At 68.2% G+C, this 88,377-nt stretch carries 79 protein-coding genes, 3 tRNA genes and 3 pseudogenes; 40 read left to right on the top strand and 45 right to left on the bottom strand.

Going from position 1 to position 88,377, the window contains the following annotated elements; all coding sequences use genetic code 11:
- Positions 1-80 precede the first annotated feature (80 nt).
- Both bhcB and bhcA read right to left on the bottom strand, forming a co-directional pair.
- The gene (bhcB, locus tag ACLJK8_RS10680; protein ID WP_413150248.1) at positions 81-1,031 is read right to left on the bottom strand and encodes a beta-hydroxyaspartate dehydratase BhcB; all 951 of its coding nucleotides are present in this window, start codon (positions 1,029-1,031) and stop codon (positions 81-83) included.
- Positions 1,032-1,041: 10 nt separating this feature from the next.
- Positions 1,042-2,238, bottom strand: coding sequence for an L-aspartate--glyoxylate aminotransferase BhcA (gene bhcA / locus ACLJK8_RS10685; protein WP_413150249.1), 1,197 nt, complete (start codon positions 2,236-2,238; stop codon positions 1,042-1,044).
- A gap of 159 nt (positions 2,239-2,397) precedes the next feature.
- On the opposite strand from bhcA, the gene bhcR reads away from it, so the two are divergent.
- A complete protein-coding gene (bhcR, locus tag ACLJK8_RS10690; protein WP_413150250.1) occupies positions 2,398-3,219 on the top strand; it encodes an HTH-type transcriptional regulator BhcR in 822 nt (273 codons plus the stop codon).
- Positions 3,220-3,222: 3 nt separating this feature from the next.
- On the opposite strand, the gene ACLJK8_RS10695 is transcribed toward bhcR, so the two are convergent.
- Entirely contained in the window at positions 3,223-3,612 is a 390-nt protein-coding gene (locus ACLJK8_RS10695) for a cupin domain-containing protein (protein WP_413150251.1), read from the bottom strand.
- A 212-nt stretch (positions 3,613-3,824) separates the two neighbouring features.
- Between ACLJK8_RS10695 and ACLJK8_RS10700 the strand changes: the two genes are divergently transcribed.
- On the top strand, positions 3,825-4,913 hold the full coding sequence (locus tag ACLJK8_RS10700; protein WP_413150252.1) for a transporter substrate-binding domain-containing protein: 1,089 nt from the start codon (positions 3,825-3,827) through the stop codon (positions 4,911-4,913).
- 40 nt (positions 4,914-4,953) lie between these two features.
- Here the strand turns inward: ACLJK8_RS10700 and ACLJK8_RS10705 are convergent, their stop codons facing one another.
- Entirely contained in the window at positions 4,954-5,331 is a 378-nt protein-coding gene (locus ACLJK8_RS10705) for a VOC family protein (protein ID WP_413150253.1), read from the bottom strand.
- A gap of 143 nt (positions 5,332-5,474) precedes the next feature.
- Here ACLJK8_RS10705 and ACLJK8_RS10710 point away from each other — a divergent pair, with 143 nt between their 5' ends.
- From ACLJK8_RS10710 to ACLJK8_RS10720, 3 genes are all read left to right on the top strand, one after another.
- Positions 5,475-6,797 carry an amidohydrolase family protein gene (locus ACLJK8_RS10710; RefSeq protein ID WP_413150254.1) on the top strand — a complete coding sequence of 441 codons (1,323 nt, stop codon included), beginning with the start codon at positions 5,475-5,477 and terminating at the stop codon, positions 6,795-6,797.
- A complete protein-coding gene (locus ACLJK8_RS10715) occupies positions 6,794-7,639 on the top strand; it encodes a purine-nucleoside phosphorylase (RefSeq protein ID WP_413150255.1) in 846 nt (281 codons plus the stop codon). Before ACLJK8_RS10710 ends, ACLJK8_RS10715 begins: the two co-directional genes overlap by 4 nt.
- 258 nt (positions 7,640-7,897) lie before the next feature.
- Positions 7,898-8,113, top strand: coding sequence for a hypothetical protein (locus ACLJK8_RS10720; RefSeq protein ID WP_413150256.1), 216 nt, complete (start codon positions 7,898-7,900; stop codon positions 8,111-8,113).
- 27 nt (positions 8,114-8,140) lie between these two features.
- Here the strand turns inward: ACLJK8_RS10720 and hslU are convergent, their stop codons facing one another.
- Positions 8,141-9,445 (bottom strand): ATP-dependent protease ATPase subunit HslU, encoded by a 1,305-nt coding sequence (hslU, locus tag ACLJK8_RS10725; protein ID WP_413150257.1) that lies wholly within the window; start codon positions 9,443-9,445, stop codon positions 8,141-8,143.
- Between the two features lie 86 nt (positions 9,446-9,531).
- Between hslU and ACLJK8_RS10730 the strand changes: the two genes are divergently transcribed.
- Positions 9,532-10,023, top strand: coding sequence for a pyridoxamine 5'-phosphate oxidase family protein (locus ACLJK8_RS10730; protein ID WP_413150258.1), 492 nt, complete (start codon positions 9,532-9,534; stop codon positions 10,021-10,023).
- A gap of 98 nt (positions 10,024-10,121) precedes the next feature.
- Here the strand turns inward: ACLJK8_RS10730 and ACLJK8_RS10735 are convergent, their stop codons facing one another.
- The 10 genes and pseudogenes from ACLJK8_RS10735 to ACLJK8_RS10780 form a co-directional block, all read right to left on the bottom strand.
- The gene (locus tag ACLJK8_RS10735; protein ID WP_413150259.1) at positions 10,122-10,652 is read right to left on the bottom strand and encodes a GNAT family N-acetyltransferase; all 531 of its coding nucleotides are present in this window, start codon (positions 10,650-10,652) and stop codon (positions 10,122-10,124) included.
- On the bottom strand, positions 10,642-11,205 hold the full coding sequence (hslV, locus tag ACLJK8_RS10740; protein ID WP_413150260.1) for an ATP-dependent protease subunit HslV: 564 nt from the start codon (positions 11,203-11,205) through the stop codon (positions 10,642-10,644). Before hslV ends, ACLJK8_RS10735 begins: the two co-directional genes overlap by 11 nt.
- 139 nt (positions 11,206-11,344) lie before the next feature.
- Positions 11,345-12,274 carry a 1-phosphofructokinase family hexose kinase gene (locus ACLJK8_RS10745; RefSeq protein WP_413150261.1) on the bottom strand — a complete coding sequence of 310 codons (930 nt, stop codon included), beginning with the start codon at positions 12,272-12,274 and terminating at the stop codon, positions 11,345-11,347.
- A gap of 150 nt (positions 12,275-12,424) precedes the next feature.
- Positions 12,425-13,318 (bottom strand): hypothetical protein, encoded by an 894-nt coding sequence (locus ACLJK8_RS10750; RefSeq protein WP_413150262.1) that lies wholly within the window; start codon positions 13,316-13,318, stop codon positions 12,425-12,427.
- Between the two features lie 120 nt (positions 13,319-13,438).
- A complete protein-coding gene (gene infB, locus ACLJK8_RS10755; RefSeq protein WP_413150263.1) occupies positions 13,439-15,973 on the bottom strand; it encodes a translation initiation factor IF-2 in 2,535 nt (844 codons plus the stop codon).
- 57 nt (positions 15,974-16,030) lie between these two features.
- On the bottom strand, positions 16,031-16,678 hold the full coding sequence (locus ACLJK8_RS10760; protein WP_413150264.1) for an RNA-binding protein: 648 nt from the start codon (positions 16,676-16,678) through the stop codon (positions 16,031-16,033).
- Between the two features lie 11 nt (positions 16,679-16,689).
- Positions 16,690-18,336, bottom strand: coding sequence for a transcription termination factor NusA (gene nusA / locus ACLJK8_RS10765; protein ID WP_413150265.1), 1,647 nt, complete (start codon positions 18,334-18,336; stop codon positions 16,690-16,692).
- A gap of 92 nt (positions 18,337-18,428) precedes the next feature.
- Positions 18,429-19,007 (bottom strand): annotated as a pseudogene (rimP, locus tag ACLJK8_RS10770) (ribosome maturation factor RimP); the annotation flags it as partial.
- Positions 19,008-19,236: 229 nt separating this feature from the next.
- The gene (locus tag ACLJK8_RS10775; RefSeq protein WP_413150266.1) at positions 19,237-19,854 is read right to left on the bottom strand and encodes an ActR/PrrA/RegA family redox response regulator transcription factor; all 618 of its coding nucleotides are present in this window, start codon (positions 19,852-19,854) and stop codon (positions 19,237-19,239) included.
- Positions 19,851-20,441 carry an SCO family protein gene (locus ACLJK8_RS10780; protein ID WP_413150267.1) on the bottom strand — a complete coding sequence of 197 codons (591 nt, stop codon included), beginning with the start codon at positions 20,439-20,441 and terminating at the stop codon, positions 19,851-19,853. Before ACLJK8_RS10780 ends, ACLJK8_RS10775 begins: the two co-directional genes overlap by 4 nt.
- A 159-nt stretch (positions 20,442-20,600) precedes the next feature.
- On the opposite strand from ACLJK8_RS10780, the gene regB reads away from it, so the two are divergent.
- From regB to ACLJK8_RS10825, 9 genes are all read left to right on the top strand, one after another.
- On the top strand, positions 20,601-22,028 hold the full coding sequence (gene regB, locus ACLJK8_RS10785; RefSeq protein ID WP_413150268.1) for a sensor histidine kinase RegB: 1,428 nt from the start codon (positions 20,601-20,603) through the stop codon (positions 22,026-22,028).
- 61 nt (positions 22,029-22,089) lie between these two features.
- Complete coding sequence (locus ACLJK8_RS10790; protein ID WP_413150269.1) at positions 22,090-24,372, top strand: PAS-domain containing protein; 2,283 nt, start codon at positions 22,090-22,092, stop codon at positions 24,370-24,372.
- 133 nt (positions 24,373-24,505) lie between these two features.
- The gene (gene tsaE, locus ACLJK8_RS10795; RefSeq protein ID WP_413150270.1) at positions 24,506-24,991 is read left to right on the top strand and encodes a tRNA (adenosine(37)-N6)-threonylcarbamoyltransferase complex ATPase subunit type 1 TsaE; all 486 of its coding nucleotides are present in this window, start codon (positions 24,506-24,508) and stop codon (positions 24,989-24,991) included.
- Positions 24,988-26,037, top strand: a complete 1,050-nt coding sequence (locus tag ACLJK8_RS10800) for an aminoglycoside phosphotransferase family protein (protein ID WP_413150272.1) — start codon at positions 24,988-24,990, stop codon at positions 26,035-26,037. The genes tsaE and ACLJK8_RS10800 overlap by 4 nt, the downstream gene beginning before the upstream one ends.
- Before the next feature lie 14 nt (positions 26,038-26,051).
- The gene (locus ACLJK8_RS10805) at positions 26,052-26,729 is read left to right on the top strand and encodes a nucleotidyltransferase family protein (RefSeq protein WP_413150273.1); all 678 of its coding nucleotides are present in this window, start codon (positions 26,052-26,054) and stop codon (positions 26,727-26,729) included.
- Positions 26,726-29,656 carry a double-strand break repair protein AddB gene (gene addB / locus ACLJK8_RS10810; RefSeq protein WP_413150274.1) on the top strand — a complete coding sequence of 977 codons (2,931 nt, stop codon included), beginning with the start codon at positions 26,726-26,728 and terminating at the stop codon, positions 29,654-29,656. Before ACLJK8_RS10805 ends, addB begins: the two co-directional genes overlap by 4 nt.
- Positions 29,653-33,090, top strand: coding sequence for a double-strand break repair helicase AddA (gene addA / locus ACLJK8_RS10815; RefSeq protein WP_413150275.1), 3,438 nt, complete (start codon positions 29,653-29,655; stop codon positions 33,088-33,090). The genes addB and addA overlap by 4 nt, the downstream gene beginning before the upstream one ends.
- 88 nt (positions 33,091-33,178) lie before the next feature.
- Positions 33,179-33,499 carry a thioredoxin gene (gene trxA, locus ACLJK8_RS10820; RefSeq protein WP_413150276.1) on the top strand — a complete coding sequence of 107 codons (321 nt, stop codon included), beginning with the start codon at positions 33,179-33,181 and terminating at the stop codon, positions 33,497-33,499.
- 733 nt (positions 33,500-34,232) lie between these two features.
- On the top strand, positions 34,233-35,108 hold the full coding sequence (locus ACLJK8_RS10825; protein ID WP_413150277.1) for a CPBP family intramembrane glutamic endopeptidase: 876 nt from the start codon (positions 34,233-34,235) through the stop codon (positions 35,106-35,108).
- On the opposite strand, the gene ACLJK8_RS10830 is transcribed toward ACLJK8_RS10825, so the two are convergent.
- Entirely contained in the window at positions 34,992-36,008 is a 1,017-nt protein-coding gene (locus ACLJK8_RS10830; RefSeq protein ID WP_413150278.1) for a sulfotransferase, read from the bottom strand. The two genes, ACLJK8_RS10825 and ACLJK8_RS10830, sit on opposite strands and share 117 nt — an antisense overlap.
- A 380-nt stretch (positions 36,009-36,388) precedes the next feature.
- Here ACLJK8_RS10830 and accD point away from each other — a divergent pair, with 380 nt between their 5' ends.
- The 4 genes from accD to ACLJK8_RS10850 all read left to right on the top strand — a co-directional run bounded on the left by accD (position 36,389) and on the right by ACLJK8_RS10850 (position 41,365).
- Positions 36,389-37,324 (top strand): acetyl-CoA carboxylase, carboxyltransferase subunit beta, encoded by a 936-nt coding sequence (accD, locus tag ACLJK8_RS10835; RefSeq protein WP_413150279.1) that lies wholly within the window; start codon positions 36,389-36,391, stop codon positions 37,322-37,324.
- Positions 37,325-37,340: 16 nt separating this feature from the next.
- Entirely contained in the window at positions 37,341-38,630 is a 1,290-nt protein-coding gene (locus tag ACLJK8_RS10840) for a bifunctional folylpolyglutamate synthase/dihydrofolate synthase (protein WP_413150280.1), read from the top strand.
- A 349-nt stretch (positions 38,631-38,979) separates the two neighbouring features.
- Positions 38,980-40,713 (top strand): dihydroxy-acid dehydratase, encoded by a 1,734-nt coding sequence (gene ilvD / locus ACLJK8_RS10845; RefSeq protein ID WP_413150281.1) that lies wholly within the window; start codon positions 38,980-38,982, stop codon positions 40,711-40,713.
- Positions 40,700-41,365: a hypothetical protein gene (locus ACLJK8_RS10850; RefSeq protein ID WP_413150282.1), complete on the top strand. Its 666-nt coding sequence runs from the start codon at positions 40,700-40,702 to the stop codon at positions 41,363-41,365. Before ilvD ends, ACLJK8_RS10850 begins: the two co-directional genes overlap by 14 nt.
- A 22-nt stretch (positions 41,366-41,387) precedes the next feature.
- Here ACLJK8_RS10850 and pip read toward each other — a convergent pair whose 3' ends face one another.
- On the bottom strand, positions 41,388-42,383 hold the full coding sequence (gene pip / locus ACLJK8_RS10855) for a prolyl aminopeptidase (protein ID WP_413150283.1): 996 nt from the start codon (positions 42,381-42,383) through the stop codon (positions 41,388-41,390).
- A 54-nt stretch (positions 42,384-42,437) separates the two neighbouring features.
- Between pip and ubiG the strand changes: the two genes are divergently transcribed.
- On the top strand, positions 42,438-43,193 hold the full coding sequence (ubiG, locus tag ACLJK8_RS10860) for a bifunctional 2-polyprenyl-6-hydroxyphenol methylase/3-demethylubiquinol 3-O-methyltransferase UbiG (protein ID WP_413150284.1): 756 nt from the start codon (positions 42,438-42,440) through the stop codon (positions 43,191-43,193).
- A gap of 21 nt (positions 43,194-43,214) precedes the next feature.
- On the opposite strand, the gene ACLJK8_RS10865 is transcribed toward ubiG, so the two are convergent.
- Together ACLJK8_RS10865 and gap are read right to left on the bottom strand one after the other, a co-directional pair.
- Positions 43,215-43,298, bottom strand: a tRNA-Leu gene (locus ACLJK8_RS10865).
- 211 nt (positions 43,299-43,509) lie between these two features.
- Positions 43,510-44,511 carry a type I glyceraldehyde-3-phosphate dehydrogenase gene (gene gap / locus ACLJK8_RS10870; RefSeq protein ID WP_413150285.1) on the bottom strand — a complete coding sequence of 334 codons (1,002 nt, stop codon included), beginning with the start codon at positions 44,509-44,511 and terminating at the stop codon, positions 43,510-43,512.
- A 525-nt stretch (positions 44,512-45,036) separates the two neighbouring features.
- On the opposite strand from gap, the gene ACLJK8_RS10875 reads away from it, so the two are divergent.
- From ACLJK8_RS10875 to ACLJK8_RS10885, 3 genes are all read left to right on the top strand, one after another.
- Entirely contained in the window at positions 45,037-45,816 is a 780-nt protein-coding gene (locus ACLJK8_RS10875) for a DeoR/GlpR family DNA-binding transcription regulator (protein WP_413150286.1), read from the top strand.
- 118 nt (positions 45,817-45,934) lie between these two features.
- Entirely contained in the window at positions 45,935-46,759 is an 825-nt protein-coding gene (locus ACLJK8_RS10880; RefSeq protein ID WP_413150287.1) for an NAD-dependent epimerase/dehydratase family protein, read from the top strand.
- 84 nt (positions 46,760-46,843) lie between these two features.
- Complete coding sequence (locus tag ACLJK8_RS10885) at positions 46,844-47,539, top strand: GNAT family N-acetyltransferase (RefSeq protein ID WP_413150288.1); 696 nt, start codon at positions 46,844-46,846, stop codon at positions 47,537-47,539.
- A 4-nt stretch (positions 47,540-47,543) separates the two neighbouring features.
- On the opposite strand, the gene ACLJK8_RS10890 is transcribed toward ACLJK8_RS10885, so the two are convergent.
- The 3 genes from ACLJK8_RS10890 to ACLJK8_RS10900 all read right to left on the bottom strand — a co-directional run bounded on the left by ACLJK8_RS10890 (position 47,544) and on the right by ACLJK8_RS10900 (position 50,125).
- Positions 47,544-48,455 carry a LysR family transcriptional regulator gene (locus ACLJK8_RS10890; protein WP_413150289.1) on the bottom strand — a complete coding sequence of 304 codons (912 nt, stop codon included), beginning with the start codon at positions 48,453-48,455 and terminating at the stop codon, positions 47,544-47,546.
- Between the two features lie 90 nt (positions 48,456-48,545).
- Positions 48,546-49,127: a lytic transglycosylase gene (locus ACLJK8_RS10895; protein WP_413150290.1), complete on the bottom strand. Its 582-nt coding sequence runs from the start codon at positions 49,125-49,127 to the stop codon at positions 48,546-48,548.
- A 116-nt stretch (positions 49,128-49,243) separates the two neighbouring features.
- Positions 49,244-50,125: an AEC family transporter gene (locus ACLJK8_RS10900; protein WP_413150291.1), complete on the bottom strand. Its 882-nt coding sequence runs from the start codon at positions 50,123-50,125 to the stop codon at positions 49,244-49,246.
- A 128-nt stretch (positions 50,126-50,253) separates the two neighbouring features.
- On the opposite strand from ACLJK8_RS10900, the gene hspQ reads away from it, so the two are divergent.
- Entirely contained in the window at positions 50,254-50,583 is a 330-nt protein-coding gene (hspQ, locus tag ACLJK8_RS10905; RefSeq protein ID WP_413150292.1) for a heat shock protein HspQ, read from the top strand.
- Between the two features lie 175 nt (positions 50,584-50,758).
- Here hspQ and ACLJK8_RS10910 read toward each other — a convergent pair whose 3' ends face one another.
- Positions 50,759-51,883: an alanine racemase gene (locus tag ACLJK8_RS10910; RefSeq protein ID WP_413150293.1), complete on the bottom strand. Its 1,125-nt coding sequence runs from the start codon at positions 51,881-51,883 to the stop codon at positions 50,759-50,761.
- Between the two features lie 26 nt (positions 51,884-51,909).
- Positions 51,910-53,511: a gamma-glutamyltransferase family protein gene (locus ACLJK8_RS10915; protein ID WP_413150294.1), complete on the bottom strand. Its 1,602-nt coding sequence runs from the start codon at positions 53,509-53,511 to the stop codon at positions 51,910-51,912.
- A gap of 188 nt (positions 53,512-53,699) precedes the next feature.
- Here ACLJK8_RS10915 and ACLJK8_RS10920 point away from each other — a divergent pair, with 188 nt between their 5' ends.
- Positions 53,700-54,038, top strand: coding sequence for a DUF2794 domain-containing protein (locus ACLJK8_RS10920; protein ID WP_413150325.1), 339 nt, complete (start codon positions 53,700-53,702; stop codon positions 54,036-54,038).
- A gap of 262 nt (positions 54,039-54,300) precedes the next feature.
- Positions 54,301-54,837 carry a hypothetical protein gene (locus ACLJK8_RS10925; RefSeq protein ID WP_413150295.1) on the top strand — a complete coding sequence of 179 codons (537 nt, stop codon included), beginning with the start codon at positions 54,301-54,303 and terminating at the stop codon, positions 54,835-54,837.
- A gap of 227 nt (positions 54,838-55,064) precedes the next feature.
- Here the strand turns inward: ACLJK8_RS10925 and atpC are convergent, their stop codons facing one another.
- From atpC to ACLJK8_RS10955, 6 genes are all read right to left on the bottom strand, one after another.
- Positions 55,065-55,466, bottom strand: coding sequence for an ATP synthase F1 subunit epsilon (gene atpC / locus ACLJK8_RS10930; RefSeq protein WP_413150296.1), 402 nt, complete (start codon positions 55,464-55,466; stop codon positions 55,065-55,067).
- 16 nt (positions 55,467-55,482) lie between these two features.
- Entirely contained in the window at positions 55,483-56,907 is a 1,425-nt protein-coding gene (atpD, locus tag ACLJK8_RS10935) for a F0F1 ATP synthase subunit beta (RefSeq protein WP_413150297.1), read from the bottom strand.
- Between the two features lie 27 nt (positions 56,908-56,934).
- Positions 56,935-57,834, bottom strand: coding sequence for a F0F1 ATP synthase subunit gamma (locus tag ACLJK8_RS10940; protein ID WP_413150298.1), 900 nt, complete (start codon positions 57,832-57,834; stop codon positions 56,935-56,937).
- 28 nt (positions 57,835-57,862) lie between these two features.
- Positions 57,863-59,401 carry a F0F1 ATP synthase subunit alpha gene (gene atpA / locus ACLJK8_RS10945; protein ID WP_413150299.1) on the bottom strand — a complete coding sequence of 513 codons (1,539 nt, stop codon included), beginning with the start codon at positions 59,399-59,401 and terminating at the stop codon, positions 57,863-57,865.
- A complete protein-coding gene (locus tag ACLJK8_RS10950; protein ID WP_413150300.1) occupies positions 59,401-59,961 on the bottom strand; it encodes a F0F1 ATP synthase subunit delta in 561 nt (186 codons plus the stop codon). The genes atpA and ACLJK8_RS10950 overlap by 1 nt, the downstream gene beginning before the upstream one ends.
- A gap of 67 nt (positions 59,962-60,028) precedes the next feature.
- Entirely contained in the window at positions 60,029-60,904 is an 876-nt protein-coding gene (locus tag ACLJK8_RS10955; RefSeq protein WP_413150301.1) for a methyltransferase domain-containing protein, read from the bottom strand.
- A 54-nt stretch (positions 60,905-60,958) separates the two neighbouring features.
- Between ACLJK8_RS10955 and gloB the strand changes: the two genes are divergently transcribed.
- Both gloB and clpA read left to right on the top strand, forming a co-directional pair.
- Positions 60,959-61,726 (top strand): hydroxyacylglutathione hydrolase, encoded by a 768-nt coding sequence (gene gloB, locus ACLJK8_RS10960; protein WP_413150302.1) that lies wholly within the window; start codon positions 60,959-60,961, stop codon positions 61,724-61,726.
- A gap of 192 nt (positions 61,727-61,918) precedes the next feature.
- Positions 61,919-64,240, top strand: a complete 2,322-nt coding sequence (gene clpA, locus ACLJK8_RS10965; RefSeq protein ID WP_413150303.1) for an ATP-dependent Clp protease ATP-binding subunit ClpA — start codon at positions 61,919-61,921, stop codon at positions 64,238-64,240.
- Positions 64,241-64,322: 82 nt separating this feature from the next.
- On the opposite strand, the gene ACLJK8_RS10970 is transcribed toward clpA, so the two are convergent.
- A complete protein-coding gene (locus ACLJK8_RS10970; RefSeq protein ID WP_413150304.1) occupies positions 64,323-65,543 on the bottom strand; it encodes a urate hydroxylase PuuD in 1,221 nt (406 codons plus the stop codon).
- 131 nt (positions 65,544-65,674) lie between these two features.
- Between ACLJK8_RS10970 and ACLJK8_RS10975 the strand changes: the two genes are divergently transcribed.
- Complete coding sequence (locus ACLJK8_RS10975) at positions 65,675-66,628, top strand: LysR substrate-binding domain-containing protein (protein WP_413150305.1); 954 nt, start codon at positions 65,675-65,677, stop codon at positions 66,626-66,628.
- Here ACLJK8_RS10975 and uraH read toward each other — a convergent pair.
- Positions 66,613-66,978 (bottom strand): hydroxyisourate hydrolase, encoded by a 366-nt coding sequence (gene uraH / locus ACLJK8_RS10980; RefSeq protein ID WP_413150306.1) that lies wholly within the window; start codon positions 66,976-66,978, stop codon positions 66,613-66,615. The genes ACLJK8_RS10975 and uraH overlap by 16 nt on opposite strands.
- Positions 66,979-67,158: 180 nt before the next feature.
- Between uraH and puuE the strand changes: the two genes are divergently transcribed.
- Genes puuE through ACLJK8_RS10995 form a run of 3 tightly spaced genes read left to right on the top strand, consistent with a single transcriptional unit; the run spans position 67,159 to position 69,928 of the window.
- Positions 67,159-68,577 carry an allantoinase PuuE gene (gene puuE, locus ACLJK8_RS10985; RefSeq protein ID WP_413150307.1) on the top strand — a complete coding sequence of 473 codons (1,419 nt, stop codon included), beginning with the start codon at positions 67,159-67,161 and terminating at the stop codon, positions 68,575-68,577.
- Positions 68,574-69,437 carry a bifunctional allantoicase/(S)-ureidoglycine aminohydrolase gene (locus ACLJK8_RS10990; RefSeq protein ID WP_413150308.1) on the top strand — a complete coding sequence of 288 codons (864 nt, stop codon included), beginning with the start codon at positions 68,574-68,576 and terminating at the stop codon, positions 69,435-69,437. The genes puuE and ACLJK8_RS10990 overlap by 4 nt, the downstream gene beginning before the upstream one ends.
- A complete protein-coding gene (locus ACLJK8_RS10995) occupies positions 69,434-69,928 on the top strand; it encodes an ureidoglycolate lyase (RefSeq protein ID WP_413150309.1) in 495 nt (164 codons plus the stop codon). Before ACLJK8_RS10990 ends, ACLJK8_RS10995 begins: the two co-directional genes overlap by 4 nt.
- Positions 69,929-70,295: 367 nt before the next feature.
- On the opposite strand, the gene ACLJK8_RS11000 is transcribed toward ACLJK8_RS10995, so the two are convergent.
- Positions 70,296-71,705, bottom strand: a complete 1,410-nt coding sequence (locus ACLJK8_RS11000; protein WP_413150310.1) for a helix-turn-helix domain-containing protein — start codon at positions 71,703-71,705, stop codon at positions 70,296-70,298.
- Positions 71,706-71,871: 166 nt separating this feature from the next.
- On the opposite strand from ACLJK8_RS11000, the gene ACLJK8_RS11005 reads away from it, so the two are divergent.
- From ACLJK8_RS11005 to ACLJK8_RS11020, 4 genes are all read left to right on the top strand, one after another.
- Entirely contained in the window at positions 71,872-73,071 is a 1,200-nt protein-coding gene (locus tag ACLJK8_RS11005; protein WP_413150311.1) for an aminotransferase class V-fold PLP-dependent enzyme, read from the top strand.
- 50 nt (positions 73,072-73,121) lie between these two features.
- On the top strand, positions 73,122-74,294 hold the full coding sequence (locus ACLJK8_RS11010; protein ID WP_413150312.1) for a malate--CoA ligase subunit beta: 1,173 nt from the start codon (positions 73,122-73,124) through the stop codon (positions 74,292-74,294).
- A gap of 14 nt (positions 74,295-74,308) precedes the next feature.
- A complete protein-coding gene (sucD, locus tag ACLJK8_RS11015) occupies positions 74,309-75,205 on the top strand; it encodes a succinate--CoA ligase subunit alpha (protein ID WP_413150313.1) in 897 nt (298 codons plus the stop codon).
- Between the two features lie 383 nt (positions 75,206-75,588).
- Positions 75,589-76,530 (top strand): sugar ABC transporter substrate-binding protein, encoded by a 942-nt coding sequence (locus tag ACLJK8_RS11020; RefSeq protein ID WP_413150314.1) that lies wholly within the window; start codon positions 75,589-75,591, stop codon positions 76,528-76,530.
- Positions 76,531-76,569: 39 nt separating this feature from the next.
- Here ACLJK8_RS11020 and ACLJK8_RS11025 read toward each other — a convergent pair whose 3' ends face one another.
- Both ACLJK8_RS11025 and ACLJK8_RS11030 read right to left on the bottom strand, forming a co-directional pair.
- Positions 76,570-77,175 (bottom strand): glutathione S-transferase, encoded by a 606-nt coding sequence (locus ACLJK8_RS11025; RefSeq protein WP_413150326.1) that lies wholly within the window; start codon positions 77,173-77,175, stop codon positions 76,570-76,572.
- A 42-nt stretch (positions 77,176-77,217) separates the two neighbouring features.
- On the bottom strand, positions 77,218-77,517 hold the full coding sequence (locus ACLJK8_RS11030; RefSeq protein WP_413150315.1) for a hypothetical protein: 300 nt from the start codon (positions 77,515-77,517) through the stop codon (positions 77,218-77,220).
- 230 nt (positions 77,518-77,747) lie between these two features.
- On the opposite strand from ACLJK8_RS11030, the gene ACLJK8_RS11035 reads away from it, so the two are divergent.
- Entirely contained in the window at positions 77,748-77,891 is a 144-nt protein-coding gene (locus ACLJK8_RS11035) for an entericidin A/B family lipoprotein (RefSeq protein ID WP_413150316.1), read from the top strand.
- 51 nt (positions 77,892-77,942) lie between these two features.
- On the opposite strand, the gene mtaB is transcribed toward ACLJK8_RS11035, so the two are convergent.
- Positions 77,943-79,301: a tRNA (N(6)-L-threonylcarbamoyladenosine(37)-C(2))-methylthiotransferase MtaB gene (gene mtaB / locus ACLJK8_RS11040; RefSeq protein ID WP_413150317.1), complete on the bottom strand. Its 1,359-nt coding sequence runs from the start codon at positions 79,299-79,301 to the stop codon at positions 77,943-77,945.
- Positions 79,298-80,227 carry a diaminopimelate epimerase gene (gene dapF / locus ACLJK8_RS11045; protein ID WP_413150327.1) on the bottom strand — a complete coding sequence of 310 codons (930 nt, stop codon included), beginning with the start codon at positions 80,225-80,227 and terminating at the stop codon, positions 79,298-79,300. Before dapF ends, mtaB begins: the two co-directional genes overlap by 4 nt.
- Before the next feature lie 107 nt (positions 80,228-80,334).
- Here dapF and ACLJK8_RS11050 point away from each other — a divergent pair.
- The 3 genes from ACLJK8_RS11050 (at position 80,335) to ACLJK8_RS11060 (ending at position 82,120) form a co-directional block, all read left to right on the top strand.
- Positions 80,335-80,410 (top strand) — tRNA-Lys (locus tag ACLJK8_RS11050).
- A gap of 21 nt (positions 80,411-80,431) precedes the next feature.
- Positions 80,432-80,506, top strand: a tRNA-Lys gene (locus ACLJK8_RS11055).
- A gap of 69 nt (positions 80,507-80,575) precedes the next feature.
- Entirely contained in the window at positions 80,576-82,120 is a 1,545-nt protein-coding gene (locus tag ACLJK8_RS11060; protein ID WP_413150318.1) for a DUF6538 domain-containing protein, read from the top strand.
- Here ACLJK8_RS11060 and ACLJK8_RS11065 read toward each other — a convergent pair.
- From ACLJK8_RS11065 to ACLJK8_RS11100, 8 genes and pseudogenes are all read right to left on the bottom strand, one after another.
- The gene (locus tag ACLJK8_RS11065) at positions 82,083-82,949 is read right to left on the bottom strand and encodes a hypothetical protein (RefSeq protein WP_413150319.1); all 867 of its coding nucleotides are present in this window, start codon (positions 82,947-82,949) and stop codon (positions 82,083-82,085) included. The genes ACLJK8_RS11060 and ACLJK8_RS11065 overlap by 38 nt on opposite strands.
- Complete coding sequence (locus tag ACLJK8_RS11070) at positions 82,939-83,340, bottom strand: hypothetical protein (protein WP_413150320.1); 402 nt, start codon at positions 83,338-83,340, stop codon at positions 82,939-82,941. Before ACLJK8_RS11070 ends, ACLJK8_RS11065 begins: the two co-directional genes overlap by 11 nt.
- Before the next feature lie 286 nt (positions 83,341-83,626).
- Positions 83,627-84,611: pseudogene (trbB, locus tag ACLJK8_RS11075) on the bottom strand (P-type conjugative transfer ATPase TrbB).
- Between the two features lie 193 nt (positions 84,612-84,804).
- Positions 84,805-85,212 carry a DUF2442 domain-containing protein gene (locus ACLJK8_RS11080; RefSeq protein ID WP_413150321.1) on the bottom strand — a complete coding sequence of 136 codons (408 nt, stop codon included), beginning with the start codon at positions 85,210-85,212 and terminating at the stop codon, positions 84,805-84,807.
- Positions 85,205-85,444, bottom strand: a complete 240-nt coding sequence (locus tag ACLJK8_RS11085; RefSeq protein WP_413150322.1) for a DUF4160 domain-containing protein — start codon at positions 85,442-85,444, stop codon at positions 85,205-85,207. The genes ACLJK8_RS11080 and ACLJK8_RS11085 overlap by 8 nt, the downstream gene beginning before the upstream one ends.
- 13 nt (positions 85,445-85,457) lie before the next feature.
- A complete protein-coding gene (locus ACLJK8_RS11090) occupies positions 85,458-85,934 on the bottom strand; it encodes a CopG family transcriptional regulator (RefSeq protein ID WP_413150323.1) in 477 nt (158 codons plus the stop codon).
- 10 nt (positions 85,935-85,944) lie between these two features.
- Positions 85,945-87,824: pseudogene (locus ACLJK8_RS11095) on the bottom strand (conjugal transfer protein TraG).
- Between the two features lie 85 nt (positions 87,825-87,909).
- On the bottom strand, positions 87,910-88,209 hold the full coding sequence (locus ACLJK8_RS11100) for a DUF2285 domain-containing protein (protein WP_413150324.1): 300 nt from the start codon (positions 88,207-88,209) through the stop codon (positions 87,910-87,912).
- Positions 88,210-88,377: the final 168 nt, after the last annotated feature.

Below are 88,377 nucleotides of genomic sequence, written 5' to 3' on the forward strand. Positions count from 1 at the left end.
TGCCGATCGCCGCCGGAATGTCGTAGCCGACTTCCAGGCCCGCGATATCGTCCTGTTTCGTCATCGTTCTTCCCCTTCTCTCATTTCAGCCACGGCAGCTTGTCCAGATCGACATTGCCACCCGTGACGATCACGCCCACGCGCTGGCCCGCGAAAACCTCGCGGTTCCGCAGGATCGCGGCGAGCGGCACCGCGCTCGACGGCTCCATCACGATCTTCAGACGCGCCCAGACGAGGCGCATCGCATCGACGATCTCCTGTTCCGAAACGGTCAGGATGTCGGTGACGTGCTGATTGACGAAATGCCAGGTCAGCTCCTTCAGCGGCACCTTCAGCCCGTCCGCCACCGTGTTCGGCGCGTCATCGGCGATGATATGACCCGCCTTCAGGCTGCGCGCCGCGTCATCGGCCTGTTCCGGCTCAGCGGCGTAGATCTTCACCCCGGGCGCCGTGGAGGAGATCGTGAGGCAGGTGCCCGAGATCATGCCGCCGCCGCCGATCGGCGCGATCACCGCGTCGAGGCCGTCCACCTGTTCGAGCAGTTCGCGCGAGCAGGTCGCCTGCCCGGCGATGACCCGCGGGTCGTTGTAGGGATGCACGAAATCGGCGCCGGTGCGCTCCTGCACCTCGGCGAAGACCGCCTCGCGCGAGGAGGTCGAGGGTTCGCATTCGGTGATCGTGCCGCCATAGCCGATCACCGCGTCCTTCTTCGCCTGGGGCGCGGTGCGCGGCATCACCACATGGCAGGGGATGCCCCGGCGCCCGGCGGCGTAGGAGAGCGAGAGCGCGTGGTTGCCCGAGGAATGCGTGGCCACGCCCTTCCTCGCGGCCTCGTCCGACAGGCCGAAGACCGCGTTCGAGGCACCGCGCACCTTGAAGGCGCCGGCTTTCTGCAGGTTCTCGCATTTGAAGAACAGGCTCGCGCCCGCCATCTCGTCGATGAAGCGCGAGGTCAGGACCGGCGTGCGGTGGATGTGCGAGGCGATGCGCTCATGCGCGACGAGCACATCGTCATAGACGGGGATACGCATTCGAATGTCCTCAGGCGGCGTGCGAGGTCTCGGCGGCGGCGCCCGCCGTCGCGCGGTAATGCTCCTGCGCCGCGGCGACGCCCGAGCCGAGCTTGATCGGCATCCCGAGGTCGGCCATGCACATCTCGGCGCAGGCGACGCCCGAGAGCGCCATGACATCGGTCAGGCTACCGAGATGGCCGATGCGGAACAGCTTGCCCGCGACATCGCCGAGGCCGACGCCGAAGGCGGTGCCGTATTTCTCGGCCGCGAGCGTGACGACCTTCGTCCCGTCGAAGCCGCTCGGGACCATGACGGCGCTGACCGTGTCGGAATAGACATCCGGCGACTGGGCGCAGAGCGACAGGCCCCAGGCACCGACGGCCTGGCGGATGCCCTCGGCGATCCGGTAGTGGCGCGCGAAGACGTTCTCGAGCCCCTCTTCCTCGATCATGCTGAGCGCGACGCCGAGCCCGTAGAGCAGGCCGACCGGCGGCGTATAGGGGAAGCCGCCCTTCGGATTGGTGTTCAGCATGTCGCGGAAGTCGAGGAAGGTCCGCGGCAGTTTCGCGGTTTCCATCGCCGCCAGCGCCTTGGGGCTGACGCCGACGATGGCGAGGCCCGCGGGCAGCATGAAGCCCTTCTGGCTGCCGGTGACGGCGAGATCGACGCCCCATTCGCCCATGCGGAAGTCCATCGAGGCGATCGAGGAAACGCCGTCGACCATCAGGAGCGCCGGGTGGCCGGCGGCGTCCAGCGCCTTGCGGACCGCGCCGATGTCGGAACGGACGCCGGTCGCGGTCTCGTTATGGGTGACGAGAACGGCCTTGATCTCGTGGTCCTTGTCGGCTTCCAGCGCCGCCTGGAAATCGGCGGCCGGCGCACCGGCGCCCCAGGGGGCGGTCAGGACCTGAACGTCGAGCCCGTGACGCTGGCAGAGGTCGATCCAGCGGTGCGAGAACATGCCGTGCCGGCAGGCGAGAACCTTGTCGCCGGGCGAGAGCGTGTTCGAGACCGCGGCTTCCCAGCCGGCGGTACCGGTCGCCGGGAAGAAGAAGACCTCGCCCTCGCGCATCTTCAGGACGCGCTTAACTCCCGGGAAGAGCGGGGCGAAGATCTCGCCGAAGCTCGCGGAGCGGTGGTCGATGGTCGGAACGTTCACCGCGTGCCGCAGCCGCTCGGGGATGTTCGTCGGGCCGGGGATGAAGACCGGGTTCTGGCTGGACATGGCGTTTTCTCCACTCGTTTGCACCGTGAGTATCAGTCCACTGGCGAATCGGCAATTTTTTTGAAATCATTTTTCAGTTCGTGTGCAACCGCGGTAAGACTATGGTATGACTATGGTTTCCTTTTTTCGTCGCGTCGGCCGGTTTGTCCGGGGGACAAAATGAGTGAAGCGCCGAAACGCTCGCGCGGGCGACCGAAGGCTTTCAACCCCGCGCCGGAGCAGACGACGATCCAGGCGCTCGACCGGGCGCTGGTGATTCTGCGGGCGCTCGCCTCCGCCGAGGGCGGCCAGTCGCTGACCGAGATCGCCGAGGCGACGGACCAGGCGCCCGCGACGGTCTATCGTGCGCTCTCGACCTTCGCGCGGCACGGGATCGTCGAGACGCAGGAGACGACGCAGCTCTGGTTCATCGGGCAGGAGGCTTTCCGGATCGGCAATGCCTTCCTCGGCCGGTCCGGTCTCGTCGAATACGCACGCAGGGTGATGCGCGAACTCATGGCCGAGACCGGGGAGACTGCCAATCTCGCCGTCGCGGACGGGGCGCAGGTGATCTTCCTGAGCCAGATCGAGACGCATCACCCGATCCGCGCCTTCTTCCCGCCCGGTACCCGGGGGCCGATCCATGCCTCGGGGATCGGCAAGGCTCTGCTCGCGCATTACCCGCCGAGGGAGCTGGACCGGCTGGTCGGCGTCGGGCCGTTCGAGGCCTATACGCCGCGCACGATCACCGGCCGAGCCGCGCTCGAGGCGGATCTGGCGGCGATCCGCGCTCGCGGCTGGGCCGTGGATGACGAGGAGCGGACCGAGGGGATGCGCTGTGTCGCGGCGCCGATCTTCAACGAGTTCCGCGAGGCCGTCGCCGGGGTCTCGATCTCCGGGCCGACCGTGCGCGTGACACCCGACCGGGCCGAGGCGATCGGCGCGGCGGTGCGCGCCGCGGCCGACCGGGTGACGCTCGCGACCGGGGGTATCCCGGCGTGACCTTCAGTCGCCGAGATCGACGTAGTTCGCGGGCATAAACCGGGGAACGCAGAGGCAGTGGAAGACCAGATCGCTCTCCCCGGTATTGGTGATCCGCTGAGGCGTGTCGGCGGGGATCACCACCCGGGCGCCGGGGCCGACATCGCGGATCTCGCCGCCGATCTCGACCCGGCCCGTGCCTTCCCGGATCACGTAGCATTCGACCGTGCCGCGCAGGAGGTGGTTGCGCGTCGTCACGCCCGGCGCGACCCGGGCGCGGGCGAGGGACGCTTCGGGACAGGCCGGATCGTTCAGCTCCTCGACGATGAAGCAGCGTTCCCCGGTCCCGAACTCAGGCGGAAACGGTCCAGGCAGGAGCCACGCGGGCACGTCTCCGTCATCGGGCGCGGTCATGGGTCTCGGGCATCCATTGGCCTCCATCATCGGCCTCCGCCTCCGCCGAAGCCATCTCGACCAGCACGAACCGGCGGTACGGGTACCGCTGCGAAGCCGCCCCGCCCCGATCGAGGGCATCTCGCGGACATGCGAAACGACATTGCCAGAAGGATGGCGTTACCGGAAAATCAGGTCAATCTCGCCTGGTCCGAATATTGTCACGCGGTGCCATGCTTCTTCGATCCTTCCGCCTGATCCTGCTTGCCCTCTTCCTGATCACGTTCGCCGGGCAGGGGCCAGCCGGCGCGCAGGATGACCCCGGCGCCGTGACGGTCGGCGTCTATGTCCATCCGCCCTTCGTGATGAAGGTGGAGGATGGTTACGGCGGGATGGCCATCGATCTCTGGGAATGGGCGGCCGGTGAGCTCGGCCTCGAGAGCCGCTACGTCGAATACCGGAATGTCGGCGAACTCGTCACCGCCACGTCCCGGGGCGAGGTCCAGGTCGCGGTGACCAACATGACGGTGACCCGGGACCGCGCCGAACGGATCGACCTGACCCATCCATGGTTCGACGCCGGGCAGCGCATCATGGTGCATGAGGATGGCGGCGCGGACTTCCGCGACGTGCTCAGGGGGCTCAGCACGTCGGGGCATCTGCGGGCCTATGCCTGGATCGCATTCGTCATCCTCCTGGCGACCTTGCTCGTCACCCTGTTCGACCGCCGCTTCGACGAGACCTTCCCGAGGCGCTGGCGCGATGGCCTCGCGGAGAGCTTCTATTCGGTCATGTCCATCGCAACTTCCGGGCGCGCGTCCACGCGCAAGAATCTGTTCGGATGGAAGGGCCGGATATGGCAAGGTCTCTGGCTCGTGTGCGGCATCGCCGTGCTCGCCTATGTCACCTCGTCGGTCACGAGCGTCATGACCGCGCTCTCGCTCAACAGCCAGATCAACAGCCTGGCCGATTTGCCCGGCCGGGTTGTCGGAGTTCAGCCGGGCAGCGTCTCCGAGGCATATGCGCGGGACGCGCGGCTCAATGCGCGGCCTTTCCAGCACATCGACGAGGCTGTGGCGGCGCTGGTCGAGGGAGACATCGACGCCATCATCGGCGACGCGCCCGTGCTCGAATATTACGCGCATACCAACCCGCGAGAGCCGGTCGCGGTCGTGGGACCGATCTTCGAGCCTGACAAATACGCTTTCGGACTGGCGCACGGCAGCGCGCTCACGCGGGCGCTCTCCGTCGAGATCATCGGCGGAGCGCAAAGCGGTATGATCGAAGCGCTGCGGGCGCGGTACTTCGGGCACGACTCCTAGATATCCCTCGCGGCGCCCACCCGGACCGCGCCCGGCCGCCCTAGCCTCGGGGCCTCAGCATCCGCGAGAGCCACCAGGTGGTGCCGCCCGGATCGGTCACGCCGCCCCGTCGGTCGCCGTCGGGCTGGTCCTTCATCGGCTGGACCTCGGTTCCGCCCGCCACGAGCGCCCGGTCGAAGGCCGCGTCGGGATCGGCGAGATATACATGCACATGCGCGGGCTGGGCGTCCGGGGCCTGGCCGACCATGACCACGCTGTCGTCGATCCGGAACTCGGCATGGACGATCGCGCCATCCTCGCCCTCATGCGTGAAGATCACCGGCGCGTCGAAGACCTTCGCCGCGAAATCGAGCACGGCGCGCGCATCCGTGACGATGAGATAGGGTGAAACGCTGGAATGACCTTCGGGCTTGAACATCGCCGCCTCCCTCGCTGGGCCAAGCCTGCCGCGGGATCGGCGGAGCCGCAAGCGGCGGGTGCGCGTGGCGGGTGGGAGTGGGGGGTGATTGACCACGCGGAACAGCTGTGCGACCGCTGGACCCGTCCAGGACGGAGCCCGGAATGCCCGACGCGCCCATAGCCGATCTCATCGTTACCGACGCGCTGATCGTCACGGCCGACGCGGATTTCACAGTCATCGAGGGTGCCGCCGTCGCGGTCCGCGACGGGCGGATCGCCGCGCTCGGCCCGGCGGCGGAGATCGGACGCGAGGCTTCGGAGGTGATCGACGCGGGCGGCGCGATCCTGATGCCGGGCCTCGTCAACAGCCATTGCCACGCGGGCGACAGCCTGTTTCGAGGCCTCGTCGAGGATCTGCCGCTGGAGCCCTGGCTCCAGACCGTCTGGAAGGCCGAGCGGGCGATCCTGAACCGCGACACCGTGCGGCTTGGCGCGACTCTCGGCTTCGCCGAACTCCTGCTCTCGGGCGTGACCAGCGTGATGGACATGTTCTGGTTCCCCGATCAGGCCGTCCATGCCGCGCGGGATCTCGGGATGCGGGTCGCGACGGGTGGCATCTTCATCGATTTCCCCGGCGTCGATCACGTGACCCATGACGACCGGCTCCGCGCCGCGAAGGCGTTCTTCGCCGAATTCGACGGTGCCGAGGACGTGTTCCCGACCATCATGCCGCATGGCAGCTATACCGTCGGGCCGGACAACCTGACCTCGGCCAAGGCGCTGGCGGAGGAATACGGCGCGCTCTTCAGCACCCATGCCGCCGAGACGCAGGCGGAGCAGACGGATATCGCGAACCGCTACGGGCGTTCGGTGATCCGCCACCTCGACCACCTCGGCCTGCTCGACGCACGCACGGTGCTCGCGCATTGCGTCTGGCTCGACGATGAGGAGGTCGAGATCCTCGCCCGGACCGGGGCCACGGTCTCGCACAATCCGGTCTCGAACCTGAAGCTCGCCTCCGGCATCGCGCGGATTCCGGATCTGCTCCGGGCGGGGGCGCGGGTGACGATCGGGACCGATGGCGCGATCTCGGGCAACGATCTCGACATGTGGATGGCGCTTCGCCTCGCGGCGACCCTGCACCGGGGCGCGACGCGGCGCGCCGACGCGGTCTCGACGCGGCAGGCGCTGGCCATGGTGACGCGCGAGGGCGCCGCGGCGCTCGGCGCGCTCGACCGGATCGGCTCGCTCGAGCCGGGCAAATTCGCCGACATGATCCTGATCGACACGTCCCGCGTCCATGCCACGCCGATCTTCGATCCGATGACGCATATCGTCTTCTCCACCGCGAAATCGGATGTGCGCGACGTCTTTGTCTCGGGGCGCCGCGTGGTCAAGGACGGCGCGCTCACCGGCATCGACATCGCCGAGACGCTGGCCCGGGTCCGCGCGCTGACGCCCGAGATCGCCGCGAGCATCGCATGACCGGAACGATAGCTGGCGGGCCATCCCTCACGCAGCGCATAGCCGAGGCGCGAGATTCCATCGCCGCGCAGACAGGCGATCCGGTGGAACTCGGCCTCATCCTCGGCTCGGGGCTCGGCGGGCTCGCCGAGGCGGTCGAGGAGGCCGTGATCATCCCCTATGCCAAGATCGCCGGCATGCCGGTCTCGACCGCGCCGAGCCATGCCGGGGAGCTCGTGCTCGGCCGGCTCTTCGGGCGGCGCGTCGCGCTGATGCGCGGGAGGTTGCATCTCTACGAGGGCTGGACGGCGCGGGAGGTGGCGCTGCCGGTCTATCTCCTGCGCGCCCTCGGAGCGGAGGGCCTCGTCGTCACCAACGCCGCGGGTGCGCTCAACGCCGAGTTCCGGCCCGGCGAGGTGATGCTGATCGAGGACCATCTGAACTTCACCGGAACCAATCCGCTGACCGGCGCCGACGAACCCGCGCTCGGCCCCCGCTTCCCCGACATGAGCCGCGCCTATGATCCCGACTGGCGCGCCGCGGTGGCCGAAGCGGCGCGAACGGCGGGGTTGGCCCACCGGGCCGGAATCTATGCCGGGATCGCCGGCCCGTCGCTCGAAACCTCGGCGGAGCGGCGCTGGCTGCGCGCGAGCGGCGCCGACGCGGTGGGCATGTCCACGGTCATCGAGGTGATCGCGGCGGTCCATGCGGGCATGCGCGTGCTCGGCCTCTCGGCGATCACCAACGCGGCCACCGGCGGGCCGGAGCAGCGCCCCGACACGATCGAGGACGTGCTGGCGAACGCCGAGATCGCGGGCCGCGTGATCGCGCGCCTGCTCGAAGTCACATTGCCGCGATTTTGATGGTCCGCGACGTGAGGCATGATCGGCCCGAAGACACCGCGAATTCGTCTCTTGTTTTCAAGACAAGCTCAAGCAGCGGCCAGATCGCAAATTCACGCGTGATCTCGGGCACTTCACATCTGACGGAGCAGTATTGAACCAAAAGCCGCGGATCGCATCTCTGTTTGAAGGACGCGGAACATGGCAAGGGGATCGAACCCCGCCTCCGCGGTCCTGATCCTGGGGCAAGAGGGGCGAGCGAACCGGAAGGAGAAGGTCGTGGATTCGAAGATCGTCGGCTGCATGTTCATCTCGATGCTGGTCGGCGGCGGCTGCGCCGCGGCGGCGCTTTCGGCCGGCTGGGGTCCGCTCGCCGGACTCGCGATCTACAGCGCCACCGGATCGGCGACGCTGGTCTCCACCGCGCTCCTGGCCGCTCGCGCTCCAACGCCGAGGGCGAAATGCCGGCCGGCGGCGGCCGTCGCCACCGCCTGAGCCTCCAGTCGTCCGATCCGCGGCCCGTCAGAGCACGTAACGGCTGAGATCGGCCGATTGCGACAGCGCGCCGAGGTACTTCTCGACGAAGGCCGCATCCACCGTCACCGTCTCGCCCTCGCGGTCGGGCGCGGTGAAGCCGAGATCCTCGAACACCCGCTCCAGCACGGTATAGAGCCGCCGCGCGCCGATATTCTCGACCGTCGCATTCACCTCCGCCGCGATCCGCGCCAGCGCCGCGATCCCGTCCTCGGTGAATTCCACCGTCACGTTCTCAGTCGCCATCAGCGCGGTATACTGCCGGGTCAGCGCATTGTCGGTCTCGGTCAGGATGCGGACGAAATCCTCCTCGGTCAGCGCGCGCAGCTCGACCCGGATCGGCAGACGGCCCTGAAGCTCCGGCAGCAGGTCCGAGGGTTTCGCGATATGAAAGGCGCCCGAGGCGATGAAGAGCACATGGTCGGTCTTGACCGGCCCGTGCTTGGTCGAAACCGTCGTACCCTCGATCAAGGGCAGCAGGTCGCGCTGCACCCCCTCGCGCGAGACATCGGCGCCCCGGGTCTCAGCGCGGGCGCAGACCTTGTCGATCTCGTCGATGAAGACGATCCCGTTCTGCTCCACCGCCTCGATCGCCTCGCGCGTCACCGCCTCGGAGTCCAGAAGCTTGTCCGCCTCCTCGGTGATCAGAAGCTGATAGGAGGCCGCCACGGTCAGCCGCCGCCGCGTCTTCCGCCCGCCGAAGGCCTTGCCGAAGATGTCGCCGAGGTTCATGCCGCCCGCGAGCCCGGGCTGCCCCGGAATGTCCATCATCGGAAACGGGTTCGAGGTATCGGCGACCTCAAGCTCGATCTCCTTGTCGTCGAGCTCGCCCGAGCGCAGCTTCTTGCGGAACATCTCCCGCGTCTGGTCGCGCGCGCCCTCGCCCGCGAGCGCGTCTATCACCCGGTCCTCGGCGGCGGAATGCGCGGTCGCCTTGACGTTCTCGCGCATGAATTCGCGCGTCATCGCGATCGAGGAATCCACCAGATCGCGGATGATCTGCTCCACGTCGCGACCGACATAGCCGACCTCGGTGAACTTCGTCGCCTCGACCTTGAGGAACGGCGCCTTGGCGAGCTTCGCGAGGCGGCGCGAGATCTCGGTCTTGCCGACGCCGGTCGGGCCGATCATCAGAATGTTCTTCGGATAGACCTCTTCGCGGATGTCGTCGGCGAGCTGCTTGCGCCGCCAGCGGTTGCGGAGCGCGACGGCGACGGCGCGCTTGGCGTCCTTCTGGCCGATGATGAACCGGTCGAGCTCGGAGACGATCTCGCGGGGGGTGAGATGGGTCATATGGAAACCTCGAATGGGGCGGCGGCGCGGGGAACATCCCGCGCACCGCGACGTTGGCTACCCGTATCCAAGCGGGAGGACATGTGATGCCCAGCGCCCAGGAACTCCGGGAAAAGCTGTTGAAGTCGCTCAGATCCGACGAAGTCGTGATGCTGGGCGTGGTGGGACCGAAGGACAATCACAAGCGGCCCATGGCGGCGCGGTTCCGCGACTCCGACGCGACGACGATCTGGTTCTTCGGCGACAACACGACCGGGCTCGTCAGGGTGGTCGCCTCGGGCGAGAGCCGCGCGGAGGCCTGCTACTCCGCCAAGGGGCATGACCTCTTCGCCTGCATCCACGGCAGGCTTTCGGTCGACACCGATCGCGCGATCGTCGAGGAGCTCTGGAACTCCGATGTCGCGGCCTGGTATCCGGGCGGCAAGGAGGACCCCAAGCTGGTCCTCCTGCGCTTCGACACCGTGGAGGCCGAGATCTGGGAGGCGGGCAGCGGACTGCTCGCTTCGGTGAAATCGATGTTCGGCGCCGATCCGGCGTCCGACCACGAGCGGGAAAGCCACCGCACCGTGCCGCTCTGAGGCGCCCCGCGCGACACGGGCCACGAGCGGCGCGGCCCGTTGTCCGAGGGGCAGGCGATGCACCGGACGCGTTCGGCGTCGTTCTGGCGGGGAGCCTGTCATTCCGCGCCCTCTTCCATGGGCTGATGTTCCATGGGAAGCACATCCTTCGCGCCGAGGCCGGGAATGGGCCGGAACCCGGCCTTCCAGTAGGCGCGAACGGCGCGCGCATTCGCGGGGTCCGGATCGATGATGATCGTCCGGTAGCCCTCGGCGCGCAGCCGCTGGACGAAGGCGGCGAGGGCCGCCGAGCCGATGCCGCGCGAGAGCAGCCCCGCCTCGCCGAGCGAGATATCGACGCCCACCGCCTCGCTCGGCAGATGCGCGAGCCAGGGATGCTCAGCGATCCAGGAGGCGTTCTGGTAGTGGCCGATGAACCAGTACTGGATGTAGCCGACCGGAGCGCCGTCGAGTTCGATGATGAAGGGCCGCGTGGTATCGCGCCCCTCCACCATCCCCCGGATCTCGCCGAGCTCCTTCTCGGGATCGCCCCACCATGCGCGGACCTCCGGCTCGTTGAGCCAGCGCCTGAGCAGCGGGAAGTCGGCCAGGGTCACGGGACGAAAACCTATGTCGCCCTCAACGGGCATCGAGGCTCTCCACCGTGAGATTGCCGTTGGTGTAGACGCAGATCTCGGCGGCGATGCCGAGCGCCTTGCGCGCGATCGCCTCGGCGTCGAGATCGGTGTCGATCAGCGCCCGCGCGGCGGCGAGCGCGAAATTGCCGCCCGAGCCGATCGCCGCGATGTCATGCTCCGGCTCCAGCACGTCGCCCGCGCCGGTGATGACGAAAAGCTCGCGCCCGTCGGTCACGATCAGCATCGCTTCGAGATTGCGGAGGTACTTGTCGGTGCGCCAGTCCTTGGCAAGCTCGACGCAGGCCCGTGCCAGTTGCCCCGGCGCGGCTTCGAGCTTCTTCTCCAGCCGCTCCAGCAGCGTGAAGGCATCCGCGGTCGATCCGGCGAAGCCGCAGACCACGTCCTTGCCGCCGGGGGAGACCCTGCGCACCTTGCGGGCCGTGCCCTTGATGACCGTCTGGCCGAGGCTCACCTGCCCGTCGCCGGCGACGACGACCTTGCCGCCCTTGCGTACGCCGATGATCGTCGTCCCGTGCCAGCCGGGAAACCGTTCCTGTTCGCTCATGCACCCTCCGTGCCCGATTGGGCTCGCCCGGCATATATGCCTCGGGCGGCGGCGGCGCTAGGGTTCCGCCCGAATGACATTTCGCGCGCTCTGACAAATGCCCGGCGCCGGGTCATCTCGCGCAGCGCCCGCCTCGCGGTCAGCCCGACACCAGTGCCCCATGCAGCCGCTCGACATCCTCGCGGCGGCAGAGCTCGGTTCCCGGATGCATGACGCTGGCACTCCCCGCGGCCATGCCGATGAGAAAAGCCGTGCGCGCGCCCTTCCCCTCGGCGAGCGCCAGGGTCATCGCGCCGACGAAACTGTCCCCCGCGCCCGTCGCACTGCGGACCGGCACGTCGGGGGCTTCGCGGAAGAAATTCTCCTCGCGGCTCGCCAGCAGCGCGCCCTCATGGCCCATGGTGACGGCGACGAGGTCAGACCGCCCGGATTCGACGATCTCCCGCGCCACCTCGGCGATCTCGTCGCGATCCTCCAGTTTGAGCCCGGTCAGCGCCCGCAACTCTCCGACGCTCGGCTTGATGAGCGCGAGCCCGCCCGCCTCGATCGAGGCCGCGAGCGCCGGGCCGGAGGAATCGAGCACCACCCGCGCGCCCCGGTCCCGCGCGCGATGCGTCAGCGTGACGAAACAATCCGGCGGCAACCCCCGCGGCCCGCTGCCCGAGATCACCAGCCAGTCGAAATCGAGCCCGTCGATGGTTTCGAGACAGGCCAGCCACTCGCCGGGACTGACCTCCGGGCCCTCTGGAACGAACCGGTACTCCTGCCCGCTCGATTGCTCGAAGACCGTGAGACTGATCCGCGTATGCCCCGCGATCGGCACCCGCCTGGGCGCGAGCCCCGCCGCGTCCATCAATTCATCGAGCACATCCCCCGTCGCCCCGCCCGCGAGATAAACCGCCGTCACCGCCCCGCCCAACTCGGTAATCACCCGCGCGACATTGATGCCGCCACCACCTGGATGATACGCATCCCCCTTCGTCCGGATCTTCCTCGTCGGCCGCACTTCGTCGGCCTCACAGGCGCCGTCGATGGCCGGATTGAGGGTGAGGGTGACGATGGGTTTCATGCGGGGGTCCTTGGGGTGGTGGAGTGATACCTCACCTTTAGCCGAGGCGACCGGCTCGGTCTGGCCCGTGTCTGCCTCACATTCACGGCTTATGCGCTACCGCACGACCGGCAGTGGGAGAACGCAGGCACATTGCGAGAGCAGGTACGGCTAGAACCTGTCGTTTGGATTCATGAATAGCCTCGCAAGGGCGGCATTTATTTCCGTCTTCTCCTTCTCCCGGTCTATTTCCCGGCCATCTTCGAGGGCAATCATCGATTTCGACACCGTTGGCAGTATCGCACAAACAAGCTCATTAATTGGCCAGCCATCGGATACGGATGGAATAGCTATTTTATCGCTCATGTTCGCGAATCGGTCATAGCCTCTCGCCCACGATGTTCCATCCGAGAGAAAGCAGGCGGAAATGCATTCTGGGCTCACTTGCGGATCCGCCCGACTGATTTCGCGACAAACCTTGGCGAGAACGGCATGGACATTATTCACCGAATTGTGCCAGAAATCTTTTCCATATCTCCTCAAAGAACTTTCAGCTGTTCTTGTGATTAGGTCGTAGTGCTCTTCCCGGAAAAAAGCGGCTCCGCTTCCATATACGGACACCATTACATCCGTTAAGAACGTTACGTCGTGGACAGAAAAATGCTCGCTCCCATCTACAATGACCTTCTCGCTTACATCAAAAAGTATCTTCTTACCCATTCTGGAAGAAACAGTAGTTTGATGCGGAACTCCGTCCACGAATGAATTCGCAATAAAGGCGTGAACGGATCCCGGAATTCTAATGTTAGCAGCGCTACAAATGCGATTTATAGACTCAACATAATTCAAAGACGGCCCTCTTAGGGCCCTCTTTATCCAGTCACTAACTTCAATATCATTCTTTGATCCAATTCCACAATAAGAGATAAGGCCTTTGCTATTGCTAGTTTCTGAGCGCAAGATCTTCGTAGCAAGGCCTGCAGACGGGCCACTTGGACCAGTCAGCCTCCGATCGGCCATGGTCCAGATTGCGTGTTTCGTTGAAACCGACAGGACAAGTGTCATTGCGATTGCTCAGAGAATAGAATCCATCCGCCACTATGAAAACATATCCTAGCAACGCTAAACAAGGAAGGGGCGGGCACCACCATGCCCGCCCCCTCACAAATCCCAGAGCCCGAAGCCTCACGCCAACTGGCGCTCGACTTCCTCGGTCTCGAAGATCTCGATCACGTCGCCTTCGCGGATGTCCTCGTAGTTCTCGAAGGCCATGCCGCATTCCTGCTGGACCTGGACTTCGCGGACCTCGTCCTTGAAGCGTTTCAGGGTCTTCAGCTTGCCCTCGTGGATCACGACGTTGTCGCGGAGCAGGCGCACGCCGGCGGAGCGGCGGGCGACGCCTTCGGTGACGATGCAACCCGCGACGCGGCCGACGCCGGTGATGCGGAACACCTGACGGATCTCGGCGTAGCCGATGAAGCGCTCCTTCACCTCCGGCGAAAGCAGGCCCGAGGCCGCCTTCTTCACGTCGTCCACGAGGTCGTAGATGATCGAGTAGTAGCGGATCTCGACGCCCTTCTGGTTCGCGCTCTCGCGCGCGGGCGCGTTGGCGCGGACGTTGAAGCCGATGATCGGCGCGCTCGACGCCTCGGCCAGCGTCACATCCGACTCGGTGATCGCACCGACCCCGGAATGCAGCACCCGGACGCGAACCTCCTCGTTGCCGACCTTCTCCATCGCCTGGACGATGGCCTCGGCCGAGCCCTGCACGTCGGATTTGACGACGAGCGGCAGTTCCTTGACGTCCTTGTCGGCCTTGGCCTTCGCGAGAAGCTGGTCGAGCGTGGTGGCGGAACCGGCGGCGGCGCGCTTGTCGCGGGCGAGCCGGGCGCGGTAGTCGGCGATCTCGCGGGCGCGGGATTCCTCCTCCACCACGTTCAGCACATCGCCGGCCTCGGGCGTGCCGTTGAGACCCAGCACCTCGACCGGAACCGAGGGGCCGGCTTCGTCCACGCGGTCGCCCTTGTCGTTGATAAGCGCGCGGACCTTGCCCCACTGCTCGCCGACGACGAAGATGTCGCCGCGTTTCAGGGTGCCCTTCTGCACCAGCACGGTGGCGACCGGACCCCGGCCGACGTCGAGCTTCGCCTCGATCACCGCGCCCTCGGCCTGACGGTCGGGGTTGGCCTGGATATCGAGGATCTCGGCCTGGAGCGAGATGTTGTCGAGGAGCGCGTCGAGCCCTTTGCCCGTCACCGCCGAGACCTCGACATCGAGCACTTCGCCGCCCATCCCCTCGACCACGACCTCGTGGTTCAGGAGCTGGGTCCGCACCCGGTTCGGATCGGCGCCCGGCTTGTCGATCTTGTTGATCGCCACGATCATCGGCACCTCGGCCGCCTTGGCATGGCTGATCGCCTCGATCGTCTGCGGCATCACGCTGTCATCGGCGGCGACGACGAGCACGACGATATCCGTCACATGCGCGCCGCGGGCCCGCATCGAGGTGAAGGCGGCGTGGCCCGGCGTGTCGAGGAAGGTGATGACCTGCCCCTTCTCGGTCGTCACCTGATAGGCGCCGATATGCTGGGTGATGCCGCCGGCCTCGCCGGAGACGACATTGGTCTTGCGGATCGCGTCGAGCAGCGAGGTCTTGCCGTGGTCGACATGGCCCATGATGGTGACGACCGGCGCGCGCGGCTGGAGATTGCTCTCGTCCTCGCCCGACGCCTGCACGATCACGTCCTCGACGTCCGAATCCGAGACGCGCACGACGCGGTGGCCGAATTCCTCGACGATGAGCGCCGCGGTATCGGCGTCGATCGTCTGGTTCTGCGTCGCCATGATGCCGTTCTGCATCAGGGTCTTGACCACGGCCGCGACCCGCTCCGCCATGCGGTTGGCAAGTTCCTGCACCGTGATCGCGTCGGGCACGTTGACCTCGCGCACGATCTTCTCGCGCTCGCCCGAACGGCTCGCGCTCCGGCGGCGGTCGCGTTCCTGGCGGCGCTTCATCGCGGCCATGGACCGCTGGCGGCCATCTTCGTCGGTGGCATTGGCGATGGTGAGCTTGCCCGAACGGCGGCGGTCGTCGTCGCCCTTGCCGCGCGAGGTCTTCTTCTCCTCGACCGTCGTCCGGCTGGCCTTCTTGCCAGCGGGGGCGCGTCCGGCCTCGGCGCGGGCGGCCTCCGCCTGGGCGGCGGCCGGATCGACCGGCGCCGGATCGGCGGCGCGGGGCGTCTTGGCACGCTGGGTCGCGGCGGTCTTCGCCTCGGCCTGGCGCGCGGCCTCGGCGGCCTGTTCCTCGGCGAGCGCGGCGGCGCGCTGCTCGCGGATCTCGGCCTCGCGGGCGGCGCGCTCGGCGGCGTCCTTCTCGGCGCGCAGCCGGGCGAGTTCGGCCTCGCGCGCGGCGGCGGCCTCCTTCTCCTTGCGCTGGCGCTCGGCCTCCTGGGCCTTGGCGGCCTCGACCGCCTTCAGCCGGCGATCGAACTCGGCCTGGCTCAGGTTCTGCGCGGCGGCGCCGCGCGGATTGGCGGCGGTCGCGGAGGCCGCGCCCGCCTTCGGAACGACGACGCGCTTGCGCTTGTGCTCCACGGTCACGGATTTTGTGCGTCCGTGGCTGAAGCTCTGACGGACATGGCTCGTCTCCGTGCCGCCCGAGGAACCCCCGCGCATGCCCAGAGTTTTGCCCTTGCCGTCGTTGTCCTTTAAATTCGTCATCCCGATCTAGCCTTTCCCGCGGGAGCCTTCCCCCGCCATACCGATGCGCGCATGGCCTCAGTCCGCCGTCGCGCCAACCTCGCTGTCCGTTCCAGCCGCGCCCGCTCCGGCGCCGGTCGCCCTGAACCCCGCGAGACGCGAGGCCTCAATCCTGATCCGCTCGCTCAAGCCCCCCTTGAGCACGGCGGCATGTATCACACTATCGCGCCCGAAAGCCAAACCCAATTCGTGCCCGGAAAGCCACGAAACAAGGCTTTCCGCACCCTCGGGCGGGCGCAGTTCAGACCGGCCGCGGGCGGAGCCGTCCGAGGCCTGGATCAGCAGCGCCGCCTGTCCCGAGACGAGAGCCGCCTTTACCTTCTCGAGCCCGGAGATGGCTTCCCCGGCCTTGCGCGCCAGCGCGATCAGATCGACCACGCGGCCCGCGAGCATCGCCTCGACATCCGCCACCAGTCCGGGCGGCGCCTTCACCGGACGATTCGCCGCCCGCGAGAACAGGCCCCGCTGGACGGCCCGCCCCAGAGCCTCCGCCTCGGCGGTGACCCAGAGGCCCCGGCCCGGCAGCTTTCCCGCCAGATCCGCGACCACCGTCTCGTCCGGACCGACCACGAAGCGGATCAGCCCCGCCTTCGGTCCGGTCTCCCGCGTGACGAGGCAGCGGCGCTCCGGCTCTTCCCGCGTCTTGCTCCCGCCTCCGCGCGTCATCGGCTCGGACCTCAGGCCCGCTCCTCCTCCGTGTCCTCGGCCGTGCCTTCGACCGCGTCCTCGGCGGGCGCCTCCTCCTCATCCTCTGCGGCGGCGGCCGCGAGCTCCTCGGCGCTGACCCAGCCGAGCAGAACGCGGGCGTTCATGACCAGCGTCTGGGCCTCCTCGAGGCTCATGTCGAACTTCTCGAGCAGCCCGGTGTCCTTGACCCGCTTGCCGTCGACGGTGGTATAGCCACCGGCCAACTCCCAGTCGGCGCAGGTGGCGAAGTCCTCAAGCGTCTTGATCCCGTCCTCGGCGAGCGCCTCGATCATCTGGGGCGTCAGGCCCTCGAAGTCAAACAGACTCTGCTCGACACCGAGTTCCCGGGCACGTTCGATAGCCTTGGCATTGATCTCATCGAGCGATTCGCGCGCCCGGGCCTGTAGTTCCTCGGCCGTGGACTGGTCGAAACCGTCGATGCTGAGCAATTCGTCGATGTCAACATAGGCGATTTCCTCGAGAGTTGCAAAACCCTCGGCGACGAGAAGATGCGCGACCATCTCGTCGACGTTCATCGTCTCCATGAAGAGCTGCGTGCGCTCGGCGAATTCGGCCTGGCGCCGCTCGCTTTCCTGCGCCTCGGTCAGGATGTCGATGTCGAAGCCGGTGAGCTGGCTCGCGAGCCGGACGTTCTGGCCGCGGCGGCCGATGGCGAGGCTCAACTGCTCGTCGGGCACCACGACCTCGATCCGCTCGCTGTCCTCGTCGAAGACGACCTTGGAGACCTCGGCCGGCTGGAGCGCGTTCACGAGGAAGGTCGCCGGGTCCTGGTTCCACGGGATGATGTCGATCTTCTCGCCCTGAAGCTCGCCCACGACGGCCTGGACCCGGCTGCCGCGCATGCCGACGCAGGCGCCGACCGGGTCGATGGAATTGTCATAGGAGATGACGCCCATCTTCGCGCGCGAGCCCGGGTCGCGGGCCACCGCCTTGATCTCGATGACGCCGTCATAGATCTCGGGCACTTCCATCTTGAAAAGCTCTGCGAGGAATTCCGGCGCGGTGCGGCTAAGGAAGATCTGCGGGCCGCGGGTCTCGAGCCGCACGTCGCGGATCAGCGCGCGCACGCGGTCGCCGTTGCGGAACGCCTCGCGCTGGATCAGCTGGTCGCGGCGCAGGATCGCCTCGCCCCGGCCGACATCGACGATGACATTGCCGTATTCGGTCCGCTTGACGAGGCCGTTTATGATCTCGCCGACGCGGTCCTTGAATTCCTCGTACTGCCGCTCGCGCTCCGCCTCGCGGACCTTCTGCATGATGACCTGTTTCGCCGACTGCGCGGCGATGCGGCCGAAATCCATCGGCGGCAGCGCATCGGTGATGTCGTCGCCGATCTCGGCGTCGGACTTGATCACCCGCGCGTCCGCGAGGCTGAGCTCGGTGAAATGGTTCTCCGGCTCCTCCACGACGGCGCGGTGGCGGGTCATGAAAAGCTCGCCCGACCTGCGGTCGATCTTGGCGCGGATGTCGTATTCGGCGCCGTAGCGCGAGCGCGCGGCCTTGCCGAGGCTGTCCTCCATCGCCTCGATCACCAGGATCGGATCGATCATCTTCTCGCGGGCGACCGCGTCGGCGATCTGCAGAAGCTCAAGGCGGTTGGCGGAGGTCACGCTCATCGTTTTTCCTCGTTCTTGTCGGTTGTCATGGCGGTCCCGGGACCCGCGGGCCCGTCTTCGCCAGTCTCATCCCCGGGCTCTTCGGTCCCGGCGTCGTCGGTCTCGGTGTCGTCGGTCTCGATCTCGTCGAAATCGGCGCTGTCCAGTTCCTCGCCGAAGCCCTGCGCCTTGCGGGCGGCCAGGCTCTCGGCGATCAGCTCGTCGGTCAGCACCAGCTTCGCATCGCTCAGCCAGTCGAATTCCAGCCCGATCACTCCCTCGGCGATCTCGATCAGGATCTCGTTCCCCTCGACACCGTGCAGCACGCCCTTGAAGCGGCGCCGGCCATCGATGAGTTCCGAGGTCTCGAGCTTCACCTCGTAATCGGCGTAGCGCTCGAAATCCTTCAGCCGCGTCAGCGGCCGATCGATGCCCGGGCTCGACACTTCGAGCACGTATTCGCCCGAGATCGGGTCCTCCACGTCGAGCACGGCGGAGACCGCGCGGCTGATCTTCGCGCAGTCGTCGACCTCAATCCAGCCCTCGGGCCGCTCGGCCATGATCTGCAGCGTCGCGCGCTTGCCGCTCATCAGGCGAATCCGCACGAGCTCGAACCCCAGACCCTCGATGGTCGGGGCGACGATATCGGCGAGCCGCCGGTCAATCGCGGCCTTTGCGACGAGATCGGCCAAGTTCCGGACTCCTTCGGGCGAGCACCGCGACGACGACGCCGGGCACAAAAAAACGGGCCAGCGGCCCGTGCGAATTTCCGGTGGAGGACCGTCCCCTAGGGCCGATCCGCCGCTGATGCCGCCCATATAGGCGCGGCATTCCGCCGATGCAAGCCTTTTCACCGCCGCCGGTGGCACGGCTTTTCATCACCGCCCCCCGGCGCCGGTCCGGCGGGTGCTTCCGCCGGTGCTACCGCGGGCTGCGCTTCGCGAGAATCCGCTGGAGCGTGCGCCGGTGCATGTTGAGCCGCCGCGCCGTTTCCGAGACGTTGCGGTCGCAAAGCTCGTAGATCCGCTGGATATGCTCCCAGCGCACCCGGTCGGCGGACATCGGATTCTCCGGCGGCTCCGGCCGGTCGGAGTCGTTGGACAGCAGGGCGTTCATCACGTCGTTCGCGTCGGCCGGCTTCGCGAGATAGTCGGTCGCGCCGATCTTCACCGCCGCGACCGCGGTCGCGATCGCGCCGTAGCCGGTCAGCACGACGATGCGGGAATCGGGACGCAACTCGCGGATCCGCTCCACGACGTCGAGCCCGTTGCCGTCCTCGAGCCGGAGATCCACGACCGCGTAGGCGGGCGGGGATTCCTCCGCCGCGACCCTGCCCTCGGCGGCGGTACTCACCGAGCGCACATCGAAGCCGCGCTTCTCCATCGCCCGCGCCAGGCTGCGCAGGAACAGTTCATCATCGTCGAGGATCAGGAGCGACCGGTCCGTCCCGATCTCGTCCCCGACGTCCCCGGTGGCCGGTCCGCATTCGCGAACCGGCGCTCCCGGGCGGGCGATCGGCTCGCCCGTGGTGGGAGTCATGATCGCCCCGCGAAGCATGAGACGGAGTCCGCGACCGCCTCGGGCGAAACGTCGGAGCCGTAGAATTCCAGGAATTCTCCCCCCGGCGCCATGAGGTAGGTGAAGGTCGAATGGTCCATGAGATAATCCTCCGGGTCTTCCCCAGCCTTACGATAATACACCTTGTAGTCGCGGGCGACGACCGCGATCTGCTCGGGCGTGCCGGTGAGGCCGATCAGGTCGGGATGAATCGACTGGGAGAACTCCTTCACGACCTCGGGCGTGTCGCGGTCCGGATCGATGGTGACGAAGACCTGGCCGACATCGACGCCGTTTTCCGCCAGTTCGTCCGCCGCCAGCGCATTGCGCAGGAGATCCGTCGGGCAGATGTCCGGGCAGAAGGCATAGCCGAAATAGACCAGCGTCGGACCGGTGATCGCCTCCTTGTCGGTTTCCGGCGCCCCTTCGCCGTTCACCAGTTCGAACGGACCGCCGATCGTGGCCGTCCCTCCGGCGACCTGCCCCCTGCGGCAATCGGCATAGGGATCGCCATCCTCGGCCGGGGCGAGCGCGAAGTAACCCATCGCGCCAAGGGCGACAATCGTCACGCCTCCGGCGATCATTGCGTACGCGCGAGTACGTTCGGATCTCATCGGCGTCCTCCTCGCGCGGTTTCTCGCACGCACAGAACGGGGCATCAAGATGTCACTGCTTGGACCGGGTCAATTTCGTTTGAGCCCGGCTGCGCGGACTGGTAATGCGCGGGCATGCAACACAGAGAACTGCCGCTCATCGCCGAGGATGCGCGCGGCTCCTGGCTCCGTGCCCGGACGCTGATCCTGCTGCGCTGGCTGGCGATCCTCGGACAGACCGCGGCCGTGCTCGGCGCCTGGGCGCTCGGGGTCGTCATCCCGCTGCAGTTCTGCGCCGCCGTCATCGCCGCCTCGGTGGTGCTGAACGGCCTCGCGATGCTCGCCACGACGCAGAACCAGCGGCTGACATCGCGCGAGGCGATCGTCACGCTGATGTTCGACATCGGTCAGATCGGCGCGCTGCTCGTCCTGACCGGCGGGCTCGCCAATCCCTTCGCACTCATGATCATCGCGCCGGTCATGATCAGCGCCTCGGTCCTTTCGCTGGAAGCCACGCTGATGATCTCGCTCGCGGCGGTCGTGGTGACGACCCTGCTCGCGCTCGCCGCCCTGCCGCTCCGGCTGCATTCCGGGCTCTATCTGTCGGCGCCGCCGCTTCTGGTGCTCGGCAGCTGGATCTCGCTGGTCATCGGCATCCTGTTCTTCGCCTTCTACGCCCGGCAGGTCAGCGACGAGACCTTCCGGATGAGCCAGGCGCTCGCCGCCACCCAGGCCGCGCTGGGACGCGAGCAGGAGCTGACCACCCTGACCGGCGTGGTCGCGGCCGCCGCCCACGAGCTCGGCACCCCGCTCGCGACGATCAAGCTGCTCTCGACCGAACTCGCCGAGGATCTGACCGAGCCCGGCCAGCGCGAGGACGCGCTGCTGATCCGGGCGCAGGCCGACCGCTGCGCCCAGATCCTGCGCTCGATGGGGCCGCGCGGTTACGCCGATACGATGGTGAGCTACGCGCCGATCTCGACCGTCGTCGAGGAAGCGGCCGCCCCGCATTCGAGCCGGGGCATCCGGATCATCACCCGCGTCCAGGGCGGCCTGCCGGAGGAGAGCGCGCGATCGCAGCCGGAAATCGCGCGGCAGCCGGAGATCATCCAGGGGCTGCGGAACCTCGTCCAGAACGCGGTGGATTTCGCGAAGACGACGGTCTGGATCGACATCGACTGGACGCCGGGCATGATCGCGATCGAGATCGGCGATGACGGGCCCGGTTACCCGTCCGAGGTGCTGAGCCGCATCGGCATTCCCTTCGTCCGCAGCCGCGCGGGCACGCAGAGCCAGCGCCCCGGCTACGAGGGGATGGGGCTCGGGCTCTTCATCGCCAAGACCCTGCTCGAACGCTCCGGCGCGCGGTTGAGCTTCGCCAATGCCGTGCCGCGCAAGGGCGAGCGCGGGAACGAGCCGCCGGAGTTCGGGCGGCCGACCGGCGCCATCGTGATGGCCGTCTGGCCGCCCGCGGAGGTGACCCGACCGCCGGGCGCATCGGGATCGGGCGCCTCGGCCTCGGACACGCCCCCGAGGGACGTTCCGGGGCTCAGGTTCCCTTAGTTAAGGCTTCCTTAAGCGTTCCGCGATCCCCTGACCGCCCGCCGATCAGCCGGACCGCGCCATGGATCTCCTGCCCTTCCTGCCCGACGAATGGGTTCCGCTCATCGAGCGGGCGAGCCTCGAGGACCTGCCGACCGTGGCGCTCGCGGCACTGCTGAGCGCGCTGGCGACACTGATCCTTCTGGTCCTGTTTCATCCCGGCGAAATCGCCTCGGGCCTCGTCGTCCCCCGGTTTGTCAGGTGGGACAGGCGGGTGACATCGGCCGACTGCGAATTCCTGGTGCGAGGCTCGACGGCGCGGCCGCTCACCGAATCCGCCCGCGCGCTGCTCCAGGCGGTCGATCCGAAATCGGGGCGGCTCTCGGCGCTGGTCGCGCATCTGGAGCGGGACTGCCCCGGGTTCAAGACTGATCTGGAGGAGCTCGTCCTCTATGGCACCGCCTTCCGCCGCCATTGCCAGCGCCGGGACGGCGGCGCTTTCGAGCTCTCCGGCTGGCCGAGCGGCGACGCGGCGCATGTCGCGATCCGGCCGGCGAGCGAGGACGCCCGGGCGCTCAGCGGCGCGCAGGGCGCGCTGGCGCGAGCGGAGACCGAGGCGCGGCTCCTGCGCGGCCTGATCGACAGCGCCCCGCTGCTCGCCTGGTCGCTTGGCGCCGATGGGCAGGTCGAGTGGTCGAACCAGCCCTATCGCGACCGTTTCGGCAAGCCCGAGGTGGCGAACGGAGAACCCCGCAGCCCGAGCGCCTTCGCGGAGGTGGCCGAGCAGGTCCCCCTCACCGCGCGGGGCGAGTTCAGCCGCCGCCGGGTCTCGCTCGCCGGCACCGGCGGCGAGCCCGAATGGTACGAGGTTTCCGAAGTGGTTCATTCGGAAGGCGGCGGCATCGGATTCGCTCTGGCCTCGGACGATCTCGTCAAGGCGGAACTGGCGCTGCGCCGCTTCGTCGAGACGCTGACCGAGACCTTCGCGCATCTGCCGATCGGCCTCGCCGTCTTCGACAAGAACCGGCGTCTCGGCCTGTTCAACCCCGCGCTGACCGATCTCGTGAAGATCGACGCGGTCTGGCTCGCCGCCCGACCCTCGCTGCGCGATTTCCTCGAACGGCTGCGCGAGACGCGACAGATGCCGGACATGAAGGATTTCACCTCCTGGCGGCGGAAGATCGGCGAACTGGAGGAAGGAGCGCGCGAGGGCACCTACGAGGAGAACTGGGTGCTGCCCTCCGGGAAGATCTTCCGCGTGACCGGACGGCCGCATCCGCAGGGCGCCGTGGCCTTCCTCTTCGAGAACATCTCGACCACGATCCAGCTCGAACGCCGTTACCGTTCAGAGCTCGAACTGAGCCAGGCGGCGCTCGACCGGGTTTCGGAGGCGGTGGCGGTCTTCGATGCCTCGGGCGGGCTCGTCTTCGTCAACGCCGCGTTCCGCACGCTCTGGCACGCCGGCGAGGTCGAGCAGGCACCCGGACGGGCCCGCGGTCTGGCGCAAGGCCTGGCCCAGGGACTGGCCCAAGGTCTGGCCCGGGGCCTCGCCGTCGCCGAGGTCACCGCGCGCTGCGCCGAACAGGGGGCGCCGAGCACCGTCTGGACCAGGATCGCCGACTTCGCCACCGGCGCGGCGGCCCGCGCCTCCTTCAGCGACCGCGTGACGCTTCTCGACGGCCGTGAGCTCGACGTTCTCGTGGCACCGATGCCCAACGCCGCCTCGCTGGTGAGCTTCCGCGACCTGAGCGCCGAGCGGCGGCGCCTTGGCCTGCCTCGCGACGAGACCGCGCTGGTCGGCGAACTCGCCTTCGAACAGCTGCGCGTCCCGGCCGAGGAGGCGGCGCGCGAACTCGCCGCGGCGATCCCCGCCGTGCCGAGCGAGACCGCCGTCGAAGCCCTGCGCGCCGCGGCGCGCAATCTTCGCGAGGGGCTGGCGAAGGCGGACGCGCTCGGCTCGCTGGGGTCGCTGCGGCAGAACGACGGCGCCGGTCCGCTCCCGCTGCTCGCGCGCGCGCTCGAGAACCGGGGGCTCACGCTCGCCGTGACCGGGGAGCAGACGCCCTGGCCCTATGAGCGCGGCCGTTTCGCGCTGGCGCTCGGGCTCGCCGCGGCGGATCTCGCCATCCCCGGCGCCAGGGTCTCGCTCGGCCTCGTGCCCGAGGGACTGCGCGCCGAGGTCGAGACCACCGGCCAGGAGAACGAGGGCGTCGCCCGCGGCATCGCCCGGCGTATGGCGGAGCGGGCGGGCGGCCAGCTCATCGTCGCGCGGGAGGACGGGCGCGCGACGCTGATCCTGCGCCTGCCCGAAGCGCCGGCCCGGAGCGAGGCACCGCCGCCGGCCCGCCAGGCGGCGAGCGCCTGACCGGTGGGACGGCCGAGCGGGACCGGCGCGTGGGGCCGATGGGCGTGAGCGGCGCCCGCGCCCTTGCGCTGGCCGGTCGGGGCGGTAGAAGAGCCGGATTCGCAATCCCGCCAATGGCCAATGGATAGGTTTCTTGCAGCGCATCCTCGACCTGCCCGCCCCGGAAGACACCGAGGCCCTGGCGCGCGCCATCGCCCCCGGCCTCGGCGCGGGCGATCTCGTCGCGCTCTCCGGCGGGCTAGGCGCGGGCAAGAGCCTTTTCGCGCGAGCGCTGATCGCGCGCCGGCTGGCCGCGCTCGGCAGGTCGGAGGACATCCCCTCGCCGAGTTTCACGCTGGTCCAGACCTACGATCTCGGCGCGGTGGAACTCTGGCATGCCGACCTCTACCGCCTGGGCACGATCGACGAGATCGCCGAACTCGGGCTCGAAGACGCGTTCGGGTCGGCGATCTGCCTCGTCGAATGGGCCGAAAGGCTCGGACCCGCCCTGCCCTCGCGCCGGATCGGTCTCACGCTCGATTTCGTGGCGGATGGCGACGGGCGGCGCGCGACGCTGACCGCGGCCGGCGGCGGATGGGACTGGCTCGCGGGCACGCTCGCGGAAATGGAGCGGGCATGAGCCGGAACCGGGCGATCGGAGCCTTTCTGGAAACCGCGGGATGGGGCGCCGCGGAGCGCCGTCCGCTCGCGGGCGACGCCTCGGCGCGACGCTACGAGCGGCTGGCGCTCGGCCAGCGCCGGGCGATCCTGATGGATGTGCCGCCCGAAAGCGGGCTCGACACCACACCCTTCCTCGCCGTCGCGGGCTGGCTGCGCCGGGGCGGCCTCTCGGCCCCCGAGGTTTTCGCGGCCGCGCCGGTTCAAGGTCTCGCGCTGCTCGAGGATTTCGGCGATGACCTCTTCGCAACCCTCTGCCTCCGGGACCCCGGCCTTGAACCGACGCTCTACGACGCGGCGATCGATACGCTCGCCCGGATGCAGGAGCTGAGCTGGGACGAGCCTGCCCCGGACAAGCCGGCCCAGATTGGCGCCCCCGGCTGGACGGCGCCCGCCTATGACATGGCCGTGCTGATGCGCGAGGCGCGGCTGATGACCGAATGGTACCTGCCGGCCGTTACCGGCGCCGCCGTCCCGCCAGACCTCGAAGCCGAGTACGAGGCGCTCGCCGAGGCCGCCTTCGCGAGCGTTCCGCGTGATCCGTCCGTGCCGATCTATCGCGACTATCACGCCGAGAACCTCGTCTGGCTGCCGGAGCGGCCGGATCTGGCCCGGGTCGGGCTCCTCGATTTCCAGGACATGCTGATCGGCCACCCGGCCTATGATTTCGTGTCGCTGGTCCGGGACGCGCGCCGCGACATCGCACCCGGCCTCGCCGCGCGGGCGCGCGCCCGCTACCTCGCGCGGACCGGGCGGGAGCCCGAGAGCTTCGACGCCGCCGCGCATATCCTCTCGGCGCAGCGCAACCTCAAGATCCTCGGCCTTTTCGCGCGCCTCCGCCGCCGCGACGGCAAGGCGCGCTATCTCGACTACCTGCCCCGGGTCTGGGGCTATCTCGAAGGCGATCTCACCCATCCCGAGCTTGGACCCCTGCGCCGCTTCATCACCCGCCACGTGCCCGCCCCGACGGCGGAGGCGCTGGCCCGGATCGACGGGATCGCGGCGTGAGGCCCGAGGCGGCGATGATCTTCGCGGCCGGGCACGGCACACGCATGGGCGCGCTCACGCGCGACCGGCCGAAGGCGCTGATCGAGGTGGCGGGGAAGACGTTGCTCGCCCATGCGCTGCGGCTGACGCGGGAGGCGGGTGTCGCGCGAACGGTGGTCAACATCCATGCCCATGCCGGGCAGATGCGAGCCTGGCTCGCGGCGGAGGCGCCGGAGGTGATCGTCTCCGAGGAGCCGGCGCTGCTCGAAACCGGTGGCGGCCTCCGCGCGGCGATCCACCTGCTTGGGCCGGGGCCGGTCTTCACGCTGAACGCCGACATGATCTGGACCGGGCCGAACCCGCTCGAAACCCTCGCGCGCGACTGGGAGCCCGCGCGGATGGAGGCGCTCCTCTCGCTCCTGCCGCGCGAGGCCGGCGTCGGTCACACCGGGCCGGGTGATTTCTTCCTCGGCGCGGACGGGCGGCTCACCCGGCGCGGCGCGGCGGCGACCGCGCCCTACATCTATCCCGGAGCGCAGATCATCGACCCGCGCCGCCTCGGAGAGATCGCCGACGACATCTTCTCGCTCAACCGCGTCTGGGACCCGATGCTCGCCGCCGGGCGCGCCTTCGGCTCCGTCCATCACGGCGGCTGGGCCGATGTCGGCCGCCCCGAAGGCATCGCGCTCGCCGAAGCCGAGCTCCGCCGATGAGCGCGTTCTTCCCCCCGAGCGACGGTCCCCGGATCTTCTACCTGCCCCCCGGCGTCGATTTCGCCCGCGCGGTGGTCGCGGGCCTCGACACGCGCCTCGCCGGGCAGCCGCCCGAGACCTCGGCGCGGATCGAGCTCTGGGTGAACACGCAGCGGATGCGCCGCGCTCTGCACGCCGAACTCGCGCGAGGGCCGGCGCGTCTCCTGCCGCGAATTCGCGTGGTTACGGAGCTTGGCGCCGATCCGCTCGGGCCGGTGGAGCCGGCGCCCGCGGTCTCGCCACTGCGCCGGAAGCTCGAACTCGCACGGCTGGTCTCGGCGCTCATCGCCGCCGAGCCGGGGCTCGCGTCGGAGACGGCGGCCTATGATCTCGCCGACAGCCTCGCCGATCTCTTCGACGAGATGCGCGGCGAAGGCGTTCCGCCCGAGGCGCTCGCGGCGATCGATCCGGCGGAGCACGCGGCGCACTGGCAGCGGAGCCTCGCCTTCCTGACGCTCCTGACCGATTACGAGACCGCGAGCGGCGACATTGGCGGCCAGGGAAGGCTGCGCGCCGCCGCCGAGGCCTGGGCCGCCGAATGGCGGCTGGCGCCCCCGGCGCATCCGGTGATCGTCGCGGGCTCGACAGGCTCGCGCGGCGCGACGCGGCGGTTCATGAGCCATGTGGCGCGGCTGCCGCAGGGGGCGCTGATCCTGCCCGGGCTCGACGCCGCGCTGCCCGCCGAGGTCTGGGACCGGCTCGACGCCGCCGAGGAGGGCGCGGCCGATCATCCGCAGCACGGCTTCCGCCGGCTCGCATCCGAGATCGGCTTCGACCCCGCCGCCTGCGCGGTCTGGGCGGAAGTCCCGCCCCCCGCGCCGGAACGCGACGCGCTGGTCTCCCTCGCACTTCGGCCCGCGCCGGTGACCGACCAGTGGCGAAGCGAGGGCGCGGCGCTCCGGCCCGGCCTCGCAGCCGCCCTCGCGGATCTCACCTGGATCGAGGCCCCGGACCCGCGCGGCGAGGCGCTCGCCATCGCGCTGGCGCTGCGCGAGGCGGCGGAGACCGGCACGCGGGCGGCGCTCATCACCCCCGACCGGACACTGGCGCGGCGGGTGACGGCGGAACTCGACCGCTGGAGCCTGATCCCGGACGACAGCGCCGGCCGGCCGCTCGCGCTCACCCCGCCGGGGGTGTTCCTGCGCCGGATCGCCGGGCGGATGGGCGAGCGGCCGACGCCCGAGGCGCTGCTCGCGCTGCTGAAGCACCCGCTCACCAACAGCGCGCCCGGCGCCCGCGGACGGCACATGGAACTGACCGCGCGGCTCGAAGCGCGGGTGCTGCGTGGCGGCGCGCCCTGGCTCGACTGGGCGGAGCTTCGGGCCTGGGGCGCGAAACAGGAAGCCGAGGACTGGATCGCATGGCTCGCGACCGCGCTGGAGGAGGCGCCGTCCGGCGATGCCCTGCCGCTTGCCGAGCGGGTAAGCTGGCACGTCGCGGCCGCCGAGCTTCTGGCCGGCGGGCCGGAACGGGCGGCGGGTCACCGGCTCTGGGAGCGGGGCGCCGGTGCACGCGCCCGCGACATGATGGAAAGGCTCGCGACCGACGCGGACGCGGGCGGGCCGGTCACGCCGGTCGAATACGACGCCCTGCTGCGCTCGCTGATGGCCTCCGTGGACGTGCCGGAGGAAGCGGTCGTCACCCATCCGGGCATCGCGATCTGGGGCACGCTCGAAGCGCGGGTGCAGAGCGCCGGGCTGGTGATCCTCGGCGGGCTGAACGAGGGGATCTGGCCGAGCCTGCCGGGCGCCGATCCCTGGCTCAACCGCGCGATGCGGGCCCAGCTGGGGTTGCCGAGCCCGGAGCGGCGGATCGGCCTCGCGGCGCATGACTTCCAGCAGGCGATGGGCGCGGGCCGCGTGATCGTCTCCCGCGCGCTCCGCGACGCCGACGCGCCGACCGTCGCCGCGCGCTGGCTGATGCGGCTCGAAAACCTGCTGCGCGGCCTGCCGCCGGAGGGAGAGGCGGCGCTCAATGGCGCCAAGCGGCGCGGCGCCGAACTTCTGGCGAGGGGAACACGGCTCTCGCGGCCGGATTGGCGGGAAGAGCCGGCGCGCCGTCCCGCGCCGCAGCTGACGCCGGAGCACTTCCCGGCGGAGCTTTCGGTCACGCAGATCGAGACACTGGCGCGCGATCCCTACGCGATCTACGCGCGCAAGGTGCTGGACCTGCGCCCGCTCCGACCGCCCGGCCGGCGGCCCGACGCGCTCGCTCGCGGCACGGCGCTGCACGACGTGATCGAGCATTTCATCGTCGCGACGCGTGACGCGCTGCCCGCCCATGCGCGGGACGAATTGATGCATCACGCCGAGGCGCGGCTGGCCGAGGAGGCGCCCTGGCCCGCGGTGCGCGCGATCTGGCTCGCCCGGCTCGCCCGCCACGCCGACTGGTTCGTCGCCGGCGAGGCGGAACGGCGGCTCCGGGCCGAACCGCTGGCGCACGAGATCAAGGGGGGCCGCGCGATCGACGGGCTGCCCCGACCGTTCCGGGTCACCGCCAAGGCCGACCGGATCGACCGCGCCCCGGAGGGCTATGCGCTCTACGACTACAAGTCCGGCGGTCTGCCGAGCGACAAGACGCACCTGCAGCTGCCGCTCGAAGCGGCGATCGTGGAGGCGGGCGGTTTCGCGGGCCTGCCCGCGGCCCCGGCCTGGCATCTCGAGCTGATCAGCATCGGCCAGGGAAAGTCGCGGCCGATCCCCGATGTGGCGGAGCGCGTCGCGGAAGTCTGGGACAAGCTCGCGGCGCTCATCGCGCGCTATCAGGCCGGCGAGGTCGGCTTCACCGCGCGGCTGCGCCCGGCGCAGCTGGTCTACACGAACGACTACGACCATCTGGCGCGCCACGGCGAATGGGCGGATGGCGAGGAACCGGAGGGCGGGGCGTGACCGAGCACAGGCCGATCGGACAACCATCCGGCGCCGACCCGCGCGCGCCGGATCCGCCGACGCCCGCGACGAAGGCGCAGTGGCGGGCGGCGGCGCCGGATGCGTCGAGCTGGGTTTCCGCGAACGCCGGCTCCGGCAAGACGCGCGTGCTGACCGACCGGGTCGCGCGGCTGCTTCTCGCCGGCACCGACCCCCGGCGCATCCTCTGCCTGACCTACACCACGGCCGCGGCGGCGGAGATGCAGAACCGGCTCTTCGCGACGCTGGGCAAATGGGCGATGCTCGACGACGCGGACCTGCGCGCCGAACTCCTGAGGCTCGGCGAGGACGGGCCGCCGCTGACGCCGGAAAAGCTCAACGAGGCCCGCCGCCTCTTCGCCCGCGGTCTCGAGACTCCGGGCGGGCTCAAGATCCAGACGATCCACGCCTTCTGCGACGCGCTGCTGCGGCGGTTTCCGCTGGAGGCGGGCGTGTCGCCGGGCTTCCAGATGCTCGACGACCGCGCGGCGCGCGCACTTCGGGAGGACGTGCTCAACGCTCTCGCGCTCACCGATCCGGCGGCCGTCGAGGGGATGGCGACCTGGCTCTCGGGCGACGATCCCGATCCCTTGATGCTCGAAATCGCGCAGAATCGCGAAGCGTTCGGCACGGCCTTCGATCGGGTGGAACGCGCCCGTGAACTCGGCGCCGACGAGGGAACGACGGTGGAGGCCATCCGGGCCGAGGTGCTGAGCGAGCAATCGGCGAGTTGTGTCCGGGCCTGGCTTCCGATCCTGGCCGAGCGGGACAAGACCGACGGCAAGCTCGGCGTGGCACTCGCGGCGGCGCTGGGCGAGGTCGAGGCCGACGCCTGCCTCGCAGCGCTCGAAGACTGCCTGCTCACCAGGAGCGGCGCGACCCCCTTCACGGCCAAGGCCGGAAAGATCCCGACCAAGGCCGTCCGGGAGGCGCATCCGGCGCTCTCGAACGCGCTCGACCATCTGGCGCGCAAGGTCGAGGCCGCGCGGCCGCGGCGGCTGGCGCTCCTCGCGCTGGCGAGGGCCGAGGCGCTGCACCGGTTCGCCCGCGCCTTCCTTTCAAGCTACGAGGCGCGGAAGCGCGCGCGCGGCCTGCTCGACTTCGACGACCTGATCGACCGCGCGCGCGATCTGCTCTCGCGCCGGGAGACCGCCGCCTGGGTGCTCTGGCGGCTCGACGGCGGTCTCGACCATATTCTCGTGGACGAGGCGCAGGACACCAGCCCCAGGCAATGGCAGGTCATCAAGGCGATCTCGGACGAGTTCTTCGCGGGGCTGTCGGGCCGCGACATCCGGCGGACGATCTTCGTCGTCGGCGACGAGAAACAGTCGATCTACAGCTTCCAGGGCGCCGATCCCGCCATCTTCGGCGAGATGCGCCAGAGCTACGACGGATTGCTCGCCGGGCTGGGGCGCGAACTCCAGCACTGCGACCTGCTCTATTCCTTCCGCTCCGCGCCGCCGGTGCTCCGGCTCGTGGACGCGGTCTTCGCCGGATCGGACGGGACGGGGCCGGAAAAGGCGGCGTCGGAAAAAGCGGGGCCGGAAAACACGGGCCTCGCCCGATCCGAACACCTCGCCTTCCGGGCGGAAATGCCGGGCCGGGTGGAACTCTGGCCCTTCCTGCCGAAGCCGGAGAAGGTGCCCGATCCGCCCTGGGAGATCCCGGAGGCGGCGGCGGTCCCCGACGATCCCATCGCCAGGCTGGCGCGCGATGTCGCGGAACGGGTCCGGGGCTGGCTCGACGCGGGAACCCCGCTCCCCGGCAAGGGCCGGGCGATCCGCCCGGGCGATGTGCTGATTCTGGTGCAGCGCCGCGCGGAACTCTTCCATGCCATCATCCACGCCCTGAAGATCGCCCGGGTGCCGGTCGCGGGCGCCGATGTGCTGAAGCTCGAAGGCGAACTGGCGGTCAAGGATCTGCTGGCCGTGCTGCGGATCGCCGCCACGCCGGGGGACGACCTCTCGCTCGCCGCGCTGCTGCGCGGGCCGCTCGGCGGCATGAGCGAAGAGGCGCTCTTCGACCTCGCCCATGGCCGGAAGGGCACGCTCTGGGCCGCGCTCCGGGCCCGGGCGGCGGAGTGGCCTGAGGTCCGCGCGCTGATCGACGACATTCGCGGCCTCGCGGATTATGCCCGGCCGTTCGAACTTCTGGAGCGCATCCTGATCCGCCATGATGGACGGCGCCGCCTGATCGCCCGGCTCGGGCAGGAGGCGGAGGATGCCATCGACGCGCTGCTCGATCAGGCGCTCGCCTATGAGACGAGCGAGGCGCCGAGCCTGACCGGTTTTCTCTGCTGGATCGACCGGGAGGAGATGACCGTCAAGCGCCGGCTCGAGGATTCCGCCGATCAGGCGCGGGTGATGACGGTGCATGGCGCCAAGGGCCTCGAAGCGCCGATCGTCATCCTGCCCGAGACGGCGCCCCGGCGCGAGATCGGCACCCCGCCGCAGCTGCTCCGGCTCGACACCGGCCTCACCGCCTGGCGGACGCGCGCCGAGCTCGCGGCGCCCTCGCTCGCGGCCGCGGATGCGAGGCGCCGCGGTCGCGCGGAAGCCGAGAACCTGCGCCTCCTCTACGTCGCGCTGACCCGGGCGCAGTCCTGGCTCATCGTCGCGGGCGCCGGCGCCGCGCCGAAGCCGGGAGACGGAAGCTGGTACGGCCTCGTCGAGACGGCGCTCCGCGCGCTCGGCGCGGAGGAGACGGAGGCGGGGCTCGTCCTGTCCGAGCGTTGGGAGATGGACGGTCCGGTCCGGGAGACGGAGGCGCCCCCGCCCCCGCCCCCCCTGCCCGACTGGGCGAGCCGTCCCGCCACGGTCCCCGCGGAGGCGGAAGCGGCGGTTCTCACGCCCTCGCATCTCGGCGGTCTCCACGCACTGCCCTTCGAGCGAGATGCCTTCGCCGAGGAGGGCGATCCGCTCGCGCGCGGCGAGGCGGCGCATCTCCTGCTCGAGCGGCTGCGCGGACGGAACCGTGCCGAATGGCCGGGGCTCGCGGCGCTGCTCTTGCCCGACCGGACGGACCTGCCGGCTCTGATCGCGGAAGCCGAGAGCGTCCTGACCGCGCCCGAGCTCGATTTCCTCTTCGCGCCCGAAACGCTGGCCGAGGCCGAGATCACCGCACCGATGCCCGACGCGCGCGAGCGGCGGCTGCTCGGCCGGATCGACCGCCTCGTCATCGGGCCGGAGCGCGTTCTCGCGGTCGATTTCAAGAGCAATCGCGGCGTGCCGGCGGTGCCCGAGGAGGTGCCGGAGGGCATCCTGCGCCAGATGGGCGCCTACGCCGCCGCCCTCGCGCTGATCTGGCCCGACCGGCGCGTCGAGACGGCGGTGCTCTGGACCCGGACGGCCCGGCTCATGCCCTTGCCTCCGGGACTGACGGCGGCCGCGCTCGCCCGGGCGCTCGCGGAAAGCTGAGCCAGGGCGGGCCGAAAGCGGTGGTTCCCTTGACCGGCTGGGGGTCGCTTCATAGGTTAGCAGCAAGTCAAAATCGAGGAGCCGAACAATGGCGACGGTCAAGGTGACGGACAGCAACTTTCAGGACGAAGTTCTCTCGTCCGAAGTGCCTGTCCTGGTGGACTTCTGGGCGGAATGGTGCGGCCCCTGCCGCATGATCGGCCCGGCGCTCGAAGAGCTTGCCACCGAATACGAGGGCAAGATCAAGGTTGCGAAGGTGAACGTGGACGAGAACCCGGACCTGCCCGCGAAATTCGGCGTCCGCGGCATCCCCGCGCTCTTCATGTTCAAGGGCGGCGAGGTGATCTCGAACCGCACCGGCGCCGCGCCGAAGGCGAGCCTGAAGGGCTGGATCGACGAGTCGGTCTGACGCGGACCACGATCCGGGGCGCGGCGCGCAGGTCAACTTCGCGCAGTCCCGGATCGAATTCGCCGATGAGCCGGCGCGGCGTGCATCGTCTGGCTCTTCGGATGGTGCTCGGGCACAGCCGTTGGCTGTCGGGTTACGCGCCACGCGGGAACTCCACACAATGATGCGTTGCCGTGTCGACGCCTTCGCCACCATGGGCGGGTCGCCATCGGAGTTGCTCCACGGCCAGATGAGGTCGGCGATGACCGGCGAAGGTGAGCCATTGAGGCCTCTCGATTGCGAGGGCGAGGCCGGCCTGCTCTCTCGCACCCAAGCGGGTTGATCCGGTCGTCGGGACGGTAAGCCAGCGCTCACCCCGCACCCGGTTCGCGTAGGTGCCGACGAGGAAGTCGAGATGCGCCGCGCCACAGGCAGCGTAGGCTCGGCGATCGGCGGTGACGCCGCCTCCGGCAGCGGATGCAGGCCCCCCCCCCGCGCGTCGCGCGGACCCTCATCGTCGGCGAACTGGTCGAGCAGCATCGCGAGGCGCGACTTCCGGGGAAGGCGTTGGGCGGGGGACATGCGCGGTGCCGTATCCAAGGCCGCTGCATCTATTTGGAGAAAGGCTCGCCTGTCCCATCACGCGAATGCGGGGCCACCGAGGGGATGCCGCTTGCGTTCCTCCCGGAGCTCGGCGCAGGTTCGGGATCGGACACGCGGATACCGGCGACGCCCCTCGGCGGGAGAGGACAGGATGCGGCCCACATCGCTGCGCGGCCCGGCGTTCGAGGCCTTCGTCGCGCCGGCGCGGCGGCGGCCCGCGCTCTGGCGGCTCATGTGTGGCGCGATCATGGCAGCGGCGATCTGGGTCGGCACCGTCGCGATCTTCCTGAACGTGGCTCTATCCCGGGGGCTCGGGCCCGAAGACCCGGGCCTGCTGATCGCCTATCTCGCTGCCTTCGTCGGTCTCGCGGCCGGCACGATCCTGGCGGCGCGCTTGTTTGGCGGCCGCGGCCCGGGCACGCTCGTCGGACCGGGCGGCTTCCGCGCGCGTGCTTTCGGCGCCGGGGTGCTCTTCGTCCTGGGACTCGGACTCTTCGGGGCTCTGGCGGGCGGTCTGCTCGACGATCCGCTGTCGCGCCAGCTTGACTTCGGTCCCTGGCTCCGCCTGTTGCCTTTCGTGCTCGCGGCCCTGCTGATCCAGACCTCGGCGGAGGAACTCGCCTTCCGGGGATTCCTCACGCAAGGCGTCGCCGCCCGGTTCCCCGCCCCCGCCGTCTGGCTCGGCATCCCGGCCCTCCTCTTCGGCGCGCTGCACTGGGATTCGGTGACCTACGGGCCGAATGCCGTACTTGTCGCCGCGCACTCCGCGCTGGTCGGGCTGATCCTCGCGGACGTAACTGCCCGGCAGGGCAATCTGTCACTCGCGATGGGCATGCATTTCGCGAACAACGCGGTGGCGCTGCTTCTCGTCGCGGCCCCGGGACCGCTCAGCGGGCTGGCGCTCTATACGTCATCGACCGGACCCGACGAGCCGGTCGCGTTCCGCCAGCTGCTGCTCCTCGGACTCGGCACGACCCTGGCCGGCTATGCGCTCTGGCTCGCCTGGAACCGGCGCCGGCGCGGCTGACTTCGCTTCGAGATAGCCGAAATGCGTCAAAACCTCGGCGCAGCGCGAATCGATCTCGGCGCGCGCCCGCGGATCGAGCCGCGCCAGCGAGGTCTCATTCGCATCGAGCCGCATGTGCTGCGCCATTTCGGAGAAGCGGTAGCAGCGCTCGATCTTGTTGATACCGACGATCCGGTCCTCTTCCACTACGCGGTGCTTGTCCTGAAGCAGCACGCCCTCGGTCCGTTTCGGGTCGAGGCCGGCGAATTCGTACATCTCGACGCTGACCTTCCAGGGCTCGGCCATCAGATCCTCGAACCTCCAGGTCCGGAGCGGCAGGCCGGCGGCCTCGTAGTCGATGAGCCAGCGGCCGAACTGGTTGTAGAGCGCGGTTGCCTGCTCAAGAGCGGCGCGCCGTGCCATCTGGCCCTCGCAGACGCCGCGGCCGTCGCGGATGATGCCGATCAGCCGCGCGTCCGGATAGAGTTCCATGAGATCCGGCACGAGGCCGACGTTGTAGTTCATGACCTTGACGACCATCCGGTCGGGCGGCAGGTCGTCGGTGTAGAACCCCTCCTCCCGGAGCACGGACTTGTACCGCGCGACGGTGCCGCGATTGACACGCGAGGAGTCCCGCAGTCCCGCGCGCAGGGCCCTGCCTGCGATCCCGCGGAGCGGCCGCTCGCGCCTCGGCGGCGCGTCCAGGTTCAGCACGTCGCCCCGGGTCAGCCAGATCGGCGCGTAGCGGAGCAGCTGGCGCGCGAGGGTCAGCGGATTCTTCCTGAACTTGCGCGGCCGGAACGGTTCATGGAACTCGCCCTGCGGCCAGTAGGTGGCCGGGTGAGACCGAAAGATGTTGAGCGGTTGATTCGTCCCGCCCCGCTGCAGCCCCAGGATGAAGACAGGTCCGGCGCCACTCACTCACCGATCTCCTCGTCAAGCATGAAATACTTGCCGCACTCTGGACGATGGGCCGGGGGCGCGTCAATGTTGTTTCATTGATTGGGTAAATCTTCAGGTACCGCGATACAATTCGGTCAGAACATGGAAATACAACTGGAAACCATTTTGGTCCATCGACGAAGATCGTGGGCAACCCGGTGTCGAGAGGCCGTAGCTCCGCTTCCTTTTGTCACATCATACTGGACAGTGCGCCGGCACGGAAGCGTCTCCGGGTCGAAAGCCGAAATTTATCAATGCGCTACCCGATGCGTCGGCACGCCGGACTCGGCGACGATTGCAATCGCGCCCCGCCGAGAATATCTAGGCCCGGGATCGACGAGGGAGGATCTGGTCGCGCCATGAGCTGGATATCCAACTATGTCCGCCCGAAGATCAACTCGCTCTTCGCCCGGCGCGAGGTTCCCGAGAACCTCTGGGTGAAATGCGACGGCTGCGGAACCATGCTGTTCCATCGCGAACTCGGCGACAATCTGAACGTCTGCCCGAACTGCGGCTATCACATGGCGATCAGCCCCCGGGAGCGGTTCCGGGATCTGTTCGACGGTGGCGTCTTCGTGGAGATCAGCGTCCCGAAGCCCATCGCCGATCCACTGGCCTTCAAGGATCAGAAGAAATACCCCGACCGGCTGCGCGAGGCGCGCAAGAAGACCGGCGAGGAAGACGCGATGCTCGTCGCCGAGGGTGAGATCGGCCGGCTGAAGACGGTCTGCGTCGGGCAGGATTTCGCCTTCATGGGCGGATCGATGGGCATGTATGTCGGGAATGCGATCATCGCCGGCGCCGAGCGGGCGGTGAAGCGCAAATGTCCGATGGTGCTCTTCGCCGCCGCGGGCGGCGCGCGGATGCAGGAAGGTATCCTGAGCCTCATGCAGATGCCGCGCGCGACCGTCGCGGCGCAGATGCTGAAGGAGGCCGGGCTGCCCTATATCGTCGTGCTGACCGATCCGACAACGGGCGGCGTCACGGCGAGCTATGCGATGCTCGGCGATGTGCAGATCGCGGAACCCGGCGCGCTCATCTGTTTCGCGGGCCCGCGGGTGATCGAACAGACGATCCGCGAGACGCTGCCCGAGGGATTCCAGCGGTCGGAATACCTGCTCGATCACGGGATGCTCGACATGGTGGTCCGGCGCGCCGACATGCGCGGCGTTCTGACGCGGCTCTTGCGCCTTCTCACCAATCAGCCGCCCGCGGTTCTCGGCGAGCTTTCGGTCGCGCCCGCCGAAGTCCCGGCCGCCGAAGGCGCTCCCGCCGGGGCGAGCGCGCAATCCTGAGCTCGGGCACGCGCGCATGACCGAGTGGAAGACGGAAGCGCCCGGTTCCGACCGGGTGCTCGAGCGTCTGATGACGCTGCATCCGAAGATCATCGACCTGACGCTCGGCAGGATCGAGCGGCTCCTCGCAGCGCTTGGTCATCCGGAGCATCGCCTGCCGCCCGTGATCCATGTCGCGGGCACCAATGGCAAGGGCTCGACGCTCGCGATGATCCGGGCCGGGCTGGAAGCCGAGGGGAAGACGGTCCACGTCTATACCTCGCCGCATCTCGCGCGCTTCCATGAACGCGTGCGCGTGACGGGCGAACTGATCGGCGAGGACGCGCTGATCGCGCTGCTGGAACGCTGCGAGGCGGCGAACGGCGGGGAGCCGATCACCTTCTTCGAGATCACCACCGCCGCCGCGCTGCTCGCCTTCGCCGAGATGCCGGCCGATTACACGCTGCTCGAGGTCGGGCTCGGCGGGCGGCTCGATGCCACCAACGTGATCGCGCGGCCCGCCGTCACCGTCATCACGCCGGTCTCGATCGACCATCAGCAGTATCTGGGCGACACGCTCGCCGAGATCGCGGGCGAGAAGGCCGGGATTCTGAAATCCGGCGTGACGGGCGTGATCGGACCACAGGAGGCCCAGGCGATCGACGCGATCGAGCTGCGGGCAGAGGCGGTCGGCGCGCCGCTCGCCGTCGCGAACCGCGACTGGCAGGTCTGGGAGGAGCGGGGCCGGATCGCATATCTCGACGAACGTGGGCTTCTCGACCTGCCCCGGCCGAATCTCATCGGCGCGCATCAGGTGACGAACGCCGGCGCCGCGCTCGCGACCCTGCGGCGGCTCGGGGTGTCCGACGCCGGCTGCGAGGCCGCGGTGACCCGGGCCGAATGGCCAGCCCGCCTGCAGCGGCTGCGCCGCGGGCCGCTCGTCGACATCGCCGGTCCCTGCGAGCTCTGGCTCGACGGCGGGCACAATCCCGCCGCCGGGGAGGCGCTGGCCGAGGCGCTGCGGCGGCTGCCCGCCCGGCCGCTCCATCTGGTGACCGGGATGCTGAACACGAAGGATGTCGCGGGCTTCCTGCGCCCGCTCGCGGCGCTCGCCACCGATCTGCGCGGCGTCGGCATTCCGGGGGAGGCGGCGACGCTCTCGGCCAGGGAAACCGTCGCCGCGGCGCGGGGCGTCGGCATGAAGGCGGAGCCCGCCGCCGATGTCGCCGCCGCGATCGCGGCGATCCGCGCCGACGACTCCGACGCGCGCATCCTCATCTGCGGCTCGCTCTATCTCGCCGGCCGCGTGCTGCGCGAAAACGGCTGACCAGAAGAAAGAAAAAGGCCGGGCAGGGGGCGCCCGGCCAGTGGGGGAGGAACCGCCGCCGGTCCCTGCCAAGAAGATCCGGCGGCCCCCAGTAACGCTAAGGGCTACAGAGCCCCGCGCCACATTCCATTCAGATTAATCTATCTCGATCTACCCTCCGCGGCGGAACTAGCCAAACACAATAAATTACAGATCATGTACACACCTTACGATTGCAAATTTTGACGTTTTTATGGCGATCGGTCAAGCGAAAGCCATATGTTCGGGGTGCGGCACTCCCGCGCAGCTTGCGAAGGCCAGGCCGAGCACCTACGAAACCGTCAAGCCAAACTTCCGGAGGAACCGACCGATGGACGCGCCAAAATTCGACAAGAGCAGGCTGCCGAGCCGCCATGTGACCGAGGGCCCGGCGCGCGCGCCCCACCGCAGCTACCTCTATGCGATGGGTATCTCCGAGGCCGAGATCCACCAGCCGCTCGTCGGTGTCGCCACCTGCTGGAACGAGGCCGCGCCCTGCAACATCGCGCTGAATCGCCAGGCCCAGGCGGCGAAGCTCGGCGTCAAGCAGGCGCTCGGCACACCGCGCGAATTCACGACGATCACCGTGACCGACGGCATGGCGATGGGGCACGAAGGGATGCGCGCCTCGCTCGCCTCGCGCGATGCGATCGCCGACACGGTGGAACTGACGATGCGCGGCCATTGCTACGACGCGCTCGTGGGTCTCGCGGGCTGCGACAAGAGCCTGCCGGGGATGATGATGGCGATGGTCCGCCTCAACGTGCCCTCGGTCTTCATCTACGGTGGCTCGATCCTGCCGGGCAAGCTCAACGGTCGCGACGTGGTGGTTCAGGACGTGTTCGAGGCGGTCGGCAAGCATCAGGCCGGCCAGATGTCCGACGCCGAACTCGACATCATCGAACGGATCGCCTGCCCCTCGGCGGGTGCCTGCGGCGGGCAATATACCGCGAACACGATGGCCTGCGTCTCCGAGGCGATCGGCCTCGCGCTCTTCAATTCCTCCGGCGCCCCCGCGCCCTACGAGAGCCGCGACCAGTACGCGGTGGCGAGCGGTCTCGCGGTGATGACCCTGCTTGAAAAGGGCATTCGCGCGCGGGACGTGGTGACGCGCGAGGCGCTTGAAAACGCCGCCCGCGTCGTCGCCTGCACCGGCGGATCGACGAATGGCGGGCTGCACCTGCCCGCGATCGCGCATGAGGCGGGGATCGACTTCACGCTCCAGGATGTCTGCGACATCTTCCGCGACACGCCCTATTTCGTGAACCTGCGTCCGGGCGGCGAATATGTCGCGAAGGATCTCTACGAGGCGGGCGGCGTTCCGGTCGTGCTCAAGGAACTCCGCAAGGCGGGCCTCCTGCACGAAGACTGCCTGACCGCGAGCGGCCGGACCATGGGCGAGGAACTCGACCTCGTGCGGGGCGAGCCGGACGGGAAGGTGATCTATCCGGTCGAGACCCCGATCTCGAAGACCGGCGGCGTCGTCGGGCTCTCAGGCAATCTCGCGCCCGAAGGGGCCATCGTGAAGGTCGCCGGCATGTCGCCCGCCGAGCAGGTCTTCACCGGCCCGGCCCGCGTCTTCGACTGCGAGGAGGACGCGTTCGAGGCGGTGCAGAAGCGCCAGTACAGGGAGGGCGAGGTGATCGTCATCCGCAACGAGGGGCCGACCGGCGGGCCGGGCATGCGCGAGATGCTCTCGACCACCGCCGCGCTCTCGGGCCAGGGCATGGGCAAGAAGGTCGCGCTCATCACCGATGGCCGCTTCTCGGGCGCGACCCGCGGCTTCTGCGTCGGCCATGTCGGGCCGGAGGCGGCGAAGTGCGGGCCGATCGCGCTGCTCCGCGACGGGGACGTGATCACGCTCGACGCGGTCAGGGGCGAGATCTCGGTCGCGCTCTCCGACGCGGATCTGGAGGAGCGGCGCAGGGACTGGAAAGGTCCGCGCGACACGATCTACGCGAGCGGCGCGCTCTGGAAATACGCCCAGCTGGTCGGCCCGACCTATCTCGGCGCGGTCACCCATCCGGGCGCGAAGGCGGAAAAGCACATCTATGCGGATCTCTGAGATCGCGGCCATCGCGGCCCTGCCGCTGCTCGCGGCCTGCGCCGGGCTGGGAATTTCCGGCTCGGCGCCCAACCAGACCACGGTGACGGCGGGCGGGCAGCGCGTCACGATCCTTGCGCCGGCCGGCTTCTGTATCGATCGCAGCAGCACCAGCGTCACCTCCGCCGGCGCCTTCGTGCTCGTCAGCGATTGCCAGCTGCTCTCGCCATCCCGTGCGATGGACCCGACGGGCGCCGGGGCGGTGGAGGACGAGCGGGAGCCGATCGGGGCCGCGCTGACCGCGAGCCTGTCGCCCACCGGTCTCGGCGAGGCCGGTCCCGCGACCAATTCCCTGAGCGATCTCGCACGTTACGCGCGGACGCCCGAGGGACTGGCGATGATCGGGCGCGGCGGACGGAGCCAGGGCGTGCGCCTGCTCGAAAGCGCCGAACGCGACGGCGTGCTCTATCTCCATGTCGAAGATCGCGGGCCCGGGCCGATCCCGGGACTCGAGCCGCGCTACTGGCGGGCGTTCTTCGAGGTCAACGGGCGGCTGACCGCCGTGTCGCAGCTTGGCTTCGCCGGTTCAGGCATCGACCGGCAGAGCGGGCTCAACCTCGTCTCGGCCTTCGTGCAGGCGATCCGGGCGGCGAACCCGGCACCGGCGGGCTGAGACCTGGCCGCCCTCGGCTCCGTCAGCGCCCGCCGCCACCCTTGCCGTCCCGAAGCTGATCCATGATCGAGACAAGTTCCGCGCTGATCCCCGGCTCGGAGAGCGCATGGCCCGCGGTCGGGATCATCCGGAGATGCGAGCCGGGCCAGGCGCGGTGCAACGCATGGGCGGTGCGCGGCGGGCAGATCATGTCGTAGCGGCCCTGGACGATGTAGCCCGGGACCTCGGCGATTCGCTTCATGTTCCGCGTGATGTGGTCGTCGCCGTCGAGGAAACCGCCGTTGACGAAATAGTGATTCTCCAGCCGGGCGAAGGCGAGCGCGTAGGCGCCCGAGGGCGATCCCCTGCCCTCGCCGGGGTCGAGCACCGCGAGCGCGCTTTCCCAGCCCGCCCAGGCCCGCGCGAACCGCGCCTGCTCCACGCCATCCCCGGAGAAGAGCCGGCGGTGATAGGCGGCGATCAGATCCGAGCGTTCCTCCCGCGGCACCATGCCGGCGAAGGCCGTCCATTGCTCCGGCCAGAAGGCGCCGGCGCCGCCGCCGTAGAACCAGTCGAGCTCGGATTGCGTCATGGTGAAGACGCCGCGCAGCACCAGCGCCGCCGCCCGGTCCGGATGCGCCTGCGCGTAGACGAGCGCGAGGCAGGCGCCCCAGGACCCGCCGAACACGATCCAGCGGTCGATGCCGCAGGCCTCGCGAATCCGCTCGATATCCGCGACGAGATCCCAGGTCGTGTTGTTCTCGACATTCGCCGAGGGTTGCGAGCGCCCGCAACCGCGCTGATCGAAGAGGATCACCCGGTAGTGCGCGGGGTCGAAGAAGCGGCGCATGCCGGGCGAACATCCGCCCCCCGGTCCGCCGTGCAGGACGACGACCGGAACTCCATCGGGCTTGCCGCATTGCTCCACATAGAGCCGGTGCCCGCCGGGCATTTCCATGACCTGCTGGCGGAAAGGCTCGATGGGCGCGTAAAGGCCGCCACGCTGGCCGGTACCGCCAGGGTTCAGGTTTTCTTTCATGGGCGTGTTGAAATATATCCCGTCAAGGCTCTGGGATCATCGCAGGTTGGAAAGATGAGTGCAACGCCCTCCGGGGACACGGTCGACCCGACGGAGGTCGCCAAGTTCGAGGCCATGGCGGCGGAATGGTGGGACCCCACCGGCAAGTTCAGACCGCTGCACATGATGAACCCCTGCCGGCTCGATTACGTGATCGCGCAGATCGCGGCGCAGTTCGGGCGCGACCCGAAGGCGGAGCGTCCCTTCGCTGGATTGCGCCTTCTCGACATCGGCTGCGGCGGCGGCCTGCTGAGCGAGCCGATGGCGCGGCTCGGCGCGGAGGTGACGGGCGCCGACGCCGCGGCGGGCAACATTCCCGTCGCGCGGGTGCACGCGGAACAGTCGGGGCTCGCGATCGACTATCGCCACGCGACCGCGGAGGCGCTGGCCGAGGCCGGGGAGCGGTTCGATGTCGTCCTGAACATGGAAGTGGTCGAGCATGTCGCCGATCCGCCCGCCTATCTCGGCGCCTGCCACGACCTGCTGCGGCCGGGCGGGCTGATGATCTGCTCCACGATCAACCGCAACCCGATGAGCTACGCCGTCGCCATTCTCGGCGCCGAACATGTGATGCGCTGGCTGCCGAAGGGTACGCATGACTGGCGCAAGTTCCTGACGCCCGACGAGCTTCGCGCGTTGATCGCGGGCGCGGGCCTCACGCCCGTGGACGCCAAGGGCTTCGTCTTTAACCCGCTGAGCCGGAGCTGGAGCATCTCGGACCGCGACCTGTCGGTCAACTACGTCACCGCGAGCATCCGGGAGGCCGGCTGAACCGCTCGCCGCGACCCCTTCTGGTGCGGGCGGTCGGAGTCGAACCGACACGCCTTGCGGCGGGGGTGTTTGAGACCCCTGCGTCTACCATTCCGCCACGCCCGCGACCCCGTTCCGAGACCCGAGGCGCCGGAACGGCCGCACCCTATGCGCGGGCGGGAGGCAAGTCCAGCGGTTCCGGCCCGACCCGCCGCGCGGTCGCGCCGGCTGCCCTTTCCCCGCGTTTGGAGGCGCGCTGAACGACGAAGGGCCGCGCCAGTCGGCACGGCCCTTCCGGATCGGAGGCGAAGCGGGCGTCGCGCCCGCTCCCGGTTGTTCAGATCAGCTTGCCCATCGCGACGGCGGTGTCGGCCATCCGGTTCGAGAAGCCCCATTCATTGTCGTACCAGGTCAGGATGCGGACCATGGTGCCGTCCATGACCTTGGTCTGGTCCATGTGGAAGATCGACGAATGGCTGTCGTGGTTGAAGTCCGAGGAGACGAGCGGCTCGGTCGTGTAGCCGAGGATGCCGTCGAGCTCGCCATCGGCGGCTTCCTTGATCGCCGCGTTCACTTCCTCGACCGAGGTCGCCTTCTTCGCGATGAAGACGAGGTCCACCACCGAGACGTTCGGCGTCGGCACGCGGATCGCCACGCCGTCGAGCTTGCCATTGAGCTGCGGCAGGACGAGCCCCACCGCCTTGGCGGCGCCGGTCGAGGTCGGGATCATCGAGAGCGCCGCGGCGCGGGCCCGGTAGAGATCCTTGTGCATCGTGTCGAGCGTCGGCTGGTCGCCGGTGTAGCTGTGGATCGTGGTCATGAAGCCCTTCTCGATCCCGATGGCCTTGTCGAGCACATAGGCGACGGGCGAGAGGCAGTTCGTCGTGCAGGAGGCGTTGGAGACGACGAGATCGTCCTTGGTCAGCGCCTTGTCGTTCACGCCGAAGACGATGGTCTTGTCGGCGCCCGAGGACGGGGCGGAGACGAGGACGCGCTTGGAGCCGTTCTCCAGGTGGATCTTCGCCTTCTCCTTGTCGGTGAAGATGCCGGTGCACTCCATCGCGATGTCGACGTCGCCCCAGGGCAGTTCCTTCGGGTCGCGGATCGCGGTGACCTTGATCGGACCGCGACCAACGTCGATCGAGTCGCCGGTCACGGTGACGGTGCCCGGGAAGCGCCCGTGAACCGAATCGTAGCGGATGAGATGGGCGTTCGTCTCGACCGGGCCGAGATCGTTGATGGCGACCACCTCGATATCGGTCCGGCCGGACTCGATGATCGCGCGCAGAACATTGCGCCCGATGCGCCCGAAGCCGTTGATTGCAACCTTGACCGTCATGTTTCCTCTTCCCTCGCCTGGGGGCGCTTAACCAGAACGCGGCCGGCGGCGTCGCACCAGCCCGCGTATTCGCTCTCGCGCCGGTCCTCCGGCCTCCCGGGCTCGAAGCGCTGTTCGAGAGCCCCGGGACGCCGCGAATTCGGCGGCTTCCGGATACAGTCCCGCGCGCCTCCCCGCAAGTCATCCCGCCCCGGGGCAAGGTCGTCTCGATCACCTCCGGCCGACTGGCCTCGGCGCCGGGCACATCCGCGAGACCCTGCCCGGCGAAAGCCGCATGCCCTCGCCCCGGGTGCGCCGCATATCGCACCGCGACGGATCGCCTCCACGCCCGCGCCGCGGCGCAGCTCCGCGCCTTGGGCCTCTTCCCGGCCCGATTGACGGCGAGGCAGCGCGCCGCCATGCTCCGGGAACCGGACAATTTCATGGGACGCGGCCGCGATTTCGGGTCGCGCCCCTCGCTCCGCCGTCACGCTTGTATGAAGCTCCGCCGCGAATTATGACAGGTCGAGCAACCGCCGAGACGCCATGGCCCAGAACTTTCGCCACTCCGAGATCCTGACCATCGCCCGCGACGCCGGCAAGGTCACGGTGGAGGGGCTCGCGGCGCATTTCAACGTCACCGCGCAGACGATCCGGCGCGATCTCGCCGAACTCTGCGACGTGGGCCAGCTCACCCGCGTCCATGGCGGAGCGATGATCCCCTCCGGCGTGATCGCGCTCGGCTACGAGGACCGGCGCAGCCTCGCCTCGGTCGAGAAGGACGAGATCGCGCGGATGGTGGCGGAGCAGATCCCGGACGGGGTCTCGATCTTCATGAACATCGGCACGACGACGGAGGCCGTCGCCCGCGCGCTCCTGAAGCACCGCAACCTCATGGTGATCACCAACAACCTCAATGTCGCCAACATCCTCGCGACGAGCCCGAATTCCGAGGTGATCGTCGCCGGCGGCATCCTGCGCCGTGCCGACGGGGCGCTGGTCGGCGATGTGACGGCGGAATTCATCGGCCAGTTCAAGGTCGATTACGCGATCATCGGCTCGGCCGCGGTCGACCCGGACGGCTCGCTGCTTGACTACGACTTCCGCGAGGTCCGTGTGGCCCAGGCGATCATCAAGAACGCGCGCAAGAGCTTCCTCGTCGCCGACCATACCAAGTTCAAGATGGCGGCCCCGGTCCGCATCGCAAGCCTCGCCGATCTCAACGGTTTCTTCACCGATGTCGCGCCGCCGAAATCCATCGTGCAGCTTTGCGCGGACAACGACGTCTTCATCCGCACCGTCGAAAGCTCCGCGCGGGGGCGCTGATCGCCGGGAGCCACCACCTCCGGGGCACCCGGGCGACTTCCCCGCCACGAACCCTATCATCCGGACCCGTTTTGTGCTCCGCTGCCCCTCGGCAGGAACCGGCGAGGAGGACGGAGCCATGACCAAGGACTGCGGCCGGGAGTTCGAGCGCATCCTGATCACCGGCGCCGCCGGCAATCTGGGCGATCATCTGCGCCGGGGGCTCGGCCATCTCGCGAACCGGCTGCGGCTGCTCGATGTCCGGCCCATGGGCGAGGCGCTGGAGAACGAGGAAATCGTCGAATGCGATCTCTCCGACCGCGCGCAGGCCTTCGCGGCGATCCGGGATTGCGACGCGATCGTTCATTTCGCCGGCCATCCGCGCGAGATGAGCTTCGACGAGATCCTGCGCGACACCCTGCCCGCCGCCTATAACGTCTATGAAGGCGCGCGGCAGTTCGGGGTCAAACGTGTCGTCTACGCCAGTTCGATCCACGCCGTCGGCTTCCATCCCGTCGAGGACGTGCCCGGTACGCGGGCTCGTCACCGCCCCGACACCTTCTACGGGCTGACCAAGACCTTCACCGAGGATCTCGCCAGCCTCTACTGGGACAAATGGGGGATCGAGAGCGTCTGCCTTCGGATCTGCTCCTGCTTTCCCGAGCCCACGGACCGGCGGATGCTCTGGAGCTGGCTCAGCTATTCCGACTGCGTGCGGCTGACCGAGGCGGCGCTGCTCGCGCCCCGGGTCGGCTTCTCGGTCATCTATGGCACGTCGGACAACGCGCGCGCCGCGGTCTCGAACGAGGGCGCGGGCCATATCGGCTTCCGCCCGAAGGACAGCGCCGACCATCACGCGCTCCGGGTCCTGACGCGTATCCGGCGCGAGGACCCCGGAAGCGTGGCGGCGCGGGTGGTCGGTGGCGGCTTCGCCGCGGCGCCGCATCCCGACGACGCGCGATAGGCTTCACGGGCGGCCGCCGGGCCCATGGCGGAAGCCGCCCGAACTCCCCCCGCGCGATCCGCGGGCGTTGTACGAGGACGACCGATGGACTACTTTTCGACGCTCGCGGCGACCTGGCCCGGAGTGACCGAGAGCCGGGAGGGCTGGACGCTGCGGCGCGCCACGGACGCGGGCAACCGCGTGTCCTCCGCCACGCGCGAAGACGCGCGCGCCGATCCCGAGGCCGCCGCGCGGGCCATGCGCGCGATGGGCCAGCCGCCGCTCTTCATGATCCGCGACGGCGAGGAGGATCTCGACTCCGCGCTGGGCGCTCTCGGCTATCTGCCCGAGGACCCGTCGGTGATCCTCGCCGCCCCGGCCGCCCAACTCCGGATCGAGGGCGCGGAGCGCGCCGTCATCCGCTGCGACGCGCCGCTCGCGCGGATGAGGGAGATCTGGCGGGAGAACGACATCGGCGCCGCCCGGCTCGAAGTGATGGAGCGCGCGTCGGAACCCAGAACCTTCCTGCTCGCACGCGACGGCGACCGCCCGGCGGGTTGCGCCTTCCTCGCCGCCGCCGGCGATGTCGCGATGATCCACGCGCTCGCGATCGCCCCCTTCGCGCGACGCAAGGGCCTCGGCACCCGCGCGACCCGGGCCGCGGCCGCCTGGGCGCTGGAGAACGGCGCGGCCGAGCTGGCGCTCGCCGTCCGCGAGGACAATGCCGCCGCGCTCGAACTCTACAGCCGCCTCGGTTTTGAAACCCGGGCGCGCTACCGGTACCGCCGCGCGCCGTCCTGACCGCTCAACCGGGCCAGTGGTCCGGCCCCAGGTCCTTGAAATGCTCGGCGAGGAAATCGATGAAGGCGCGGAGCTTCGGCTGGGCGAAGCGGCCCTCCGGATAGACGGCGAAGATGCCGAGCTTCTCGGCGCCCCGATCGGGCATCACCTCGACGAGCCTTCCCGCTTCGATCGCCTCGCAGATGATGAAACTCGGCAGCTGCGCGATGCCGAGCCCCATTTCCGCCGCCTTCATCAGCGAGTCGCCATTGTTCGCCGTCAGCCGCCCGCCGACCCGGATCTGCCGCTCCTCGCCCGAGGGACCGCGCAGGCGCCAGAAATTGCCGGTGGCGAGGTTGGAATAATGCAGGAGCTGGTGCCGGTGCAGGTCCTCGAGCGATCTGGGCTCCCCCATCCGCTCCAGATAGGCCGGCGCCGCGACGAGGCGGCGCGCGGTCTCGGCGAGCTTGCGCGCCTTCAGGGAACTGTCCTCCAGAACCCCGACCCGGACCGCGAGGTCGAAACCCTCGGCCACGATTTCGACGTAGCGGTCGTCGAGGACCATGTGCACATCCACATCCGGATAGGCCTGGAGGAAGCTCGCGATCGCGGGCGAGAGGTGCTTGACCCCGAAGCTCATCGGCGCGGAGATGCGGAGCGAGCCCTTGGGCGTCGCCTGCATCGCGGTCACCATCTCGTCGGCCTCCGCCGCGTCGGAGAGCACGGTGCGGGCCCGGTCGTAATAGGCGAGCCCGACCTCGGTCGGGCTGACGCGGCGGGTCGTCCGGTTCAGGAGCCGCACCGCGAGCCGCGCCTCGAGCGCCGAGACATGCTTGGAGATCGCCGATTTCGAGAGCCCCATCCTCCGCGCGGCCTCGGTGAAGCCACCGTGGTCAACGACCTGAACGAAGGCTTCCATCTCGGTCAGGCGATCCATTCCGATCCCCGAAATTGTTTCCGGAAGGAGAACATTAGGCTCCGGGTTCCGCCAGCGTCAACCGCGTTCACCGCCGGGAAGCCGCGAGGCTCACCGTCTCGGGCAGAGGCGAAGCTGGTTCTCGTAGACCCGTGCCCAGGTCTGCACGTCGCGGGCGACCGCGGGAAGCCAGGCCTTGCGCCGCCAGGTTCCCCGCGCATAGCCGGTCTTGCCTTCGTGATAGGCGAGATACTGGTTGTAGGCGTCATTGAGCGGGACGCCGTTCAGCCTGCTGTTGAGATTCATGTACCAGCCGATGAAATCGGAGGAATCGGCGAAATCCTCGCGATCCGCGCGGTGGCTGCCAGTGTCGCGCTGGTACCATTCCCAGGTTCCGTCCAGCGCCTGGCTGTAGCCATAGGCGCTCGATCGCGGAACCTGACGCGAGAAGATGCCGGAGCCGACGCGCTTCATCGGCTGGGCATCGTAGCGGAAGCTCGATTCGCGGGAGATCGTCGCAAGCTGGACCGAGACGGGAACGCCCCAGCGGGCCTGCGTCTCGTTCATCGCCGTGAACCAGTGAGGCCGCTCCTCCTGGATGCGGCAGGCGTCGGCGACCGTGCTCGGCGGAGCGTCGTGCCCGGAACACGATGACAAGATGAGTATCGCCGCGATGAAGGCGAAACGCCGCATTACGTGGAAACCTGCCCTACGATGACCGCTCGCGTGTCTTTTCGCACGTCTGGGCAGGAATATCGCAGCCGTTCCGCGTCTTTGCAAGCAAAAGCTCACCGGTGGGCCGGCCGCGCTCAGATGAAGAACACCAGCGTCGCCGGAATCGAGATGACGGAGATGAGCGTCGAGACGACCACGAGCCCCGCGACCTCGTCGGGCCGGGCGTCGTATTTCGCCGCGAGCATGTAGGAGGTCACCGCGACCGGCGTCGAGAGCTGCAGCACCATGACGCCGAGCGGCAAGCGCCCGAGGCCGAAGGCGAGCCCGACCGCGATCGGCACCGCGAGGCAGAGCGCGAGCTTGACGAGGCTCACCCAGAGGGCGAGGCCGAGCGAGCGCGGCCTCAGCCGCGAGATCGCAACGCCGAGTGTCAGCAGCATCAGCGGGATCGCCATCTGGCCCACGAGATCGACCGAATTGCCGAGCCAGACCGGGAGCTGCCAGTCCATCGCGAGGAAGATCGAGCCGAAAACGGTGCCCCATACCAGCGGCTCCCGGAAGGCGCGGCTCGGCGGCCCGCCCCCTGCGACGACCCAGACGCCGAAGGTGAAACTCAGGATCGCCATCACCGCGAAGACGATCACGGCGAGGTCGAAGCCCGCCTGACCGAAGGCGAAGAGCGCGATCGGCAGGCCGAGATTGCCGGTATTGCCGAAGGTGACCGGCCCCCAGTAGGTCGCGAGGTCGAGCCGGAGCACGCGCAGGCCGAACCAGGCGATCAGGCCGAGCACCGTATAGGCGACGAGGGAGGCGAGCACCGTATCGCGCAGGATCGCCGGATCGACGTTGGAGCGCATCAACGCCATGAAGATCAGGCACGGAACGGACAGGGTCATCGCGAGCCGGGTGACGAACTCGACATCGAAGTTCCAGCCCGCCCTGACCCAGGCGTAACCGATCCCCGCGAGAAGAAAGACCGGGGCCACGCTCTGGACGACCTGAAGAAAAATTGACATGTGCCGATCCGTCACGGAGTTGGGCGGTTGTTCACCACACCGGAGCTTGGCTCTCGGCCCATGTGGACACAAAGTCAACCGAAGGTTATGATGCGATGCGGCGTGTGAGGTATGGGGGGCCGTGGTAAATGTTGACAGCTTCGGCCAAATTCACTGTCGGGCAGGTGGTCCGCCACCGCGTCCACCCCTTCCGGGGCGTCATCTTCGACGTGGACCCGACCTTCAGCAATACCGATGAATGGTGGGAATCGATCCCGGAGGAGAACCGTCCGGACAAGAACCAGCCGTTCTATCATCTGCTCGCCGAGAACGAGACCTCCTACTACGTCGCCTATGTCTCCGAGCAGAACCTGGTTCGTGACGATTCGGGTGAGCCCGTCGACCATCCCGAAGTCGCCGAGATGTTCGGGCCGATGCTGGAAGGCGGGCATTACGGGATCGGGTCGCACCTTCACTGAGGGATCGCGGTCGGGCGCGGGCCTCCGGGAATCGCCTCGATCGGAGGGCGTGGGGCCGCGCCTCGTTCTCCCGTGTCCTCGGAGCGGCGGGTTCCGCTTCCGCTGCCTCAACCTCAGGGGCGCGCGGCTGCTTGGGCGGTCGCTTCGCCTTCCGCTCAGCTAACGCGATGGACCGTCACCATCCACCGAAACGCGGCCATTCGGCGATGATGTCCCCGGTCTCCGCTCCGATCACGTGGTACCGATCGTATTGCGCCCCGGTGGCGCAGGCATGGTTCGGCAGGACGCGAAGCCGCGTCCCGATCGACGGCATCGGCGGCTGCGCGGCGGTACCCGGGCGCGCGGCGACGATCCCGTGTTCCTGGTTCGCCGCGATCACGATCGTATCGCCGAACGGCTGACCGTCGAGGCCGAGCACGATGCCATACCCCTGATCCACCGCCTGGTTCGCCGTGCCCCGGTCACGCGACATCGCCATCCAGCCGGCGTCGGTGATCGTCCAGCCCTTGGCGGCCTGGTGGCCGATCACCTCCGTCAGAACCGACACGGCGATCTCCTCCGGCCCGCAGACGCCGACGCCGGCCTGGAACAGGTCGAAGAAGACGCTCACCCCGGCCCGGAACTCGGTCAGCCCCTCGAAGCTCTGCGCGGCGAGGAACGTGGGCGTGGAGCCCGCGCTCACCACCGGGCAGGGGAAGTCCATGCCACGCAGGATCGCCGCGGCGCCGGTGACGGCGAGCCTTTCGCCCTCGGCGGCGGCGCGCAGCGCCTCGCTGGAGCGCGCGTTGTAGCTCTCGCCGCCATGGGTCAGCACGCCGCGCGGACCGCCCGGCGGCAGCGCCCGCGCGATGGCGCCGAGGCGCTCCGCGTCGTCCGGCGCGACACCCGAGCGATGGCCATCGCAGTCGATCTCGATCAGCGCCGGAATCGCATCGCCGCGCGCCGCGATCGCCTCGGCCTGTTCCACGCTGTCGATGAGCACGGCGAGATCGCAGCCGCCGGCGCGGATCGCTGCCACCCGGTCGAGCTTGTCGGGCGCGATCCCCACCCCGTAGGTCAGGTCGGTCACCCCGGCGGCGGCGAATTCCTCGGCCTCGCGCAGCGTCGATACCATCGCCGGCCCCGCCGGCGAGATCATCAGCCGCCGCGCGACCTCGACGCATTTCGCGGTCTTCAGATGCGGCCGGAACGTCACGCCGGAGCCTTCGAGCCGCGCATGCAGCCGCGCGATGTTGCGGTTCATCCGCGCTTCATCGAGGAGCAGGCAGGGGGTCGGGACGGTCGCGAGTGTGGATGGCATGGTCTGTTTCCCGTCTGGTCGCCGATCTAGTAGCCGAGCGCGCAGCCATCCTTGCGCGGATCGCTGGCCCCGATCAACACATCGGCGTCGATGACGATCGCCTGCGCCCCGCCGATCGGTGTCTCGGCCCAGGCGACGCGGTGGCCGAGCCCGGTCAGCGCCTCGGCCACCTCGGCGGGATATCCGGTCTCGAGCGACAGCGTTCCGTCGTGACAGAACGCGCGGGGCGCATCGATCGCGGTCTGGATGTCGAGACCGTAGTCGATCACGTTCGACAGGAGCCTTGCATGGCCCGCCGCCTGGTAGGCGCCGCCCATGACGCCGAACGGCATCATGAGCCGTCCGTCGCGGCGCAACATGCCCGGAATGATCGTATGCATCGGCCGCTTGCCGCCCCGCGCCTCGTTCGGATGGCCGGGCGTGAGCGAGAAGCCGGCGCCCCGGTTGTGGAAGTTGATCCCGAACTTCGCCGAGGCGAGGCCGGAGCCGAAGGAATGGAAGATCGAGTAGATGAGCGAGACCGCCATCCGGTCCCTGTCGACCACGGTGATGTAGATCGTCTCGCGATGCACGCTGGCGGCGGCGATGGTCGCGAGGCCGGACTGGGCGCGTTCCGGATCGATGAGCGCGGCGAGACGGTCGGCGGTCTCCGCCGCCAAGAGATGCGCCAGCGCATCGCCGACGGTCTCGGGGTCCGAGATGTAGCGGTCGCGCGCGGCATAGGCGAGCCGGGTCGCCTCCGCCTCGACATGGGCGCGCATCGGCCCGAAGGACTCCATCGCCGCGAGATCGAAGCGTTCGAGGATCGCAAGCAGGAGCACCGCCGCGGCGCCCTGTCCGTTCGGCGGCAGTTCGACCAGTTCATGGCCCCGGTAGCCGCCCCGGATCGGCGTCACATAGTCCGATCGCGCCGCGGCGAAATCGTCGAGCGTATGCGCCCCGCCAAGCGCGGCGAGCGAGGCGACCATGTCCTCCGCGACCTCGCCCTCGTAGAAGCCCGCCCGGCCCTCGCGCGCGATCCGGCGCAGCACCTCCGCCTGCCCCGGGGCGCGGAAGATCTGCCCGGGCGCGGGCGGCTCGCCGTCGAGAAGGTAGAAATCGCGGGCGTCGCCGGTGAGGAGCCCCGCGGCGGCGGCCCAGTCGAGCGCGACCCGGGGTGCGACCGGGACGCCCTCGGTCGCATAGTGGATCGCGGGCGCGAGGCTTTCCTCGATCCCGAGCCGGCCATGATCGGCCGAGAGCCGGCAGAAGGCGTCGACGGCGCAGGGCACGGTGACCGCGGCCGGCGTATGCGTCGGCATGGTGAGATGGCCCGCGTCCCGCGGCGCATCGACATCGAGCCCCGCGGGCGCCCTGCCGGAACCGTTGAGGCCGATGATTTCCTCCGATCCGGCCGGCTTCACCAGCGCGAAGCAATCGCCGCCGATCCCGGTCATCTGCGGCTCGCAGATGCCGAGCAGCACCGCCGCGCCGATCGCCGCGTCGACCGCGTTCCCGCCGGAACGCAGGATGTCGATCGCCGTCGCGGAAGCGAGCGGATGCGAGGTGGCGCAGAGCCCGTTCGCCGCGAAGACCCTGGAGCGGCCGGGCGCCTGGAAGTCGCGGGCGAGGGGAATGGATCTCTTCATGCGGCGCTCCTCCGGCGAATCCGCGGCCGAGCGCCGCCTGGGCTGGAGCCGGATTGAAACGGGCCGGACGGGCGGAAGCAAGAGCAAGCTTCGCCCTTTGAGGGGCACGGCAAAGCCGCGGGCGCCAAAGGATGTCGCCCCGATGACGGCGCTTGCCAAACCCCCGCGGCGCCGCCATGCTCGCTGGCATGGCACAATTCGCGGATATGGCGACCCTCCCCACGCCCGGCGACCGGGTCAGCTTCCACCGTGTGGAATTGTCGGTGATCCTCGGCCTCTACGGACGGATGGTCGCGGCCGGGTTCTGGCGCGACTATGGCATCTCGATGTTGCGCGACGTCGCCGTCTTCTCGGTCTTCCGCCACACCGCCGAGCAACCGCTCTACCGAATCGAGAAACGCCCCAGGCTCGCCGCGCGACAAGGGCAGTACGCGGTGATCGGCCTCGACGGCCGCATCCTGAAGCGCGGCAACGACCTCGCCACGGTGTTGCGCATTCTCGACCGCAAGTTGATCCGGGCGGTGTAACAAAAATCCCGTCCCGATTAACCGTAGCGACGTTCGGATCGCGCCAACGGGCGCCGCGCGCGAAATAGTGCTTCGGAGACGCCGGAAATTGCCGTACCCTGCGAATGGGTTGGGGAGAGGCGTCCACTCGGCGCCGTCAGTGTGTTTGAGGTTTCAATCTTTGAACAGGAATGTTGCGAGGACGCCCTCGACGACCGAAGCGCGGGGCCGACGAACGGAGGCCGATCGGCGGGTAGAGCGCGCGGATGGTGTCCGCGTCGTCATGTCGGACACTCTCTTTGTGCCGCATTGGGAGGTTCCGGAGCCGCGCGGAGACCTGCGGGCACCGCTCTTCCGCGAGAACGGGACCGCGATCGAGGACCAGTCCGCGCCCGCGCCGGGCGGCGGGGCCCCGCACGCGGCCGACGACGCGCGGCTCCCACCCGACACCACTCGTTCCGACGCCGGGGATGGACGGCCCGCGGGCGATCCCGCCCCGAATGCCCCGAGAGACGCCGGCGCCGCGCTGATCGCACCAGCTGGACCGCGCGCGGACCCGGAGGACTCTGGCCCGGATCGGGAGCCGGACAGGACGCCGGGAGGCACGTCGGAGAACGATGCGCCGCTGGTGAGCGGCCCCCGGGTCGTCAAGGGCGAGCCACCCGAAAGCACCGGCACCCGGTCCGTGGTGATCGCCTGCGCGATCGGCTTCGTCATCGCCGCGGCGATCGTCTGGGCGGCGCTGCTGCTCCGCCCGGCAAACGCCGGGCCCGCGCCCCATGGGCCGGAAGCGGCGGCGGGCATGGCATCGGCGGCGTAAATCGATGACCACCCTCCGTGGGGGACGATGGAGGGGCTAAGCCGCGCACCATGTGACCGGGTCGCCTGTCCTGCGCGCTGGACGCCCCAGCAGTGGCTGCGCGGTGCCTAAACACATCGGCGTGGTTGAAAAGCCAATCAGATCAGCGTGACGGAAAAAACGAAAGGCCCCGCCATCCCGGCGGAGCCTTGCTGTTCCCGAGGCCCGGAGCAGGATCGGAGCCCGGATCAGAGATTGAGCGTCGCCTTCAGCTGCGCGACATCGCGCAGGCGGAGGTCCGCCGCGCTCTTCTCCACGTCGCCGGTCGTTTCCTGAAGCGCCGCCTCGGCGTCCTTCTGAAGATCGGCGATCATCTCGGCGGATGCCTCATCGCGCGGCATTGCCTGCTCCGCGAGAATGGAGGCCGAGTCCGGCGAGATCTCCGCGAAGCCGCCGGTGACGACGTATTCGCTGACCTTGCCCTCGGCGGTGACCTTGACCACGCCGGGACGCAGCGTGGTCAGGAAGGGCGCATGATTGGGCATGGCGGTGAAATCACCGTCCGCGCCCGGAATCTGCACCATGCTGGCCTCGACCGAGACGACCTTGCGCTCGGGGCTGACCAGATCGAATTGCATCGTGGTGGCCACGTGGGCGTCCCTTTCCTCAGGCGGCGGCCGAGGCCATCTTCTCGGCCTTGGCGATCACCTCGTCGATACCGCCGACCATGTAGAAGGCGGCTTCCGGCAGGTGGTCGAACTCACCTTCCACGACGCGCTTGAAGCTGTCGATCGTGACATCGAGCGGGACCTGCACGCCGGGCGAACCGGTGAAGACCTGCGCCACGTCGAACGGCTGGCTGAGGAAGCGCTGGATCTTCCGGGCGCGGGCCACGGTCAGCTTGTCCTCTTCCGAAAGCTCGTCCATGCCGAGGATGGCGATGATGTCCTGGAGCGACTTGTAGCGCTGCAGAATCCCCTGCACGTCACGCGCGACCTGATAGTGCTCGTCGCCGATCACCATCGGGTCGAGCAGGCGCGAGGTCGAGTCGAGCGGGTCCACGGCGGGGTAGATGCCGAGTTCCGAGATCGCGCGCGAAAGCACGGTCGTCGCATCAAGGTGGGCGAAGGAGGTCGCCGGCGCCGGGTCAGTCAGGTCGTCGGCGGGCACGTAGATCGCCTGCACCGAGGTGATCGAGCCGTGCCGCGTCGAGGTGATCCGCTCCTGCAGCGCGCCCATGTCGGTGGCGAGCGTCGGCTGGTAGCCCACGGCGGAGGGGATGCGGCCGAGAAGCGCCGACACCTCGGAACCCGCCTGGGTGAAGCGGAAGATGTTGTCGACGAAGAAGAGCACGTCGGTCCCCGACTGGTCGCGGAACTTCTCGGCCAGCGTGAGGCCGGAGAGGGCGACGCGGGCACGGGCGCCCGGCGGCTCGTTCATCTGACCGTAGACCAGCGCCACCTTCGACTTCGTCAGATCATTCGCGTCGATGACGCCCGATTCGATGAACTCGTGGTAGAGGTCGTTGCCCTCGCGGGTGCGCTCACCGACGCCGGCGAAGACGGAATAGCCCGAGTGCACCTTGGCGATGTTGTTGATGAGCTCCTGGATGAGCACGGTCTTGCCCACGCCCGCGCCGCCGAAGAGGCCGATCTTGCCGCCCTTGGCATAGGGGGCGAGCAGGTCGATCACCTTGATGCCGGTGACAAGGATCTCGGATTCCGTCGCCTGATCGGCGAAATCCGGGGCGATGCCGTGGATGGGACGGTACTCGTCCGACTCGACCGGGCCCTTCTCGTCCACCGGCTCGCCGACGACGTTGAGGATGCGGCCGAGCGTGCCGTCGCCGACCGGAACCTGGATCTCCTTGCCCGTGTCGACCACCTCACCGCCGCGGACGAGACCCTCGGTCGAGTCCATCGCGATGGTGCGCACGGTCGATTCGCCGAGATGCTGTGCGACCTCGAGCACGAGACGGTTGCCCTGGTTGTCAGTCTCCAGCGCGTTCAGGATCTCGGGCAGGTGGCCGTCGAACTCAACGTCGACCACGGCGCCGATGACCTGAGTGATCTTGCCGACTGGTTGTGTCATTGCGCGGTTCCCCGTCTTTCTCGTTCCCTAGAGCGCCTCGGCGCCCGAAATGATCTCGATGAGCTCGCTCGTGATCGCCGCCTGGCGCGAACGGTTGTACTGGATCGTCAGCTTGTCGATCATCTCGCCCGCGTTGCGCGTCGCATTGTCCATCGCGCTCATCCGGGCGCCCTGTTCGGAAGCGCCGTTCTCGAGCAGGGCGGTGAACATCTGCGTCGCGACCCCGCGCGGCAGGAGATCGGCGAGGATCGCTTCCTCGTCGGGCTCGTATTCGTACTGCGCGCCCGTCGACTTGCCCTTGCCGTCCTTGCCCTCCGCCTCGTCCTTCGCCTCGAAGACCGCGGGGATCAGCTGCCGCGCCGTCGGCACCTGGCTGATCACGGAGACGAAGCGATTGAAGAAGATCGTGCAGACGTCGAACTCGCCCTCGTTGTACCGGTGAAGCAGCTCGCCGGCGATCTTGTGGGCGTCCACATAGCCGATCTTCTTGACATCGGAGAGATCGACATGCCCGACGAGGTGGTCGCCGAGATCGCGCTTGAGCTGCTCGCGGCCCTTCTTGCCGACGGTCAGGATCTTGACCGTCTTGCCCTCGCCGCGCAGTCTCTCGACCCGCTGGCGGGCCAGCCGGACGATCGTGCTGTTGAAGCCGCCGCAGAGGCCGCGTTCCGAGGTTGCGACGACCAGCAGGTGGACGTCCTCCTTGCCCGTGCCGCCGAGAAGCTTCGGCGCATTGGCGCTGGAGCCGACACCGCTCGCGAGATTGCCCAGCACCCCCTCCATGCGCTCGGCATAGGGGCGGGCCGCCTCGGCGGCGTCCTGGGCGCGGCGGAGCTTCGCCGCCGCGACCATCTGCATGGCTTTCGTGATCTTGCGCGTCGACTTGACGCTCTCGATCCGGATTTTTAGGTCCTTAAGGCTCGGCATGGGCCGCGCTCCCCCTCTCGATCACGGATCAGGCGAAGGTCTTCGCGTAGGCGTCCAGCGATGCCTTGATCTTGTCCTCGATCTCTCCCGCGATCTTCTGATCGTTGTCGCGGATGTCGGCGAGCAGGTCGGCGTCGGTGCCGCGCAGGTGGCTCAGAAGCCCCTTTTCAAACCGGCCGACATCCCTCACCGGCAGCTTGTCGAGATAGCCGTGGGTGCCGGCGTAAATCACCACCACCTGCTCGGCATTGGTGAGCGGCGAGTACTGCGGCTGCTTCAGCAGTTCGGTCAGGCGCGCACCGCGGTTCAGCAGTCGCTGCGTCGCCGCGTCGAGGTCGGAGCCGAACTGGGCGAAGGCGGCCATCTCGCGGTACTGCGCGAGTTCGAGCTTGATCGAGCCCGCGACCGACTTCATCGCCTTGGTCTGCGCCGAGGAGCCGACGCGCGACACCGAGAGACCGACGTTCACCGCGGGCCGGATGCCCTGGTAGAAAAGCTCGGCTTCGAGGAAGATCTGGCCGTCGGTAATCGAGATGACGTTGGTCGGGATATAGGCCGAAACGTCGCCCGCCTGGGTCTCGATGATCGGCAGCGCGGTCAGCGAGCCGGAACCGTAGTCGGCGTTCAGCTTCGCCGCGCGCTCGAGCAGACGCGAGTGCAGGTAGAAGACGTCGCCCGGATAGGCTTCACGGCCCGGCGGACGGCGGAGCAGCAGCGACATCTGGCGGTAGGCGACGGCCTGCTTGGAGAGGTCATCGTAGACGATGAGCGCATGCATCCCGTTGTCGCGGAAGTACTCGGCCATCGAGCAGGCGGCGTAGGGCGCCAGATACTGCATCGGCGCGGGCTCGGACGCGGTCGCGGCGACGATGATCGAGTATTCGATCGCACCGGTTTCCTCGAGCTTCTTCACCAGCTGCGCGACGGTCGAGCGTTTCTGGCCGACCGCGACGTAGACGCAGTAGAGCTTCTTGCTCTCGTCGTCTCCGGCGACCTCGTTGTAGAACTTCTGATTGAGGATGGCGTCGAGCGCCACGGCGGTCTTGCCGGTCTGGCGGTCACCGATGATGAGCTCGCGCTGGCCGCGGCCGATCGGGATCAGCGCGTCGATCGCCTTGAGGCCGGTCGCCATCGGCTCGTGCACCGACTGGCGGGGGATGATGCCCGGCGCCTTGACGTCGGCGATCCGGCGCTCGGTGTATTCGACCGGGCCCTTGCCGTCGATCGGGTTGCCGAGCGCGTCGACCACGCGGCCGAGCAGGCCCTTGCCGACCGGCACGTCCACGATCGACTTGGTACGCTTCACCACGTCGCCTTCGCCGATCTCGCGGTCGGAGCCGAAGATCACGATACCGACGTTGTCGGCTTCGAGGTTCAGCGCCATGCCCCGGATGCCGCCCGGGAATTCGACCATCTCGCCGGCCTGCACGTTGTCGAGCCCGTGCACGCGGGCGATCCCGTCACCGACGGAAAGGACGCGACCCACCTCCGCGACTTCGGCCTCCTGGCCGAAATTCTTGATCTGCTCTTTGAGAATCGCAGAGATTTCAGCGGCTTGGATCGCCATTATCCGACCTCTTTCATGACATTGCGGAGATGAGCCAGCTTCGAGCGGACCGAGGTGTCGATCATGCGCGAGCCGACCTTCACCACCAGCCCGCCGATGAGGCTCTCATCGACTGTTACATTGAGCTTGACGTCCTTGCCAACGCTCGCCTTCAACGTCTCGCTGAGTGCCTCGGTCTGCCCCTTGGTCAGAGGCTTCGCGGCCGTCACCTCGGCGGTCACCTCACCGCGCTCGTTCGCGACGAGCGCGCGGACCTGCGCGATCAGATCGGGCAGCACGAAAAGCCGGCGGTTCTGCGCCATCAGGCGCAGCGTGTTGGTCACCGCCTCGCCGAATTCCATCTTCGAGGCGAGCGCCGTGACGGCGGCCCCGAGGTCCTCACGGCTGAAGACCGGGGAGGCGATCGCATCGCGCAGATCGGCGCTCTCGCCGAGGGCAGTGTCCAGTGCGTCGAGGTCAGCTTCGACCTTGTCGAGAGAATTCGATTCCTTGGCGATTTCGAACAGCGCAGTCGCGTAGCGTCCCGCTACTCCCGAGGTCAGTGAAGCTGAGCTGGCCACAAACCACCCTTTCGTTCCCGTGTCCCGCCCCCCGCGAGCGGCCGGCGCGAGGCGCCGTGGGGGGTGTTTACCCTCCCTGACTAAACGGCCGCGGTGATAACAGAGCGGTGAGTTGGTGGCAAGTCGCAGATCCCCCCAGCGCACCGTTTCCTCGCATCCGCGGCACGCGTGCGCGGGCGGCCCGGCCACGGCTCGTCACCGGTTCGGGATTTGGTCGCGTCAGCCCGCCGAACACGTCGAGCGGCCCGCGCGCCGTGACCCGCGACCCTTCCTGCGGCGGGCGGCCGTAGACCTGCTTGGTCGCCTGGACAAGCAGCGCGCCCGCCATGAACTGGGCGTTGAACCGATGCCCGAGCTTTTCCCAGACATGCGCCGTCTGCAGCCAGAAACGCCGGTGCGACGGAGGGCTGTAAAGCGCGGTGGCGTGCCGTTCGGGCAGGAAGCGGTTACGCGCTAGCAGCGTCTCGAGCTGGCCGAAACTGTAGGGCCGCCCGAAGCCGAAGGGCGTGGCGTCCCGCCGGGCCCAGAGGCCGGAGCGGTTCGGCACGATGAAGACGACCTGGCCGCCCGGTGCGAGCACGCGCCAGATCTCGTCCAGAAGCGCGGTCGGATTATCGCAGGCTTCGAGCCCGTGCATCACGACGAGGCGGTCGACGCCGCCCGCCTCGACCGGCCAGTGGGTCTCCTCGACCAGCGCGCTGACGTTGGGACCGGCCGGTGGCCAGGGCATGACGCCCTGCGGCCCGGGCATGAGCGCGACGACCCGGCGGGCCTCGGCGAGAAAGGGCCTGAGGACCGGCGCCGCGAAGCCGAAGCCCACGACGGTCATGCCGTGGACGTCGGGCCAGAAACGGCGCAATGCCTCCTGCAGACCCCGCTGCGCCGAACGGCCGAGCTTGGTCCGGTAGTAGAAGGTCCGAAGGTCCACCACGTCCAGATGCATTGCCGCAGCCTAGCCGATCCGCCAGAGTGGCGCCAAGACAAGAAGGAGGCATCGATGCCGCTCGAGATCGTCACCGTTCCGTGTCGGACCGACAACTACGCCTATCTGCTGCGCGACACGGCGAGTGGCAAGGTCGCTCTCGTGGACGCGCCGGAGGCGGCGCCGATCCGCGCGGCGCTGGCGGAACGGGACTGGCCGCTCGACCTGATCCTGATCACGCATCATCACGACGACCATATCGCCGGCGTGGACGAGCTGCGCCGCGCCTTCCGTCCCGAAGTCGTGGGCGCCGCGGCGGACCGGCGCCGACTGCCCCCCCTCGACCGGGAAGTGGCCGAGGGCGACACGATCGCGGTCGGCGACTCGGTCGGCACGGTCATGGAGGTGCCGGGACATACGGTCGGCCATATCGCCTTCCACTTTCCCGACGGCCCCGCGCTCTTCTCCGCCGACAGCCTCATGGTGATGGGATGCGGCCGGCTCTTCGAGGGCTCGGCCGAGCAGATGTGGGACAGTCTGACGCGGATGGCCGCCCTGCCGGGTGAGACTTTGGTCTATTCCGGGCATGAGTACGCGGCGGGCAACGCCGCCTTCGCAAGCGCACTCGACCCGGCGCACGCTCCGACCCGGGAGCGCGCGGAGGCGATCACGGCTGCCCGGGGCCGCGGAGAGCCGACCGTACCGGCCCCGCTCGGCACGGAACGGCTCACCAATCCGTTTTTGCGAGCCACCGACCCGGACTTGAAGGCGGCGCTTGGGATGCCTAGTTCATCGGATGCACAAGTTTTCGCCGCGATGCGGCGTCGCAAGGACTCATTCTGAGCAGGCGCAGCATTTTTTCGCCATCGCCATCCGGCCGATTGCATTCTTTTTGCGCTTTTCCCGTCAGAGGTTCATACTCGACCCTTGAAGCGCGTGGACTAGAACCGAAGTTTAACAGGTAACGGGTAGGAAATCCTCTACCCTGCCCGAGCGGGCCGCGAGGCCGGCGGGAACATACGGAAGGACGCGGATATGCCCTCTTTCTCGAGCACTCTGGAAGCCGCCATCCATAATGCCCTTGGGCATGCCAACCAGCGCAAGCACGAACTCGCCACGCTCGAGCATCTGCTGCTCGCACTTCTCGACGAGCCCGACGCCTCGCGCGTCATGAAGGCCTGCGGCGTCGATATCGAGAAACTGCGGAAAACGATTGTCGCCTTCCTAGACGAGGAGCTGGAGGCGCTCATCTCCGATATCGAAGGCTCCGAGGCCGCGCCGACCACCGGGTTCCAGCGCGTGATCCAGCGCGCCGCGATCCACGTCCAGAGCTCCGGGCGCTCGGAAGTGACGGGTGCCAACGTGCTCGTCGCGATCTTCGCCGAGCGGGAGAGCCACGCGGCCTATTTCCTGCAGGAACAGGACATGACCCGTTACGACGCGGTCAACTACATCAGCCACGGCGTCGCCAAGGATCCGTCCTATGTCGAGTCGCGGCCGGTCAAGGGCGCCGAAGCCGCGCCCGAACCCAAGGCTCAGGTACAGAGTGGTAAGGAGGCCGAGGAGACCGCGTTGCAGAAGTATTGTGTCGATCTCAACGAGAAGGCCAAGAAGGGTGACGTCGATCCGCTGATCGGCCGTGACCTCGAGGTGGAACGCTGCATCCAGGTGCTGTGCCGCCGCCGCAAGAACAATCCGCTGCTCGTGGGCGACCCGGGCGTCGGCAAGACCGCGATCGCGGAGGGCCTCGCGCGCAAGATCGTCGACGGCGAGACGCCGGCGGTCCTCGCGGAGACGACGATCTACTCGCTGGACATGGGCGCGCTGCTCGCCGGCACGCGCTATCGCGGCGACTTCGAGGAGCGGCTGAAGGCCGTGATGAAGGAGCTCGAGAACCACCCGAACGCGATCCTCTTCATCGACGAGATCCACACCGTGATCGGCGCGGGCGCGACCTCGGGCGGCGCGATGGACGCCTCCAACCTGCTGAAGCCCGCGCTGCAGTCGGGCACGCTGCGCTGCATGGGCTCCACCACCTACAAGGAGTACCGCCAGCACTTCGAGAAGGACCGCGCGCTTGCTCGCCGGTTCCAGAAGATCGACGTGAACGAGCCTTCGGTCGAGGATGCGTTCAAGATCCTGAAGGGGCTGAAGCCGTATTTCGAGGATCACCACGAGATCCGCTACACGCTCGACGCCATCAAGTCGGCGGTGGACCTCTCGGCGCGCTACATCCATGACCGGAAGCTGCCGGACAAGGCGATCGACGTGATCGACGAGGCGGGCGCGGCCCAGCACCTCCTGCCCGAGAGCCGGCGGCGCAAGACCATCACCTCGAAGGAGATCGAGGCGGTGGTGGCGAAGATCGCCCGCATCCCGCCGAAGAACGTCTCCAAGGACGACGCTGAGGTGCTGAAGGATCTCGAAGCCAGCCTGAAGCGGCTCGTCTTCGGTCAGGACAAGGCCATCGACGCGCTCGCCTCGGCGATCAAGCTCAGCCGCGCGGGCCTGCGCGAGCCGGAGAAGCCGATCGGCAACTACCTCTTCACCGGCCCGACCGGCGTCGGCAAGACGGAGGTCGCCAAGCGGCTCGCCCAGATGCTCGGCGTCGAACTGCTGCGCTTCGACATGTCGGAATACATGGAGAAGCACACCGTCAGCCGCCTGATCGGCGCGCCTCCGGGCTATGTCGGCTTCGACCAGGGCGGGCTCCTGACCGATGGCGTGGACCAGCATCCGCACTGCGTGCTGCTGCTCGACGAGATGGAGAAGGCGCATCCGGATGTCTACAACATCCTGCTGCAGGTGATGGACAACGGGAAGCTGACCGACCACAACGGCCGGACGGTGGATTTCCGCAACGTCGTCCTGATCATGACCTCGAACGCGGGCGCGACGGAACAGGCGAAGAACGCGCTGGGCTTCGGCCGCGAGCGGCGCGAGGGCGAGGACACGGTCGCCGTCGAGCGGACCTTCAGCCCCGAGTTCCGCAACCGTCTCGACGCGGTCATCAGCTTCGGCGCGCTGCCGAAGGAGGTGATCCTGCAGGTGGTCGAGAAGTTCGTTCTCCAGCTCGAGGCGCAGCTCATGGACCGCAACGTCCAGATCGAGCTCACGCCGGAAGCCGCGGAATGGCTCGCCGACAAGGGCTACGACGACAAGATGGGCGCGCGGCCGCTCGGCCGGGTGATCCAGGAGAACATCAAGAAGCCGCTGGCCGAGGAACTGCTCTTCGGCAAGCTCGCCAAGGGTGGTCTCGTGGAAGTCGTGGTTCGCGACGGCAAGCTGGAGCTCGAGATCCACTCCGGCGCGCCCCGCATCGGCACCAAGAAGCCGCCGCTCCTGACCGCCGAATAAGCGGGTACCAGAATCAGAAAAGGCCGGTCCCGCGAGGGGCCGGCCTTTTCATTGGCGGCGACCTTTCTAGAAGCGTGCCGGATCAGCCGGCGGTCGCGTCCCGGTACCAGTCGATGATCAGCTTGCGCTCCTCGGGCTGGATCTCCGTGATGTTCGCGGGCGGCATCGCGTGGCTCACGCCCGCCTGCAGGTAGATCTCGCGCGCGTGCTGGGCGACCCGCTGGGGGGTGTCGAGCATCACGCTCTTGGGCGCGATATGGATACCCTCCCAGCCCGGCTCCGGCGCGTGGCACATGGAGCAGCGCGTCAGCACCGTGTCGGCCACCTGATCGAAGTTCTCGGCGGAGGCGAACTTCTCGTCGAGCGGCGACATCGCAAGCTCGGGGCGCTCGCTCCGGGGGCTCGACGAGAGCCACATGATGATGACGAAGATCACGGCGGTGGCGAGCCAGGTCCAGGTCGGATTGCCCTTATGCGCGTGCGTCGTGTTGAAGTAGTGGCGGATCAGCACGCCCATCAGGAAGACGAGGCAGGCGATGATCCAGTTGTACTCCGTCGCGAAGGCCAGCGGATAGTGGTTTGACAGCATCAGGAACAGGACCGGAAGCGTCAGGTAGTTGTTGTGCGTCGAACGCAGCTTCGCGATCTTGCCGTATTTCGCATCCGGCTCCCGCCCTGCCTTGAGATCGGCGACGACGATGCGCTGGTTCGGCATGATGACGAAGAACACGTTCGCCGTCATGATCGTCGCGGTGAAGGCACCGAGATGCAGGAGCGCCGCGCGGCCGGTGAAGAGGTTGGTGTACATCCAGGCCATGACCACGAGCACGCCGAAGAGCAGGATCATCAGCGTGGTCGGGCTTTCCGCCAGACGGGACTTGCAGAGATTGTCGTAGATCAGCCAGCCGACGCTGAGCGAGGCCATCGAGATCAGGATGGCGGCCGGCGCCGAGACGTCGAGCACCGCGCGGTCGACCAGATAGAGGTTGGCGCCGGCGTAATAGACGATGCAGAGCATCGCGAAACCCGAGAGCCAGGTGACGTAGCTCTCCCACTTGAACCAGATCAGCTGATCCGGCAGCCGCTCGGGTGCCACGAGATATTTCTGGATGTGGTAGAATCCGCCGCCGTGGACCTGCCATTCCTCTCCATGCGCGCCCGCCGGGAGATCCGGGGTCTTGCGCAGGCCGAGATCAAGCGCCACGAAGTAGAACGACGATCCGATCCAGGCGATACCGGTGATGACATGAAGCCAGCGTACCGCGAACGCCAGCCAGTCCCATATGATGGCGAAATCGTACATGAAAACCCTCCTGCTTGCCCGGTCAGCTTGCCACATCGGGCTCGGGCAACAAGGGTCATAAAATCGGGGGCAGTTTCCGGTTTATCCTGAAGATCACGCCTCGAGTCTCATTCCGGGAGGCCGCGCCAGAGATGGCCTATGTCAACAATCTCAAGACTTTCGTGCGCGTCTACGAACTTGGCAGCATGTCGGCGGCCGCGCGTGACCAGCGGGTATCGGCGGCGGTGGCGAGCGCGCGGATCGGGGAGCTGGAGAAGCATCTGGGCGTGCGGCTCTTCTCGCGCACGACGCGGAGCCTGCAGCCGACCGAGCAGGGGAGCGTCTTCTACAAGGGCGCGCGGCGGATTCTCGAAACGATCGAGGAAGCCGAGAGCGCCATCGCCGATGCGACGCGGAGCCCGCGAGGCTCGCTCCATGTCGCCGCACCCCTCGGCATTGGCAAGCGGCTGATCGCACCGCTGATCCCCGAGTTCCGGGCCAGGTTTCCGAACGTGGACATCCGGCTCCGGCTCTCCGATCGGCGGCTGGACCTGACAGCCGAGGGGCTCGACCTCGCCTTCTTCCTCGGCACGCCCGAGGAATCGAGCCTCAGGATTCGGCCGATCGCCGAATGCGCGCGGCTCCTCTGCGCGGCGCCCGACTATGTGACGCGGAGGGGAATGCCGGCGGACGGTCATGATCTCGTGGAGGGTGAGCACGAATGCCTGCTGCTGCGCTTTCCCGGCGCGCAGGAATTCGTCTGGACGCTGTCGACGCCAGATGGCCCGCGCCGGTTCGATGTCGGCGGGGCTTACGAATCGGATGATGGCGATGTGCTGACGGGCTGGGCTCTCGCCGGCCACGGCATCATCCTGAAGCCGTATTTCGAGGTGGCGGAGCATCTGGAAAGCGGGCGGCTCGTCCCGGTCGCGACCGGGACGCCACCCTTCGATGCGACCCTGGGGCTCCTTTATCCGCACAAGCGGCTGCAGGACCCGAAGGCGCGCGTCTTCATCGACTTCATGGTCGCCGCCTGCCGCAAGATCCTCGCGGAGGTGAACGAACCGCCCGCCCCCGCGGCGGCGGAGGCTCAGCTGCCCCGGTAGGTCGAATAGCTGTAGGGCGAGAGCAGGAGCGGCACGTGGTAATGCGCCGCCGGATCGGCGACGCCGAAGCGGATCGGGATCAGGTCGAGAAATTTCGGCGCCTCGGTCGCGAGCCCGGCGGCGTCGAGATAGGCGCCGGCGTGGAAGACGAGTTCGTAGGTGCCGACCGCCGACTCGCCCTTCGGAATGACCGGGCCATCGGTTCGGCCATCGTCGTTCGTCACCACGGTCCGCACCAGCGCGCGGCTGTCGCCGTCGAGGCGGTAAAGCTCGATCGTCATTCCCTCCGCCGGGCAGCCGCGGGCCGCGTCGAGGACATGGGTCGTCACATAGCCTTCGGCTTCCGCCATCTCGCTCTCCCTCTCGGTTTCGCCTGTCGGTTCCACCTGTCGTTTCGCTGGCCACCCTGCCCCGGCGAAAGCGCCGAGACCAGACCCGGTCGCCTGAAATAGCTTCAAGAACTTTTTGAAAGGCACGGCCGGTCCGGTCCATTACAAAGGCGGGGAATGGAAAATCACGGGAGCCGCCGCATGAATCGATATCCAAGGAACATGCAGGGCTATGGCGCGCATCCACCCAAGGCCGCGTGGCCGGGCGGTGCGAATGTCGCGGTCCAGTTCGTGCTGAACTACGAGGAAGGCGGCGAGAACTGCCTGCTCCATGGCGACGCCGCCTCGGAAGCCTTCCTGAGCGATATCGCCGGCGCCGAGCCCTGGCCGGGGCAGCGGCACTGGAACATGGAATCGATGTACGAATACGGCGCCCGGGCCGGGTTCTGGCGGCTGCGCGAGATGTTCGTCTCCCGCGGCGTGCCGCTCACGATCTATGGCGTGGCCGAGGCGCTCGCCCGCTCGCCGGCGCAGGTCGCGGCGATGAAGGACGCGGGCTGGGAAATCGCCTCCCACGGTCTGAAATGGATCAACTACCGCCATCACACGCCCGAACAGGAGCGCGCCGACATCGTCGAGGCGATCCGGCTGCATACCGAGGTCGTGGGCGAGCCGCCGCGCGGCTGGTACACTGGCCGAAGCTCGCTCCAGACTGTGGATCTGGTGAGCGAGACCGGGCTTTTCGACTACATCTCCGACACCTATGACGACGACCTGCCGCACTGGCGCGAACATGCCGGGCGGCGGCAGCTCATCATTCCCTATTCGCTCGAAACCAACGACATGCGGTTCTCGGCGGGGACCTTCACCACCTCGGACGACTTCTTCACCTATCTCAGGGACACGTTCGACGTGCTCTACGCCGAGGGCGAGGCGGGCAGTCCGAAGATGTTCTCGGTCGGCCTGCATTGCCGTCTGATCGGCCGGCCGGGCCGCGCGGCCGGGCTCGCGAAGTTCATCGACTATGTGCTGAGCCACGAGAAGGTCTGGATTCCACGCCGGGTCGAGATCGCCGAACATTGGGCGCAGGTGCACCCCGCGCCCGCCATCGCCAACGACGCGCCGAGCCGGCTGGATCAGGACGCCTTCGTCGAGCGTTTCGGCGGGGTCTTCGAGCATTCGCCCTGGATCGCGGAACGCGCCTGGCAATACGAACTCGGCCCCGCCCATGATACCGCGCTCGGCGTGCACAACGCGCTCGCCCGTGCCTTCCGTTCCGCCTCCGAGCAGGAGCGCATGAGCGTCCTGACCGCGCACCCCGACCTCGCGGGCAAGCTCGCGCAGGCCAAGCGCCTGACGGCGGAATCGACGGCCGAACAGGCCGGGGCCGGGCTCGATTCGCTGACCGACGCCGAGCGCGACACGTTCACCGAGTTGAACCGGAGCTACATGGACACCTTCGGCTTCCCGTTCATCATCGCCGTGCGGGGCCTGGGCAAATCGGACATTCTCGCGGAGTTCAAGCGGCGGATCGAAAACGATCAGCCGAGCGAATTCGCCACCGCCTGCGCGCAGGTGGAGCGGATCGCGCTCCTGCGCCTCAAGGACATGCTGCCATGAAAGACGACACCCCGACGAGAACCCACCCGTCCTATTGGGCACCCCACGGCGGGCTGCCGGGCCAGGACCAGCTTCTGACCGGGCGCGCGGTCTTCACCGAGGCCTATGCCTTCATCCCGCGCGGGGTGATGTCCGATATCGTGACGAGCGCGCTGCCGTTCTGGGAAAAGACCCGCGCCTGGATCATCGCCCGGCCGATGTCGGGCTTCTCCGAGACCTTCTCCCAATACATCATGGAAGTTCAGCCCGGCGGCGGCAGCGACCGCCCCGAGCCCGATCCCGAGGCCGAGGGCTGTCTCTTCGTCGTGGAGGGAACGCTCGACCTCACCATCGCCGGCAAGGCGCATCGGCTGGAGCCGGGCGGCTTCGCCTTCATCCCCGCGGGCACGCAATGGACGGCGCGCAACTCGGGCGACGCGGCGGCCCGCTTCCACTGGATTCGCAAGGCCTATGAGCCGGTCGAGGGTCTCGGCCTGCCCGACCCGATCGTCGGCAACGAGCGCGACATCGAGGGCATGGCGATGCCCGATACCGACGGGCGCTGGTCGACCACCCGCTTCTTCGACCACGACGACCTGCGCCTCGACATGCATGTGACGATCGTGAGTCTGATGCCGGGAGCGGTGATCCCCTTCCTCGAGACCCATGTCATGGAGCACGGGCTCTACGTGCTCGAGGGCAAGGGCGTCTACAAGCTGAACCGCGACTGGGTCGAGGTCGAGGCGGGCGATTTCATGTGGCTCCGGGCCTTCTGCCCGCAGGCCTGTTACGCCGGAGGACCGGGCCGCTTCCGCTACCTGCTCTACAAGGATGTGAACCGCCATCCGTCGCTGCGCCCGCGGGGGGTGCCGACGCGATGAGCCGGGAGATCATCGCCGAACCGCTCACCGCCGAGGCCTTCGCGCCCTTCGGCGACGTGATCGAGGCGCGCGGCGCCCCGAGCTTCCAGATCAACGGCGGCATGTGCGACCGCTTCCACGACCTCGCCCGGATGGAATTCACCGGGCCAGAGGCGCGGGTCAATATCAGCGTCGGCTTCGGCCGTCCCTATGCGCTGCCGCTGACGCTCACGCTGCTGGAGCGGCACCCGCTCGGCAGCCAGGCCTTCGTGCCGATGAGCGAGGAGCCGTTTCTCGTGGTCGTCGCGGAGGACGAGAACGGCGCACCGGGCAGGCCCCGCGCCTTCCTGACCGCGCCGGGGCAAGGGGTGAACTATCTGCGCGGCGTCTGGCACGGCGTGCTAACGCCGCTCGGCCGGGCCTCGAACTTCGTGATCGTGGACCGGACCGGAGAGGGCAACAATCTCGAGGAACACAGTTTCGCGGAACCCTGGACCGTCACCGCGGCCTGAGACCCGGATGGTGAACGCGGCCTGAAACAGGGGTATCCTGTTTCAGGCCGTCTTGTTGAATCTGGCGTTCACGCCGGCACAACTCGCTCGGAACAACAGCACCGTTTACTCGACCAGCCGCCGGAGGCGGCTCTTTACTCAGCGCCCGGAATCACACTCCCCGGATGCACCCTACCTAGTGTGGTTTGGTGTCAGCGCCGTGACATCGGCACGCTCGCACTGCGACAGGTCCGTGTCCAGAGCATTTGCCCCGCCAATGGGCAATTTCGTTGTGCAATGCGGAATCTTGCCTATCATCAGGGCGGATTTTCGCCGTTTCTGACCGCTCCGGAGCAGCTCTCGCGCCTGAGCCGGCTCAATTCTCCGCTCAGCTGTCGAATCGGGTCGCGCCTCGCCGCATCGCATCGACGGGCTGACTCAGAATCACCGCCTGATAGGCCCTCTGGTCACAGTTCTGTCGCGGACACACCCGACAGTTGAGCCCGATCGGCGTCATCCGGGTCTGTCCATCGACGTTGAAATCCTCCGCGTAGCAGATCTCCGGCGCATGCTCGACCGTGCAGCCGAGCGTGACGGCGAGCCGGTTGTCCTGGTTGTGCCATTCGAAGGACGGACGATCGACCGTGCGGCTGAAGGTGAAATACTGCGTCAGGTCGGGCATCTCGACGAACTGCGGGATGATCCTGCCCGGCACCCGGAAGGCCGTGTGAATATCGAGCCGCGGGCAGGCGCCGCCGAACTCCGCGAGGTGGAAATCCGTCGCGTTGAACCGCTTCGAGACGTTCCCGGCCTTGTCGATCCTGAGGAAGAAGAACGGCACCCCCTGGGCGCCCTCCCGGTTCAGCGTGGTCGCGCGGTGGCAGGCCTGTTCGAAGCTCACGCCGAAGCGGGTCGCGAGATGGTCCATGTCGTATTTCGACGCCTTCGCCTCGGCGAGAAACGCATCGTAGGGCATGAGCATCGCCGCGGCGAAATAATTGCAGAGCTCGACCCGGCAGCGGCCGAGCTCGCGCTCCCCCTTCATCTCGGACCGGCTCAGGATCTGGTCCAGCACCGGGCCAAGGGCCAGCAGCCCGTACATGTGCGCAAGCTGGAACACCCGGTTCGGATGATCGAGCGCCATGGAAAGCTGGATCTCGCCAACCCGCTCGTCATACTGGCGCAGCGTATGCGGCAGATCCTCGACCGCGACCATGCGGACCGAGATGCCGAGCGACTTCCGAAGCCGGAACTTCAGGTAGGAATAGATCTCGTCCGCCTCCGGCTCCATCTTCTCCCAGAAGGCATCCGCCGCCTCCTCCAGTTCGCGGAAGTGGTTGCGGTTCCGGCGGAAGAAATTGTGGACCGCGGTCTCGGGCGGGGCGGTCACGACCACGCCGCCGCCTTCCCCGCCGTCGCCGAGACTGAGCAACTGGTCCGTCGCCGTGCGGTAGATGCTGTGCAGCTTCAGAAACGCCGTGGCGAGCGTCGGACAATGGACGAGCGCGGCGCGAAGCTGCGGCAGGTCGGGGCGGCATTTCTCGAAGATCGGGTCCTGCAACATGGTCCTGAGGTCCGCGAGCACGGTCGCGGTATCATCCTCGGCGATGTCGCGCCAATCGACGCCGTAGGCTTCGAACAGCCGCAGCAGGACCTGGACCGAGACCGATCTCTGGTTGTTTTCCAGCAGGTTAACATAGGCCGCGCTGATCCCGAGATTGCGCGCCATCTGGCCCTGTGTTTCTCCCCGGTCGGTCCGGAGCCGCCGCAGGCGTGGTCCCACGAAGGTCTTGCGCATCGCATCCCGCTCCGCAAAATTGTGAGTTTACAATATAACAAAACTGTGGAGTTGTGAACTCTCGCATTTACAGCATGACCCGGAATTCCTTCGTTCTGGCGCCGTTTGGGCGCAGGAATGGCCCCAGACAGTCCACGAGAGCGGGACGACAGGAGGAAATCAGGACATGAAGACCGGCATCACCCATCTCGCGATTCCCGGCCCGACCAACGTTCCCGAAGCAGTCCGGCAGGCGATGAACGTGCCGATGCAGGACATGCGCGCACCCGATTTCGGAGATCTGACCGTGGGTCTCTTCTCCGACCTGCGCCGTGTCTTCAAGACGACCAATGGTACAATAATGATCTATCCGGGCTCCGGGACCGCGGCCTGGGAAGCCGCGATCATGAACACGCTCAACGCCGGCGACCGGGTGCTCATGTCGCGTCAGGGCCAGTTCTCGACGCTCTGGGCGCGGATGGCGGAGCAGCTCGGGCTCGATGTCGAACTGGTGGACGTGCCCTGGGGCGCCGGGACGCCGGTGAGCGAATTCGCCCGCCGCCTCGGCAACGATGTCGAGGGCAAGATCAAGGCGGTCTTCGTCACGCATAACGAGACCGCCACCGGTGTCACCTCGGATGTCGGCGCCGTCCGCGCGGTGATGGACGATGTCTATCACGAGGCGCTGCTCTTCGTGGATGGCGTGTCCTCGGTCGGGTCGATTGACTTCCGGATGGACGAATGGCGTGTCGATCTCGCCGTGACCGGCAGCCAGAAGGGGCTGATGCTGCCCGCGGGGCTGGGGATTCTCGCGGTCTCGAACCGGGCGATGGCGGCCTCGCGCCATGCCACGCTGCCCAGGGCCTACTTCCGTTTCGAGGACATGACCTCGTTCAACCGCGACGGCTATTTCCCCTACACGCCGCCGACGCAGCTCTTTCACGGGCTCCGCAAGGCGCTCGACCGGCTGTTCGAGGAAGGACTCGACAATGTCTTCGCCCGCCACCGCCGTCTCGCCGAGGGCGTGCGCCGCGCGACCGAGGCCTGGGGCTACGATCTCGTCGCCGAGCATTGCCGGATCTACTCCGACACGGTGACCGCGATCCGCGTGCCCCCGGAAGTGGACGCCCGCGACGTGATCCGGGGCGCCTATGTGAACTACAACACCTCGCTCGGCTCCGGCCTCGGCCCGCTCGCCGGCAAGGCCTTCCGCATCGGCCATATCGGCGATCTGAACGAGGTCATGTGCCTCGCCGCGATCGCATCCTCGGAAATGGCGCTGGTGGACGCGGGCGCGACGATCGAGCTCGGCTCCGGCGTCGCCGCGGCGCAGGCCTGGTACCGCGACAGCCGCGTGCGCCAGCCGATGGCGATCGCCGCCGAATAGGCCCCCGGAGCGGAAAGCACTGGCGGAAAAGAACACGAAGGGAGGATTCGATGGACATCCACGAGTATCAGGCGAAGGAGATCCTCGCGCGCTTCGGAGTGCCCGTACCGCGCGGCGGCCTCGCCTACAGCCCGGAACAGGCGGGCTACCGCGCCCGCGAAATCGGCGGCTCGGGCTGGGTCGTGAAAGCCCAGATCCATTCCGGCGGCCGCGGCGAAGCGGGCGGCGTCCGGGTCTGCAAGTCCGAGGAGGAAGTGCGCGACTTCGCGACGACCCTCTTCGGCCGCAATCTCGTCACCAAGCAGACCGGCGCGCAGGGCAAGCCGATCTACCGGCTCTGGATCGAGGAAGCGTCCAACATCGCCCGTGAGCTTTACCTCGGCTTCGTGCTCGACCGGAAATCCGAGCGGATCATGATCGTCGCCTCCGGCCATGGCGGCGTCGAGATCGAGGATCTCGCCGAGACCGATCCCGAGAGCCTGCGGCGGATGACCATCGACCCCGCGGTCGGCCTCGCCGACTATCAGGCGCGCGAGCTCGCCTTCGCGCTCGATCTCTCGGCGTCGCAGGTGGCGCAGATGAGCACGGTGCTCAAGGCCTGCTACCGCGCCTATCGCGACCTCGATGCGACGATGGTGGAGATCAACCCGCTCGTCGTGACCGGGACGGGCGATCTGGTAGCGCTCGACGCGAAGATGTCCTTCGATACCAACGCGCTCTTCCGCCGGCCCGAGGTTTCCGAACTGCGCGACCGCGGCCAGGAGGAGGCGCGGGAAAGCGCGGCGGGCGACCATGGCCTGTCCTATGTCGGGCTCGAAGGCAATATCGGTTGCATGATCAATGGCGCGGGCCTTGCCATGGCGACGATGGACATGATCGGCCTCGCCGGCGGCGCGCCGGCCAACTTCCTCGACATCGGCGGCGGCGCCAGCCCGGAACGCGTGGTCCGCGCCTTCCGCACCGTGCTCGACGACAAGAATGTCGAGGTGATGCTGGTCAACATCTTCGCCGGCATCAACCGCTGCGACTGGGTGGCCGAGGGCGTCGTGAAGGCCTTCCGGGAGGTCGATGTGAAGCTTCCCGTCGTCGTCCGGCTCGCCGGAACCAATGTCGAGGAGGGCCGGAAGATCATCGAGGACTCCGGCCTGCCGATCATGACGGCCGACAGCCTCGCGGACGCCGCGCGGAAAGCGGTCGCGTCGGTCGCGCGCAAGGCGGCCTGAGGAGGAGCGAGACCATGGCGATCCTGATCAACGAAACGACCCCCGTCATCGTCCAGGGCATGTCCGGGCGCATCGGCCAGTTCCACGCCGAGGACATGATCAAGCACGGCACCAATGTCGTCGGCGGCGTGACCCCGGGCAAGGGCGGCACCCGCGTGCTCGACCGGCCGATCTTCGATACCGTCCGCGAGGCGGTGCGCGAGACCGGCGCCGAGGCGAGCCTGCTCTTCGTCCCCCCGCCCTTCGCGGCGGATGCGATGATGGAAGCGGCCGACGCCGGCATAAAGACGGCGGTCTGCGTGACCGACGGCATTCCGGCGCAGGACATGATGCGCGTGAAGCGCTTCCTGCGCCGCTACCCCCGCGAGCGGAAGATGCGTCTCATCGGCCCGAACTGCGCCGGCATCATCAGCCCGGGCAAGGGCTTCATGGGCATCATGCCGCCCTCGATCTACAAGCCGGGCCGCGTCGGCATCATCGGCCGCTCGGGCACGCTCGGCTACGAGGCGGCGAGCCAGATGAAGGCGCTCGGCATCGGCGTCTCGACCAGCGTCGGCATCGGCGGCGATCCGATCAACGGCTCATCGTTCCGCGACATCCTCGAGCTTTTCGAGGCGGACCCGGAGACCGACGCGGTGATGATGATCGGCGAGATCGGCGGCCCGCAGGAGGCTGAGGCGGCCGCCTGGGCGTCGGAGAACATGACGAAGCCCGTCGTCGCCTATGTCGCCGGCCTCTCGGCGCCGAAGGGCCGCAAGATGGGCCATGCCGGCGCGATCATCTCCGCCTTCGGTGAATCCGCGCAGGAGAAGGTCGAGATCCTGAGCGCCGCCGGCATCACCGTCGCACCGAACCCGTCCTCGATGGGCGCGACCATGGCCAAGGTGCTCGGCATCCGCGAAGCCGCCTGATCGCGGATCTGATCGCGGTCTGGTCGGGTTCGATCGCGGGTTTGATCGCGATCCGGCCGCCGTCCTGAAATCCTTCCCACCAACTCAGGCCCGGGCAGTCCCCGGGCCTTTTTCCGTCCGCCCTTCGTTTCCGCCCCGCGGTGATCGCCGCGGGAAAGCTGTTGCTCCGCGGGGGGCCGCGGCCCTAAGTCTTGGCTCACAACATCGCGAATGCGTGGCCAGATCCGCCCGAGCGGCGGCGTCCAGCGGGAGAGGAGGAGAACCATCCCCATGAAGAAACTTGTCCTTGCGTCCATCATCGGCGCCTGCGCCGCCCTNCGCGAATGCGTGGCCAGATCCGCCCGAGCGGCGGCGTCCAGCGGGAGAGGAGGAGAACCATCCCCATGAAGAAACTTGTCCTTGCGTCCATCATCGGCGCCTGCGCCGCCCTGCCGGCTTCGGCGCAGACGATCGGCGTCGCGCTGCCGAACTTCGACAACATGTTCCAGACGCTGATCAAGAACGCGATGACCGACTACGCCGAGGGTATGGACGGCGTCACCCTGCAGATGGAAGACGCGCAGCTCGACATCGGCCGCCAGCTCAGCCAGGTGCAGAATTTCATCGCCTCGGGCGTCGACGGCATCATCGTCAGCGTGGTCGATTCCGACGCGACCGTCGCCATGACCAACGCGGCGAAGGACGCGGGCATCCCGCTCGTCTATGTCAACACTGGGCCGAGCGATCCGGACATGCTGCCCGAGGGCCAGGCCTTCGTCGCCTCGAACGAGCTCGAATCCGGCACGCTCGAAGCGCAGGAGATGTGCCGCCAGCTCAAGGAAGCCGGCAAGACCGAGGCGACCGGCGTGATCCTGATCGGCGACCTCTCGAACGAGGCGGCGCGGCTTCGGACCCAGGACGTGCATGACGTGCTCGCGACTCCGGAATGCGAATTCATCGAGATCGTCGACCAGCAGACCGGCGCCTGGCAGCGCCAGACGGCGGCGGATCTCGTGACGAACTGGCTGGCCGCCGGGACGCAGTTCGACGCGGTCTTCGCGAACAACGACGAGATGGCGATCGGCGCGATCCAGGCGCTGAAGAACGCCGGCATTCCCATGGAGGACGTGGTTGTCGGCGGCATCGACGCGACCGCCGACGGCCTCGCCGCGATGCAGATGGGCGACCTCGACGTCACCGTCTTCCAGGACGCCGCCGGCCAGGGCCGGGGCTCGATCGACGCGGTGCTGAAGCTGATCGCGGGCGAGAGCCTCGAACGGCAGATCTACATCCCGTTCGAACTCGTCACCCAGGAGAACATCGATCAGTACCTGAGCATCAACTGAGGCGCTCCGGTCACTCCCGACCCCGCCGTACGGTCCCGGTCAATCGGCCGGGACCGTTTCGCGCATCGACGGACGCTCGGCGAACCGCGCCTCCCAGGCCGCCAGATCCGCGCGGCCCTCGCGCCAGCCGAGATCGCCGAGCCGGAAGTCGAGATAGCCGAGCGCGCAGCCGACGGCGATCTGCCCGCAATCGAGCGGCCCGGCGAGATGCGCCATCCAGCGCCCCTCCAGCGCGTCGAGCGCACGGGTGATCTTGGCGCGCTGGCCGGCGATCCAGGGGGCCGACCGCGCCGCATCCAGCCGCAGCATCGTCTCGTAGCGCGTGAGGACAGCGGCCTCCATGATCCCGTCCGCCGTCGCCTCCAGCGTGAGCGTGTCCCAGAGCCGCGCCGGCGGATAGAGCGCGCTCTTCGCCAGTTCGTCGAGATAGCGGCAGATCACCCGGCTGTCGTAGATCGCCGGCCCGTCCGCGCGCTCCAGCGCCGGGATCTTGCCGAGCGGATTGCGCGCGACCGGCATGGTGCCCGGATCGATCGGATTGCCACCCGCCGGAACAAGTTCGACCTGACCGAGCAGCCCGGTCTCGCGCAGCACCACCAGAACCTTGCGCACGAAGGGCGAGGTCGCCGAGGAATAGAGGCGCAGCCCCGCCGCCTCCGATCCGGGCGTCGTCATCCGACCCGGCCCTCAGTCGACGCGGCGGAGCCGGAACCGGCCCAGCAGCGCGCCGTCGAACTCCACCCCCGGCCCTCCGGGGCGCAGCCGCAGCACGCGGCGGAACTTGCCATGGCCATGGACGGAATTCTCGCCCTCGGCGCGGTGGCCGCGGGCGCCGACCCCGTCGGGCAGGTCATCGAGAACGGTCTCGTGCGCGGGGTCCTTCGGCTGCGACGGGCGCGCACGCGCGGCCGCCATGGTCAGGGCGGCCACGGCGCCGTAGCGCAGGACCATCCAGGCGATGGGTGAGATGGCGATGGGTGCGGGCATCGGACAGCTGTTCCTCGGAGCGCGGGATCGACTGATCCGAATATAGGCACGTTCCACCCCGGCGCAAAGTGCCTTGGGATCGCGGGCCAAATCCGGGCCGATCCCCGATCCGTCCCGGGGCCCGCCCGTAGCAGACTCCGAGCCGGCCCGCGCCCGCCCGGCCCGTTGCGCGGGGCCCCGGAAATGCTAGTCTCCGCGCACTCTCGTCTCGATCCCGAAAGGACACCCGCATGACTGCGAAGACTCTTGCTCTCCTCCTCGCCGCCGTGGCCGCGCTCAGCGCCTGCAACACCATCGCCGGCGCCGGGAAGGATGTCTCGGCCGCCGGCGACGCGGTGACCGACACCGCGGGGGATGTCCAGCAGGACATGTGACAGGACATGTGACCAGTGATGTGAACTCCGGGCCGCGCGAGGTTGCGCGGCTCAGACCGCCTCCGCGAGCAGCGTGGCCTCCGCGCTGCCCGTCACCCGCGCCTCGATCAGGCTTCCCGGAACCGCGCCGCCCGCGATCCGCGTCGGCGCGAAGCCTTCGGTTCGGCCGAGATCAGGGCGCTCCATCAGGAGCGTGACCTTCCGCCCGGTCATGGATGCGAAATGCGCCTCGACCCGCGCGGCGCCAAGCGCGCGCAACCGTGCCGCCCGCTCTTTCGCCACCGCCGGCTCCACCTGTGGCATCCGGGCCGCCGGCGTGCCCGCGCGCGCACTGAACGGGAAGACATGCAGCCAGGTCAGGCCGCAGTCCTCGACGAGCCGCAGCGAATTCTCGAACATGGCCTCGGTCTCGGTCGGAAAGCCCGCGATGATGTCCGCGCCGAACACGATCTCCGGCCGCGCCGCCCGCGTCTCCTGGCAGAAGCGGATCGCATCGTCGCGCAGGTGCCGCCGCTTCATGCGCTTCAGGATCAGGTCGTCGCCCGCCTGCAGCGAGAGGTGCAGGTGCGGCATCAGCCGCGGCTCGAACCGGATCGCCTCCGCGAGCGCCGGATCGACCTCGATCGAATCGATGGAGGAGATCCTGAGCCGGGGCAGGTCGGGCACGGCGCGCAGGATCGCGTGAACGAGATCCCCGAGCTTCGGCGCCCCGTCGAGATCGGCGCCCCAGCTCGTGAGATCGACGCCGGTCAGCACCACCTCGTTGAACCCCTTGCCGCGCAGTCGCGCGATCTGCTCGGTCACCGTCGCCGCCGGGACGCTCCTCGAATTGCCCCGGCCATAGGGGATCACGCAGAAGGTGCAGCGGTGATCGCAGCCGTTCTGGACCTGCACATAGGCCCGCGACCGCGTACCGAGCCCGTCGATCAGCGGCGCCTCCGGCCGCCGCTCGGCCATGATGTCGCCGACGCGGACCGTCGCGCCCGCGCCTCGCGGGTGATCGCGTCCCGGATCACCGCGCCCCAGATCACCTCCGGCCAGACCACCACCGGCCAGACCATCCCCGGACAGGCCACCTTCGGCCAGCGCGGCCCAGGCCGCGGGCCGCAGCTTCTCGGCATTGCCGAGCACCGCGTCCACCTCGGGCATTTCCGCGAACCGCCCCGGCTCGGTCTGCGCGGCGCAGCCGGTCACGATCACCTTCGCGCCCGGGTTCTCGCGGGCGAGCTTGCGGACCTGCTGGCGAGCCTGCCGCACCGCCTCCGCCGTCACGGCGCAGGTGTTGACCACCACGACCGGCTCGGTAAGGCCCGAACGGGCGGCGAGGCTCTTCATCGCCTCGGTCTCATAGGCGTTCAGCCGGCAGCCGAGCGTGGCGAAGACCGGCGACCGGCGCGTCGGCGCGTTCATGACGCGCTCCCCGCCGCGTCCGAGGCCGGAACCGAGGCCGGAACCGAGGCCGGAACCGACGCCGTGACCGGCGTCGCGATCCCGGGCGTCATGATCTCGGGCGCGAGGCGCCCCTCGAAGACCAGCGTCGCCGGACCGGTCATCCAGACGCCGTCCTCGCGCCAGTCGATCCCGAGGTCGCCGCCGTCGAGCCGCACCGTCACGTTCCGTCCGGTGAGCCCGCGGCGCGCCGTCACCACCGCGGCCGCGCAGGCGCCGGAGCCGCAGGCGAGCGTGACCATGCCTCCGCGCTCCCAGACCCGCATCCGGATCGTCTCGCGGTCGATCACCTCGACGAATTCGACATTGGTCCGCTCCGGGAACAGCGGATCGTGCTCCACCGCCGCGCCCCGCGTCACCACATCGACCGCCATCACGTCGGGGACCACGAAGACACAATGCGGATTGCCCATCCCCGCCGCGCCCGGATCGCCGTCGAGCGGCAGCGCATCGAGATCCATCGCGCGCGCGAGCGGCACCCGGTCCCAGGTCAGTTCCGGCCGCCCCATGTTCACGCGGATGAGGCCACCCCCGGCCTGCTCGACCCGCAGCATCCCGCGCCCGGTCCTGAGGTCGAGCCCAGCCGCCCCGCTCTCGCCGAGCAGGAGCCGCCCGACGCAGCGCGTGGCATTGCCGCAGGCCGCCGCCTGGCTGCCGTCCGAATTCCAGAAATCGACCGCCGCCGCCGCCTCGGGATCGTCGCGGATCACCGCCAGCTGATCGAAGCCGACCCCGCGATGCCGGTCCCCGAGCAGCCGGGCGACCGCCGGCGTCACCGGGTTCTCGCGTCCGCGCGCGTCCACCACCACGAAATCGTTGCCGAGTCCGTGCATCTTGAGAAAGCGCAGGCCATCAGGCCGCGCGGTCCGGGGAGAATCACCATCCATGCGCGCTATATAGGCGAGGCTTGGCTCCCGGACCATATTCCCCGCCGGCTTCCCGCGAATCCCGCTTGACCATCCGCCGCCGTACCCCTAAAGACGCCGCAGCCTTGGGGCCCGTAGCTCAGTTGGTAGAGCAACTGACTTTTAATCAGTGGGTCGTGGGTTCGAATCCCGCCGGGCTCACCACGGCTGGATGTGCTTGGTGTCGGGCTGGTAGCTCAGCGGTAGAGCAGTTGACTCTTAATCAATTGGCCGAGAGTTCGAATCTCTCCCAGCCCACCAACACCCCTTCTTTGTTGTCAAAGGCTCAGGAATTTCAGTAGGTTCTAGACGAGCCGGTGGGCCACAAGGGTGGTTCACACGATGACGAGATTGCCTATGCCGAGCCCATGGAAACACCCCAAGACGGGCGGCTACTACGTCCGGGTCAGGGTCCCTACCGAGATGGTGGAGGCCGTGGGGCAGACTTGGGTCAAACGAACGCTGGGAACCAAGGACCCCGCCGAGGCCAAGCGTCGCTTCCCCGCTGCCCTTCAAGGGGTCCAGCGGCAATGGGAGATGGCGTGTCAGAAACCTGCTCCGCTTGCCCGGCAGCAGGTCATGGCTCTCGCAGGGGCCGTCTACAGGGAGCTTTCAGGGCGCTTCCAGGGCCGCGCTGACGGGGCCGATGCCGAGGAATGGGACATCGCCGCCGAGGTCTACGAGGACGCCATGGGCTCGCCCCAGGGCCTCGAACGCCACCTCGGCAGGCTCGTTGACGATGCCCTCGCGGATGCCGGTCTTCGGGCCGACGAGGCCAGCCGTGAAGCTCTCATGGTCGAGGCGGCGCTGGCGGCTCGTCAGGCGGCGCGGTTCAACAGCAAGCGGGCCGAGGGAGACTTCACCGAGGACCCGATGGCCGGGAGGTTCCCACCGAGGGAGGCCGTCAGAGAGCCCGTAGCGGCCCCTACAGGCCCCTCGCTCATGGCCCTTTACGAGCTATGGGAACGGGAGCACAAGGCGGCTGGCGGGGCGGAGAAGACGGCTCGGGACTGGCGCCGAATGGTCGAGGCGTTCGCATCCTTCCAGCGGGAGCGCGGGCTCTCGGATGATGCGGGTGCCATCACTCCGCAGCATGTGACGGCCTATGCCGATCATCTCAGGCATGAAAAGAAGCTCACGGCGAAGACGATCAACGGGAAGCATCTCTCGGCTATCAGCACGATCTTCCGGGAGGGGAAGCGCGCCTTCAAGGTCGCGAACAGTCCCGTCGAGGGCATCGCGGTCCGGGCCGACAAGGCGCGCGTGACGCGCTCCAAGAGCTTCACGGACGAGGAGGCAAGGACCGTCCTCAGGGCCGCGAGGGTCGCCACGGGAAAGCAGCGGGACGCCTTCCGGTGGGTCCCCTGGATATGCGCCTTCACGGGCGCGCGGGTCGGTGAGGTGCTCCAGCTTCGGCGGGAGGACTTCCGGGAGGAGGCCGGTATCTCCTTCGTCCGCATCACTCCCGAGGCCGGGGCGGTGAAGACGGGGAAGTTCCGCGACGTGCCGCTGCATCCCCAGCTTGTCGAGGAAGGGCTCCTCGATTTCGTCAGGGAAGCCAAGCCGGGGCCGGTCTTCCACATGAACCAGCCTACCGAGGTCGGGCGCTTCGTCCGCGAGGCCCTCGGCCTGAGAACCGGGGAGACCGGGGAGACCGGGCCGCAGCCGAACCATGCGTGGCGTCACCGCTTCAAGACGCTGGGCCGTGGGGCCGGTATCGACGTGAAGCTGGTGGACGCCATTCAGGGTCATGCCGATGGCACGGCCTCGGGGAGATACGGGGAATGGCCGCTACAGGCCTTCACAGGGCGATCACGGCCATTCCGAGGCTGGAGGTCTAGCGCCCCTTCCGCCACTCCGTCACGAGCTTCCTGAGGGAGCCGAGGTCATTCTCCTGACCGATGCTCCGGGCAGCCATGCGGCTTCTGCGAACGCGGTCCGGGCTCTCGTCCAGCCATGCGTCGAAGGCCGTCTGGTCCGCCGGGTCGGTCATGCCGGTGGCGATGGCGGCGGCGGCGCGGAGACCCTCGATGGCCTGGGTAAGCTGGGTCGAGGCTTCCGCCGGGGAGACCCTGAGGTCACTCGCCAGCTTGGCCACGAGGCCCTCGGACAATTCGCCCCGCTCGGTCAGTTCATAGACCACGGAAGCGGCGCTGGGCGCGGCGCAGAGGGCGGTCATGGTCGCCTCGGTCTCCTCGTCCGCGACGAACTCCGAGGGCTCCTCGGCACCCTTTCCGGGCTCATCGGGGGCAGCCTGCCGGGCATCCTCGCGGGTCTTGGCGGGTGCCTCCACGGGAGCCGAGGGCGCTTCCCGCGAGGCTTCAGCGAAAGGGCGCGAGATGTTCCCGGCGGCGTCCCGCGTCAGGAAGCCGCGCGAGACCGCGAAGGAAACGCTCATGTCCATCCCGTTCACGGTTACAACGTCCTCCATCGAGACCGGGCGTCTCCCCATGACAGGGGCGCCCGAGGAGGTCTTCGCCGTGGCGAGGATGTCCCCGCTCCGGTTGGTCTCCATCGGCTGGTGGCGGAAGCCTCCGCTGGTCTCGGGGGCACGGTGGCGGGCGAAGTCGGCCTGGGCGGCGGCGTCCACGGGGCGCCCGAGGCCATCGTGCCGGGTCTGCCACGTGGCCCGGCTCTCCTGAGCCTTCGCGGCCATGGCGGCGTCCCAGGCGGGCGTTCCGGGGGTCGGGCTATCAGCGGCCATGATGGTTCCCTACGGTGTAGTAGTGATAGATCGTCTGACCGCAATCGGGATAGAGCACGTCCCGAGGGCGGGGCTGGGGAATGGAACAGCCCTTGGAGGGCGGGGTCGAGCCCGAGGGGCTGCCGAAGGTGGCGTAATCGGCCACGATCGTCGGCACCTCGCCCTCGAAGTCCGGGGGCAGAGCGGCTGCCTCGGCCCGGAGCCTCTCGGCCTCGGCCTTCGCCTTGACGAGCGCGGCCTCGGCCTCGATCACGATGGCCTCGGCGCTCTCGCCCAGCCTGTAGCGGTAGCTGCGCAGGAGGTCAGCCGTCTCGGCGGACTTCGGGGCCTCCTTCAGAAGCAGGGTCAGCCGCATCCTGAGGGAGTAGAGAAGGTTGGCATTGAATGCCATGGTCGGGTCTTTCTCCGGGCCGATAGGCTCCGGGGTTGTGGTGTCAGTTCGGCCAGCGGGACGCGGAGTAATGCGTCGGCTGGTGGTCCCATGAGGGGAGGAGGCGGAAGAAGGCGCGGACCTGGGCGGAGAGCATCGCTCAGAGCCATGATGGTCATGATCGCGGTCGAACTGGCGAGACGCTTGACGTGATCGCGCAGGATGGAGCCAGCCAGCCGCTCGGCCGGATCGGACGCAGCCGAAAGGATCGGCGGGTTAGACATATTCGGAACGAAGGCAGACGGTTTCATTCTGGTTCTCCTGTGCTGGTGGGGATTGCGGGGGTGATGCGGTAATCGCTGTCCGGCCCCAGCCCCTCGATGCGGGCGAGTTCGGCCAGCCGACGCGCGGAACCGCGCCCGGCGAGGACGGCAACAAGGTCGATGGTCTCGGCGATCATGGCGCGTGGGACGGTGACGACAGCCTCTTGGATGAGCTGTTCAAGGCGGCGCAGCGCGCCGATACCGGAACCGGGCATGGATGGTGCCGATACCGCCGGGGTGTCCCGTTCCCCACGCTTTCAGAAGATCGAGAGCTTCCGCGCCGCGCACCTCGCCGATGGGGATGCGGTCGGGGCGCAGGCGCAGGGATGAGCGGACCAGATCGGAAAGCGTCGCCACGCCGTCTTTCGTCCGCATGGCGACAAGGTTGGGCGCGGCGCATTGCAGCTCGCGGGTATCTTCGATGATGAAGACGCGATCCGCGCTCTTGGCGACTTCAGCCAGGAGGACATTGGTCAGCATCGTTTTGCCGGTGGACGTGCCGCCCGCCACGAGAATGTTGGCGCGGGACTAGACAGCGGCGCGTAGCGTTTCCGCCTGATCGGCGGACATGATGCCGGCCGCCACACAATCGGCCAAACTGAACACCGCGACGGCGGGCTTGCGGATGGCGAAGGCAGGCGCGGCAACGACTGGCGGAAGCAGGCCCTCGAACCGCTCCCCGGTTTCGGGAAGCTCGGCCGAAACGCGCGGGCTACGGGCATGGACTTCCGCGCCGACATGATGGGCGACCAGGCGCACGATGCGTTCGCCATCGGCGGCGGATAGGCGCTCGCCCGTATCGGCCAGCCCTTCGGACAGCCGGTCCACCCAAATCCGGCCATCGGGATTCAGCATGACCTCGACCACGGCCGGGTCTTCGAGAAAATGGGCAATGGCGGGGCCGAGCGCGGTGCGCAACATGCGCGCGCCGCGCTGGATCGCTTCCGGCTTGTGGTGATTGGCAGTCATGTCGGCCCCGCTTCTTGACGGGGCGCGACAGACGGTCCCCGCAACGGGGTCGATTAAGAAAGCCCGAAATCGGGCTGCTTCAACAAGTATTTACGCGCGTGCGGCGAGCGGCGGCAATCGGCGGTAAATAGGACGGGTGGTGTTGTCGTAGTCTTGAGGACGCACGCGCAGGATTGGCGGCGGCGATGGCGCTTTACCGATTCGCTGCCTTGCGTGGACGCCCGCCCTTGGCCCCGTTCGCGCGGGACGCGGCGGCCTTAGCCGCCGAAGTGGCCTGACCGGCGCGGCGGGCCATCCATGCCTTTGTGCCGAAGATGCCCGCCATCAGGCCCGGCAGGGACAAGTCAACGTCCAGTTCCTCCCAATGCAGGCCGTAGCCCCGGCCGAGGATTTCGACGGCGGCAAGCTGGTCGTCGGACGCGGCCTCAAGCCCCTGCGCCAGACGCGGCGGAAAGGCGAAGGTGCAGCCATTCTCAAGATCGACAATCACCCGGCCGGAACAACGGTCGTAGCGCGCAGCCGCCGCACGCGGTTCGTTGGCATGTGCGGCACGGCCCCGCTCCAGCGCGGCGTCGATAGCGGTATCGGTCAGTTCAACCATGTATCTCTCTCCATCGCGCGAGGAACATTTCTCTGTTCTCGGTCACGACAGCCATCGCGCGGCGCACTTCGTTCCGCTTCATATCCTCCGCCCAGACCAGTTCCGGCCCGCCATCGGGTCCGGTCAGATTGATCTTGGCGTGACCATCGCCGAACACATGCAAATGCGCGGGCTCGTGGTCGTCTGTGTAGATGACGATGCGCAGCCCATGCGCGCGGTGAATCGTAACCATAGAACCAAATAACCTATCGCGATGGGTTTTTCAAGGAATCATCAGCGCCCGTCTCGCCGGCCGGGCCATCCTGCATGGGGAGTGCGGGCACGTCGCGCGATAGTTCCTTGAGGAACCTATCTCCGGTGGAAAGGCGCTTGCCGAGGGTCAGCATGAAGCCCTCGAACCGCTCGACGCCCTTGGCGCGCGCGGAGGCTTGCGCGCTGTCCGGCAGCGGCGGGGTGATGGTCAGCCAGAAATGGACGAAAAGCGCGACGGTCTCGCCAAGCACGGCGAGATCTTCGTCAAGCGTGTCGATCTGGCGACCAAGCCTGTCCAAGCGGCGCGACATGGCCGCCTCCAGCCGATCCGCCGCATCGCCGGACAGGAAGGAAGCGACGGCGGCCTCGATGATGGCGGATTTCGACACCTGCCGTCGCAGGGCCAGCACTTCGACCTGTTTCAATAACTCGAGATCGAAATAGACGTTCATGCGCGTTCGTGTGGTCATGGGCGGTCCTTCAAAGCTCAATGCCGTCATCGGGGTTCATGGCAACCTGCCGCGCGACCATCCGCATGCGCTGGCGCATGGCGCGGGCCTTGGCCGCATCCACGTCCGGTTCGTCGTCCAGAATGTCGAACTCCTGCGCGGGCGACGGTGGTGGCGCGACGATTTCCTCATGCTCGGGCAATTCCGGTTCACGGCGGATGCCGGCGTTGGCCGGATCGCCATCGGCTTCGGCCGTCGCCGTCGCGGAAGCAGCCGGGGCCGCTATCACGCGGCTCGACCAGTCGTCGGATGACGGCTTCGGTGCGACGGGATTGGCGGCCGGGTCGGGCGGGGTCTGGATGCGTTCCATGAACCGCGCATCCTCGAAATAGCGCGCCTTGATCGCCCGGATCGGCGGCGTTCCGGCGACCATGACGATTTCATCGGATGGCGGAAGCTGCATCACCTCGCCCGGCGTGAGCAGCGGCCGGGCCGTCTCCTGCCGCGATACCATCAAATGCCCGAGCCACGGGGCCAACCTATGCCCGGCGTAGTTGGTGGAATCGCGCATTTCCGTCGCGGTGCCGAGGGCTTCGCTGATCCTCTTGGCCGTCCGTTCGTCGTTCGTGGCGAAGGGCGACACGGACATGGCAATTGTCCAGGATCGCGTTGTTCGGCCCATAGGCGCGCTCGATCTGGTTGAGCGATTGGGCGATCCGAAGGGATTTCATTCCGTAGCCAGCCATGAAGGCGAGCGCGGATTCAAAGAAATCCAGGCGGCCGAGCGCGGGAAATTCGTCCAGCATCAACAGCAGCCGATGACGCTTGCCGGACGTGTTCAAGTCCTCGGTCAACCGCCTGCCGATCTGGTTGAGGATCCACCTTACAAGGGGCTTGGTGCGGTTTATGTCGGACGGCGGCACGACAAGGTAGAGGCTGACGGGCTGGCGGCTTCCGACCAGATCGGCAATGCGCCAATCGCAGCGGGCCGTCACCCGCGCCACAACGGGATCGCAGTATAGCCCCAGATAGGACATGGTGGTGCTGAGAACGGCCGACCTCTCATTCTCACTCTTGTTCAGCAACGCGCGGGTCGACGACGCAATGACGGGATGAACGCCGGCTTCGCCCAGGTGCGGCGTGTCCATCATCGCGCGCAAGGTCGCCTCGACCGGGCGGCGCGGGTCGCTCAAGAAATTCGCGACGCCGGCCAAGGTCTTGTCGGCCTCGGCATAGAGAACATGCAGGATCGCGCCGACCAGCAAGCTATGGCTGGTCTTTTCCCAATGGTTGCGCTTGTCGAGCGAGCCTTCGGGATCGACCAGAATATCCGCAATATTCTGAACATCCCTGACTTCCCATTCCCCTTGCCGGCCCTCCAGCAACGGGTTGTAGGCGGACGATCTGGCGTTGGTCGGATCGAACAGCAGGACGCGGCCATGCTTCGCACGGAAGCCCGCTGTTAGCGTCCAGTTCTCGCCCTCTATGTCATGGACGATGCAGCTTCCCGGCCCGGTCAGCAGCGTCGGCACCACCAGCCCCACGCCTTTGCCTGACCGTGTGGGGGCGAAGCAGAAGACATGCTCCGGGCCGTCGTGCCTCAAATAGTCGCGTTCGTGCCGGTCAAGCACGACGTGAGGATGGCGGCGGCGATGGCAAGGAAGCCGCCCGACACGGCGATGATGCCGCCCTCCACGAAGATCGCGGGCGCATAGGCATCGAAGGAAAACACCACCAGAAGAAGGCGGGCGGATAATAGATCGGCAGGCCCGCCAGCTCGAACCATGGCGCTCCAAGCTGAGATTGAAAGCCGAGGCGGAACGCGGTCCATTGCGTCGCTGCCCACGTCATCACCAGAACGATGGTGAAGACGACGGCGATCTGACCCCAAAGGATTCGGCCTCCGCGCATCCAGGCTCCAAGTCGAAAAAGAGACGGAGCCGATCAGAGAGTAGGCAATTATGGATCAGGCAACAGGAAAGAGGATGCGGGATGGCTACCGGATACTATCGGCGGCAAATAGGACGGGTTGCGTTATTTCGCCTTGCCGCCCTGTTCCTCGGCGCCATTGCGCGCGGGCAAGGTGGCTTTCCCAACAACGGCGAGTGCGGGTCTTGTCCACGGCCGGATCGCGGTGGAGGACGATCCGCGCCACTTCCCGCCAGTCAGCTCCTTCCGCCTCAGCATCGAGCAGGCGGATGTAGGTCACGAAATGCACTTCGTCGTAGATGGTGATGGCGGGGTCGGTCGGAGCCTCGTCCTCTACATCGGGATCAAGCTCCGGCTCCACGCGCATGACTGTCATCCTTCTTGGGAGCGATGCGAAGAATAGGCGCGCAAGGCCGACTAGACGACTGGACACCCTGAAGGACCTCTCGCTTTGACGAGCCTTGGGTGATTCCGTGGCTTTGGCGGCGACGGGGGTATGGGATGTCGGAACAGCGCGGGTTCTTCGATCTGGACG

Source organism: Amaricoccus sp. W119 (assembly GCF_047275745.1).
In the GTDB taxonomy this organism is placed as follows: domain Bacteria; phylum Pseudomonadota; class Alphaproteobacteria; order Rhodobacterales; family Rhodobacteraceae; genus Amaricoccus.

Bases quoted from the DNA above. Each gene is read 5' to 3' on its own strand.
- ACLJK8_RS10775 (WP_413150266.1), bottom strand. From the start codon at position 19,854: ATGACTCCCACCACGGGCGAGCCGATCGCCCGCCCGGGAGCGCCGGTT.
- ACLJK8_RS10955 (WP_413150301.1), bottom strand. From the start codon at position 60,904: ATGCATCTGGACGTGGTGGACCTTCGGACCTTCTACTACCGGACCAAG.
- ACLJK8_RS10890 (WP_413150289.1), bottom strand. From the start codon at position 48,455: ATGGATCGCCTGACCGAGATGGAAGCCTTCGTTCAGGTCGTTGACCAC.
- ACLJK8_RS10825 (WP_413150277.1), top strand. From the start codon at position 34,233: ATGCGGCCCACATCGCTGCGCGGCCCGGCGTTCGAGGCCTTCGTCGCG.
- ACLJK8_RS10695 (WP_413150251.1), bottom strand. From the start codon at position 3,612: ATGACCGCGCCCGATGACGGAGACGTGCCCGCGTGGCTCCTGCCTGGA.
- ACLJK8_RS10995 (WP_413150309.1), top strand. From the start codon at position 69,434: ATGAGCCGGGAGATCATCGCCGAACCGCTCACCGCCGAGGCCTTCGCG.
- ACLJK8_RS10710 (WP_413150254.1), top strand. From the start codon at position 5,475: ATGCCCGACGCGCCCATAGCCGATCTCATCGTTACCGACGCGCTGATC.
- accD (WP_413150279.1), top strand. From the start codon at position 36,389: ATGAGCTGGATATCCAACTATGTCCGCCCGAAGATCAACTCGCTCTTC.
- ACLJK8_RS10895 (WP_413150290.1), bottom strand. From the start codon at position 49,127: ATGCGGCGTTTCGCCTTCATCGCGGCGATACTCATCTTGTCATCGTGT.
- ACLJK8_RS10925 (WP_413150295.1), top strand. From the start codon at position 54,301: ATGTCGGACACTCTCTTTGTGCCGCATTGGGAGGTTCCGGAGCCGCGC.
- nusA (WP_413150265.1), bottom strand. From the start codon at position 18,336: ATGAGCGTGACCTCCGCCAACCGCCTTGAGCTTCTGCAGATCGCCGAC.
- ACLJK8_RS11080 (WP_413150321.1), bottom strand. From the start codon at position 85,212: ATGGTTGAACTGACCGATACCGCTATCGACGCCGCGCTGGAGCGGGGC.
- ACLJK8_RS10915 (WP_413150294.1), bottom strand. From the start codon at position 53,511: ATGAAGAGATCCATTCCCCTCGCCCGCGACTTCCAGGCGCCCGGCCGC.
- ACLJK8_RS10745 (WP_413150261.1), bottom strand. From the start codon at position 12,274: ATGAAACCCATCGTCACCCTCACCCTCAATCCGGCCATCGACGGCGCC.
- pip (WP_413150283.1), bottom strand. From the start codon at position 42,383: ATGAAAGAAAACCTGAACCCTGGCGGTACCGGCCAGCGTGGCGGCCTT.
- ACLJK8_RS11065 (WP_413150319.1), bottom strand. From the start codon at position 82,949: ATGGCCGCTGATAGCCCGACCCCCGGAACGCCCGCCTGGGACGCCGCC.
- gloB (WP_413150302.1), top strand. From the start codon at position 60,959: ATGCCGCTCGAGATCGTCACCGTTCCGTGTCGGACCGACAACTACGCC.
- ACLJK8_RS11005 (WP_413150311.1), top strand. From the start codon at position 71,872: ATGAAGACCGGCATCACCCATCTCGCGATTCCCGGCCCGACCAACGTT.
- ACLJK8_RS10850 (WP_413150282.1), top strand. From the start codon at position 40,700: ATGCGGATCTCTGAGATCGCGGCCATCGCGGCCCTGCCGCTGCTCGCG.
- ACLJK8_RS10760 (WP_413150264.1), bottom strand. From the start codon at position 16,678: ATGACGCGCGGAGGCGGGAGCAAGACGCGGGAAGAGCCGGAGCGCCGC.
- ACLJK8_RS10880 (WP_413150287.1), top strand. From the start codon at position 45,935: ATGACCAAGGACTGCGGCCGGGAGTTCGAGCGCATCCTGATCACCGGC.
- ACLJK8_RS10940 (WP_413150298.1), bottom strand. From the start codon at position 57,834: ATGCCGAGCCTTAAGGACCTAAAAATCCGGATCGAGAGCGTCAAGTCG.
- hspQ (WP_413150292.1), top strand. From the start codon at position 50,254: ATGTTGACAGCTTCGGCCAAATTCACTGTCGGGCAGGTGGTCCGCCAC.
- atpA (WP_413150299.1), bottom strand. From the start codon at position 59,401: ATGGCGATCCAAGCCGCTGAAATCTCTGCGATTCTCAAAGAGCAGATC.
- ACLJK8_RS10900 (WP_413150291.1), bottom strand. From the start codon at position 50,125: ATGTCAATTTTTCTTCAGGTCGTCCAGAGCGTGGCCCCGGTCTTTCTT.
- ACLJK8_RS11000 (WP_413150310.1), bottom strand. From the start codon at position 71,705: ATGCGCAAGACCTTCGTGGGACCACGCCTGCGGCGGCTCCGGACCGAC.
- ACLJK8_RS10990 (WP_413150308.1), top strand. From the start codon at position 68,574: ATGAAAGACGACACCCCGACGAGAACCCACCCGTCCTATTGGGCACCC.
- ACLJK8_RS11030 (WP_413150315.1), bottom strand. From the start codon at position 77,517: ATGCCCGCACCCATCGCCATCTCACCCATCGCCTGGATGGTCCTGCGC.
- dapF (WP_413150327.1), bottom strand. From the start codon at position 80,227: ATGGATGGTGATTCTCCCCGGACCGCGCGGCCTGATGGCCTGCGCTTT.
- ACLJK8_RS10970 (WP_413150304.1), bottom strand. From the start codon at position 65,543: ATGTACGATTTCGCCATCATATGGGACTGGCTGGCGTTCGCGGTACGC.
- ACLJK8_RS10790 (WP_413150269.1), top strand. From the start codon at position 22,090: ATGGATCTCCTGCCCTTCCTGCCCGACGAATGGGTTCCGCTCATCGAG.
- clpA (WP_413150303.1), top strand. From the start codon at position 61,919: ATGCCCTCTTTCTCGAGCACTCTGGAAGCCGCCATCCATAATGCCCTT.
- infB (WP_413150263.1), bottom strand. From the start codon at position 15,973: ATGACGAATTTAAAGGACAACGACGGCAAGGGCAAAACTCTGGGCATG.
- ACLJK8_RS10920 (WP_413150325.1), top strand. From the start codon at position 53,700: ATGGCACAATTCGCGGATATGGCGACCCTCCCCACGCCCGGCGACCGG.
- ACLJK8_RS10735 (WP_413150259.1), bottom strand. From the start codon at position 10,652: ATGCCCGTTGAGGGCGACATAGGTTTTCGTCCCGTGACCCTGGCCGAC.
- hslV (WP_413150260.1), bottom strand. From the start codon at position 11,205: ATGAGCGAACAGGAACGGTTTCCCGGCTGGCACGGGACGACGATCATC.
- ubiG (WP_413150284.1), top strand. From the start codon at position 42,438: ATGAGTGCAACGCCCTCCGGGGACACGGTCGACCCGACGGAGGTCGCC.
- ilvD (WP_413150281.1), top strand. From the start codon at position 38,980: ATGGACGCGCCAAAATTCGACAAGAGCAGGCTGCCGAGCCGCCATGTG.
- trxA (WP_413150276.1), top strand. From the start codon at position 33,179: ATGGCGACGGTCAAGGTGACGGACAGCAACTTTCAGGACGAAGTTCTC.
- ACLJK8_RS10800 (WP_413150272.1), top strand. From the start codon at position 24,988: ATGAGCCGGAACCGGGCGATCGGAGCCTTTCTGGAAACCGCGGGATGG.
- gap (WP_413150285.1), bottom strand. From the start codon at position 44,511: ATGACGGTCAAGGTTGCAATCAACGGCTTCGGGCGCATCGGGCGCAAT.
- ACLJK8_RS11020 (WP_413150314.1), top strand. From the start codon at position 75,589: ATGAAGAAACTTGTCCTTGCGTCCATCATCGGCGCCTGCGCCGCCCTG.
- ACLJK8_RS10715 (WP_413150255.1), top strand. From the start codon at position 6,794: ATGACCGGAACGATAGCTGGCGGGCCATCCCTCACGCAGCGCATAGCC.
- mtaB (WP_413150317.1), bottom strand. From the start codon at position 79,301: ATGAACGCGCCGACGCGCCGGTCGCCGGTCTTCGCCACGCTCGGCTGC.
- regB (WP_413150268.1), top strand. From the start codon at position 20,601: ATGCAACACAGAGAACTGCCGCTCATCGCCGAGGATGCGCGCGGCTCC.
- ACLJK8_RS11090 (WP_413150323.1), bottom strand. From the start codon at position 85,934: ATGACCACACGAACGCGCATGAACGTCTATTTCGATCTCGAGTTATTG.
- ACLJK8_RS11070 (WP_413150320.1), bottom strand. From the start codon at position 83,340: ATGGCATTCAATGCCAACCTTCTCTACTCCCTCAGGATGCGGCTGACC.
- uraH (WP_413150306.1), bottom strand. From the start codon at position 66,978: ATGGCGGAAGCCGAAGGCTATGTGACGACCCATGTCCTCGACGCGGCC.
- ACLJK8_RS11100 (WP_413150324.1), bottom strand. From the start codon at position 88,209: ATGCGCGTGGAGCCGGAGCTTGATCCCGATGTAGAGGACGAGGCTCCG.
- hslU (WP_413150257.1), bottom strand. From the start codon at position 9,445: ATGACCCATCTCACCCCCCGCGAGATCGTCTCCGAGCTCGACCGGTTC.
- ACLJK8_RS10805 (WP_413150273.1), top strand. From the start codon at position 26,052: ATGATCTTCGCGGCCGGGCACGGCACACGCATGGGCGCGCTCACGCGC.
- sucD (WP_413150313.1), top strand. From the start codon at position 74,309: ATGGCGATCCTGATCAACGAAACGACCCCCGTCATCGTCCAGGGCATG.
- bhcB (WP_413150248.1), bottom strand. From the start codon at position 1,031: ATGCGTATCCCCGTCTATGACGATGTGCTCGTCGCGCATGAGCGCATC.
- ACLJK8_RS10705 (WP_413150253.1), bottom strand. From the start codon at position 5,331: ATGTTCAAGCCCGAAGGTCATTCCAGCGTTTCACCCTATCTCATCGTC.
- ACLJK8_RS10730 (WP_413150258.1), top strand. From the start codon at position 9,532: ATGCCCAGCGCCCAGGAACTCCGGGAAAAGCTGTTGAAGTCGCTCAGA.
- ACLJK8_RS10750 (WP_413150262.1), bottom strand. From the start codon at position 13,318: ATGACACTTGTCCTGTCGGTTTCAACGAAACACGCAATCTGGACCATG.
- ACLJK8_RS11085 (WP_413150322.1), bottom strand. From the start codon at position 85,444: ATGGTTACGATTCACCGCGCGCATGGGCTGCGCATCGTCATCTACACA.
- addB (WP_413150274.1), top strand. From the start codon at position 26,726: ATGAGCGCGTTCTTCCCCCCGAGCGACGGTCCCCGGATCTTCTACCTG.
- ACLJK8_RS10910 (WP_413150293.1), bottom strand. From the start codon at position 51,883: ATGCCATCCACACTCGCGACCGTCCCGACCCCCTGCCTGCTCCTCGAT.
- puuE (WP_413150307.1), top strand. From the start codon at position 67,159: ATGAATCGATATCCAAGGAACATGCAGGGCTATGGCGCGCATCCACCC.
- atpD (WP_413150297.1), bottom strand. From the start codon at position 56,907: ATGACACAACCAGTCGGCAAGATCACTCAGGTCATCGGCGCCGTGGTC.
- ACLJK8_RS10700 (WP_413150252.1), top strand. From the start codon at position 3,825: ATGCTTCTTCGATCCTTCCGCCTGATCCTGCTTGCCCTCTTCCTGATC.
- ACLJK8_RS11035 (WP_413150316.1), top strand. From the start codon at position 77,748: ATGACTGCGAAGACTCTTGCTCTCCTCCTCGCCGCCGTGGCCGCGCTC.
- bhcA (WP_413150249.1), bottom strand. From the start codon at position 2,238: ATGTCCAGCCAGAACCCGGTCTTCATCCCCGGCCCGACGAACATCCCC.
- ACLJK8_RS10840 (WP_413150280.1), top strand. From the start codon at position 37,341: ATGACCGAGTGGAAGACGGAAGCGCCCGGTTCCGACCGGGTGCTCGAG.
- bhcR (WP_413150250.1), top strand. From the start codon at position 2,398: ATGAGTGAAGCGCCGAAACGCTCGCGCGGGCGACCGAAGGCTTTCAAC.
- ACLJK8_RS10885 (WP_413150288.1), top strand. From the start codon at position 46,844: ATGGACTACTTTTCGACGCTCGCGGCGACCTGGCCCGGAGTGACCGAG.
- ACLJK8_RS10875 (WP_413150286.1), top strand. From the start codon at position 45,037: ATGGCCCAGAACTTTCGCCACTCCGAGATCCTGACCATCGCCCGCGAC.
- ACLJK8_RS10975 (WP_413150305.1), top strand. From the start codon at position 65,675: ATGGCCTATGTCAACAATCTCAAGACTTTCGTGCGCGTCTACGAACTT.
- ACLJK8_RS11010 (WP_413150312.1), top strand. From the start codon at position 73,122: ATGGACATCCACGAGTATCAGGCGAAGGAGATCCTCGCGCGCTTCGGA.